The organism is Thiohalorhabdus denitrificans (genome assembly GCF_001399755.1).
Lineage (GTDB): Bacteria > Pseudomonadota > Gammaproteobacteria > Thiohalorhabdales > Thiohalorhabdaceae > Thiohalorhabdus > Thiohalorhabdus denitrificans.
Window position 1 is genome coordinate 111,909 of the sequence record NZ_LJCP01000005.1, and the last position, 90,091, is coordinate 201,999.

A 90,091-nucleotide genomic window follows, 5' to 3' on the forward strand; every position below is an offset into this window, starting at 1 on the left:
CCATCGGCTTCTCCCGGATTGCCGCCGAGGCCGGCTCAGAGGAGGAGGCCCGGAGCGCCCTGGAGCAGGATCCCGACGACCTGGATGCCCGCTACCGCCTTGCCGCCTACCGGGTGATGGCCGAGGACTACCGCTCCGCCTTCGAGCACCTGCTGGAGATCGTCCGCCACGACCGGGGATACCGGGAGGACACGGGACGCCAGCGGATGCTGGAGCTGTTCGAGATGCTTGGCAACCGCGACCCCCTGGTCAGCGAGTTCCGCAAGCGCCTCAGCCGCGAGCTCTTCTAGGGGAAAACCCCTACAACAATAATGGTCTTCATGCTAGGGTCGGGCTGTCCCTCTAGCCCCGTTCCCAGCTGGAGACCGATTCCCATGCAGCACACGTGCTCACGCTTTGCCCTGTTGCTCGTCTTGGCCGTCACCCTTCCCCCGGCCGCCCTTGCCGAGGGTGGCAATGGTCTGTCCGGGAAGACGGTCTACGAGACCCGCTGCCTGCTGTGCCACCCCAACTCCCCCGATGCGGAGGATGCCCCCCGCTACAAGGCGCGCAATGACGCTGTGCCCCTCTGGACCCTGTACCGGGATTCCGAGGGCTGGCAGGAATCCCAGATCGGCCTGGGGAAATGGAGCGACGAGCGGATTCGGGAATTCATCCGCTACCCCAAGGGCATGAAGCCGGACACCAGCATGGTGCAGATCCCCTTGAAGGAAGCCGAACTGGAGGGAGTGGTGGCCTATATCAAGGAGTTGGGTCGGCGCCACAACAGCGAGTGAGGCCCCGGAGGGGGATACCGGCCTAGACGTAGAACCGCTCGAGCAGGGGGGCCAGCTCCGCCACCGAGAGCTGCCCCGGGGCGGTAGCCTCCTCGATATGGGCGTAGCAGGCCCCGCTGCCAAAGGCTCCGTTCATGAGGCGCGACAGGCTGCCGGCGGCCCCCACGGCCATGGTGATCAGGGGGAAGCTCCGGCTCCGGCTCCGCGTCCAGCAGGCTAGGTCCGCCATTTCCCCCGGGTCCGCCACCCGCACCGCCGCCTTGAACCGGTCGGCGCCCTTGGCCTGGGCCTCCAGGGCCAGGACCTCCAGCCACCCCACCCCCGGGAATCCCTCGAAATCGTGGAAGGAGGCGATCACCTCGGTGCCTGCCGGGCCATTGGCCACGGTCCACTCCAGGAGCCGGGGGGAATCGCGGAGCTCCACGTCCACCGCCGCGGGAGCAATCTCCGCCCAGAGCGCGTCCAGCAGCGCACTACGCTCCCCCGCCTGCCACTGCCGCATCCCCCCCTCTCCGGGGCTGCGCGGGGTCACCAGCAGGGGCCGACCCCATCCGGCCACCTCCCGGCATAGCGCCACCGCGGTGTCCGCCTCGCCCTCCACCGCGTCCAGGCGGACCTCTACCATATCCGCGGGGGCAACCCGCGCGGTGCCGTCGCTGGGCAGGGCGGCCGCGTTCGGATAGGCCAGGGAGGCAATCAGACTGGGCCGGGACATGTTCCCTCCGGATCGTGGACAACCAACAGCAAAAGGCCGCGCCCGGGGCGCGGCCTTGAGGCCATAGCGTATCGCGGGGCGCTCAGTCCCCTACCGTCACCCCTTCCTGCAGGCTTTCGAGGGTCTTGGCCCCGATTCCGTTCACCTCTTCCAGCTCGGCCACGGAGTCGAAACCGTCATTGTCCTCGCGGTAGGTCACGATGCGCTCGGCCAGCACCTCGCCAACACCGTTCAGGGCGGTGAGCTCCTCGGCGTTGGCCTCGTTGATGTCCAGCGGCTCGGCGGCCTGACCGGCCACGGGCAGGCAGGCGGCGAGGCCGAGGACAAGTGCAATCAGATGCTGGCGCATGACAAATCCCCTTTGTGGAAAGAATTGTCATTCTTTTGCCAGACACCTGTTCTTGCTGTCAATAAAAAATCAACCCTCCGTTTGGGCTCACCCCTCCAGGATCACCGTGGCCAGGGCGTAGTCTCCCTCGTCGGACAGGCTCAGGTGGGACCGCAGCACCCCGAGGTGCCGGCCATGGTCCGCCGCCCTGCCATGCAGGTGCAGCTCCGGGGGGCGCCCCGGGGCCCGGCGCACCTCCAGGTCGCGGAAGCGGACCCCCTGGTGGATCCCCGTTCCCAGCGCCTTGGCCGCCGCCTCCTTGGCGGCGAAGCGGGAGGCCACGTAGAGGCCCAGGTCCTTGCGCTCCCCGGCGGCTTGGCGCTCTTCCTCCGTGAACAGCCGCCGGAGCAAACGGTCCCCGTTGCGCTCCAGGGCCCGACGGATGCGCCGGACGTCCACCAGGTCGTTGCCCATCCCCAGGATCACCGCGAAGTTCCCGGTCAGGTTCCGTGGGAGGGGGCCGCTTCCCGCATCAGGCGCTTCATCTCCCGCACCGCCTGGCCCAGCCCGTCGAAGATGGCCCGCGCGACGATGGCGTGGCCGATGTTCAGCTCCCGCACCCCGGACAGGGCAGCGATGGGCTCCACGTTGACGTAGTCCAGGCCGTGCCCGGCGTGCACGCGGAGGCCCAGCCCGTGGGCCCGGGCCACGGCGGCCTCGATGCGCTCCAACTCCCGCTCGCGCTCTTCCCGTGTCGCCGCGTTGGCGTAGGCGCCGGTGTGCAGCTCCACCACCGGGGCACCGGCCTTGGCGGCCGCCTCCAGCTGGGCGGGATCCGGGTCGACGAACAGCGAGACCCGCACCCCCGCCCGCGCCAGCCGCTCGCAGGCCCATTGCGCGGCGCTCACCTGGGAGGCCACGTCCAGGCCCCCCTCGGTGGTGAGCTCCGCCCGCCGCTCCGGCACCAGGCAGCAATCGGCCGGACGCACGTCCTCGGCAATGGCCACCATCTCCTCGGTCATGGCCATCTCGAGATTGAGCTTGGTCTGCACCGTCTCCGCCAGGTAGCGGATGTCCCGCTCCTGGATATGCCGCCGGTCCTCGCGGAGATGCGCCGTAATGCCGTCCGCCCCGGCCCGCTCCGCCTCCAGGGCCGCATGGAGCGGCTCCGGGTAGGAGGTCAGGCGGGCCTGGCGGAGGGTGGCGACGTGGTCGATATTGACACCGAGCTCGATCATCGCGGCGGTTCCGTGTGCGCTCTGGTCGTGCATGGGAGATGGGGGGAAGTCATTCGGAAGGGTAACACATGCGCCCACTCAGGACCGGCCGCCCTTGCGGCGCAAGCTTTGGAGGAGGGCCCGGCTTTCCAGGGGACGGGGGCCCAGGTACGGGCCGAGGACCGCCCGCATCAGGTCGCGGGCCCGGCGGCGGTCTTCCGGGGCGGGATCCCCCTCGGCCCCGGCCAGGAACCGCACCGCCCGACCGGGGAAGGCCGACTCGGCGGGGCTGCAGGAACCGCACAGGAGGCCGCGCTCCGCCTCCCAGGCGTAGCGCTCCGCGGCCTCCACCGGCGCCCCGCAGCCCGCGCAGCGCTCCCAGTCGGGGGCAACCCCCAGGTCCTCGACCAGGCAGCGCTCGAGGCGACGGAGCGGAACATCCCGTTCTCCGCCCGCCAGGGCGGCCAGGGCGTGCTCGTAGACCCCGAACACCCGGGGATAAGGGTCGAAGCGGGGGCACAGGCGGACCAGCAGCTCGTTCAGGTACAGGCCGAGGTACAGGGCCTCGCCCCGCAGGGCGGCGGCCGGCCCGGCCGCCTCCGCCCCCGCCAGGTTGCGGAGCTCGCCGCGCCCCGTCCAAGCGACTTCCAGGGGGCGGAAGGGCTCCAGGACCGGTCCCCCCTTGCGCGGTTTGCGTCCGCCCCGGGCCACCACCCCCACCCGGCCGTCGCGCTCGGAGAACAGCTCCACCAGGAGGCTGGTCTCGCGGTAGGGGCGCCGGTGGAGTACGTAGGCGTTCTGCGGTGCGGAGGCGGTCACGGTGCTCGCCTTGGATGAGGGAGGTTCGGCCCCGGAGGTAGGGCTCAGCCCTCGTAGCCCAGCTCGCGCAGGGCCCGGTCGTCCCCGGTCCACCCTTCGCGGACGCGTACGAACAGCTCCAGATGGACGCGGGCCTCCAGGAGGTGCTCGATGGCCAGCCGCGCCTGGGTGCCGATGGCCTTGATGCGCCGGCCCTGGCGGCCCAGGACGATGGCCTTCTGCCCCTCCCGCTCCACCAGGATGTTGGCGTTGATGCGTACCAGGCCCTCTTCCTCCTGGAAGTGCTCCACCTGGACCTCGGTGGCGTAGGGCACCTCCTCGCCGAGCTGATGGAACACCTGCTCGCGGATGAGCTCGGCGCACAGGAAGCGCAGGCTGCGGTCCGTGATCTGGTCCTCCGGGAACAGGGGCGGGCCCTCCGGAAGGCGCACCTCCAGCTCGCCCAGGAGGGAATCCAGGTTGTCCCCCTTCTCCGCGGACAGGGGGACCAGGGCGGCGAAGGGGAAGCGGCCCTGCAGCTCCTCCAGATAGGGCAGCAGCTTCTCGCGGGGGGACACCCGGTCCACCTTGTTGACCACGGCGATCACCGGGGTGCCCACCTCCCCCAGCCGCTCCAGGATGGCCGCGTCCCCCTCCGTCCACTTCAGGGCCTCCACCACGAAGACCACCGCGTCCACCCCCTCCAGGGCGCTCAGGGCGGCCTGGACCATGTACTGGTTGATCTTCTTTTTGGACTGGTGGATGCCGGGGGTGTCCACGAAGACCATCTGATGGTCCCCGGTGGTATGCACCCCCAGGAGGCGATGGCGGGTGGTCTGGGGCCGCCGGGAGACAATGGACACCTTCTCCCCAAGGACGGCGTTCATCAGGGTGGACTTGCCCACGTTGGGTCGGCCCACCAGGGCTACCATGCCGCTGCGGAACTCCGCCTTCTCAGTCATCCTCGACACCTATGCAGGCCAGCATGCGCTGGGCCGCCTCCTGCTCGGCGCGCCGCTTGCTGCTGCCCTCGCCTCGCACGGGATCGTAGCCCACCACCGTGCATTCAATGTAGAACAGGCGCTGGTGGTCGGCGCCCACCGCCTCCACCAGCTGGTACTCGGGGAGGGGCTGCCCCTGGCTCTGCAGGTGCTCCTGCAGCCGCGTCTTGGGGTCCTTGTTCACGGAGCGGGGATCCAGATCCGCTATTCGCCCCTCCCACAGGCGGTGGATCACCCCCTGCATGGCCTCCACCCCCCCGTCCAGAAGCACCGCGCCCAGCAGGGCTTCCACGCTGTCCGCCAGGATGGACTCCCGCCGGTGGCCGCCGGCCTTGCGCTCGCCGGGACCGAGGTAGACCAGCTTGCCCAGCTCCAGCTCCTCGGCGATCTCAGCCAGGGCCTCGGTGCACACCAGCCGGGCCCGCAGGCGCGACAGCACCCCTTCCCGCTCCTGCGGGAACCGCTCGTACAGCCAGCTCGCCACGGTGAAGTTCAGGGCGGCATCCCCCAGGAACTCCTGCCGCTCGTTGTTCTGGGGCCCCGCCGAACGATGGGTCAGGGCCCGACGGAGCAGGTCGGGGTCCTGGAAGGAGTAGCCGATTCGCGCCTGTAAGGTCGCCTCATCCACCCTCGGTTGCCTCCGGGCTAAAGGTGAACACCACTTGAATCGTTGAGGACAGGGGAACCGCTACCTGATACTCCGCGAACACCCGGTATTGTCCGGTCGGCTTTTTCTCCACCTGGATCTCCGAGCGTTCCAGGCGGTCCACGTCCTCGAACTCGAGCTTGTCGACCACCTCCCGCCGCAGCTCGCCGCGGGATTCGTAGAGCGAGCCCTTCTGGACCTGTTCCTGGAAGACCTGGCTGATGGCCCAGTACTCGTAGTACAGCGGGAAGACCCGCGCCCCGAGCCACGCCACCACGCCCACGAAGGCCAGCCAGAACAGTACGCTCCACACGCCAAAGCCGCTCTGCGCGCGCCAAGTCGTCATTGTTTCCCCCCTTTGCTTGCTTGCTGTGCGCCACCGCCGGGCACTAGTCGACCCATTCCCCCAGACGGCCCCAGCGCGGGGCATTCGCCCGCCCGTCCCAGGACCACCAGACCATGAACGCCTCGCCGAGGATGTTGCGCTCCGGGACCGTGCCCCAATAGCGGCTGTCGTTGCTATTGTCCCGGTTGTCCCCCATCACGAAATACCGGCCTTCCGGAACCTGGATGGGGTCGTTGATGCTGCGCCCCTGGCGGTTCTCGGTATAGAGCACATGGTAGCGGTGCTCTTCGGTGCGCTCCTCGAAGCGCTCCGCGTACACCGTGCCCCCGCGCGGCTCCCGATAGGTGAAGCGGCCGTCCGCGGAGCGGGGCACGGGCTTGCCGTTGACCATCAGGGTGTCGTCCCGGAACGCCAGCCGGTCCCCGGGAACGGCGACGATGCGCTTGATGTAGTCCACGCTCCGATCCTCGGGGAACTGGAAGACGATCACGTCCCCGCGCTCGGGAGGGCTGCCGTCGGTAAGCTTGTAGCCCACCAGGGGCACCCGCAAGCCATATTCGAACTTGTTCACCAGGATGAAGTCGCCGATCCGCAGGGTGGGCAGCATGGACCCCGAGGGGATCTTGAAGGGCTCCACTACGAAGGAGCGGATCAGCAGCACCACCAGGATCACGGGGAACAGGGAGCGGGCGTACTCCACCACCACCGGGCGCCCTTCCCCGCCGCGCTTGCGCAGGCGCTGGTAGAGCCACCCGCCCAGCCACACCGCCCCGGTGGCCAGGAGCAGGACCACGAGCAACAGGGTGAAATTCATTCTTCATCCACTGACAGGGCCGCCAGGAACGCCTCCTGGGGAATGGTCACCGAGCCCACCTGCTTCATGCGCTTCTTCCCTTCCTTCTGCTTCTCCATGAGCTTGCGCTTGCGGGTCACATCGCCGCCGTAGCACTTGGCCGTCACGTTCTTGCGCAGGGCCTTCACCGTCTCCCGCGCGATCACCCGGGAGCCGAGGGAAGCCTGGATGGCGATGTCGAACATCTGCCGCGGGATCATATCCTTGAGCTTCTTGGCCAGCTCGCGGCCACGGTAGTAGGCCTGGTCGCGGTGCACGATCAGGGACAGGGCGTCCACCCGGTCCTCGTTCACCAGGATGTCCAGGCGCACCAGGTCCGAGGCCTGGTAGCCGCTGAGCTCGTAGTCGATGGAGGCGTAGCCGGAGGTCATGGACTTGAGCCGCTCGAAGAAGTCCGTGACCACCTCGTTCATGGGCAGCTCGTAGGTCACCATCACCTGGCCGGCGTTGGTGTAGTGCAGGTTCTTCTGCCGGCCCCGCTTCTCCTCCGCCAACCGGATCACCTCGCCCACCTGGCTCTGCGGCACCAGGATGTTGGCGAGCATGAAGGGCTCCTCGATGGACTCGATCTCGCCCACCTCGGGCAGCTCCGCCGGGTTCTCCACCCGCACGGTCTCCCCGGTATGGGTGTGGACCAGGTACACCACTGTCGGCGCGGTGGTGATCAGATCGAGGTCGTACTCCCGCTCCAGGCGCTCCTGGATGATCTCCATGTGGAGCTTGCCGAGGAAGCCGCAGCGAAAGCCGAAGCCCAGGGCGTGGGAGGTCTCCGGCTCGTACTGCAGGCTGGAGTCGTTGAGCCGCAGCTTGGCCAGGGCGTCGCGCAGTTCCTCGTACTGGTCGGACTCGGTGGGATAGAGGCCGGCGAAGACCTGCGGCTTGACCTCCTGGAACCCGGGCAAGGGCTCCGGGGCGGGACGTTCGGCGTCGGTGATGGTATCCCCCACCTTGGCGCCGTCCACGTCCTTGATCCCGGCGATGACGAAGCCCACCCCTCCTGCCTCCAGGCTGTCCAGCTCCACCGGCTTGGGGGTCATCACGCCCACCGTGCCCACCGTGAAGGTGCGCCCGGTGGCCATCATCTGGATGCGCTGGCCCTTGCGGATGGACCCGTTCATGACCCGCACCAGCGCCACCGCCCCCTGGTACTTGTCGTACCAGGAATCCACCACCAGGGCCTTGGCGGGCCCCTCGGGATCCCCTTCCGGCGGCGGCACGTCGCGCACCAGGCGCTCGAGGATCTCGCGGATGCCGATGCCCTCCTTGGCGCTGGCCTCCACGGCGTCCTCCGCCTCGATGCCGATCACCTCCTCGATCTCCCCCTTGACCCGTTCCGGCTCGGCGCTGGGCAGATCGATCTTGTTGAGGACGGGGATCACCTCGAGGTCGTACTCCACCGCCTGGTAGGTGTTGGCCACGCTCTGGGCTTCCACCCCCTGGGAGGCGTCCACCACCAGCAAGGCCCCCTCGCAGGCCACCAGGGAACGGGACACCTCGTAGGAGAAGTCCACGTGGCCCGGGGTATCGATGAGGTTGAGGGTGTAGGTCTCACCGTCATCGGCGGTGTAGAGCAGCCGCACGCTCTGCGCCTTGATGGTGATGCCGCGCTCCCGCTCCAGGTCCATGCCGTCCAGGACCTGGTCGGCCATCTCCCGATCGGCGAGCCCGCCGCACTCCTGGATGAAGCGGTCGGCCAGGGTGGACTTGCCGTGGTCGATGTGGGCGATGATGGAAAAGTTGCGAATGTTGTCGAGCTTCAACGGTCCTCCGCCTGGTTCCTGTGCGGGACAACAGCCTGAACAAACGTAGGGGATGGGCGCCGCTCCGCGGCACCCATCCCCCGCTGGTCTTCCCTGGTACGCCGGTTCAGGGGATCCGGATCGGCAGGAATAGCGCCCCCTGCCCGCGCCGCACCAGCATGGGCACCACCCGGCCGGAGGGCAGCTCGGCGACGAGCCGCGCCATGCTTGCCGGATCCTCCACCGTGCGGTTACCCAGCTTCAGGATGATGTCCCCCTGGCGCACCCCGGCCGATCGCGCCGGCTCCCCGGTCACCCGGGCAACCTGCACGCCCTGCCCCTCGGGGAGGCCCAGGTCGCGTCGGTCCTCCTCGGCAACGGGCCGCACCCGCATGCCGAGCACCTCCTCCGGGTGCTCCTCGGCGCCGGCCTGCCGGGCCCGGTCCTGCGAGCCCACGGTCACCTCGATCTCCTGGCGCTCCCCGTCGCGTACCACCGTGAGGGTGGCCTCGGAGCCGGGCCGGATGCGCCCGATCTTGGGCGGCAGGCCGCCCGAGGTACGGACCTCCTCGCCGTCCACCTCGACGATCACGTCCCCGGACCGCAGCCCGCTCTCCGCCGCGGGGCTGTCCTCCACCACGCGGGCGACCAGGGCGCCCACCGGCTTGTCCATCCCGAAGGACTCGGCCAGATCCGGCGAGACGTCCTGAATATATACGCCCAGCCAACCGCGCTGAACCTCGCCATGCTCCTGGATCTGGCGCACCGCGTCCATGGCCACGTCGATGGGGATGGCGAAGGACAGGCCCATGAAGCCGCCCGACTGGGAATAGATCTGGGCGTTGATGCCCACCACCTTGCCGTCCAGGTTGAAAAGCGGCCCGCCGGAATTGCCCGGGTTCACAGCCACGTCGGTCTGGATGAAGTTGACGTAGTTGTCGGTGGGCAGGCTGCGCCCCTTGGCGCTGACGATGCCGGCGGTGACGCTGTTCTCGAACCCAAAGGGGGAACCGATGGCCACCACCCACTCGCCCACGCTCAGCTCCTCGGGGTCCCCCGCCTCCACCGTGGGCAGGTCCTCGGCGTCCACCTTGAGCAGGGCCACGTCGAGGGTCTCGTCCTTGCCCACCACCTCGGCCTGGTACTGCTGGCGGTTGGTGAGCTGCACCACGATCTCGGTGGCGTTCTTGATGACGTGGGCGTTGGTGACGATGTAACCGTCCTGGGAGATGATGAAGCCGGAGCCCAGGGATTGGGTCTCGTATTCCCGCCGGGGCATGTCCCCGAAGAAGCGCTGGAAGAACTCCTCGAAGGGGGTCCCCTCGAACTGGGGAGGGAGGTTGGGCTGCCCCCCACCCTGCACCTTTTGCGTGGTGCTGATGTTCACCACCGCCTTCCCCTGGTCTTCCACGATGGTGGTGAAGTCCGGGAGCCCGGCCTTCTGGGCCGAAGAGGTGGCGGGGGCCATCATCAGGAGACACAGAAGGAAAAACGCCCACGCGGCCATCCCTCTGGAGCTCTGGCGTTGCATCAAAGGCATTCTCCCATGGGTTCTCATGCGGTTGGGACAGGGTCCGCTGCCGGCCCTCAGGCGCCCGCGCCCGGTGACGAAAGGGGACGGCAGGTGGACGGCTGCTCGCTGCCGGGGGCACGCCGGATGATGCGCGGACGCCGGGAGGGATCGCTGGCCAACCGACGGCCGAAGCCGCGCTGCCACAGGAACCCGCCCCCCAGCCCCGCCAGGCCGGCCACGAGGGTGAGGATCTCCGGGGCGCCTCCGGAAAAGAGGCGGCCGAGCACGCCCTCGGCAATCCCTGCACCGCCGAACATGCCCAGCAGGGGCACGAGGTAGAGCGCCACCGAGGCGCGCAGATAGCCGCCTTCGGGCAGGCCGACGACCACCCGGTCCCCCGGCCCCACGGCCAGGTCCGCGGCGACGCGCAGGCGGGTCGCGGCCCCAGGACGCGTGCCCAGGATGGTGCGCCCGCCGCCACACCCCCCGGCGGAGTGGCAGCTCCCGCACCCCCCGCCGTCGGTGGAGGCCTCCACCTCCACCTCCCCGTCGTTCACGGCAACCACCGTGGCCTCGGCCTCGATCACCGTTCAGGACTCCTCATCGGCCGGCTTGATCAGGCTCGTGGCGATCTTCCGGAGGGCGGGCCCAGGAAGCTCGCCCAGGAGCGTCACGCGGTAGCGCTCATGGTGCACGGAGCAGGCATGCAGGGCGCCACGCTGGAGGATCTCCCCCACCTCGCTGCCCTGCCGGGACCCGTCCTCCACCCGCTCCAGGAACAGCGACAGGGTGGCCAGCCCGTCGGTGTAGAAGAAATGGGTCCCCCCTTCCTTCCCGGGCACCTCGAAGCGGGCATCTAGCCGGAAGCCGGGCGGGAGCTGCATGCCTTCCAATACGGAAGGATGCTCCTCCCGGCCCAGCTCCCGGCGCTCCAACTGGCGGGTGCCCGCGGGCACCTCCAGCTGCAGATCCCCGTCATCCAGGACCCCGTCGGGGGAAACGGCGGCGAAGGTGAAGGTCTCCATGACCTGGCCGTCCTCGGACAGCACCTCCGTCTGCAGCGGCAGATCTGTGGCCTTGTCGCGCCAGACCCGGTAGGTGAAGCGCTGGCCGTCCCCGGCCCGGAACTCCACGGCCCGGGCCTCCCGGCCGGCCACGCGCCCGCTCGGGCCCGCTGTCAGCCGGTAGTGGTCCCGGACCCGCTGGAGATCCTTCTCGGCCAGCTTGAAGATGGCCGTTCCGCTCCGCCGGGGCCCGGCGATGACCTGGCCGATCTCGGGGTGGTAGCGCTTGACCCCGTCCACCTCGCGCACCAGCTCCCGCGCGGGCCCGGTCAGCATCACCAGCCGCTCGCGGAAACCGCCATCGGGCTCTCCCCGGTGGTACAGCCGCATGGACTCCACCCCCACGGACGTCCCGTGGACGAGGATTCCTTCGTAGGTCATGCCGCGGGCGGCCTGGATCATGCGCTCCACCTGCGCTTCCAGGTCTTCCCGGGCCTCGGCGCTGGAGACGGCGACGGCCGCCAGCAGGACAGCAAGATGGGGAAGCAGGGATAACCGCACCATCAGCGCTCGTTGACCTCGAGACTCGTTCGCTGGAACCGGGCCTCGGGGCCGCTCGGGACCAGACTGGAGTGCTCGGGCAGGTACCGCTGGATGGTCGCCATGCTCTTTTCGGTTTCGGAAGCGGTCTGCAGCCCGGAGGGCTCGGCGGGATCGGAGGCGCTGGCGCCGGAATCGGCCAGGGTGGAGGAAGGTTCGGGACCGGAGGTGGGCCCTGTGGCGGTCTGGGACCAGAGCAGCGCCCCGGCCACCGCCACACCGGCCACGCTGGCGGCGGTGGCCAGCCAGCCCCACTGGGCGGGGAAGGCCCCGCGGCTCGATGCGGACCGACCCGCGCGGCCTCCCTCCTCGCGGCCGGCGGCAGGGGCCTCCTCGGCTATGGCGGCGGCCACGCGCTCACAGAACCCCTCGGGGACGACAATCTCGCCTTCGCCGCGCATCAGGGTCCGGGTGGTGTGGAACCGCTCGAACAGGCGGCAGCAGTCCCGACATTGATTCAGATGCTCGATGACCGCGTCGCACTCGTTCTCGCTCAGCTCACCGTCCACCATCGCGGAAACGGCTTCAAAGTCACAGGACCCCATCGGCTATTGCTCCTCCTTTTCCCGAGACAGGGCTTCAAGGGCGTTATTGACGGCCTCCCGGGCCCGGAAGATCCGGGAGCGGACTGTCCCGATGGGACAGTCCATGACCTTGGCGATCTCCTCGTAGGTCAGGCCGTCAATCTCGCGTAGCGTCAGCGCCGTGCGCAGGTCGGATGGGAGCTCCTCGATCACCTGCAGGACCTTCTCGCTCATCTCCTTGGACAGCGCGACATCCTCGGGAGTGCCCACCTCGCGCATTACGTCGGCCCCGCTCATCTGCTCCGCATCGCTGGCGTCGATATCCGCGTCCGGGGGCCGGCGGCCCTTGGCCACGAGGTAATTCTTGGCGGTGTTCACCGCGATCCGGTAGAGCCAGGTATAAAAGGCGCTGTCTCCCCGAAACCGGTCCAGGGAGCGGTAGGCCTTGATGAAGCTCTCCTGGACCACGTCCTCCACCGCCGCAGGATCGGAGATGAACCGGCTGACTAGACCATACACTTTATGCTGGTATTTGCGCACGAGCAGATCGAATGCCTGCTGCTCGCCGTTTTTTACCCGCTCAACCAGCTGCTGATCGGTTTGACGATCGCCCATTTTCGCTTCGCGCTTCCCGGACTGGGGGACGGAAGCCGGCGGACTGTTTGGTCAGACACCGGCCGCGTCGGGGAGTTTCCATACCCATCGGCGGAAACCCGCCGAAATTGGTCATATTAGCAGACCTGCGCCCCCCTCCCCAGCGGGGCTAACCGCCATGCGCTTGGCCTGCACGGACCCTTGGCGTACCTTGAGGGCCATGGCAGAGCACCCAAGTAGCGATCCGAGCGATATTCTGATCATCGGCGGGGGCATCGCCGGCCTATCGGCGGCCCTGGCCCTGGCCGGCGACCACCAGGTTACGGTCCTCACGAAGGGCTCCGCCGGAGAATCCGCCACCCTGTACGCCCAGGGCGGCATCGCCGCGGTCCTCGACCCCCTCGACTCCTTCGACGACCACATCGCCGACACCCTGGAGGCCGGGGCCGGCCTGTGCCACCCGGAAACGGTGGAGTACGTGGTCCGCCACGGCCCGGAGGCCATCCAGCGCCTCATCCACATGGGCGTCCCCTTCACCCGGGAACCGGGCGAAGAAGGGCCCCTGGCCGGCTTCCATCTTACCCGCGAGGGGGGACACAGCCACCGGCGCATCATCCATGCCGCCGACGCCACCGGCCGGGCCGTGGAGACCACCCTGCTGGAGGAGGCGCAGGCCCATCCCAACATACGCCTGCTGGACCAGCACGTGGCGATCCAGCTCATCACCGCGGCCAAGCTGGGCCGGGAATCCCCGGAGGGGGACCGCTGCTGGGGCGCCTACGCCCTCCACGTGCCCAGCGGCCGGGTGCGTACCTTCGGCGCCCGGGCCACGCTGCTTGCCACGGGTGGGGCCGGCAAGGTCTATCTCTACACCACCAATCCGGACGTGGCCACCGGCGACGGCATCGCCATGGCCTACCGGGCCGGGTGCCGGGTGGCCAACATGGAGTTCATCCAGTTCCACCCCACCTGCCTCTACCACCCCGAGGCCAAGACGTTCCTGATCTCGGAGGCGGTGCGGGGGGAAGGCGGTATCCTGCGCCTGGCCGACGGCGACCGCTTCATGACCCGCCACGACGAGCGCGCCGAGCTGGCACCGCGCGACATCGTCGCCCGGGCCATCGACTACGAGATGAAGCGCACCGGGGCCGACTGCGTCTACCTGGACATCACCCACCAGCCCCGGGAGTTCCTGGAGCGCCACTTCCCCACCATCCGGGCCAAGCTCCTGGAGTACGGCATCGACATGGCCACCGAGCCCATCCCGGTGGTGCCCGCCGCCCATTACACCTGTGGGGGGATCGTCACCGACCTGGAGGGGCACACCGACCTGGAGGGGCTGTTCGCCGCCGGCGAAACCGCCCACACCGGCCTGCACGGCGCCAACCGCTTGGCCAGCAACTCCCTGCTGGAGGGCCTGGTGCTGGCGGACGCCGCCCAGGCCGCCATCCGCGAGCAGGTGGCGCGGGATCCGGCGAGGGTTCCGGAGATTCCCAGCTGGGACACCAGCCGGGTCACCGAGTCCAACGAGGAGGTGGTGGTTGCCCACGACTGGGCGGAGCTGCGCCAGTTCATGTGGGACTACATGGGGATCGTGCGCACGGACAAGCGCCTGGAGCGCGCCAAGCGCCGCCTGGACATGCTCATGGGCGAGGTGGAGGAGTACTACGCCCGCTTCACGGTCACCCAGGACCTCATCGAGCTCCGCCATCTGGCCCTGGTGGCGGACCTGATCATCCGCTCCGCCCGCTCCCGCCGCGAGAGCCGGGGACTGCATTACAACCAGGACTACCCCGGCCCCGATACCAGCCGACCGTCCTGGGACACGGTGGTGTACCGCACCGCCGACGGCTACGACCGCACCGAGGACGTGCCCATTTCCGGAAACCAGGGCTCGGCTCCGCCTTCCCCGCACCGCGACGCCGGGGAGGGCTGAGCCCGGCTCCGCTCAGGTCTCCCGCCGGAACAGGGCCCGCTTGATCTCTGCGATGGCGGTCGAGGGGCTCAGTCCCTTGGGGCAGACCTCGGTGCAGTTCATGATGGTCCGGCAGCGATACAGCTTGAACACGTCGTCCAGCTGGCTCAACCGCTCCTCCGTCGCCGTATCCCGGCTGTCCGCGATGAACCGCTGGGCCTGCAGCAGGGCCGCCGGCCCCAGGAAGCGATCGGGATTCCACCAGAAGGAGGGACAGGCGGTGGTGCAGCAGGCGCACAGGATGCATTCGTAGAGGCCGTCCAACCGGGCCCGCTCCGCCGGGCTCTGCAGCCGCTCATGCTCCGGCCGGGGCTCGTCGTTCTGCAAGTAGGGCTGCACCGCCCGGTACTGGGCGTAGAACTGCTCCAGATCCACCACCAGGTCGCGGATCACCGGCTGCCCCGGAAGGGGCCGCAGGGTCACCGGCTCGCGGAGGCCCTCCAGGGGGGTGATGCAGGCCAGCCCGTTGCGGCCGTTGATGTTCATGGCGTCCGACCCGCAAACCCCCTCCCGACAGGAGCGGCGGAAGGTCAGCGTGGGATCGGCCCGCTCCTTGAGGGCCTCCAGGGCGTCCAGGAGCATGGGCCCGGGCGGCTCGATCTCGTATTCCTGCAGGCGCGGCTGCTCGTCGCGCTCGGGGTCGTAGCGGTAGATCTGAAAGCGCACCGGTTCCCTCCGCGGATGGGTGCGCGCCGGCCCTGCGGGGAAGCGCGCTAGTAGACCCGCTCCTTGGGCGGGAAGGAATCCACCGTGAGCGGCTGCAGGCGCACCGGCTTGTAGGCCATGCGCCGCCCGTCCAGGTAGAACAGGGAATGCTTGAGCCAGCGGGCGTCGTCCCGCTCCGGATAGTCGGCGCGCAGGTGGGCGCCGCGGCTCTCCGTGCGGTTGTGGGCGGCGTAGGCCGTGGCCAGCCCCGCCTGGTACATGTTCTGCAGCTCCAGGGCCTCCACCCGCGCGGTGTTGAACACCGCCCCCCGGTCCCCCACGTCCATGGCCGCGAGGCGCTCGCCCAGGGCCTCCAGGCGCTCCAGCCCCGCCGCCATGTCCGCCGGATCGCGGAACACGCCGAAGTGGCGCTCCAGCAAGGTCTGCAGCTCACGGCGCAGCGCGCCCGGGGACTCGCCCCCGCCCCGCCCCTCATCGAGGCGAGCGAGGCGCTCCCGGGCGGGATCGGCGGCGTCCGCCGGCAGCGGACGGTGGTAGCGGTTGCGGTCCAGATACTCCTGGATGCGGTTGCCGGCCGCCCGGCCGAACACCACGATGTCCAGCAGGGAGTTGCCCCCCAGCCGGTTGGCGCCGTGCACCGATACGCAGGCGCACTCCCCGATGGCGTACAGGCCGGGCACGACCTCGTCGTGGTCGGCCCCGTCGGGCCCCACCACCACCTCGCCGAAGCGGTTGGTGGGGATGCCGCCCATGGTGAAATGGCTGGTGGGATACACGGGGATGGGCTCGTGGACCGGATCCACCTTGGCGAAGCGCCTGGCGCTCTCCCGGATCCCCGGCAGGCGCTGGCTGATGAGCTCCTCGCCGAGGTGGTCGAGCTTCAGCAGGACATGGTCGCCCTCCGGGCCGCAGCCACGGCCCTCGCGCACCTCGGTCACTATGGCCCGGCTCACCACGTCGCGGCTGGCGAGGTCCTTGGCGTGGGGGGCGTAACGCTCCATAAAGCGCTCCCCCTCGCTGTTGACCAGGTAGCCCCCCTCGCCGCGGACCCCCTCGGTGATCAAGACGCCCGCCCCGGCGATGCCGGTGGGGTGGAACTGGAAGAACTCCATGTCCTCCGCCGGCAGCCCGGCCCGCAGCACCAGCCCCAGGCCGTCGCCGGTGTTGATCTCGGCGTTGGTGCTGGTGCGAAAGATCCGCCCCGCCCCCCCGGTGGCCACCAGAGTGGCCTTGGCCTGGATCACCACCAGCTCGCTGCTGGCGATCTCCATGGCCACCGCGCCGAGCACACAGCCCTCCTCGTCGCGGATCAGGTCCAGGGCCAGGTATTCGTCGAAGAAGTAGGTTCCGGCCAGGATGTTCTGCTGGTACAAGGTGTGCAGAATGGCGTGGCCGGTGCGATCGGCGGCGGCGCAGGTGCGGGCGGCCTGGTCCCCGCCGAACTCCCGGCTCTGGCCGCCGAAGGGGCGCTGATAGATGTAGCCCCGCTCGTTGCGGGAGAAGGGCACGCCCTCGTGCTCCAGCTCCACCACCAAGCGGCGGGCGGCCCGGCACATGTACTCCACGGCATCCTGGTCGGCCAGGTAGTCGCTGCCCTTCACCGTGTCGTACATGTGCCAGATCCAGCGGTCCTCGAGCATGTTGCCCAGGGCCGCGTTCATGCCGCCCTGGGCGGCCACGGTGTGGGAGCGGGTGGGGAACACCTTGGACAGCACCGCCGTGGAGGCCTCGGCCCGGGACAGCTGCAGGGCGGCACGGAGCCCGGCCCCGCCGGCCCCGATGACCAGGGTGTCAAACTGCCGCACCGGGATGTCGCCCTGCACCACACGGGTGGTCATGTCACGCCTCCCCCAAGGCCGGTTACCCAAACCACCCCCCAGGCAACGAAGGCGGCCACCGCCGCCGCCCAAAGGATGAAAGCCGTGGTCCGCACCCCGCCGCGGGGGACGTAGTCCATGAAGACGTCCCGCACCCCCACGTAGGCGTGGACCGCCGTGGCCACCACGAACAGCATCAGCGCCACCCGCACCCAGGGCGCGGCCAGAAACGCCCGCCACTGGGCGTAGTCCTGCGGGGGCGCGAGCAGCAGCCCACCCAGGCCCGCGGCCAGGAAGACCAGCAGGTACACGGCCGTGACCCGCTGCCACCACCAAGCCGCCAGCCCGCTGCGGGCCCCGCCCAGGGTACGCGCCATGGGGTGCTCCTTACCTGATCCAGAACAAGGCCAGGGCGGCGACCACCACCAGGGCGGCCCCCACCATGCTGGCCCAGGCGGTGCTGCGTGCCACCGGCAGGCCCTCCCCCAGTCCCGCCTCCATGAGCAGGAGGCGGATCCCGGCGAAGATGTGATGAGCCAGGGCACCGAGCACCAGGGCGATCCCCACCCCGGCCCCGCCACTGGCCAGCCAGCCCCCCACCTGCTGGAAGTTAGCCGGGGAGCGGGCGCTGTACGCCACCAGGGCGAGGGTCGCGGGCACAGCCGCCACCAGGATCACTCCGGTGATCCGGTGCAGGATGGACGCCCATGCCCCCACCGGAAAGCGGATGCGAAGGAGGTGAAGGAAGACCGGGCGATTCCAGGGATCGGTGGGCTTCATGGCCATGGCGTCAGTATAGAAGAGCCCGCGCGGCCGGAACAATGGACCGCGCGGAGCCTTGGACCGGCCCGCCGGCGTGGGGCATAATCCCGATCGGAATATTCGGATATCGGCCAAGGAAGGAAGCCCATGGAAGCCCGATGGCGCACGGCCCTGGAGAACCAGGGGGCCCACTGGGAAGGAGCATGCATTCGCGATTTCGGCGACCCGGCCGGCGAGCTTGGGGCGGTGGAAGCCGAATCCGCCGTGGTCACCCCGCTGGACGACCGCGGCCTGCTCACCGCCACGGGCACCGAGGTGCTGTCCTTCCTGCAGGGCCAGCTCACCAACGATGTCCACCCCGCCGAGCACGGCACCCCGGTGCTGGCCGCGCACCTCTCCCCCAAAGGACGGGTCCTGGCGGGGATGCTGGTGTTCGCCTTCGAGAACGGCTACGCCCTGGAATTCCCGAACGACGTCTTCGATCAGCTCACCAAGCGGCTGCGCATGTTCGTCCTGCGCGCCGACGTGGCCCTGCACGATGCCCGCGCAGACTGGGTACGTCTCGGCCTGTCCGGCGCGGGTGCGGAGCAGGCCGGCCTGGCGGCGGTGGGCGCCGGGCAGGCGGTGCCGGATCGGGTGACCCGCGGGGAGACCGGGACCCTGGTGCCCCTACCCGGGCCGATCCCGGCCTTCCTGGCCCTGGTGCCCCCCGAGCACGGCCCGGCCGCCCTGGAGGCCGCCCGGGCGCATGCCCGCCCCGTGGGCCGGCCCGCCTGGGAACTGGCCCGCATCCGCGCGGGCGTCCCCGACCTGGGCGCCGCGGTATCCGAGTCCTTCATCCCGCAGGAGGCCAACCTGGAGCCCCTGGGCGGCATCAGCTACACCAAGGGCTGCTACACCGGCCAGGAGGTGGTGGCGCGCACCAAGCACCTGGGCCGCCTGAAGCGGCGTTTGTACCGGGTGGCCGGGGACAGCGGCCTCGAAGCGGGCCAGGCGGTGTACGCCCGAGGCCAGGACCAGGCCCAGGGGCGGATCGTACAGGCCGCCCCCCGACCGGGGGGCGGCCTGGAGGCCCTGGCGGTGCTGCGCATCGAGACGGTGGAGGCCGGGGCGGGCCTGTATGCGGAAGGGGCGGAGGGCGGCCTGGAGGTGCTGGCGCTCCCCTACGCCGTGGCGGAGGAGGCCGGTTGAACGGTCCCGTGTGGGGCTATTTCGTCTACTACCGGCTGGCGCCGGGGCCCGTCCCGGAAGAGGCCTGGGCGGAGATCTTCGCCGTGGTGGCCGGGCGGACCGGCGTCCAGGGCCGGCTCTACGGTCCCGCGCCGGATGGATGCACCTGGATGGAGGTCTACGAGCCCGTTCCGGAGACGGAGCGGGGGGTTTTCGAGGCGGCCCTGAGGACGGCGGTGGAGCGCTCGGGGCTGGAGGGCTGGCTCGCCGCGGAGGAGCATCGCCATGTGGAGGCCTTCCCGCGGGCGGACTCCGGGGCGTAGCATTCCTGCCGCCGCGGGGTGGCCGGGAAGGTGACCCTGGTGGTCACCCCCCGCTGCCTTCCTCCCCGCCAGCATCACCGGGGCCCCGGGGCCGCACCATCCGGATGAAGACCTCATCCTGCCGGATCATGCCCAGGTCCTCCCGCGCCCGTTCGGCGATGGCCGCCCCCTCCCGGCGCAGGTCCTCCACCTCCGCCCGGAGCTGCCGGTTGCGGGCCTCGAGCCGACCCACCTCCTCCTTCAGCTCCTCCACCTCGCCCTGCCGCTCCCAGACGGCGCGCAGGTTGCGGTCCCCCAGCCACAGGCTGTACTGGAGCACCACCAGGAGGGCGGCCAGGACCACCAGCAGGATACGCATGGCTTTCCCCTTCCGGGCCGCCGCGGCTCAGGCCGCCTCGCGCCGGCGCGGAACCACCACCCGGGCCAGGACCAGGCCAACCAGCATGGCCACCGCGCCCGGCGTGCCCCCAGTATAGGTCACCGCGGCCGCCAGCCCGACCACCAGGGCCAGTCGCCAGGCCAGCCCCAGTACCACCGGCCCTCGCCCGGCGCCCTCCCGGGCCAGGCGTCCGGCCACGGCGCGCAGGGCGCGGAAGTAGACCACCCCCGCCAGGACCCCGGCCACTCCGCCCGCGCCCACGGCCCACGCCGGTTCCAGGAGCATGGGGGGCTATCCGCGCCGGGTGGGCAGGGCCGCCGCGCCGAGGAACTGGCCATCCGGGCCCAGCTCCTCCTCGATGCGCAGCAGCCGGTTGTACTTGGCCACCCGGTCGCTGCGGGAGGCGGACCCGGTCTTGATCTGGGCGCAGTTGGTGGCCACAGCGATGTCGGCGATGGTGGTGTCCTCGGTCTCGCCGCTGCGGTGGGAGACCACCGCCGTGTAGCCCGCCCGCTTGGCCAGCTCGATGGCCTCCAGGGTCTCCGACAGGGTGCCGATCTGGTTCACCTTGATGAGGATGGAGTTGCCCACGCCGCGCTCGATGCCCTGCTGGAGGATGCGGGTGTTGGTGACGAACAGGTCGTCGCCCACCAACTGCACCGAGCCGCCGAGGCGCTCGGTGAGGGCCCGCCAACCCTCCCAGTCGTTCTCGTCCATGCCGTCCTCGATGGAGGCGATGGGGAAGTCCCGGGCCAGTTCCTCCAGGAAATCGAGCATCTGGTCTCCGGAAAGGTTCTTGTCCTCCCCGGAGAGGGCGTAGCCCCGGTCGGTATGGAATTCGGAGGCGGCCACATCCATGGCCAACAGCACGTCCTCGCCCGCCTTGTAGCCGGCCTTGTCGATGGCCTGCATCAGGGTCTCGAAGGCCGCCCGGTTGGAGGGCAGGTTGGGGGCGAAGCCGCCCTCGTCGCCGACCGCGGTCACGTGGCCCGCCTCGCCCAGGATCTTCTTGAGGCTGTGGAACACCTCCACGCCGCAGCGCAGGGCCTCGGAGAAGCGGTCGAAGCCCACCGGCATGAGCATGCACTCCTGGAAGTCCAGGCCATTGTCAGCGTGGGCCCCGCCGTTGATGACGTTCATCATGGGCACCGGCAGCACGCTCGCCCCAGCCCCGCCGAGGTAGCGGTACAGGGGCAGGCCGGACTCGGCGGCGGACGCCTTGGCGGTGGCCAGGGAGACGCCCAGGATGGCGTTCGCCCCGAGGCGGCCCTTGTTGTCGGTGCCGTCGGTCTCGATCAGTGCCCGGTCGATGGCGCGCTGCTCGCTGGCCTCCAGGCCCAGGACGGCCTCGCGCAGCTCGGCCTCCACGTTGGCCACCGCCTGGCGCACACCCTTGCCCAGGAAGCGGTCGCCGCCGTCCCGCAGCTCCACGGCCTCACGCTCCCCGGTGGAAGCCCCGCTGGGCACCGCGGCGACGCCCACCGCGCCGCTCTCCAGGCGCACCTCGGCCTCCACGGTGGGGTTGCCCCGGGAATCCAGGATCTCGCGACCACGAACCTCGACGATGGCACTCACGGGCATTCACTCCGAGTCGGTTTTTGGATTGGGTTGAACCGCAGAGACGCAGGGGTCGCGGAGGAAGGCAAGAATAGCACTGCCCTTCCCTGCTTGGCCCTTTGGGCCTGTCACCCGCCGTTCGCCGCGTCCTCCGCGTCTCTGCGGTGAAGAATCAGTCGTTTACGGCGCGGGCACCGACCGCGCCGCGTTGTGGATAGCCAGCAGGCGGCTCAGGAGGGCCTCCAGCCGGTCCAGGGGCCACATGTTCGGGCCATCGCTCGGCGCGGAGTCGGGGGCCTGGTGGGTCTCCATGAACAGCCCGTCCACCCCCACCCCGGCGGCGGCGGAGGCCAGGACGGGCACGAATTCCCGCTGTCCGCCCGAGGCCCCGCCCTGTCCACCGGGCAGCTGCACCGAATGGGTGGCGTCGAACACCACCGGCGCCCCAGTCTCGCGCATCACCGCCAGGGCGCGCATGTCCGAGACCAGGTTGTTGTAGCCGAAGCTCACCCCCCGCTCGCAGACCATGATGTCCTCGTTGCCCACCTCGCGGGCCTTGTCCACCACGTTGGCCATGTCCCAGGGGGCCAGGAACTGGCCCTTCTTGATGTTCACCGGCCGGCCGGTGGCCGCCACCGCCTGGATGAAGTCGGTCTGCCGGCACAGGAAGGCGGGCGTCTGCAGGACGTCCGCCACCTCCGCCACCGGCTCGGCCTGGTCCGGGGTGTGGACATCGGTGAGGATGGGGACCCCCACCTCCTCGCGCACCGCACCCAGGATCTCCAGGCCCTCCGCCATGCCCACGCCCCGGAAGGACTTGGTGGAGCTGCGGTTGGCCTTGTCGAAGCTGGACTTGTAGATGAGCGGGATGCCCAGCCCGTCGCAGATCTCCCGCAGCCGGGCCGCCGTCTCCAGGGCGTGGCCCCGGCCCTCGATGGCGCAGGGACCGGCGATCAGGAAGAAGGGCCGGTCGCCGCCGATGGGGTGGCCGCACAACTCCTTCATGCTGTCTCCTCCTGGCGCTGCCGATACGCGAGCGCGGCGCCCAGGAAGGCGGAGAACAGCGGGTGGCCCTCCATGGGCCGCGAAGTGAATTCGGGGTGGAACTGGCAGCCCACGAACCAGGGGTGGTCCGGGACCTCCACCACCTCCTTTAGGGTGCCGTCCACGGTGCTCCCGGTGAACTGCAGGCCGGCGTCGTGGAGCAGGTGGAAGTACTGGTTGTTGAACTCGTAGCGGTGCCGGTGGCGCTCCACCACCTCCTCCTCGCCGTAGGCGGTGCGCACCGTGGAGCCCTCCTCGAGGATGCAAGGGTACTCGCCCAGGCGCATGGTGCCGCCCATGTCGCCCTCCGCCTCGCGGGTGACGATGTGGCCATCCTCGGTGATCCACTCCGTGAGCAGGGCGATGACGGGATGGGCCACCTCGCGGTCGAACTCGGTGCTCCCGGCGCCTTCCAATCCCGCCACATTGCGGGCGTACTCGACCACCGCCAGCTGCATGCCCAGGCAGATCCCCAGGTAGGGCACCTGCCGGGTGCGGGCGTAGGCGATGGCGGCGATCTTGCCCTCGCTGCCGCGCTCGCCGAAGCCCCCGGGCACCAGCACCGCATCCACCCCGTCGAGGTGGGCCGCGGCGCCGTCGCTCTCGATGGCCTCGGCGTCCACGTAGCGCACCCGGACGCGGGCGCGGTGGCCGATGCCCGCGTGGGTCAGGGCCTCGTTGAGGGACTTGTAGGATTCGGTGAGATCCACGTACTTGCCCACCATGGCCACCTCGGCCTCGGCTTCGGGGTTCACCAGGGCGTCGACGATGCGCTCCCAGGGCGCGAGGTCCGGGGGCCCGGCCTCCATGCCCAGCTTCTCCAGCACGATGCTGTCGAGCTCCTGCTCATGGTAGACGAGCGGCACCTTGTAGATGGTGTCCACGTCCAGGGCGGTGACCACGGCCCGCTCGGGGACGTTGCAGAACAGACCCATCTTGCGGCGCTGGTCGGAGGGGATCTCGCGGTCCGCCCGGCACAGCAGCACGTCGGGCTGGATGCCGATCTCCCGCAGCTCCTTCACCGAGTGCTGGGTGGGCTTGGTCTTCATCTCGCCGGCGGAGGGGATGAAGGGCACCAGGGTCAGGTGGACGTAGAGGCAGTTGCCGGGCCCCAGCTCCACGCCGAGCTGGCGGATGGCCTCCATGAAGGGCAGGGACTCGATGTCGCCCACCGTGCCGCCGATCTCCACCAGGGCCACGTCCGCGCCATCCCCCACCGCCAGGATGCAGTCCTTGATCTCGTCGGTGATGTGCGGGATCACCTGCACGGTGCCGCCCAGGTAGTCCCCCCGCCGCTCCTTCTTGATTACCGACTCGTAGATCTGGCCGGTGGTGAAGTTGTTGCGGGCGGACATGCGCGTGTGGGAGAAGCGCTCGTAGTGGCCCAGGTCCAGGTCGGTCTCGGCGCCGTCGCCGGTGACGAACACCTCGCCGTGCTGGAAGGGGCTCATGGTGCCGGGGTCCACGTTGATGTAGGGATCCAGCTTCTGGAAGGTGACCTTCAGCCCCCGGGCCTCCAGGAGGGCGCCCAGGGAGGCGGAGGCGATGCCCTTGCCCAGGGAGGACACGACGCCCCCGGTGATGAAGATGAATTTGGTGTGGCGGCTCTCCGCCTGTGGCGCCATGCTCTCGCTCATTCGCCTTCCCGTTGCTCGCGTGTACCGCTCCCCGGGGTCCCCGCCTCCGGGGTCCCGGAGACGGCCCCCGGCCAGGGCCTCTTCCACCAGTCAAGCCGGATCCGCCAGGCGGGACGGCCGGGCCGGGCGGCCGCCGCGGCGGCGGTCGCCACACCAACCACGGCCAGGATGCGCCCGGCCCCATCGGTCAGCAAGGGCACCCGCTCCCGGCGTCCCACGGGGATCCCCGCCCCCCGCAGCAGCTCGCCCAGGGGGCGCTCCGTGCCTCCGCCCGCGGGCCGAATCCGGTCCCCGGACCGCGGGGTCCGCAACCCGAGGACCGGACCGGCCGCCTCGGCATCCAACAGCTGCGCCTGCTCCGGGGCCGGCCAGGGGGGCTCCGCCGTTTCCTGCTCGGCCCGCAGGGTGAGCCCCAGCGGCGGCCACTCCAGGGGCCCCTCCGCCGGCGCCCAGGCGTCCGGCACGGCCCCCTCCTGGGCCCCGGGCTCGGCGATCAGAAGCAGGCGGGTCCCGGAACGGTGGGCCGCGCCGCCGTTCCAGGCCACCCACCCGGCGGCCTTGTCCCCCGCGGCCAGACCACGCACCTGCTCCAGGATGGCGCGCTCGGGCAGGGGCAGGGCCGCCTCGCGCAGGGCGGCCCGCAGCACATGACGGGCCAGGGGCGGTTCCAGATCCGCCAAGGCCGGCGCCTGCAGCTCCCCCGGGCGATCCGGATCCGGGCGCACGCGGCCCAGGTGGTCGGCGACCGCCCCCTCCACCACGGCCCGGGCGTCCTGGAGAAGGTCCGCGGACCGGGTCACGGCCCCCGCGACGTCGGCGCCCATCACCTCCTCGAGGCAGGGCAGCAGCCGGTGCCGGACCCGGGCGCGGGCCAGGCGGGGGTCCCGGTTGGTGGGGTCCGCCACGGTGGAAAGGCCCAGGCCCGCGACGAACCCCTCCAGCTCGGTCCGGGTGAAGGGGAGCAGGGGGCGGGCCAGCCAGCCGGAGCCGAAGGGGCGCTTGCGCTGGATCCCCGCCAGGCCGTCCAGGCCCGCGCCCCGGGCCAGGAATAGCAGGACCGTCTCCGCCTGGTCGTCGGCCTGGTGGGCGGTGAGCAGCCACTCCCCCGGCGCCAGGGCCTCTTCGAGCAGGGCGTAGCGGCCGGCGCGGGCCGCGGCCTCCGGGCTTTCCCCGGGGGCCGCCTCGCCTTCCCAGCGGCGCTCCTCCAGGGGGATCCCCAGCCGGTCGCAGGTGGCGGCGCAGGCGGCGGCCCACGCATCGGCGGCCGCGGCCATCCCGTGGTGGACGTGCACCGCGGCGACCCGATAGCCCCGCACGGGGGCCAGCGCCGCCACGGCGGCGAGGAGGGCCGTGGAGTCGGTCCCGCCGCTGAAGGCTACGCGCAGGCGGGCCCCGTCCGGGACCGCCAGGTCACGGCGCAGGTGGGCATCCAGGCGGGTCAGGAAACGGTCCCGCAGGGGATGCTTCGGCAGCATGGCTAACCCCCGCCCATGGCGTCGGACCGCGACGGCCGGGCCCAGGAGGTTGGTGGGCTCTCAGCCTTCCTCGTCGAAGGAGCCGTACTCCATGAGGCGCCGGTAGCGCTCCTCGAGCAGCTCCTCCACCGGCAGCGCCAGCAGCCGCTCGGCGTGCCCGGCGAGGATGCCGCTCAGACGCTCGGCCATGGCGTCGGGGTCGCGGTGGGCGCCGCCCAGGGGCTCCTCCACCACATCGTCCACCAGGCCGGCCTTGTGCACGCGCTCGGCGGTGATGCCCATGGCCTCCGCGGACTCCTCCGCGCGGCTGCTGTCCTTCCACAGGATGGAGGCGCAGCCCTCGGGGCTGATCACCGAGTAGGTGGAATACTGCAGCATGAGCACCTGGTCGCCCACCCCGATCCCCAGAGCGCCGCCGCTGCCCCCCTCGCCGATGACGGTGGCGATGATGGGGGTGCGCAGGCGGGCCATCTCGCGCAGGTTGCGGGCGATGGCCTCGCTCTGACCGCGTTCCTCGGCGCCCACACCCGGGTAGGCACCCGGGGTGTCGATGAAGGTGAGCACGGGCAGTCGGAACTTCTCGGCGAGTTTCATCAGGCGCAGGGCCTTGCGGTAGCCCTCCGGACGGGGCATGCCGAAGTTGCGCCGGATCTTCTCCTTGGTGTCCCGGCCTTTCTGGTGGCCGATCACCATCACCGAGCGCCCCTCGAGGCGGGCGATGCCGCCGATGATCGCCGGGTCGTCGCCGAAGGCCCGGTCGCCGTGGAGCTCCCGGAAGCCCTCGAACATGCGGTTCAGGTAGTCCTGGGTGTAGGGCCGCAGCGGGTGCCGGGCCACCTGGGAGACCTGCCAGGGCGTCAGGCTGCCGTAGATCTTCTCCGTCTGGCGCAGGTTCTTGCGCTCCAGGCGCTCGATTTCCTCACCGATATTGAGGTCCGGCTCATCGGTGACGTAGCGCAGCTCCTCGATCTTGGCCTCCAGCTCCGCGATCGGCTGCTCGAAATCGAGAAAACGATTATTCATGCCCAGGCGTCCTCGTTTGCCAACCCTTTTGGGGCCCGTTGGGCGGACCCTCCCCCTTTTTTCCCGCGAGAGGCCGCATAAACCGTCGGATTATAACCGGGGCGGTGGGGTATTGAAAAACGTCCCGGCGCGTCGCCGCCGCACACCGCCCGACACGGGGCTTTTGAGGCGGTGCGCCTCAGCCGCGGGCCTCCTCGGCCCCTGCCCCGTAGCGCAGGTCCAGCCCATCCTCCCCCACCAGCCGGCCGAGGGGTTCCAGTAGGGCCGGCTCCGGCCGAACCGTCTCCGGCATGCGCAGGCGCGCCCGGGCTTGCCCGGGGATGCGATAATCGATGGTCACCGGGCAGCTTCCGGGGTGGTCCGCCAGCAGGGCCCCCAACTGGCGCACCTCCTCGGTGCCCACCTCCCCCGAAAGGTGGATGGCCAGGTGGCGGACCCGCTCGATGCGGGCCTCCTCCAGGGTCATGACGCGCTCCGCGGTTACCTTGTAGCCGCCGGTCTGCTCGTCCGGGGCGGCGCGCCCCTCCACCACCACCAGGGGCTCGTCGCCGCGCAGCCAGTCCCGCGCCGCTCCGTAGGCCTCGGCGAAGACCACCACCTCGGCGCGCCCGGAGGGGTCCTCCAGGCTCACGAAGGCCATGCGCTCACCCCGCCGGTTGTTGATCTCCTTGAGGGAGGCCACCAGTCCGGCGATCACCACGTTGTCCCCCTCCGCGGGGGCGAGGTCGCGGATGCGCCCCTGGGTGATCTCGGCGAGCTCCTCCATGCGGTCGTCCAGGGGGTGGCCGGAGAGGTACAGCCCGAGGGTGGCCTTCTCGCCGCGCAGCCGGTCGGCGCTGGAGAGCTCCGCCACGGCCGGATACTCGCCGATGCTGGCCGGCTCCGCCTCGCCGAACAGGCTGTCCTGGCCCACGGCGATGTCCTGCTGCACCCGCACCCCCTCCTCGAAGGCATCCTCCAGCACCTCCAGCAGGGCCGCCCGGCTGGGCGCCAGGCAGTCCATGGCCCCGGAGCGGATGAGGGCATCCGCCACCCGCTTGTTGGCCTTGCGCAGATCCACCCGGCTGGCCAGCTCGAACAGGTCGCCGAAGGGACCACCCCGCTCCCGCTCATCCAGGATGGCCTCCAGGGCGGCCTCCCCCGCCCCCTTTACGGCGCCCAGCCCGTAGCGCACGTAGCCCCGCACGGCCCGGTTCCCGTCCGGGGCCTGGCGGGCGGGGTCCTCCACGGTGAACTCCAGGTCCGAGGCGTTGATGTCCGGGGGCAGCACCTCGATGCCCATCTGTCGGCAGTCGCCGATGAAGTTCACCACCTTGTCGGTGTTGTTCATGTCCGAGGACAGCACCGCGGCCATGAGCTCGGCGGGGTAATGGGCCTTCAGGAAGGCGGTGCGGTAGGAGAGCAGCGCGTAGGCGGCCGAGTGCGACTTGTTGAAGCCGTAGCCGGCGAACTTCTCCATCAGGTCGAAGATGTAGGTGGCCTTGCCCTCGTCGATGCCGTTCTCGCGCGCCCCGGCCAGGAAGATCTCGCGCTGCTTGGCCATCTCCTCGGGCTTCTTCTTGCCCATGGCGCGGCGCAGCAGGTCGGCGGCGCCCAGGCTGTAGTTGCCGAGCACCTGGGCGATCTGCATCACCTGCTCCTGGTACAGGATGACGCCGTAGGTCTCCTTGAGGATCGGCTCCAGCTGCGGCAGCGGATAGTCCCAGTCGCGGTCCCGGCCGTGGCGGCGCTCCACGTAGTCGTCCACCATCCCCGATTCCAGCGGACCGGGCCGGTAGAGGGCCACCAGGGCGATGAGGTCCTCGAAGCGGTCCGGCTGCAGGCGCTGGATGAGCTCCTTCATGCCCGAGGACTCCAGCTGGAACACCGCCGTGGTCTCGCAGCGCTGCAGGAGCCGGAAGGTAGCCGCGTCGTCCATGGGGATCTCGTCCATATCGAGCGGATCTTCGCCCCGGTTGGCGCGGCTGCGGTTGGCCAGGGTCACCGCCTTGTCGATGACCGTCAGGGTGCGCAGGCCCAGGAAGTCGAACTTCACCAGGCCGGCCTCCTCCACGTCGTCCTTGTCGAACTGGGAGGTGACCGTGTCGCCGTCGGCTTCCTTGAAGAGCGGCACGAAGTCGGTGAGCGGCGACGGCGAGATCAGTACGCCACCGGCGTGGGTGCCGGCGTTGCGGGCCAGGCCCTCCAGCCTGCGGCCCAGGTCGATGAGGGTGGCCACGTCCTCCTCGTTGTCGTAGCGCTCGCGGAGGTCCTCCTCCTGCTCCAGGGCCTGGCTCAGGGTGATGCCCAGGTCCCCGGGCACCAGCTTGGCGATCTTGTCCACGTAGCCGTAGGGATGGCCGAGCACCCGGCCCACGTCGCGCACCACGGCCTTGGCCTTCATGGCGCCGAAGGTAATGATCTGCGCCACCTTGTCGCGGCCGTACTTCTCCGCCACGTAGTCGATGACCCGGTCGCGCTTCTCCATGCAGAAGTCCACGTCGAAGTCGGGCATGGAGACCCGCTCCGGGTTGAGGAAGCGCTCGAACAGCAGGCCGTAGCGGATGGGGTCGATGTCGGTGATCTTGAGGGCGAAGGCCACCAGGGACCCGGCCCCGGAGCCGCGGCCGGGTCCCACCGGCACGTCGTTGTCCTTCGCCCACTGGATGAAGTCCGCCACGATCAGGAAGTAGGCGGGAAAGCCCATCTGATCGATGATGCCGATCTCCCGCTCCAGGCGCTGCCAGTACTCGTCGCGCACCTCGGCCTGGCGCCCCTCGGGCACCCGGGCGAGGATCTGCGGGAAGCGCTCTTCCAGGCCGGCCCGTGCCGCCTCGGGGAAGAACTCTTCGATGCTGCGGCCATCGGGCGGCTGGTAGGCGGGCAGATAGGGGGTGCCAAAGGACAGCTCCACGTTGCAGCGCGCGGCGATGTGGCCGGCGTTGGCCACGGCCTCGGGCACGTCCTCGAACAGGGCCGCCATCTCGTCGGGCGTGCGCAGGTGGTTCTGCTCGGTGTGGCGGCGCTCCTCGCCGCGCCGCTCCAGCGTTGTCCCCTCGGCGATGGCCACCCGCACCTCGTGGGCCTCGGCCTCCTCGGCCTCGGCGAAGTGCACGTTGTTGGTGGCCACCACGGGGAGCTGGAGGCGCTGGGCCAGCTCCAGGCTGCCCTGGTTGACCGCCTCCTGACCGGTGCGCCCGGTGCGCTGCAGCTCCAGGTAGAAGCCGGCGGGGAAGAGCTCGGCGTAGTAGGCGGCGGCGGCCTCGGCGGCCTCCATGTTGCCCCGCCCCAGCCAGTAGCCCACCTCCCCCTCCAGGTTGGCGGACAGGGCGATCAGGCCGTCGCCGTGCTCCCGGAGCCACTGGTGACGGACCCGTGGCTGGCCGCGCTCCTGGCCTTCCAGGTAGCCCTTGGAGGAGAGCTGGACGAGATTGTCATAGCCGGTGCGGTCGCGGGCGAGCAGGACCAGGTGGGACAGCGGCGACTTCCCCTCCGCCTCCACCCACACCTCGGAGCCGATGATGGGCTTGATGCCGGCGGCGAGGGCCTTGTTGTAGAAGCCCACCAGGGCGAACAGGTTACCGTGGTCGGTGAGGGCCACGGCGGGCATGCCCATACCCTTGGCGCGCTCGATGAGCTCGGGCACCCGTAGGGTGCCGTCCACCAGGGAGAACTCCGAATGAACGTGGAGGTGGACGAAAGGGGGCGTGGTCATGGGTCGTGGCACCCGCTCGCGACGTGGATGGTGGGGTTCGCCCATGGGGCGGAACGCGACTCGGCGGGCGGGGCGGTGTCCCGCCGCCGGGACTTACTCCCGTGCGTTCCGGCTCACTACTTTAAAGGAACGCCGATGGATGGGCGAGGGTCCCAGGCGCTCCAGGGCCGCCCGGTGGGCCGCGGTGCCGTAGCCCTTGTGGGCGGCGAAGCCGTAGCCCGGATAGCGCGTGTCGTGCTCGGCCATCCAGCGGTCCCGGGTGACCTTGGCGAGGATGGAGGCGGCGGAGATGGCCGCGTCGCTGAGGTCGCCGCCGACGAGGCACGCCGCGTCCGGCAGCCCCGCGGGTCGGCTGTTGCCGTCGATGCGTACCCGGCAGCTCGAAAGACCAATGGCGGCCACCGCCCGCTCCATGGCCCGGTGGGTGGCCTGCAGGATGTTCACCGCGTCGATCTCGCCGGGCTCCGCCCAGCCCAGCCCGGCGGCGGCCGCCCCCTCCAGCAGGGCGTCGTGGAGGGCCTCCCGCCGCTTGGCCGAAAGCTTCTTGGAGTCGGTGAGCCCCAGCACCGGGTTGGGCTCGGCCAGGACCACCGCCGCGGCCACCACCGGGCCCGCCAGGGGGCCCCGCCCGGCCTCGTCCACCCCCACCACGGGGTCCGCGGGCAGGCCAGCCCCGTCCGGGGCCACCAGGACCCGGCGGCAGCCCCCTTCCGGCTCCTCCAGGGGCATGCCCAGCTGGGCGGGAGGCTCCTGCGCGGACACCGCTACCCCTCCCGCCGGATGTGGCCGAGCACCACCTCGGCGGCCCGGGCGGAGGGGTTCTCGCCCAGGGTGGCCCGGACCCCGGCCAGGTCCCGCCGCGCCCGCTCGCGGGCGGCGGGATCCGCCAGGTAGCGCCCCAGCTCCTCGGACACGCGGCCCGGCTCGGCGTCGTCCTGGATCAGCTCGGGGGCCACCTCGCGTCCGGCCACCAGGTTCACCATGCCGATGTGGGGCACTTTGATCAGGCGCTGGGCCAGCCAGAAGGTCACCGGCGACAGCTTGTAGAGCACCACCAGGGGGGTGCCCACCACCGCCGTCTCCAGGGTGGCCGTGCCCGAGGTCACCGCCGCGCAATCGGCGGCCGCCGCTGCGGAAAGGCTGTCCGTCACGCGGTGGAAGTTGGGCGGCTGGTACTCCGTGAGCAGCTCGTCGAGCACCTCGCCCACCGCCGGCCCGGCCACCGGCAGCACGAAATGGGCGTCGGGAAAGCGCTCCCCCAGCAGCTCGGCCGCCCGCAGCAGGACCGGGCCCATGCGCAGCACCTCGGAGCGGCGGCTGCCGGGGAGCAGGGCCACCACCGGGGCCTCCCCGGGCACCTCGAGCGCCGCCCGGGCCTGAGCCTGCTCCGGAACGGCCGGGATGCGCTCGATGAGGGGGTTGCCCACGTAGGTGACGGGCACCCCTGCCTGCTCGTAGACCTCGGTCTCGAACGGGAAGATGACCATCATGTGATCGACAATGCGGCCGATCTTGTGCACCCGGCCGCGCCGCCAGGCCCAGACCTGGGGGCTCACGTAGTAGACCACCGGGATGCCCAGCTTATGGGCGACCTTGGCCAGGCGCAGGTTGAAGTCGGGGGCGTCCACGCACACCAGGAGGTCCGGCGGCGCCTCCTTGAGTCGGGCCTTCAGCCCCTTGAATACCCGGCGTATGTCGCCGAAGTGGCGCAGCACCTCGGTCATGCCCACCACGGCAAGCTGATCGGAGGGGAACAGGGCCCGGCAGCCGGCGGCCTCCATGGCCGGCCCCGCCACCCCTTCGAAGTGGACCTCCGGCTCCCGCCCCCGCACCTCGCGGATCAGACCGGCGGCGATGCGGTCCCCGGAGGCCTCCCCGGCCACCACCATGACCCGGCGCCTGCCCGCCCCGGCCAAGGGGGTATGCCCGGCCGTTTCGGACACCGGCGCGGAGACCCCGCTCACGGCCGGGCCGTCTCCGCCACCACGGCGGCGATGCGCTCCACGTCCTCCTTGGCCAGCTCGGGGAACATGGGCAGGGCCAGAACCCGCTCGGCGAGCTCCTCGGCCACCGGGCAGGAGGCCCCGCCGGCGGCCTCGGCGAAGGCGGGCTGCCGGTGGAGCGGCACGGCGTAGTAGACCGCCGAGGCGATATCCGCGGCCTGCAGGGCCGCCTTGATCTCGTCGCGGTTCGCCGCCTGGAGCACGAACTGGTGGTAGACGTGGGCGCCCTCCTCCACCTCGGCCGGCAGGGTCACCGGCGCGTCGGCCAGGTGGCGCCGGTAGGCCATGGCCACCCGCCGCCGCCCCTCGTTGTAGGCGCGGATGCGCTTGAGCTTGGCGCGCAGCACCACCGCCTGCAGCTCGTCGAGGCGGCTGTTGAAGCCCAGCTCGTCGTGGTAGTAGGGCCGGCTGGAGCCGTGGTTGCGCAGGCGCAGAAGGCGGTCGGCCACGGCCTCGTCGTTGGTGGTGATCAGGCCACCGTCGCCCGCCCCGCCCAGGTTCTTGCTGGGGAAGAAGCTGAAGGCGCCCGCCACCCCCCAGGCCCCCGTGGTGCGCCCGCCGCGGGCCGCGCCGAAGCTCTGGGCGCAGTCCTCGACGATGGTCAGGCCGTGCTCCTCGGCCACCGCGCCCAGGGCCTCCATGTCCACCGGCTGGCCGAACAGGTGCACGGGCAGCAGGGCCCGGGTGCGCGGGGTTACCGCCGCCGCCACCGCCTCGGGGTCGAGGTTGTAGCTCTCCCGGTCCACGTCGGCGAACACCGGGCGCGCCCCCACGTAGAGGATGGCCTCGGCGGTGGCGGCGAAGGTGAAGGGGGTGGTGATCACCTCATCGCCCGGACCCACCCCGGCCGCCAGCAGGGCCAGATGGAGGGCGTCCGTTCCCGAGGCCACCCCCACGGCCCGCTGCACGCCGAGGAACCCGGCGGCCTCCTCCTCGAAGGCCTTGCCGCGCGGGCCCATGATGAACTGGCCCGTCTCGAGGACCTCGCGGATCTCGGGCTCCACCTCTTCCATGAGGGTGGCCATCTGCCCCTTCAGGTCCACCATGGGGATGCTCACGACCGGACCTCCTCAAGGTCGGCGGGAATGCCGTATTGCTGGAAGTGCTCGTCGATGGCGGCGCGCACCCGCAGCCCCAGGTCCAGGGCGTCCCGACCCTCGATGCCGGAGACGCCGATGGTGGGCTCGCCGCGGCAGGCGGCCAGGAAGATGTCCACCTCCTCGGCGAGCAGGTCGGCGCTCTCCAGGGTCTCCTGGTCGCCCCGGGCGCCCGGCACGGGGCCCTCGGCCGCCCCCTCGTCCAGCTCGTAGACCCCCATGGCCCCCTCGACGAAGTCCAGGGACACGTAGCGGTGGGGCTGGAACATCCGCACCTCGCGAACCTGCTTGCGGGCCACCCGGGAGGCGGTGACGTTGGCGACCGCGCCGTTGGCGAAGGCGATGCGGGCATTGGCCATGTCGACCTTGTCGGTGACCACCGGGATGCCGATGGCGCGCACCTCTACCACCGGGGACTGCACCCAGTGGAGGATCAGATCCAGGTCGTGGACCATCAGGTCCAGGATCACGTCGATGTCCAGGGAGCGCGGCTGGAAGGAGTTGAGGCGGTTGGCCTCCACGTAGCGGGGCGGCTGGCGGTCCCAGCCCTGCTCCCCGATCCGCCGCACCCCGGGGTGGAAGCGCAGCAGGTGGCCGGCCTGAAGGACCTTGCCGGCCCGGTCCGCGGCGTCGATGAGGGCGTCGGCCTCCTCCAGGGTCGCGGCGATGGGCTTCTCCATCAGCACGTTGACCCCGGCGTCCAGGGCGGCCACGCCAATCTCCCGGTGCATCTCGGTGGGGGCGGCGACGGTGATCACATCCACCTGCTCCAGCAGGGCGGGCAGGTCCTCGAAGACCCGGCACCCCGTCTCCTCGGCCACCTCCGCCGCCCGGCCGGCGTCCGCGTCGATCAGTCCCACCAGCTCGGCCCGGGGGTTCGCGGCGTATTTCTGGGCGTGGTACCGACCCAGGCTGCCGACCCCGACCACCCCTGCTCGCAATGGCTCACTCATGATGGTATGCGGCTCCCTTCCCCCCCGCCGACGTGCGCCAGCGGATCCTCAAGTACGATGCTGATGCCCGCCGCATCGGCGGCGGCCACCATCTCCGCCTGGTCCAGCACCAGGGTCATCCCCGCCTCCAGGGCCAGGCAGGTGGCCCCCGCCTCGGCCATCACCTCGACGGTATCCACGCCCACGGTGGGCACGTCGAAGCGGACGTCCTGTCCGGGCTTGGCCACCTTCACCACGGTGACCCCGCCCCCGCCCAGGCTGCCGCCGCGGCGGATGGCCTCGTCGGTGCCCTCGATGGCTTCCACGGCCATGACGGAGCGCTTCTTGATCACCACGCTCTGGCCGATGTCCTGGCCCGCGATGCTCTTGGCCAGCTCCCAGCCGAAGGCGATGTCCCCCTGCTCGGTCTTATCGGGATCGCGGCGGGTCAGGACCCCCGGCCCCGGAAGGAGCTCGCCGGCGTGCTCGATGGAGGAGACCAAGCGGATCCCGGCGCGGTCCAGCTCGCTCGCCACCGCCCCCAGCAGGGTGTCGTCCTTGAAGTCGGGGGCGCGGGCCATGAGCTTTACGGCGCGCAGGTCGGGGCGGAGCTTATAGATCCGGGTCTTGTGGACTTTGCCGGCCATGACGGCCTCTTCCACGCCCGCCTTGCGGAAGGCCTCGATGAGCTTGCCCAGCTGGCCGAGGCGCAGCCAGGTCAGCTCGTCCACGTGGGCACGGATGTCCGGGTCGCTCTCCTCGCGGATGGCCGCGCAGAAAACCCGGTATCCCTGGGCCCGCAGGCTGTCGGCGTAGAGGAGGGGGAAGCGCCCGTAGCCGGCGATCAGGCCGATCACCGGGGCGCCCGCCCCGCCGGTCACCGCACCACCCCCCGCTCGGACTGGCGCAGGAAGTCCATGACCTGCCGCACCTCGGCGATCTCGGCGTCCGCCGTCGCCTCCAGCTCCGCCAAGGCCTGCTCCCGCGGCCGGCGCTTGTGGAACAGGGCCTTGAAGGCCCGCTTGAGGCCGTCCACCGTCTCCTTGGAGAAGCCGGCCCGGTCCAGGCCGACGGTGTTGGGTCCGTACAGGCGGGCCCGGTTACCGGCCACGGAGGCGAAGGGGGGGACATCCATGGAGACCGCCGAGGCCCCGCCGACGAAGGCGTACGGGCCGATGTGGCAGAACTGGTGCACCGCCGTCATGCCGCCGATGATGGCGTGCTCGCCCACGGTGACATGCCCGGCGAGGGTGACGGCGTTGGACAGCACCACGTGGTCCCCCACCTGGCAGTCGTGGGCCACGTGCACGTAGGCCATCACCAGGACGTCCGAGCCCACCCGGGTCACGCCGCCCCCCTCCTCGGTACCGAGGTGGAGCGTGGCGGACTCGCGGATGATGGTGTCCGCCCCGATCTCCAGATAGGTCGCACCGCCGCCGTACTTCTTGTCCTGGGGCGGAGCGCCCACGGAGGCGAACTGGAAGATCTGGACGCCGGGGCCGATCCGGGTGTTGCCCTGGATGACCACATGGGGACCGATCCAGGCCCCCGCGCCGATGGATACGTTCGGGCCGATGACGGAAAAAGGGCCCACCTCCACGTCCGAGGCCAGATCCGCTGCGGGATCCACCCATGCCGTTTCGTGAATCATGCTCTCAATCCGCCGTGATGGTCGCCATGAGCTGGGCGTCGGCGGCCCGCTCGTCGTCCACGTAGGCCGCGGCGTCGAACTGCCAGACCTTCCCCCGGTGCTTGGTCACAGCCACCTCCATCCGCAGTTGGTCCCCCGGCACCACGGGCTTGCGGAAGCGGGCCTTGTCGATCCCCATGAAGTAGACGTGCTTGTCCTGGGTGGCCTCGGGCTCGGACTTGCAGGCCAGCAGGCCGCCCACCTGGACCAGGGCCTCGACGATGAGCACCCCCGGCATGATCGGGAAGTCCGGGAAATGGCCCTCGAAGAACGGCTCGTTGAAGGTGACGTTCTTGATGGCCGTCATCCGTTCGCCCGGCTCCCACTCCAGGATCCGGTCCACCAGCAGAAAGGGGTAGCGGTGAGGCAGGTACTGCAGGATGCCCTCGATCCCCAGGTCGTCCGATCTCGCCTCCACTTTAGGAATCTCCTTCTTCAGGGTTTCGCTTCTCCGCCCGCTCCAGGGCCCTCAACCGCTCCCGAAAGGAGCTCAGCTGGCGCAGCGAGGCTTGCTCTCGCCGCCAGTCATTGTGCGGTTGATGCGGAAAGCCGGCGTAGACGCCGGGCTTGTCGATGCTGCTGATAACTCCGGCCTTGGCGCCGATGGTGGTTTCGGGAGCCACATGCAGGTGCCCGGCAATCCCGGCCTGGGCGGCCACGGTACAGTGCTCCCCCAGCTCGGCACTGCCCGCGAGCCCCGCCAAGCCCGAGATGACGCAATGCGCCCCGATTCGGCAGTTGTGGCCAATCTGCACCAGGTTATCGACCTTGGTGCCCCGGCCCACGCGGGTCTCCTCAAGGGCCGCGCGATCGATGCAGGTATTGGCGCCGATCTCCACGTCGTCCTCGATCACCACCCGGCCCACCTGGGGGATCTTTCGGTAGGCGCGCCCCTCCGGGGCCAGGCCGAATCCGTCGGACCCCAGCACCACCCCCGCGTGGAGGCGGACGCGCCGGCCCAGCTCGGTGCCGGCGTACAGGGTGACATTGGGACCCAGGCGGCTATCCGCCCCGACGACGCAGTGGTCGCCCACCACGGTGCCCGCCTCGATCCAGGCCCCCGACTCGATGCGCGCCCCGGCGCCGATCACCACCTGGGCCTCCAGGCGGGCGTCCTCCGCCACCTCGGCCCCCGAGCCGAGCACGGCGGTGTGATGGATGCCCGGCTCCGGACGGGCTTCCGGGAAGAGCAGCTCCAGGGCGCGGGCCCAGGCGGCGTAGGGGTTGTCCGCCACCAGGGCGGTGCCGGGGAATTCCTCGGCGGCCTGCGGGGCGAGGATCACGGCTCCCGCTCCGGTCCGTGCCAGCTGCTGGCGGTAGCGGGGGTTGGCGAGAAAGGAGAGATCCTCCCCACCCGCTTTCTCCAGGGACGCGGCCCCGGAGATCCGACGGCCCCCCTCGCCGCGGATCTCCAGGCCCAGCTCGGCCGCCAGCTCCCCCGCCTTCATGGGCTGTCGTGCCTTCGCCATCAGTTCCCGCCCTCGTCGTTCAGCTCCCGGAGAACCCGGTCGGTCAGGTCCACCCGGTCGGCCACGTACATGGCCGACGGCCCGGTGGCGATGAGGGCGTAGCCCTCCTGCTCGCCGATGCGGTTCACGATCCGGGAAACCCGGTCGTAGAGGTCCTCCAGCACCTCGCTCCGCTGGGTCTCGATATCCGCCTGGGCCTGCTGTTGGGCCCTGCGGAACTCCTGCATGGCACGCTGGAGCTCGCGCTGCTTCTTCTCCTGCTGCCCCTCGCTCATGAGGCTGGATTGCTTCTCCACCTCCTTACGGAGCGCCTCCACCCGTTCACGCTCCTCCTCCAGGGCGCTTTGCCGCTCCTTCACCCGGGCCTCCAGCTCCTGGCGGGCGGCCTGCGCCCGGGTGGAGTTTTCCACCACCTGCCGCACGTCCACGTAGCCGATCTTGTTCTCCTGCGCGAAGGCGGGCCCGCCCCAGAGCATCCCCACCACGAACAGCGCGCAAACCGTCCCCAGCAACCGCCGCATCGCTCACCTCCCTTTTCCGTTCGCCCCCGAACCCCGGTCCGCCCGCTCCGGGGTCAGGCAGGGGCTACATATTCGTCCCGATGGTGAACTGGAACCGCTGCAGGTCGTCCTCCGGCTCGTACTGGACCGGGACCGCGTAATCGAAGCGCAGCGGGCCCATGGGGGAGAACCAACGGAAGCCGATGCCCACAGAGGCCCGCAGCTCACTGGGGTCGATCTCCTGACCGGGGCCGTACACCCAGCCCGCATCGGCGAAGACGGCCCCGCGGATGCCCTGCGTATCCTCCGCCCCGGGGATCGGGAAGATGAATTCGCTGTTGGCCTGCAGCTTGGTCACGCCGCCGATGGGATTCCCGTCCGGGTCCTCGGGGCCCAGGCTGTAGGTGTCGAAGCCGCGTACGCTCCGCGCACCGCCGAGGTAGAAGTGCTCGTAGAATGGCACCGACTCGCCGTTGTAGCCCTCCAGGCGCCCGGCCTCCACACCCAGACTGACGGTGGAGGCGGACAGGAGCGGGAAGTAGACCTGGGATTTCACGTTCCCGCGCAGGTAGCGGGTATCGCCCCCGGGCAGGGAGGCCTCGGTGATCAGCTCGTTCTTCCAGCCCTTGCGCGGGAAGATGGTGGAATCCCGCGAGTCGTAGGTCAGGGTGTTGCGCAGCAGGAGGTGGTCCTGCGTGCCCAGGAACTCCTCCTCCTCGGCCCCCAGCTCCAGCGTGCCGCTTTCCGTATCCGTCTGCTCGAAGGCCAGGCGCAGGCTGTCCCGCCAGTACTCGGAGAGGGGGAAGCCGAGGCGCCCGGCCAGTCCGGCGCGGTCCTGGCTGTAGCGGAACAGGGTCAGGCGGTCCGTGTCCCGCTTGGTGTAGTAGACGTCCCCGCCGAGGCTGACGCCGTCCACCGTGAAATAGGGCTCGGTGACGGACAGGTTAAGGGACTGGTTCACCCCGCCGATGTCTGCCTGGAGGGAGAGCCGCTGCCCCCGTCCGAACAGGTTGTTCTGCTTGATGGAGCTGGTGAACAGGACACCTTCCACGTCCGAATAGCCCACCCCCACGCTGAACTGCCCCGTGGGCCGCTCCTCCACCGACAGGTCGAGATCCACCGCGTCGTTGCGGCCCGGGACGCTTGGGGTCTCCAGGTTCACCGAGTCGAAGTAGCCCAGCCGGTTGACGCGCTCCTTGGAGCGCTGGATCTTGCTGGTCTGGTAGCGGGCCGACTCCATCTGCCGGAACTCCCGGCGGATCACCCGGTCCTGGGTCCGGTCGTTGCCCTCGATGTTCACCTCGTTGACGGAAACCCGCCGCCCCGGGGAGACCCGGAAGTCCAGATCCACCGTTCGGGCCTCCTCGTCCACATCGGGCATGGGGTTGACGTTGGCGAAGGCAAAGCCCTCGTCACCGACCCGCTGGGAGACGGCCTCCACGGACTTCTGCACCCGGCTGCGGGAGAACAGGTCCCCTTCCTCCAGCTCCACCAGCGACCAGAGGTCCTCCTCCGGCACCACCGTGTCCCCGGAGAAGCTCACCTCCTCCAATCGGTACTGCGCCCCTTCGGTGATGTTGATGGTCACGAAGACGTGCTGACGCTCGGGGGAGAGCTGCACCTGGGTGGAGTCCACCTGGAAGTTCAGGTGGCCCCGGTCCATGTAGTAGGACCGGAGCGATTCCAGATCGGCCATCAGGTTCTGACGGGCGTACTGGTCCTTCCCGGACAGGAAGGCGAAGGCGGCCGAATCGGTAAGGTTGAACTGGCCCTTCAGGGTCTCGTCCGTGAAGCGCTCGTTGCCGACGATGGCGATCTGGGAGATCTTGGCGGGCCTTCCCTCGTCGACCTCGAAGGTGATGGCCACCCCCTCCTCCCCGGAGGCGTCGGTCTCCGCGTTCACCTCCACGGCGTAGTAGCCCTGGGCGTTGTACTGGCGCTCCAGCTCCAGGGTGGCCCGGCGCAGACCGGACCGGGAGAACATCTTGCGCTCCTCCAGGCCGAAGGACTGGAAGGCCTCCCGCACCTGATCCTCCTGAAGCTCCTCCATGCCCTGGAAGGTGATGCCGGTGACCACCGGCTTCTCCTCCACCTCCACCACCAGGGTGCCGTTCTCGCGGAGGAGCTGGACGTCCCGGAAGAAGCCCGTCTCGTAAAGGGCGTGGATCGCCCGTTGGGCCGCTGGGGGGTCAACCTCCTCGCCCACCTCCACGGGGAGGTAGTTGCGCACCGTACCTTCCTCGATGCGGTCCGCGCCACGGATGTCGATGCCCTCGACGGTGAACGCGGCGGCCGCCGGCGCCAGCGCTGCGCCGACGGCCGCTACCACTGTAACCACCACTTTCCGCAGGACGTGCATTATTGGAACAGCCGTTGGATGTCGTTGTAGAAGGCGAAGACCATGATGGCCAGCAGGGCCATGATGCCCACCTGCTGCCAGCGGGCCATGGTCTCCTCGTCCAGCGGGCGGCCGCGGATCCCCTCGATGGCCTGGAACAGCAGGTGCCCCCCGTCCAGGACGGGGATAGGCAGCAGGTTCAGGAAGCCCAGGCTCAGGCTGATCATCCCCAGGAACCAGAGGAAGGGCACCAGGCCCGCCTCCGCGGACTGTCCGGCGAACTGGGCGATGGCGATGGGCCCACCGAGGTTATCGCTGGAGACGGAGCCCGTCACCATGCGCGCGAGCATCTCCACCGTAAGCCACAGCATCTCCCCGGTCTTCTTCACCCCTTCCCACAGGGCCCCCAGGGGACCGTAGCGGACGGTAACCTGGAGCTCCTCGCCCAGGGGCTCGGGGCGGATACCGATCTGGCCCACCTCCTCTTCCCCGGGTCCCGACACCGCCGCCGGGACCACGGACAGCGCGCGCTCCTCGCCGTCCCGCCGGACACGGATCTCCAGGGGCTCGCCCGGGCTCCCCCGCACCAGGGTCAGAAATCGGTGCCAGGAGGCCACAGGCTCGCCGTCCACGGCGACCACCCGGTCGCCGGCCTGCAGCCCCGTCTCCGCCGCCGGGGAGCCGGGCTCCACCTGGCCCACCGTCACCGGCTGGTAAGGGGCCAGGCCCACGGACTGGTAGAGGAAGTCCTCCTGGAGGTTCTCGCCACCCACCCCCGAGAGGTCCAGAACGGTCTCCCGGCCCGCTCCGCCGTCGGTCACCCCCAAGGTCACCGCCTCCCGGGCCATGGCGGCCTGCATCAGGGCCACCTGGGCCTCGTTCCAGGACCGTACCGGCTTGCCCCCCACGGTCTCGATCTCCTGGCCGATGCGCAGCTCGGCCTGGGCGGCCGGCGACTCCGGGGCGACGTAGCCGACCTGCGGGACCAGGCCCTGCACCCCGATCAGGTACACCGCCACGAAGGCCGCGGCGGCGAAGATGAAGTTCATGATCGGCCCGGCGGCCGCCACCGCCATCCGGTGCGGCACCGGCTTGCGGTTGAAGGCCCGGTGGGCCTCCTCGGGGGCCAGCTCCGGCTCCTCGCCCGGGACTTCCCCGGCCATCTTCACGTAGCCGCCCAGCGGCAGGGCGGCCAGCACGTACTCCACGCCGTCCTTGCCCTTGCGGCTGAGCAGGGCGGGCCCGAAGCCCACGGAGAACTTGAGCACCTTGATGCCGACCCGCCGCGCCACCCAGAAGTGGCCGTATTCGTGGACCGTGATCAGGACCCCGATGGCCACCACGAACATCACGATGGTATGGAGAAGTTCCATGGGTGCAGGCCGTCCTTAGGTTGATTGATGGCGCCCGGGCACCTAGCGGGCCTCGCGGGCCAGCACCTCGCCGGCGAGGCGCCGGGCCTCGACGTCGGCGGCGCGTACGGTGTCCAGGGAATCGGCGGGCTCCGGCCGGGCGGCGTCCAGGGTGCCGGCGATCACCCGCGTGATGCCGGGGAAGTCCAGGCGCTCGTCGAGGAAGGCGTCCACGGCCACCTCGTTGGCTGCGTTGAGGATGGCGGGGGCCGTGCCGCCCACCTCCAGGGCCCGAAAGGCCTGCGGCAGGGCGGGGAAGCGGTCGAAATCGGGGGCCTCGAAATGGAGCTCCCCGAGCCGCGCCAGCTCCAGAGACTCCACCCCGCTCTCCACGCGATCGGGATGGGCCAGGGCAGCCGCGATGGGCGTGCGCATGTCCGGATGACCCAGCTGGGCCAGGAGGGAGCCGTCCAGGTACTCCACCAGGGAATGGACGATGGACTCGGGGTGGACCACCACCTTGATGCGGTCCGGCGGCAGGGCGAACAGCCAGTAGGCCTCGATGACCTCCAGGGCCTTGTTCATCATGGTGGCGCTGTCCACGGAGATCTTGCGCCCCATGTCCCAATTGGGGTGGGCCACCGCCTCCTCTGGGGTCACCTGCGCCAGGGAGTCCGCCGCGCGGGTACGGAACGGCCCGCCGGAGGCGGTGAGCTGGATGCTGCGGACCCCGGCGGTGTCGCCGTCCTCCGGGAAGACCTGGAAGATGGCGTTGTGCTCGCTGTCCACAGGTATGATGGTGGCGCCGGCCCGCCGCGCCTCCTCCATGAACAGGGCCCCGGCCATCACCAGGCACTCCTTGTTGGCCAGCAGCACCCGCTTGCCGGCGCGCACCGCGGCCAGGGTGGGCTCCAGGCCCGCTGCGCCGACGATGCCCCCCACCACCTGGTCGGCGTCCGGATGGGCGGCCACCTCGCACAGGGCGGCGTCCCCCGAACGCACCTCGATGCCGGTCAGGCCCTCCCGCTCCAGGGCGGCCGCCAGCTCCCCGGCGGCCTCTTCATCACGCAGGACCGCGTAGCGGGGCCGGTGGCGCCGGCAGGGCTCCAGGAGGGCCTCGCCGCTCCGGTTCGCGGCCAGGGCCAGCACCTCGAAACGGTCGGGATTGCGGGCCAGCACATCCAGGGTGCTGCCGCCGATGGATCCGGTAGCCCCCAGCACCACGACGCGGCTCATACACCCACCCCCCATAGACACAGAACGAACGCGGGAACCCCCGCCGTCAGGCTATCGATGCGGTCCAGCAAGCCGCCGTGTCCCGGCAGCCACTGACCCGAGTCCTTCAGCCCCGCCCGGCGCTTGAACATGGACTCGGAAAGATCCCCCACCTGGCCGATCAAGGCAACCAGAATCGCCACGGCCGCCAGGACGGCGGGACCGCCCACCTCCAGGGGCGCCTGCCAGGCCAGCACACCCCCGGCCAATCCGGCCAGCAGCGCGCCCCCCACCAGGCCCTCCCAGGTCTTGCCGGGGCTCACGTGCGGGGCCAGCTTGTGCCGGCCCCAGGCCTTGCCCACGCCGTAGGCGCCGATATCCGCTGCCCAGATGGCCACCAGCACCGCCAGGCCGCGCCAGGGGCTGTCCTGCACCAGGTCCACCAGCAGGGCCAGGGCCGGCGCCAGGGTCGCCAGTCCCGCCAGGCCGTGGGCCGCGCGGAACGCCGGCTCGTCCGTCTGCGGGCGGAACACCGGGATCTCAGCGATGACCAGCACCCACCACAGCCCCGCCACCAGGGCCACGGCCACCGGATCCACCTGAGTGAGGACGTAAGTCAGGCCCGCCACCAGGCCGCCGTAGAGCAACCGCCCCGCGCCGTGGATATGGATGAGACCGGCCCACTCGATGCCCCCGACGAGGGCCAGGAATAGCCCGAGTGCGAGGAGACCTTGGGAAGGAAGGAGGAAGAGCCCCGCCAGGACCAGGGGGATCAGGACGAGGGCAGTGAGGATACGGGATTTAATGGCCTGTGAGCGCGTTGGCTTGTTCACCTGTGCGTCCGAAGCGGCGTTGGCGTTTGCTGAAGCTCTCGAAGGCCGCCTGCAGCGCCTCCTCGTCGAAGTCGGGCCACAGGGTCGGCGTGAAGTACAGCTCGGTGTAGGCGAGCTGCCAGACCAGGAAATTGCTGATGCGCTGCTCGCCGCCCGTGCGGATGAACAGGTCCGGCTCGGGCAGGTCCGCCAGGGCCAGGCGCGAGCGGATGGCCTCCTCGCCGATGTCCGCTGGATCCAGGCTTCCCTCGGCCGCCTCGCGGGCCAACTGCTGGGTCGCCTGGGCGATGTCCCAGCGGCCGCCGTAGTTGGCGGCGATGTTCAGGGTCATCCGGGTGCCCTCGGCGGTGGTCGCCTCGGCCCGCTCGATCAGCGGGATCAGATTGTCCCCCAAACCCTGGCGGTCGCCAATCACCCGGAGGCGGATGCCGTTTTCACGGAGCGCTTCCACCTCCCGCTCCAGCACCCACCGGAACAGCCCCATGAGGGCCCGCACCTCGCTGGCGGGGCGCCGCCAGTTCTCCGAGGAGAAGGCGAACAGGGTAAGGGCCTCCACTCCGGCCTCGCCGCAGCCCCGGACCGCCGTCCGCACGGATTCCAGGCCCCGGCGGTGGCCCTCCACGCGTGGCAGGTGGCGCTGCTTGGCCCACCGGCCGTTGCCGTCCATCACCACGCTCACATGGCGGGGGATGCGTTGGTCCGTTCCCCCTTGCTCCTCGGGCAACCGGTTACACCTCCATGAGGTCCGCTTCCTTGGCGTCGAGGATGGCGTCCACCTCGGCGACGTAGCGGTCCGTCAGCTCCTGGATCTCCTTCTCGGCCCGGCGCACCTCGTCCTCGCCGGCGTCACCGTCCTTTTCCAGCTTCTTGAGGTCCTGGTTGGCGTCCCGGCGCACGTTCCGAATGGCTACCCGGGTCCCCTCGCCCATCTGGCGCACATGCTTGGCCAGCTCCTTGCGCCGCTCCTCCGTGAGCTCGGGCATGGGCACCCGAACCACGTCGCTGGACGCGGAGGGGTTGAGCCCGAGATCGGCGTTATGAATGGCCCGCTCGATCTTCGGGATCATGTCCTTTTCGTAGGGCTTGATGGTGATGGTGCGGGCATCGGGCACGGCCATGTTGGCCACCTGGTACAGGGGCACCTCGCTGCCGTAGTACTCCACCGTCACCGGATCGAGAACGCTGGCGTGGGCGCGCCCCGTGCGCACCTTGCTCAGGTCGTCCTTGAGGGCCTCGATGCTCTTCTGCATCCGGTCTTCGGCGTCTAGCTCGATCTCTTCGATCATGGCTTCGCCTCCTCCGCCTCCACCCGGGTTCCCTCGTCCTCGCCCATCACCACCCGCAGCAGGGCCCCGGGCTTGACGCAGTTGAACACCACGATGGGCAGACGGTTGTCACGGCACAGGGTAATGGCGGTGGCATCCATCACCCGCAGGTCCTGGGCGATGACGTCCATGTAGGTGAGCCGCCGGTAGCGCATGGCGTCGGGGTTGGATACGGGGTCGTCGGTGTAGACCCCGTCCACCTTGGTGCCCTTGAGCACCACGTCCGCCCCGATCTCCATGGCCCGCAGGCTCGCCGCGGTATCGGTGGTGAAGAAGGGATTGCCCGTCCCGGCGCCGAAGATCACCACCCGGCCCTTCTCCAGGTGCCGCATCGCCCGCCGCCGGATGTAGGGCTCCGCCATCTGCTGCATTTCGATGGCGGTCTGGACTCGGGTGGGCAGCCCATGGCTCTCCAGCGCGTCCTGGAGGGCCAGGGCGTTCATGACCGTGGCCAGCATGCCCATGTAGTCGGCGGTGGCCCGGTCCATGCCCTCGGCGGCCGGGGCCACCCCCCGGAAGATATTGCCGCCGCCGATGACCACCGCCACCTGCACACCGGCGGCGGCCACCTCCTGGACCTCCTGGGCGATCCGTTCCAGCACGGCATGGCTGATCCCGTAGGGCTCGTCGCCCATCAGGGCCTCGCCGGAGAGCTTCAGGAGCACCCTCCGGTACGCCGGCTCCCGTGTGTCCGGGTCGGTCACGGTGGCTTACTCCCCGAGCTGCTCTTTCACTTCCTCGGCAAAGTCCTTCTGCTCCACCTCGATGCCCTCGCCCACCTCGTAGCGCACGAAGCGACGGACGCGGATGTTCTCGCCCAGCTTGGCCACCACCTCCTTGGTGTACTCGCCGACCGTCTTGTCGGGGTCCTTCACGAAGGGCTGGTCGAGCAGGGTGATGGCGGAGAGGTTCTTGTTCAGCTTGCCCTCGAGGATCTGGTCCACCACGTGCTCGGGCTTGCCGGCCACGGTTTCCTCGGACTGGGACTTGATCAGGTCCTTCTCCTCCTGGACCCGCTCCTCGGGGATGTCCTCGCGGCGCACGTACTCGGGGTTGGAGGCGGCCACGTGCATGGCGATGTCGCGGGCGAAGTTCTGGAAGTCCTCGTTCTTGCCCACGAAGTCCGTCTCGCAGTTCACCTCCACGAGCACGCCGATCTTGCCGTTGCCGTGGATGTAGGAGGTCACCACGCCCTCGGCGGCGGTGCGGCCGGCCTTCTTCTCCGCCTGGGCCAGGCCCTTCTGCTTGAGGACCTCCATGGCCTTGTCCATGTCGCCCCCGGCCTCCTCCAGGCACTTCTTGCACTCCATCATGCCGGCGCCGGTGCGCTCACGGAGGGTCTTCACGTCCTGCGCGCTGATACTCATAGCCCTGCTGTTCTCCCTGAAATCCGGTTGATCCCTGCGGGGCCGCCGCCGGCCCCTCCAGACGGCCAAAGCCGCCGGCGAACCGGCGGCTGGCCAAACGATGCGGTGCGGGGGCTCAGGAAGAGGCCCCGGCGTCGTCGTCGGTCACCTCGACCATCTCCTCGTCGCCGGACACGGTGGTGGTCATCTCCACCTCCCGATCCTGGCGCCCCTCGAGGATGGTGTCGGCCGCGGTGGTCACGTAGAGCTTGATGGCCCGCACGGCGTCGTCGTTGCCGGGGATGATGTAGTCCGCCCTGGAGGGGTTCACGTTGGTGTCGGCCACGGCCACCACCGGGATGCCCAGCTTCTTGGCCTCGGCCACCGCGATGGACTCGCGCTCCATGTCGATGACGAACATGGCGTCCGGCACGCCGTTCATGTCCTTGATGCCGCCCAGGCTCCGCTCCAGCTTGGAGCGCTCGCGCTCCAGCAGCAGGGACTCTTTCTTTGGCAGCATCTCGAAGGTGCCGTCCTCGGCCATCCGCTCGATGTCCTTGAGGCGCCGGATGGAGTTGCGGATGGTCTGCCAGTTGGTGAGCATGCCGCCCGGCCAGCGGTGGTTCACGTAGTACATGCCGCAGCGCTGGGCCTGCTCGGCGACCACGTCGCGCGCCTGGCTCTTGGTCCCCACGAAAAGCACCTTGCCGCCGTTGCGGGACAGATCCCGCAGGAAGGCCATGGCCTCCCGGAACAGGGGCACGGTCTTCTCGAGGTTGATGATGTGGATCTTCTTGCGGGCACCGAAGATGTACGGGCCCATCTTGGGGTGCCAACGGCTGGTGCGGTGCCCGAAGTGGACGCCCGCTTCCAGCATCTCGCGCATGGAAACGTTTTCTGCCGCCATTGGATCGCTCCTTATGGGGGTTGGGCCTCCGCCCGCCCGCACCCGGTCATCCCGCCCCGGCCGCTTCGGGCCTACTCGGGGACGGGACACCCCACCGGGTGTGTCGGCGAGCGTGGGGTTTCGCGCCGGTCGGCCCCGGCGCACGGTAAAGGCGGATTTATACCACTCACGGCCTTTTGCGGCAATCGAGCCGTCCGTTGGGGTCCAAGCCCCAGTTGGGTTAGGATAGCCCACTTTTCCGGCCCCGCACCAACCCCGACGGGGCCCCGAACCGAGAGGATCCCGGTGCGTTTCGAGCAGCCCCTTCTGGAGGGAACCCTGATCCGCCGCTACAAGCGGTTTATGGCCGACGTGGAGCTCACGGACGGCTCCGTGGTAACCGCCCATTGCGCCAACTCCGGCTCCATGGCCACCTGCAAGGATCCGGGCCAGCCGGTGATGCTGCTGCCGGCGGACTCGCCCAAGCGCAAGCTCAAATACACCTGGGAGCTCTACCACAGCGGCGGCAGCTGGGTGGGCGTGAACACCCACCGCCCCAACGCCCTGGTGGCCGAGGCCATCGCCGCCGGCGAGGTGGCCGAGCTGGCCGGCTACGCCACCCAGCGCCGGGAGGTGAAGTACGGCCGCAACAGCCGCATCGACATCCTCCTGGAGGACCCCGAAAAGGGCCCCTGCCACGTGGAGGTGAAGAACTGCACCCTGCTGGCCCCGGACGGGGCGGTGCGCTTCCCCGACGCGGTCACCGAGCGGGGCCGCAAGCACCTCGACGAGCTGATGGAGCTGGCCGCCGACGGCGGGCGGGCGGTGATGTTCTTCCTGGTCAACCGCGCCGACGGGGAGGGCTTCGGCCCCGCCGACCACATCGACCCCGCCTACGGGGAGCGCCTGCGCGAGGCCGCGGAGGCCGGCGTGGAGCTGCTCGCCTACCGCACCCGCATCACCCCGGAGGGCATCGGGCTGGCCGGGGCCGAGCCCATCGACCTGGGCCCCGCCCACGAGCTGGCCCCCGCTTAGCCCAACGGGCCCCGTGCCCTATAATTGGTCCAAACCCAGAACGAGTCCCCGGAACGGATCTGCCATGTCGGTTCATATAAAGTCTGCCGAAGAGCTCGAGAAGATGCGCGTCTCCGGACGCCTGGCCGCCGAGGTGCTGCGGATGATCGCCCCCTACGTCAAACCGGGCGTGACCACCGGCGAGCTGGACCGCATCTGCCACGACTACATCGTCAACGAGCAGGGCGCCTACCCTTCCCCCCTGAACTACCACGGCTTCCCCAAGTCGGTGTGCACCACGGTGAACCACCAGGTCTGCCACGGCATCCCGGGGGACCGGGAGCTGCGCGACGGCGACATCCTCAACATCGACATCACCGTCAACAAGGACGGCTGGCACGGCGACACCAGCAAGATGTTCTACGTGGGCGAGCCCTCCAAGAAGGCCCGCAAGGCCTCGGAGGTGGCCCACGAGTCCATGGTGCGGGGCATCGAGCAGGTACGCCCCGGGGCCACCCTGGGCGACATCGGCCACGCCATCCAGACCTACGCCGAATCCCAGCACTGCAGCGTGGTGCGCGAGTACTGCGGCCACGGCATCGGCCAGGGCTTCCACGAGGAACCCCAGGTCATGCACTATGGGCGTCCCGGGGAAGGGCTCACGCTGGAGCCGGGGATGGTGTTCACCATCGAGCCCATGATCAACGCGGGCAAGCGCCACGTGAAGCTCCTCAAGGACGGCTGGACGGTGGTCACCAAGGACCACTCCCCCTCCGCCCAGTGGGAGCACACCCTCGTCGTCACGGAGGACGGCTACGAGGTGCTCACCCAGCTACCCGGCGACCCCCTCTAGCGCGGCTGGAGGGACGCCGAAGGGAGCGCCCATGTCTCCCCCCGGCCCCCGGCCTGCATACCGGCTGCGCCACCGCGATCGGATCTTCCCCGAGCGGGAATTCCCGGAACGGATCGCGGAGATCCAGCGCCTGCACCCCCCGGGCCAGGGCTGGACGCCCCCGGTCAAGGCCGCCTTCCTGGAGCGGTTCCGCGCCACCTACGAGGAAGGGCGCGCCTTTCTGGAAAGCCGTTTCGAGGAGGGGGCCACCGGGCGGGAGATCGTCCGCGGCCACGCCTACCTCACCGACCGCCTGATCCAGAGCCTCTGGCGCCTGCTGCCCGACTACCTGGAGACGGCGCGGCGCTCGGCCCCCCTGTGCGTCCTCGCCGTGGGCGGCTACGGGCGCGCCGAGCTGCACCCCCATTCCGACGTCGACCTCCTGGTCCTCCACGACGACACCGCCACCACGGCCGCAGCCTTCGCCGAGCCCCTCCTGCACTTCCTCTGGGACATGGGCCTGCCTGTCAGCAACGCCCTGCGCACGCCCGAGGAGTGCATCGGCGACGCCGACGCGGACATCACCATCCGCACCACGCTGCTGGAGGCCCGCCTGCTGGCGGGGGACCGGGACCTCTACGACCGCTTCCGGGAGACCTTCCTCGAGCGGGGACGAGGGGAGCCGGGCGACTTCATCGCCGCCAAGCTCGAGGAGCAGCGCCAGCGGCACGCGCGCTACGGGGGGCCGGTCTACAATCTGGAGCCCAACGTCAAGGAGAGCTGGGGCGGGCTGCGGGACCTCCACCTGCTGTTCTGGGTGGCGCGCCACCTCCACGACGTGGCCACCCTGCGCGACCTGGTGAAGCGGGGGGTCCTGTCGGCGGGGGAGCTCCGGTCGCTGGCCCGGTCCCAGGAGTTCCTGTGGCGGGTTCGCAACGGGCTGCACTACCTCACCGGGCGCAACGAGAACCGCCTGCAGTTCGACCACCAGCGCACCCTGGCGGAGCGCTTCGGCTACCGGGACACCGCCGCCACCCTGGCGGTGGAGAAGTTCATGAAGCGCTACTACCGCACCCTGCGCCAGGTGGTGGCCCTCACCAACATCGGCCTGCAGACCCTGCAGCAGGCGGGAGCAGCCCCCGAGGCGCGCCCCGCCGGGCCGGGCATGCGCTACCGGGGCCCCTACCTGGAGGCCGAGCGCCCCGAGGAGTTCCAGGAGGATCCTGCCCGAATCCTGACCTTCTTCGCCGACGCCCAGCACCTGGAGGAGCTGCCGCCCCTGGAGGCCGGCACCCTGCGGGCCCTGTGGGCCGGGGCGCGCAACGTGGACGGCGCCGTGCGGGCGGACCCGCGCGTCCGGGAAGGGCTGCTGCGCATCCTGAGCACCCCGGGCCGGGTGGCCGGGGTGCTGCGGCGCATGAACACCTACGGCCTGCTCGGCCGCTTCCTCCCGGAATTCGGGCGCATCGTCGGGCAGACGCAGCACAACCTATACCACATCTACCCGGTGGACGAGCACACCCTGCGCGCCATGGAGGTGGTGGACCAGTTCCACCGCGAGGAGTCCCCCCTGGCCATGGAGTCTCCCCTCGCCTGCCGCCTGGCCCGGCAGGTGCGCCGCCCCGAGATCCTCTACCTGGGCCTGCTCTGCCACGACATCGCCAAAGGCCGGGCCGGCGACCACTCCCTGCTGGGGGCCCGGGTGGCCCGCCGCCTGGGCCGGCGCCTGGGCCTGGACCCCGAGGACGCCGGGATCGCCGCCTGGCTGGTCCACGACCACCTCTACCTCTCCCAGGTGAGCCAGAAGCGGGACATCCACGACCCGGAGGTGATCGGCGAGGTGGCCTACCGCGTCCGCACCCAGAACCACCTGGACCTGCTGTTCCTCCTAACCGAGGCGGACATGCGGGCCACCGGCCCCAAGGTCTGGAACACCTGGAAGGCCCAGCTCCTGACCGACCTCTACTTCAACGTCCGGCAGGCCCTGCGCACCGGGGTACCCGCCGACACCCGGGCCCGCGCTCGGCGGATCCGCCGGCGGATCATCGAGACCCTGCAGGAGGAGGGATTCGATCCGGAAGAGGTGCGGGCCCACCTGAAGCGGGTCGGCCAGGACTACCTGCTGCACTACCATCCCGAGGAGCTGACCCAGCACACCCGCGCCCTGCTGGGCCGCGCGGGGCCCACCATCGTGGAGGTGGCCCCGCACATCCGGGCCGGCGGCACCGAGATCCTGCTCTACACCCCGGACCGGGCGGGCCTGTTCACCCTGGCCACCGGCACCCTGGCCAGCCTGGGCCTAAACATCATGGAGGCCAAGGTCCACACCACCCGCGACCACTGGGCCCTGGACTCCTTCCTGGTCCTGGACCAGGAGGACCGGCCGGTGCACGACCCCCGGGACCGGGCGCGCATCCGGGACCACCTCCAGGCGGCCCTGACGCAGCCCGCCTCGCTGCCGCCGGCCCCCAGCCGCCAGGGCTATCGCCAGCGGGCCCAGCGCCACTTCCACACCCCCGTGCGCGTCACCTTCCACCCCGGCAGCGCCGCGGGGGAGACCACCGCCGAGGTGATCGCCCCGGACGCCCCGGGGGTGCTCTACCGGATCGCGCGCATCCTCAACGAATTCGGCTGCCAGATCCACGCCGCCAAGGTGGCCACCTTCGGCGAGCGCACCGAGGACACCTTCCAGCTCTCCCACAAGGGCGCCCCGCTGGACACGGAGGAGCGCCGGCGTGGGCTGGCGGAAGCCATCCGGCGGGAGTTCGAGCCCGCCGAGGTTTCCTCCTGACCGTCGGGGCCGATCGACCGCCGACCTATTGCTCATCACGACTCGTTGTCGCGGCTGGTAGCCGCTCCCACAAGGCTCCCTCAGCCTGGCCGCGGTGGGCGTCCGACCCGGCGGCGCTAGCCGCCGAAGGGCCCCGGATCCCCCGCGCCGTAACGCAGGATCTCGGGCTCGTCGCCGGTCAGGTCCACCACCGTGGAGGGATTGGGCGGCACCGGGCCGGCGTCCAGCAGCAGATCGATGCTGTCGCCGCACTCCTCGCCGATGCTGGCGGCGTCCTCGAAGGCCCACTCCTCCCCCGCCAGGCGGGCGGTGGTGGTCACCAGGGGGCCACCCAGGGCCTCGACCAGGGCCTGCACCACCGGATCGGCGGAGATGCGGATGCCGATGGTCTTGCGGTTCTTCTGCTGGAGCTGGCGAGGCACCTCGGCGGTGGCCTCGAAAACGAAGGTGTAGGGTCCCGGCACCACCCGCTTGATCATCCGGTAGACGGCCGTGTCCATCCGGGCGTAGGTCCCCAGGCAGGACTCGTCGCCGCAGAGCAGGGTCCAGGTGTGGCTGGCGTTCAGCCCCCGGATCCGCTGGATGCGCTTCAGGGCCCCGGTGGCGCCGGGGGCGCAGCCGAAGGCGTAGCCCGTATCCGAGGGGAAGGCGATGACCGCGCTGCGGCTCCGCAGGGCCTCGGCCACCTGCTCCATGGTGCGGGGCTGTACCGACTGGGGCCGGATCTCGATGGTTCGCATGGCAGGTCCTCATCGGCCGCTGGCACTCACCCCAGAGAATTTGGTCCAATCGGGGGACGCGCGCAAGCCCGGGCAGGTTGACACCCGGCCCCGACTGTCGCAAGTTTTAGGGCCTTGCGAAACGGGCCCCTACCCGCGCGTTACGCTACCCCCTAGCCCTGGAACAAGGAGAGCGAAGGCATGGCATTTGTCGTGGCCGAGCCCTGCATCAAGTGCAAATATACCGATTGCGTCGAGGTCTGCCCGGTCGACTGCTTCCATGAAGGCCCCAACTTCCTGGTCATCGACCCCGACGAGTGCATCGACTGCACCCTGTGCGAGCCCGAGTGCCCGGTGACGGCCATCTTCCGCGAGGAGGAACTGCCGGAAAAGTGGGAGCACTACACCGAGCTGAACGCGGATCTCTCCCAGGACTGGCCGGTGATCACCGAGCAGAAGGATCCGCCGCCGGACGCCGACGAGTGGGCCGAGGTGGAGGAGAAGTACGAGCACCTGGAGCGGTAGGCCGCTTTCCCGGGGCTCGGCGGCTCCCCCCCTCCCGGCCCGCGGCGCCCCCCTCCTCCGGGGCCGATGCGGGGAGCCGGGGCCGGCTGCCCGAGCCGGGTCGGGGCCCCGGAGGACATACCCGGTACGCGTGCGCCCGAACGAGTAAGGCCGGCAGCGGATCGCTGCCGGCCTTTTTGCGTTCCAGCCGCCGCGGCGGCGGACGGTGGCCCCTACTCCGCCTTGACGTAGGCGAAGCCCTCCTGCTGAAGCCGGGCCACCTCCACCACGCCGGAATCCACGAAGGTCACCCCCTCGTAGAAGTCGTCCTTGGAGAGCCCGAGCTGCTCCCGGGTGATGTCGCAGATGGCCACCTCCACGTCGTAGGTGCTCATCATGGACTTGACCCGTCCCCGCAGCTCCTCGCGCTGCTCCTTCAGCTCTTCCCCGGCCTCGAAGGGCGTGCCTTCCAGGGGTTTGTCGGTGAAGTAGCGCACGCCGAAGGAGTTGGCCACGATCCGCACGTCGGAATCGATGAGCTGGTTCTCGTAATGCTGCACCATGTTGTAGGTGCTGGTGAGCTGGGCGGAGAAACGCCGCACCCCCGGGTAATCCACGTGGTAGACCACCTTGGGCTCGGGCCCGTCCATGCCCATTTGCGCCCACGCCGCCGGGCTCAGCATGATCCCGGTAAGCATCCCCGCAACGATCAGCACGATCTTCCTCATGGCAGCTCCCCTTGGACCGTAGAGGCATTGTCGTCCCACACTGGCAAAGTGGGACGCCTTCCACAATAATAAGGATACTACCAAGCAGGATTCGCGACGCCATAACCCCTTGTGATCCCTGACCAACCGGCCCGGAGGAATCTCCATGCGCCTGGGCATCCTCACCGGCGGCGGCGACGCCCCGGGACTGAACGCCGTGATCCGCGCCGTGGTCCGGGCCGCCATGCGCACCCACGGCTGGCCCGCCGTCCTGGGCATCCCGGAAGGGTTCAAAGGGCTGGTGGAGCGCCTCGACCCCATCGAGCTGACCCCCTTCACCACCCGGGGCCTGATCAACCGGGGCGGCACCATCCTGCACACCACCAACCGTGCCAACCCCTTCCAGTACCCGGTTGGGGAGGATCGGTACGCGGATCGCTCCGACGAGGCCATACAGCGCATCGAAGAGCTCGGCATCGACGCCCTGGTGGTGCTCGGCGGCGACGGCTCCCTGAGCATCGCCCACAAGCTCGCCGCCAAGGGCGTCCGGGTGATGGGCACCCCCAAGACCATCGACAACGACATCCAGGGCACCGAACTCTGCTTCGGCCACCAGACCGCCGTGGCCACCGCCACCGACGCCCTGGACCGCCTGCACACCACCGCCGAGAGCCACCACCGCATCATGGTGGTGGAGCTCATGGGCCGCTACGCGGGCTGGATCGCCCTGCGCGCGGGGGTGGCCGGCGCCGCCGACGCCATCCTCATCCCGGAGACCCCCTTCGAGCCCGACCGCCTCTGCGCGCGGATCCGGGACCGGGCCCAACAGGGGGCCACCTTCAGCATCATCGTTGTCGCGGAGGGCGCCAAGCCCAAGGGGGGCGACGTCTCGGTCCTGCAGCCCGGGGAGGGGGTCTACCAGGCCCAGCTAGGCGGGATCGGCCACCAGGTCGCCGGGATGCTGGAGGGGGTGACGCACCTGGAGACCCGGGTCACGGTGCTCGGGCACGTGCAGCGGGGCGGCGGGCCGGTGGCCCAGGACCGCCTCCTCGCCACCCACTACGGGGTGGCGGCCGTGGACGCCCTGGCCCGGGGCGAGCACAACAGCATGGTCACCTTCGACGGCCAGCGGATCGGCACCATCCCCCTGGAGCAGGTGGCCGGCGGCTTCCGCCCCGTGCCCCAGGACCATCCGCTGCTCGAATCGGCCCGCCAGCTGGGGGTCATCCTCGGGGAATAGGCCCGCCTATCCAGGCGCCTCCGGGCCTGTTATCATCCCGCGCTTGCCCAGATCCAGTCCGGCCGCCGGGCAACCCCATTTCGACGCCGATCCCGGGCCGACTCCAGGCGTTCCCGGGCGTGATCCGAATTCTTGCAACCTTTCCTTTGTCAGTCTGGGAGGATGGCATGTCCAAAAAGCACCCGATCGTTGCGGTGACGGGCTCCTCCGGTGCCGGAACCACCACCGTCAAGAACGCCTTCAACGACATCTTCCGGTGGGAAAACATCACCCCGGCCGTCATCGAGGGCGACAGCTTCCACGCCTACGAGCGCGCGGATATGAAGGAGAAGATGGCCGAGGCCGAGAAGAAGGGCGAGAACTTCAGCCACTTCGGCCCCGAGGCCAACCACTTCGCCAAGCTCGAGGAGCTGTTCAAGACCTACGGCGAGACCGGGACCGGGCAGCGCCGCTTCTACATCCACAGCGATGAGGAGGCCGAGCAGCACAACGCCCGCCTGGGCATCGACAAGAAGCCCGGCCAGTTCACCCCGTGGGAGGACCTCCCCGAGTCCGACCTGCTGTTCTACGAGGGCCTGCACGGCGGGGTGGCCGACCCCGAGGCCGGCGTGGACGTGGCCCAGTGGACCGACCTGCTGGTGGGCGTGGTGCCGGCGGTGAACCTGGAGTGGATCCAGAAGATCAGCCGCGACACCGCCGAGCGCGGCTACGACGCCAGCGTGGTGACCGACACCATCCTGCGCCGCATGCACGACTACGTGCACTACATCACGCCGCAGTTCTCCCGCACCCACATCAACTTCCAGCGGGTGCCGCTGGTGGACACCTCCAACCCCTTCATCGCCCGGGACATCCCCACCCCGGACGAGTCCATGGTGGTGATCCACTTCAATGCCTACAAGGACCAGGACTGGCCCTATCTGCTGTCCATGATCGAGGGCTCGTTCATGTCCCGGCCCAACACCCTGGTGGTGCCCGGGCCGAAGATGGGCTTCGCCATGGAGCTGATCCTGAACCCCATCATCCACGAGCTGGTGGGCAAGAAGTCGGCCTGAGCGCGACGGCATGCCGTCTCCAAGCCCGGCCCTTGAGGCCGGGCTTTTTTTGCCCCCTTTCGGGTCAGGTCCGGTTCTCCCACGGGAACCCCTCCCGCCGCCGCGGCACCCCCAGGAACGCGCAAAAACGGTCGTAGTCCTCTGGCCGCTTCACGTTGACCACCAGCAGGTCCTCCGGGCGGTGGCGGAAATAGTCCCGCACCATCTTGTTGTGGGTGTGGTAGAAATCGAGGAGCGCGTCCTTCCGGAAGGGATCGTCGCCGGGCACCCGGTGGACGGTGGTGTGCACGTGGTAGCGGAACCCGGGATAGGGCCCCGGCGCCTCCTTCAGGTCCCGGGCCGTCGGCGGGATGCGGCCGTTCGCCCATCTCCGGCCCAGGAACCGGACCAGGGAGCGGTACCACTCCTCGGCGTCGTCGCGCACCGTGAGGACGAAGCGGCTGCCGGGGAAGGCCCGGTCCAGGGCCATGAAAGTGTAGGGCCAGCTGAAGGGGGCGTCCTGGAAGAACTGGGCGGTCCGGCAGAGCTCGATCACCGGCCGGAAGTCCCGGCGGGCCCAGGCGTCTACCAGCACCTTGCCCTTCATCTCGTCCCCCACCACGTACCCCTGGTCGAGCATCTCCCGCTCCAGGGAAGTGGTGCCGGTCTTGTTCAGGCCCACGCAGAAGACCTTCTCTTTACCGGCTACCCGCAGCCAGTCCCGGTAGTGCCGGGTCCTCCGGCTGATTCCCGCTGCCAGGCTCATCGGAACGCCCCTTCCCGGCCGTCCCCCCTGCCGGCCTAACGCAACCGGTCATACCGTGCATACTGGTCCTACGGATCAGGTTGGGCGGGAAGGGGTCGGTGCGTCGAGGGACCGGGGGCCCGGATCTTGGCCTGGAGCAAATCGGGAATGTTGGGGCGGCCGGGGGCGCCCTGCCTACGGGTTCGGGAGGAAGAGCGCGGCCAAGGGGAGGCGCAGAAGGGACTCAGGGGGAGAGGCGGCCCTCGGCCTCCAGCGTGCAGTCGGCGTACTGGTGGAACTCCGCCAGGTAATCGGCCACCTCGGCGCGCAGCTCGGGGTTCTCCAGGGCGCCGGACTCGGAGAGCTGCTCCTGGATGGCGGGCAGGAACAGGTAGCGGCCGAAGGGCCGGGCGCGGATGTGGGCCAGCACGGAGAGCAGGGCGTCGGCGGCGCGGGTGCCGGCGAAGCGCGCCGCGCCCAGGGCCACGATGCCCACCGGCTTGCCGCGCAGAACCGAGGGGTAGCCCAGGTTGTCGAGCACCAGCTTGATCACCCCGGAATAGCTGCCGTGGTATTCGGGGGTGACCAGGATCACCCCCCGGGCGGCGTCCACCTGCTCCACCACCGGCTGGAAGCCCTCCACCGGGCCGCCGGCCACCGCCCCGTCCATGAGGGCGGGGAGATGGGCGCCGGGCTGCAGGCGCTGCACGGCCTGGCCCGCCACCTCCTCCAGGGACCCGGCCAGATGGCGGGCCACCAGCCCGGTGCGGCTGTCGGGCCGGGCCGAGCCCTCCAGGATCATGTAGGCCATGGCGTGCGCTCCTCCCGGCTGCCCCGGGCGAAAATGGAAACTGGCTAATATACTACTTTTCCACAGCCCCCGGCAACGCCGCCCGCCCCGACGCACCAAATCAGTGCACCCGGACCCGCATTTGCCCTATACTGGGGCATCCGCCCCGCCACCGTGCCCGCTTTTGGCCCAATTCGGGCTGGCACGGCTCATGCACCCTTGCCCGGCCAGCAACGCAAGGCTTTTCCATCAGGAGGCACCCCCCATGGCCCAAGGCGCCGACCAAGTCTTCCGCATGATCGAGGAGCACAACGCCCGCTTCGTCGATCTCCGCTTCACCGACCCGCGCGGCAAGTGGCAGCACATGACCCTGCCCGCGCACGGCCTGGACGAGGACACCTTCGAGGAGGGCTTCTCCTTCGACGGCTCCTCCATCGACGGCTGGAAGGAGATCCACGAGTCGGACATGCTCCTGGTCCCCGACCCGGACACGGCCTTCCTCGATCCCTTCTTCGAGGAGCCCACCGTCGTACTCACCTGCGACGTTGCCGAGCCCGACACCATGGAGGGCTACAACCGCGACCCCCGCTCCGTGGCCAAGCGCGCCGAGGCCTACCTGAAGTCCAGCGGCATCGGCGACACCGCCTACTTCGGCCCCGAGCCCGAGTTCTTCATGTTCGACTCGGTGCGCTGGGACGTGAAGATGGAGAAATGCGGCTACCAGATCGACTCCGAGGAAGGCGTGTGGAACTCCGGCGCCGACTTCGAGGGCGGCAACTGGGGCCACCGGCCCGCGGTGAAGGGCGGCTACTTCCCCGTGCCCCCCGTGGACTCCAGCCAGGACATCCGCTCCGCCATGACCCTGGTGATGGAGGAGATCGGCATCACCCCGGAGATCCACCACCACGAGGTGGCCACCGCCAACCAGAACGAGGTGGGCTTCCGCTTCGCCGAGGGCGTGATCCAGGGCGACCAGCTGCAGAAGTTCAAGTACGTGATCCACAACATGGCCCACGCCTTCGGCAAGACCGCCACCTTCATGCCCAAGCCGGTGGTGGGCGACAACGGCACCGGCATGCACGTGCACATGTCCATCTGGAAGGACGGCGAGAACACCTTCTCCGGTGACAAGTACGCCGGCCTCTCCCAGGAGGCGCTGTATTACATCGGCGGCATCATCAAGCACGCCAAGGCCCTCTGCGCCTTCACCAACGCCTCCACCAACAGCTACAAGCGGCTGGTGCCGGGCTTCGAGGCCCCCGTCCTGCTGGCCTACTCCAACCGCAACCGCTCGGCGAGCATCCGCATCCCGGCGGTGGGCTCGCCCAAGGCGCGGCGCATCGAGGTGCGGTTCCCCGACCCCACGGCCAACCCGTACCTGGCCTTCTCGGCCCTGCTTATGGCCGGCCTGGACGGCATCGAGAACAAGATCGACCCGGGCGAAGCGCTGGACAAGAACCTCTACGACCTGCCCCCCGAGGAGCTCGAGGACGTGCCCACGGTTGCGGCCAGCTTCGAGGAGGCCCTGGACGCCCTCGACGCCGACCGGGCTTTCCTGACCAAGGGCGGCGTGTTCACCGACGACGCCATCGACGGCTACCTGGAGCTGCGCCGCGAGGAGGTGGAGCAGGTGCGCATGACCACCCACCCGGTGGAATTCGCCCTGTACTACAGCGTCTAAGCGGGCGACGGGCGCCAGGCCCCGTGCCCCCGCGTGCTGAACGGCGACCTCCCCGGATCCGGGGAGGTCGTTCTGTTTCCGGCCCCCGAAACGTTGCGCCATGAACCGGAGCGCCGCCCCATGAACCAGCCCAGACCGGCCCAGATCCTCGATTCCCTGGCCACGGCGGTGCTCGGCTTCGACGAGCGGCTGCAGCTGGAATGGATGAACCCGGCGGCCGAGGAGCTGTTCGCCGTCGGCCTGCGCCAGGGCCGGGACCGGGCCTTCGAGACCCTGTTCCCCGAGCGCACCGATCTGGTGCAGCGGGCCCGGGAGGTGCTCGCCCAGCCCCGCGTAGTGAGCGAACGGGAGATCTGGCTCCAGCGCCCCGGGGACGGCGGCCGCCTGGTGGACGTGACCTTCTCCCCCCTGCCCCTGGAGGGGGACCGCCTCGGCCTGCTGGTGGAGGCCACCCTCTCCGACCGCCGCTCGCGCATCGCCCAGGAGGGCCGCCGCATCGAGGAGCAGCGGGCCCTGCGCCGGGTGGTCCGGGGCCTGGCCCACGAGGTGAAGAACCCCCTCGGCGGCCTGCGCGGGGCGGCCCAGCTGCTCGCGGCCCACCTCCCCGACCCGGCGCTGGCCGAGTACACCGAGGTCATGGAGCACGAGGTGGACCGCCTGCTCAAGCTCCTGGAGTCCCTGCAGGGCCCCCGCCGCGCCCGGCAGCTGGCGCCCCTGAACATCCACCAGGTCCTGGAGCGGGTGCGGCGGCTGGTGGGCGCCGAGGCCCCGGAGGGGGTGGCCATCCTCCGCGACTACGACCCCAGCCTCCCGGAGATCACCGGCGACTTCGACCAGCTGGTCCAGGTGTTCTTGAACCTCGCCCAGAACGCCGTCCAGGCGGTGGCCGGCCAGGGCGGCGGGCGCGTGGTCCTGCGCACCCGGGTGGAGCGCAACTACACCATCGAAGGCAACCGCCATCCCCTGGCCCTGCGCGTGGACGTGGCCGACAACGGCCCCGGCATCCCCGAGGCGGAGCAGAGCCAGATCTTCTATCCCCTGGTGACCAGCCGGGCGGAGGGGCGGGGCCTCGGACTGTCCATCGCCCAGGACCTGGTGACCGCCCACGGCGGCGTCATCGACCTGCAGAGCCGCCCCGGCGAAACCGTCTTCCAGGTCACCCTGCCCCTCGCGCCGCCGGCCGAGGGGGAAACCAACGAGCACGGAGCGCCCGGCTTATGAGCCCGACCGTATGGGTGGTAGACGACGACGCCTCCATCCGCTGGGTCCTGGAGAAGGCCCTTGGGGAGGCGGGCATGGAGGTGCGTGCCTTCGAGTCGGCGGCCCCGGTGCTGCGGGAGCTGCCGGAGGGCCGCCCCGACCTGGTGATCTCCGACGTGCGCATGCCGGGCGAGGACGGCTTCGCCCTGCTGCGCCGCATCCGGGCGGACCATCCCGGCCTGCCCGTGCTCCTCACCACCGCCTACAGCGACATGGACGCCGCGGTGGCGGCCTTCGAGGAGGGCGCCTTCGAGTACCTGCCCAAGCCCTTCAACGTGGCCGAGGCGGTCTCCCTGGCCCGCCACGCCATCGCCCAGGCCCCCGCCGCCGGGGAGGAGCCCGCGGCGGAGGAGAAGCGCCCCGAGATCCTCGGCGAGGCGCCGGCCATGCAGCAGGTGTTCCGCATCATCGGGCGCCTGGTGAGCTCCGAGGCCAACGTCCTGATCACCGGCGAGTCGGGCACCGGCAAGGAGCTGGTGGCGCGCGCCCTGCACCGCCACAGCCCCCGTGCAGGCGGCCCCTTTGTCGCCCTCAACACCGCCGCCGTGCCCGCCGAACTGCTGGAATCGGAGCTGTTCGGCCACGAGCGCGGCGCCTTCACCGGCGCCGTGGAGCGCCGCCTGGGGCGCTTCGAGGAGGCCGAGGGCGGCACCCTGTTCCTCGACGAGATCGGCGACATGCCGGCGGAGCTGCAGACGCGTCTGCTGCGGGTGCTGGCCGAGGGCGAATTCCAGCGCGTCGGCGGCCGCCAGCTCCTGCACGCCGACGTACGCATCATCGCCGCCACCCACCAGGACCTGCCCGCCCTGATCGCCGACGGCGGCTTCCGCGAGGACCTCTACCACCGCCTCAACGTGGTCCCCATCCACCTGCCGCCCCTGCGTGAGCGCCGCGAGGACATCCCCCGCCTGGCCCGCCATTTCCTGGAGGAGGTGGCCGCCGAGCTGGGCCTGCAGCCCAAGCAGCCGGACCCGGAGACCCTGTCCCTCCTGGCGGCCCACACCTGGCCCGGCAACGTCCGCGAGCTGGAGAACCTCTGCCGGCGCCTGACCCTAATGGCCCCCGGCGCCACCATCCTCCCCGAGGACCTGCCCGAGCCCTACCGGGAGGCCCCCGCCGAGACGGACACCGGCGGCTGGCAGGAGGCCCTCGCCGAGTGGGTGCGCGGCGCCCTGGGGGCCGGCCGGGACGAGGTGGGCGACCGGGTCCAGGCGGAGACGGAGCGCGTCCTCATCCGCGAGGCCCTGGCCCACACCGGCGGCCACCGCCAGCGCGCCGCCGCCCTCCTGGGCTGGGGCCGCAACACCCTCACCCGCAAGATCCGCGAGCGCGGACTGTCCCCCGAGGACGACAACTGACCCCTGTCCGCCTCCGGGTTGCCCCATTCCCGGATGACTGTGGTTATAATTCCCTACGGAATTACCGCACACGCTTAAGGGGGACCCCATGCGCCGAATCCAGAACGGCCCTGCCGCCGAGACAGGCCACGCGGACGGGACCGCGGCGCCAGGAAGGCTTCGCCACCACGTCCTGCCCGGGCTGGCCCTGGGCCTGCTCCTGCTGCCGGCGCCCGCGGGGGCGGCGGACGACTGCCCCAGCGATGCCAGCACGACCTGTTCCGTGGACGTGGGGAGCTCGTCCGAAGGGGAAATGGGAGGAAACTCAGATACCGACTGGTTCAAAGTTACGGGATTAGAGGCGGGGAAAACCTACCGCTTCCATCAAAAGGGAGAGACCAGCGATGAAACCCTGACGCTGCTCGATCCTTATGCCCGGCTAGTTGACGCAAACGGCACGGTAGTCGCGGAGGATGACGACACTGGGCCCATGAACAACGCCCAGATCACCTATAGTCCCGTGGAAGCCGAACTACCTCTCTATTTGGAAGCTGACAACCAACCCGACGATCCCTCGGGAACCTATCGTGTTTCGGTTGAGGAATTTGTGGACGATGACTGCGTAGACCGCCCCCATACCGATTCAGATTGCGCCCTGGAGCTAGATACAATTATAACTTGGGGTATTGATTTCGCGGGCGATGAAGATTGGCTTAAAGCCTCCGTTGATACTTCTTCCGGGCCACATTACCAATTTTCCGTTGCGAATTCCGATTCTCAAGATGTGTCCCTAGAATTACGGGCTCAGGACGGCAACCTCCATATTGCTGACGAGGGAGCTGACGAAGCAACCCTGACCTTCACCACCACCGATGACAGCAACTATTTTGCGGCAGTTAGCTTTTTATCCAGTGAAACTGGGGATTTTTCTGCAACGTATACAAATTACTCCGGTGGTTGCCCAAGCAATCCGTTATACCCGTCGGCCCTCGATTATTCCAATTATTCCACGGACTATCAGAAATGCGGTGCGGAGGCCCCCGGACCAGACGCAGGCTCCGCGACCCTTTCCGGCTCAATTGAGCCAGTTGGGGATACCGACTGGTTCAAGATCACCGGCATGCAAGCCGACCAGTCCTACCAGTTGGACCTAACATCGGGCACCGACGGCCTCCCGGACCCGCTTCTCCGCATCTACGACGCGGAGGGCAACGAGCTGGCCGTCGATGACGACGGGGGGAGCAAAGAAGATGCCCAGCTGGGCTTCAGCCCACCGGCGGACGGGGACTACTTTGCCTCCGCCGAATCGAGCCCCAAGGACGACCAGCGCGGCGGATACTCGCTAGAAGTGGCCAATTATTCGGACCGAGACTGCGCCGGAAGCAACGCCACCGATTGCGGCATAAAGATTGGTGACACTCTGGTCGCGGACGGCAGTACTTCCTGGGATTACGAGGTTCATGTCAGCGGCGACTCGGACTGGTTTGCCGTCTCGGGCATGACTGCGGGAGAATCCTATAAGTTTGAGTTAAGGAACACTGACGGGATCCTGCAGGACCCCTACCTGAGTGTCTACGACAGCAATGGCGAGGAGCTACGCTCCAGCGGCCTAAGCAAGGACCCGGCCCAACTAGGGTTCACTCCCCCGGACAATGGCGATTACTGGATCGCCGCCGAATCCGGAACCGAAGGGGACACCGGGGCGTACGAGCTCAGCGCAGGAAAGTTCAACGATGACCACGCCGACTGCGCCACCTCCGCCTGCAGTCCGGGCACCTTGCCCGTAGACGACTCGGCAAACGGGGAGCTGGAGGTTCCCGGCGACCGCGACTGGTTCAAGGTGGACCTGGAGAGCGGCAACTACTACACCTTCACTCTGAGTGGAGACACCCTGGGCGCCCCCCATGTGCGTCTGCGCACCGATGACGGCTCCATCCTCGCCAGCCAGGCCGCCTCCCCTGACTCCTCGGAGGCCAAGGTGACCCACGAGCCCGGAGCCAACCAGACCGTCTACTTAGAGGCGGCATCGGTGGAGGACGAGAGCGCCGGCACCTACACCGTTTCCGCCACCGCCCAGGATCTCTCCGGCGGAACGGGCGGTGGCAGCAGCGACGGCGGCGGCAGTGGGGGCGGGGGCGGCTGCGCCCTGGCCGCCGAGCCGCAGCCGCTGGACCCCACCCTGCCGCTGCTGGCGGGGCTGGGGCTGGCCTACCTCCTGCGCCGGGGCCGGCCCCGCGCCTGAGCCCCGGCAGCGCCGTACTGTAAGCCCCGCTCTGGCGGGGCTTTTTCTTGTCCGCCGGGGTGGCCTACCATGAGGCGTTGGATCCGTTTCCACGCCCGCAACTCCAGAGGGAAGCCATGCGCTCGATCCTGACCGTTACCGTCCTTCTGCTGTCCTTCGCCCTGGCCCCGGCCGCCGGGGCCGCCGACGCCACCAAGATCACCTGGCTGGGCCACGCCGCCTTCAAGGTGGAGACCCCGGCCGGCGGCGTCGCCCTCATCGACCCCTGGCTCACCAACCCCAAGAACCCCGAGGGCGACAAGCTCCTCGAGGATCCCGGCCCGGTGGACTGGATCCTGCTCACCCACGCCCACCCCGACCACGTGGGCGAGACCGTGGAGCTGGCCAAGGAGACCGGCGCCCGCCTGGTGGCGCCCTTCGAGCTGGGCCAGCAGCTCGTGGCCCAGGGCTATCCCGAGGACCAGGTGGGCATGGACGGGCTCATGAACATCGGTGGCGAGGTGGAGCTGCTGCAGGGCGAGCTGAAGGTGCTCATGACCCCGGCGGTGCACAGCTCCGGCCTGGAGCGCTCCGCCGAGGACGCGCCCTCCCACTACTACGGCGCCACCCCGGTGGGCTACCGCATCAAGGTGGCCGGCGGCCCGGCCATCTACCACGCCGGCGACACCGACGTCTTCGGCGACATGGAGCTGATCCGGGAGCTGGCCCCCGTGGACGTCATGCTGGCCCCCATCGGCGGCCACTTCACCATGGACCCGGAGCGCGCCGCCTACGCCATCAACCGTCTGGTGCAGCCCGAGGCCGTCATCCCCATGCACTACGGCACCTTCCCGGTGCTGGAGGGCCGTCCCGAGGGCCTGGCCGAGCACCTGGACGAGGGCGTGGAGATGCGGGACCTGGAGATCAACGAGACCGCCGAATTCTAGGTCCCCCTGGGCGGGCGGCCCCTCAGGCCGTCCGCGCCCCGGCGGCCCCGCGCCGCGTGTTTTGACAGGAGGAAGGCACTTCTTTACATTACCCATCTTCCAATCGTTACGGAGAGGTGGCCGAGTGGCTGAAGGCGCTCCCCTGCTAAGGGAGTATGCGGTTGATCCCGCATCGAGGGTTCGAATCCCTCCCTCTCCGCCATTAACGCTCGCCATCCTGCTGATGGCGCTCGCGTGGCCCGCGGCCGTCCCGGCGGCGGAGCACCCGGAAGGGACCCGCATCGAGCAGGAAACCGCGCCGGTCGATCTGGTGCGCCTGCAGGTGGTGGACAAGGTGGAGGGCCGGCGCTGGACCATGCCCATCCCCGAGGGGCTCACCACCTCCCTGCCCGACGCCATCCACCGCGTCCGCATCACCGGGTACACCGAGGCATTGACCCTGGAGGAGCCGCCCCGCTCCGCCGAGGACGAGGGGGATGCCGAGGCCGGGGAAGAACGCCCCGATCCCGTGTCGCGCGCGGATGGCGAGGACAATCCCGCAGTCTTCCTGCAGCTGTTCCGCGGGGAGGAGCTGGTGGGCGAGAGCTGGATCCTGCAGCGGACCTCGTACTTGTTCCAGCCCTCCAACATGCGCTATACTTTCCGCCTTCTTGGGGTCGACGAGGCCTCCGGGAAGGAAAACTGAACGGGCGCCCGTAGCTCAGCTGGATAGAGCAACTGACTACGAATCAGTAGGTCTGAGGTTCGAATCCTCACGGGCGCACCATACGCAGAATAAGGCCCCCGGCGACGCCGGGGGCCTTTTACGTTCCCGCCCGTGCCCTTACCCTGCAGACACTGCCACGACCAGTCCCGGGGCCTTGCGGCCTCGAGCCAGGCGGAAGCGGGTGTACGGGGCTGGACGAATGTCGGGGCTGAAAAGCTGGGAGGGAATGCGGGGCGGCCGGGGGCCTCAGGACCGGGAGCTTTCGGGCTCCGAGCCGGAGGCCCTTTGCAGGGATTCGAGGTAGGCCCGCCCCTGCTTGCTGAGGGTCAGGCCTTCGCCGGTGCTCTCCAGGTACCCCTGGTGCAGCAGGGACGCCAGCATGTCGCTGAGCTCCTGGCTGTCCCCGTGGCCCTCGGCCACGCAGCGCCGCCGGATCTCGGCGACGCCTTCCCCGGCGGAGAAGGCCTCCAGGATCATGCGTTCGGAAAGGGCCAAGTACCGCCTCCTCCTGCATCTATAGGCATTATCGGAAAAAAACCACACTTATATCAAGGTCTTTTGAATTCGGCCGCAGAAACCATACCACGCCCCGGTTCGGCTCCCAACCCCGGACCACTACCGTCTTGACCGAAGCGGATACCCTTTCGGCCCATTGCACCCCCCCCGCGCCTGGAGCGGACCCGTGCGGGGCGCGGTTTGCCCGCGCCCCCGGCCTTTGGTAAGGTTCGGCTTCCGGGTACATCCCCGGACCCCATCTCCCATCCGAGGAAACGGACACGGCCAGCGGGCTGGCCGTCCGTCGGCAAGGGGCACGGGCCCTCCGATCGTCGGCGTGGCACCCGGCTCCACCTTCCTCCCCGGCACTAGCGACTGACCGAAACCGTGACACACCCTACCGAAGACCTGCGGATCGCATCCATCCGGGAAGTGCTCTCCCCGGCGGAGCTCCACCGTGAAATCCCGCTGAGCGAGCAGGGCGCGCAGACGGTGCGAAGCACGCGGGCGGCCATCCGGGACATCCTCACCGGCCACGACGACCGCCTCCTGGTCATCGTGGGGCCCTGCTCCATCCACGATCCGGAGGCGGCCCTCGACTACGCTGCCCGGCTCAAGGAGCAGGCGGCACGGTACCGGGACGATCTGCTGGTGGTCATGCGGGTCTATTTCGAGAAGCCGCGCACCACCGTGGGCTGGAAGGGTCTCATCAACGACCCGGGCCTCGACGAGAGCTTCCGCATCAATGATGGCCTGCGCATCGCCCGGCGCCTGCTCCGCGACCTGGCGGAGATGGGTGTGCCCTCGGCCACGGAGTTCCTGGAGCTGGTGGTGCCGCAGTACATCGACGACCTGGTGAGCTGGGGGGCCATCGGCGCCCGCACCGCCGAGAGCCAGGTGCACCGGCAGCTGGCCTCGGGCCTGTCCAGCCCGGTGGGCGTCAAGAACGGCACCGGCGGCAACCTCCAGGTGGCCGTGGACGCGATCCGCTCCGCGGCCCACCCCCACCACTTCCTGTCCCTGACCAAGGACGGCCATTCGGCCATCTTCACCACCACGGGCAACCCGGAGTGCCACCTGATCCTGCGGGGAGGCCGCGAGGGGCCCAACTACGACGCGGCGCACGTGGACAAGGCCGCCGGCCTCCTGGAAGAAGCGGGCTTGCAGCGCCGGGTCATGGTGGACTGCAGCCATGCCAACAGCGGCAAGGACCCCGCCCGCCAGGCGGAGGTGGGCCGGGACCTCAACGCCCGCATCGCCGCCGGCGACCACCGCCTCATCGGCCTCATGATGGAGAGCCACCTGGTGGCCGGCCGTCAGGACCTCACCACCGGCGCCGAGCTGACCTACGGCCAGAGCATCACCGACGCCTGCATGGGCTGGGACATGACCACCGACCTGCTCGGCGAGCTGGCCGGGGGCGTCCGCGCCCGCCGCGAGCAGGCCCCGGGCTGACCCCTCCGCCGGGATTTCCCCGGCCCCCTTCCCTGGTCTATAGTTGAGTGGCGGAGGCGGTCTTCGCCGCCGCCCATAGCCAGGAGGGAACCGACCATGATGCTTGGAGAGATCCGGTCCCACCACCCCGAGGGGGCCCCGGACGGCGTGCACATGGTGGAGATCGCGGAGCGGCCCCTGCGGGCCTTCCGCCTCCCGCGCGAGGCCCTCAAGGATGCCCCTCTTCCCGAGCTTGCCACCGGCGGCGTCTACTTCCTGCTCGGCCCCGGCGAGCACCCCGAGGGGCGCCCCCGCGTGTATATCGGCAGCGGCCGCGACCTGAACCAGCGGCTCGCCCTCCAGGAGACCCAGCCTCCCTTCCCCTGGGAATGGGCCGTCGCGGTTCCCCTGGCCGTCCCCCGCGTGCCGCGCTTCCACAAGGAGCTCACCAAGCTCGTCCAGCTCCACTGCCACCGCAGCGCCCTCCGAGCCCGGCGCCATGAGGTGGTCAGCCCCGAGCCCACCTGCCCCTCGCTGGTCCCCGCCTTCATCGAGCGGGACGTCACGGCCAGCCGGACCGCCATCCAGACCCTCCTGTTCGCCCTGGGCCATCCCGTGCTGGGCACCCGGCTCCAGGTGGTCTCCTGAGCGGAGGCCGTTTCGGGCGCGGCCACTGGCCGCTCCTACAGGGCCTTTCCCCATCGGGAAAACCGGTCAGGGAAGCTTTAGGCCGACCCTGGTAACCTCCCCTCCCCGGGCCTCCCGCACCACCAGCCGGAACCGGCCCACGTTGATCCCGTCGCCCACCACGGGCACGCGACCGAGCCGGCCGGTCAGAACCTCCGCGAGGGCCTTGCCCCGCTCCTCGGTGGTGAGAGGGACGCCGTAGACCTCCGCCAGATCCCCCGCCCGGGCATCGCCCCGCACGGCGAACTCCCCGAAGAACTCCGTCTCGGCCAGCTCCCCCGAGGGCTCCTTGGGGGCGAACAGGGGGAAGAGCTGGTCCAGCTTATCGGGATCGCCGATCACCCAGACCCGGTCCCCGGCCTGGATCTTGCCGGTCTGCGCGGGGAGCCGGGGCCATCGGCCGCGCACGAGGAGAACGGGCGCGGCATGGGGGTCGCGGGCGGGCTTGAGCATCTGCTCGGGGCTGCGCCCCACCACAGGCGCGTTGGCCCCCACCTCGAACTGCATCAGCTCGATGGTTCCTGAGCGGCCGTGCCAGAGCTCCCGGCGCTCCAGGGGCGACCCCTGGCTGGGCACCGCCACCTTCAGCAGGCGGGCGGCCCAGGGGAGGGTCGGGCCCTGAACCAGCAGCGACACCAGGACCACCGCGAAGACCACGTCGAACAGCAGCCGGGAGTCCTCCAGGCCCGCCATCACGGGGAAGATAGCCAGGACGATGGGCACCGCGCCGCGCAGGCCGTTCCAGGCGATGAAGGCGGTCTCCCGCCACGGGAAGCGCAGGGGGAGCAGGCTGGAGAAGATGGCCGCCGGCCGGGCGACCAGGATGAGGAAGAAGGCCACCGCCAGGGCGATGTCCAGGTGCTGCGTCAGCTCCGAGGGCGACACCAGCAGGCCCAGCAGCAGGAACATGGTGCCCTGGGACAGCCAGGCAAGGCCGTCCATTGCCTTGAGGGTGGGGTCCAGGGGCCGGTGGCGCCAGTTTCCCACCACCAGGCCGAGCACGTAGATGGCCAGGAAACCGCTGCCGCCCAGCTGGTTGGTGCCGGCGAAGACCACCAGGCCCCCGGAGGCGATCAGGAGGGCGAAGAGCCCTTCCGCCAGCCGGGCGCGCTCGCCCAGCACCGCCACCAGCCAGCCCCCCAGAAGGCCCCCCAGGCACCCCAGGACGAACTGCTGGACCAGGGCCAGGACCATGGCCAGGGGCCCCGTCTCCCCCGGCTCCAGGATGAGGCCCACCAGCCCGAGCACCAGGAAGACGGCCAGCGGGTCGTTCAGCCCGGATTCGATCTCCAGGGTGGAGCGCACCCGCTCGTTCAGCTGAACCGTGCTCTGCTGCAGCAGGGAGAAGACCGCCGCGGCGTCCGTGGAGGCCACCATGCCGCCCAGGAGAAGCCCGTAGCGCCAGTCGATGCCGAACCAGAGGGCGGCGAACGCCCCCACCAGGAGGGCGGTGAAGATCACCCCCCAGGTGGCCAGGATGGCCGCCGGCTTCAGGGCGATCCGGAAGGTGGTAAAGCGGGTCCGCAGGCCGCCGTCGAGGAGGATGATGGCCAGGGCGAGGTTGCCGACCAGGAAGGCCGTGCCGAAGTCGTCGAAGTCCACCCCGCCGGGCCCGTCCTCCCCGGCGAGCATCCCCATGAACAGGAAGATCAGCAGCAGGGGCAGACCCAGCCGCGCCGAGAAGGTGCTCAGCAGGATGCTCGACAGGACGAGCACCCCGGCCCCCAGAATGAATGTGTTTATCTCACCCATGGTCGTTTCGAGCGGCGGTACCGGGAACGGCGGGGAGGCCGGGAGCGCAAGCGGCCTTCCCCCACGGGAAGGCCGGCAAGGGCGGGAAGCGGGGCGGTGCTATCCCTCCTCGAGCAGCTCCAGGATGTATTCCTGGAACTCCGGATGGGCCATGTCGCGCCCCCCCATGGCCTTGTAGGCCAGCCGCCCCTGGCGGTCCACCAGGAAGGTGGTGGGCAGGCCCTGCACGGGGTACCGCTCGATCAGCTCCCCGCCGGAATCCAGCAGGATGGGGAAGGTGATCTCCGTGTCCAGCTCCCCCTGGGTGAAGGAGAACACGGTGGGCTCCTGCTCGCCCACGTTCACGGCCAGGATCTCGAAGTCCCGGTCCTGCAGGTCCTCGTACAGCCGCTGCATGGAGGGCATCTCCTCCCGGCACGGCGGGCACCAGGAGGCCCAGAAGTTCACCAGGACCACCTTGCCGCGCAGGTCGGAGAGGCTGCGGGTCTCACCGTCCAGATTCGGAAGCTCGATCTCCGGGGCCTCGGGACGGTCCTCCATGGGGCTCATGCCCGTGGGCAGGGCCCCTGCCCCCGGGGCGGCCAGCAGGAGGAAGCAGGCCGTAAAGAACCACACCACGCGCGCACCAGCGTGCATCTGTTAGCGCTCCTTGCGGATCGGTTATCGGTTACCGCGGTTTGGGACAGAAGAGGTCTTCCAGGACGGCCTCGCGCCGTTCCCCTCCTTGGCGCCAGCGCGCCACCAGATCGAAGCGCTGGCCCGGCTCCAGTCCCATCGAAACCATGCCGAGGGCCCAGCCGCCCTGCCCCAGCTCCTCCTCGGGGGGAAACATGGACCAGTCGAAGGCGGTGCGGGCCCGCTCGGGGACCCTCGCGCTCCGCCAGCGGGCCTCCCAGTCCTGCTCCGGCACGGGGGGCCGGGATTCCCCGTCCCGCCGAACCCGCCACTGATCCAGGGCGTAGCGGAGCTTTTCCCCGGACAGGTTCTCGAGGGTGATATGGAAGACGCAGCTGCGGCTGTATTCCAGCGCCGCCTCCTCGGGGAACCCCCGGCCCAGAAAGAAGGCCCGGGTCTGGCCGGGGAAGCGCGCGCCGACGCGCATGGAGGCCCCCTCGCCCCGCCAATGCCACAACGGGGCGCCGGTATCCGGGTCCTCACCGCGGACCACTTGGCCGGCGGGGGCGGCACGGGCGGCCAATGCGCCCCCGGCCAGTAGAAGCAGGATAAGGATCAGGCCGCCACGCTGCGCCATGCGCACTCCCAGGCTTCCGACAGATGCTGGGTGAGGGGCTCTACGATCACTCCCTCCAGACGCAGCTGCACGAGGCGGATGGGCCCGCCGAGCAGGGCGGCCGAGGCCATCACCTCGTCCATGGGCCGGATCTCCCCCGCCGCCATCCCCTCGGCGATGATGGACTTGATGATCTCGAAGGGCTGGGAGGCGCAGATGGGCTTCTCCCCGGGCAGGACCTCGCGGTGCTTGAAGTACAGCACGTACTCCATCACCTCGGGCATGCTCTCCGTGGTCTCGAACAGGCTCTCGATGACGTGGTAGCAGCGCTCCCGAGCCCCGGAATACTGGGCGTACACCCTCCGGATGTCCGATTCGACGAAGGAGAGGGTGTCGTAGAACAGCTCCCGGGCCAGCTCCTCCTTGCCGGTGAAGTGGTGGTAGATGGAGCCGATGGAGAGCCCGCTCTCCCGGCGGATGTCCTGCAGGGATGTATTGAAATAGCCACGCTCGGTGAACAGATGGCGCGCGGCCTCCAGGATGCGCTGGCGCGTCAGCTCCGAGGATTCGGCCCGCGCCGCGACTCGATCGCCCATGGCTGGTCCCCCTTCCGGGGAGGAAATCGGAAATGGTTTTCAGGCTAGGTCAGGGGTCGGGGGGTGTCAATCGGCGCCGCGGCGGGCGCGCACCCCGATCGCCCCCGGGGTGCCCAGGTCCAGGCCGTGGGCGGCGAGGAAATCCACGGTGGGCGCCACGCAGCGTTCGACCACCCGCGCGCGATGGGGGCTGGAGCGGACCCGGCGGGCCAGGGCCCGGGGACGCTCCAGGCCCGCTCGGGCGTAGACGCCGGGCGGGGGGTAGAAGCACTGCTCGATGAACTGGCGGAACACCTGGCGCACCAGAACCGCCAGGGCCCGCCGGCGGAGGGGGGACATGCGGTCGAGCTTCTCCCCCACCCGTTGGCGGGCGTAGGCGATGTGGCGGGCCTCCTCCCGCATGTGCACCGAGACCACGTCCCGCACCGCCTGGGGGAGGCGCTCGTCCCGGTACAGGGCGCGGTTTACCTGGTCGGGGACGTCCTCGCCGATGAGGATGGTGGCCCAGAAGCCCGCCGAGTCGAAGGGGGCCAGCCTGGCGAAGGCCGTGGCCACGCGGGGCCGGGGCAGCCGGTCGGAGAGAGCGGGCAGGCCGCTGCGGCGCATCAGCTCCACGAACATGAGGCTGTGGCCGGCCTCCTCCCGGAGCTCGTGGAGCTGGTAGGTATAGTCCTCCAGCCCGCCCGCCGGCCCACGCCCGGCCCGCACGGCGATGCGCTGCATGAACAGCGCCTCCAGCCACAGCCCCAGCTCGAGGAAGGCAACGAACTCATACTGCCCGAGCAGGCGGCGCCGCTCCGGGTCCAGGGCCTCCCATTCCGGGGTGCCGTAGAGGGAGACCATCTCCTCCGGCATCCAGGGAAGCTCCCGGTCCAGGGTCTCCCAGGACACCTGCGCCAGCGGATCCCGGTAATCCGCACTGCTGCTGCTCAGCCGCTCCGGCAGGGAGGGCATGGTGGCGACTCGGCTCATGTCTCGGGTGCACCGCGTGGATCGGTTGGGTAGGGCTGGCCCCGGCAGAGATCGACGCAGTTTGCCACAGAATAGTTGGGCCGCCAATTCAGGACCCGGGCCGCGCGCTCGCAGTCCACCACCAGCGGATAGCGCAGACCGGCCAGCCACCCGGGATCGCCGAGCCGGGGGGTCACACGCCACAGCAGCCGGTGCGTGGCCTCGGCGGGCCGGTAGGGCAGGCCCCAGGCCCGGCGGTGGTGGCGCTGGATCAGGTCCGGCAGGGGCCGGGGCCCCGAGCCGGCGATGTTGAAGGCCCCGGAGACGGGGGTGGCCAGCGCGCGCAGGATGGCGTCCACCGCGTCGTTCTCCCACAGGCACTGCACCGGGGGCGGCTCGGGGGCGCGGATATAGAGGCGGGTCCGGGCGATGCGGTTGAGCAGGGGCTGGGAGCCCGGCCCCACCACGGCGTGCATGCGCAGCCGGGTGACCACCGGCGTCTCCGCCTCCCGCTCGAAACTGTCCAGCCAGAACTCCACCGCCGCCTTGTCCTCGCTGTAGCCGAAGCCGGGCATGGGGCGGCGCGGGGCGTCCTCGGTGAGCGGCACGGGGTTGTCGGGCCAGGCCCCGTACACCGCCGCGCTGGAAGGGTAGACCACGTGCTTCACCCCCGCCTCCCGGGCGGCCGTGAAGAGGTTGCGGCTACCCTCCAGGTTGATGGAGCGCATGAGGTTGCGCTCCCGGCGCCGCCGGCCAAGGGCGGTCCCCAGGACGATGAAGGCCAGGTGCACCACGGTGTCCACCCCCTCCAGGTGCTCGCGCAGGTCGGGGGCGCGGATGTCGCTGCGGATGAAGCGGAAGCGCGGATGGGGGAAGGTCACGGGCCGCCAGTCCAGGCCGATGACCTCCTCCACCCCGGGACGCTCCAGCAGGCGGGGCAGCAGGGGCTGGGCCAGATGGGAGTTGGCGCCGGTTACCAGGATGCGCATGGCAGCTCGAAGGCCTTCCGCGGGGCCCGGGACGCGACCCGGGCCTTCGCCCACAAGGGAAAGGCGGGGCTCAGGAGGAATCCCCGTTGAAATGCGGCAGCACCCGCTCGGCCAGAGTCCGCAGGGACTCCTGGGTCACCTCCGTGGGCAGGGCCCCGGCCCCCACCGCCATCAGCAGGTGGTCCACCCCGGCCGCGCGGTACCGCTCCAGCTTCTCTATGCATTCTTCGGGCGAGCCCACCACCACCATGCCCATGGCCTCCAGCAGGGAGAGGCGGACCGCCCGCTTGAGCAGGGGCTGCAGCCGGCCCAGCTTCTGGTAATAGTCGTAGCTCTCCTGGAACTTCTCCAGCACCGGCCGCGTCTGCCCCAGCAGCCGCTCGTAGTACCAGGTGAAAGGCTGCCGGGCGAGCTCCCGGGCGCGGTCGCCGTCCTCCAGGCAGAGCACGCCGATGGTCATGCCGAAGCGGGGATTGGCCCGCGGGGGCGCCCCCTCGGGCCAGGCCTCCCGCCAGGCCCGCCGGAACTCCTTGAGGTCCTGCTTCACCAGGAACCAGGGCTTGAAGGGCCCCGCCAGGGCACCGAGCCCTTCCCGGGCGGCCCAGGTGAAGGTCTCCGGCGACACGGCGGCCGTCCACAGGGGCGGATGGGGATCCTGGACCACCCCGGGCAGCACCTCCAGGTCCTCCAGCTGGTAGTGGCTGCCCTGGAAATCCACCGGCCGCCCGGAGAAGGCCTGGCGGATCACCGCCAGGGACTCGTCCACGATCTCCCGGCTGCGGGCCATGTCGGAACCGAAGGCGGCGTACTCCTTGGGGGAGAAGCCGCGCCCCACCCCCAGCTCCACCCGGCCGCCGGACAGGACGTCCAGGGTCGCGGCCCGCTCCGCCACCCGCACGGCGTGGTTGTAGGGCAGCACCACCACCCCGTGACCCAGGCGCAGCCGCCGCGTGCGCTGGCTGGCGGCGGCCAGGAACAGCTCCGGGGCCGAGGAGTGTGAGTACTCGCGCATGAAATGGTGCTCCACCACCCAGGCGGTGGTAAAGCCCAGCTCGTCGGCGAGCGCCAGCTCGCCCAGGGTCTCGGCGAACACCTGGGACTCGCCGCGGCCCCCGTGCTCGGGGACGGCCAGCTCGAAGAAGAGGTCGAATTCCATGCCCCGGGGCTATCCTGGTGCGCGGCCGATTGGTTACGATTTCCCGCAGGATTCTACCTGACTCGAGCGCGCTGTTCAGCGCGTCCCTACCCTCCCACCGGAGCAGGACCCCATGGAAGCCAGGCTCGACCCCCGGAAAGTGCAGCAATCGATGGCCTTCGACCCCGATCAGGTGGCCGACTTCCGGCGCCGCTGGTCCGTGCTCATGGAGCTGGCCGTGTGGGGCGACCTCAAGGCCGGGGAGATCGGCGCGCTGCCCAAGCTCCGCAAGCGCATGCTGGAGTACGGCGAGAAGATCCGCTCCCTGTTCAACGACCGCTCCTGGATCCCGCAGCCCCGCGACCAGATCAAGAGCGTGCTCACCGCCAGCCTCGACGTCCGCGACAAGCTCCAGGCCGTGGAGAAGGAGACGGAGGCCCTCACCGGCGGCGCCGACCTGGAGCGCTTCAACGCGGAGTTCGACCGCCTCCGCGCGGACCTGGTGGCCCTCATGGAGCACCACGAGGCCCTCTGGAAAGACCTGCTGAATCGGCTTTACGATGGTTATGAAGCGTGGCAAGCCTCCCAGGGGCAGGAACCGAGCGGCGACTAGGCGGCCCCGCCGCGCACCGGACCCACCAACAACAGGCGAGGGGGGAAGCGATGAAAGCCGTGGTGATGCCCGCCCCCGGCGGCCCCGACACCCTGCGCGTGCAGGAGATCCCCGACCCCGAGCCCACCGGGGAGCGCGATCTCCTGATCCGCCTCAAGGCCGCCGGGATCAACCCCGTGGACACCAAGATGCGCGCCGGCGGCACCTATGGTTCCGGCGACGAGCCAGTGATCCTCGGCTGCGACGGCGCGGGCGTGGTGGAGCAGGCGGGCCCCGGCTGCACGCGCTTCCAGCCGGGCGACGAGGTCTACTTCTTCAACGGGGGCATCGGCACCGAGCAGGGCAACTACGCCGAGCGCACCGTGGTGGACGAGCGCTTCGTGGCCGCCAAGCCGAGGACCCTGTCCTTCGCCGAGGCGGCGGCGGTGCCGCTGGTGGCCATCACGGCCTGGGAGTCGCTGTTCGATCACGGCGCCCTGCAGGCCGGGCAGCGGGTGCTGGTCCACGCCGGGGCCGGCGGGGTGGGCCACGTGGCCCTCCAGCTCGCCCACCGGGCGGGCGCGAAGGTGTGCACCACCGTCGGCTCGGACGAGAAGGCCGCCTTCGTCCGCGGGCTGGAAGTGGCCGAGACCATCCCCTACAAGGAGGTGGACTTCGTCGACGCGGCCCTGGCCTGCTCGGAGCAGCAGGGGGTGGACCTGGTCCTGGACACGGTGGGCCCGCAGGTCCTGGAGGCCAGCTTCCCAGCGGTGCGCTTCTACGGACGGGCGGTCACCCTGCTGGACCCCACGGGCATCAGCCTCAAGCAGGCGCGGCTGCGCAACCTGGGCGTGTTCCTGGAGCTCATGCTCTCGCCCCTGTCCTTCGGCCTCACCGAGGCCCGCGAGCACCAGGCCTGGATCCTGGAGGAATGCGCCCGGATGATCGACAACGGCGAGCTCCGGGTCCACCTGAACCGGACCTTCTCCCTCGACGAGGCCGCGGAGGCCCACCGCCTCCTCGAGGAAGGCCACATGATCGGCAAGCTGGCCCTCTCCATGGAGTGAGCCGGGCGGGCCCAGGAAAGATCGGACCGAGCCATGACCCAGCACACCGATTTGCTCCTTCCCGGCACCCTCTGGGACCGGATCCGCGAGCGCACCGACCACGCCCTGGAGACGGGCGCCCTGCAGCCCATTCCCACCGAGTGCGAGGTGGTGCCGGACGAGGGCATCGACTTCCAGGTGCGCGTCGCCCCCAGCCTGGACCAGAAGATCGCCGAGATGCGGGCCCAACGGGAAAAGGAGGCCGCGGGCGAGCGCTTCGATCCCTTCGCCCGCCCCGAGCCCGACCTCTACCTGGGCAGCCTGACGCCCTCCCACTACGCCCTGCTCAACAAGTTCCCGGTGCTGGAGCACCACCTGCTGATCGTCACCTGGGGCTACGAGGACCAGCAGACCCTGCTCACCCATCCGGACTTCACCGCGGTGGACGTGGTCCTCTCGGAGGTCGACGGGCTGGTCTTCTTCAACGCCGGGCCCACCGCGGGGGCCAGCCAGCCCCACAAGCACCTGCAGCTTGTGCCCCTGCCCCTGAGCGACGGGGCGTCGCGGCTGCCGGTGGACGCCCTGCTGGAGCCGGACCGGCTCCCCGAGAAGCCCACGCGCGCCCCTGGGCTCCCCTTCCCGCACGCCGCCTGCCGGGTGGACTTCCGGCACCAGACCTCGGAACAGCTGGCGGAGGTCTTCTACGAGCTGCGGCGGGAGCTGGGGATCTGGTACGAGGACGCCCCCTACAACCTCCTGGCCACCCGCCACTGGATGATGCTGGTGCCGCGCGCCCGGGAGCGGTTCGAGGGGCTCATGATCAACGCCCTGGGCTTCGCCGGCGGCTTCCTGGTGCGCAACCGCGACGACCTGGAGCAGCTGCGGAGCATCGGCCCCATGCGGGTCCTGCGGGGGGTTTCGGAATAGCCACGGACGGCGCGTGCCGTCGGGGAGGCAGCCCATGCGCATCACCCTGCACGGTCCCCAGGACCTCACCCTCTCCGCCCTCGCCGAGGAGGGCCTGCAGGTGGCTGCGGAGCGGGACGACGCCCACTTCAGCGCCATGGAGATGTTCAACACCTCCCTGGCCCTGTGCACCGCCTCCGTGCTCATGAGCTACGCCGAGCGCATCGACACGGGACTGAACGGGCTCACGGTCCGCATGCGCTGGGAATACCACGAGGATCCCTACCGCATCGGCCGCATCGCCATGGACATCCGCTGGCCGGATCTTCCGGAGAGCCGCCGTAAGGCGGCGGAGCGGGCCGCCGAGCAGTGCACCCTCCACCACACCCTGGAGGTCCCCCCGGAGGTGGTCACCCAGGTGGTTGACCCGGAGTAACGGGGAAAGGCCGGCTCACCCGACCTCCCGGCTGCGTGCCGGCTCCACGGGCCGCGCCCACTCCCAGGTCAGGGGGCATTCGAAGCGGAACCGCACCACGTCGCTGGCGAGGGCCAGCTCTCCCTGGGCGGCGCGCCAGCCCCGCTCCCGCACCGTCCGATCCATCCACTCGAACAGCTCGGCGAGGGCCTTGCCCACGGCCACCCGCCGCTCGTAATCCATGCCCCGGGCGTACCAGGTGGCCCGGGCGGGCCCCATGGCCTCCCGGCCGACCTGGATGAGGTGCACCACCAGCATGGAGCGCACCGTCCCCTTCCCCAGACGTCCGCAAAGATGGGCCAGGGGCCCCCGCCCCGCCACTTTCCGGGTGGGGAGATGGGCCGTCAGGTCCCCGGGCAGAATGCTCCACAGGGGCTCCCCCGGGCGCTCGCCGTGGAGGAGCAGCTCCTCCCCCAGGTCCTGGAAATCGGGGATGGGATCCTCCCCGGTGCGGGACGCTTTCTGCATGAGGGCCTTGGCCCGGGGGATGTAGCCGCCCACGGGAAACCCGGGCATCCAGTGGTCCAGCACGGCGTGCACGAAATCCTCCGAACGGGTACGGCTGTCCGGGGGACAGGGAATCACGCCCTCCTCCGCCCCCTTGCCGGCCAGGAACTCCAGCCGCCACCCCCCGGTTCCGTCCCCCCGGGGCTCCCGGAAGGTGACATTCATGATCGCCACACCTTTGCGGATCCTATCCATGGGTATCCATCTCTGGCCTGTGCGCCGACATCCGCCCCCCCATTTCTTCGGACACTCCGGTCTCTTCCTCGTCGGTGAGGATCCGGCGTGGTCCTCCGGAAACGGCGTCCATGCATTCCAAGGTAGGCGGAATGTGTCGAGCGACAAGACAGGGTGGGCCCCAATGACAGGACACCCGGCCCCGGGGCGGAGCCCGGGGAAAGGGCCCAGGGAAGACCCAAGTGCCTGGATTGGCGTGGCAAACGGGGAGTAGGGGGGATCCCCCAGTAGGGAGAGAGCGGACAGGGATCTGCGGGGCGGAAGAGCCGTCCGGTCCTGCGGATGGCTCGGGAGGGGACAGGGGCCGGAAAAGGTGCCGGCGTCCGGAACGGCTTCAGGCTTCGAGGGGCCGGACCTCCTCCATGGCCTCCGGCTGGTGGATCCGGAAGGCCACGTGGTCCCGGGCCAGCCCCACCTCGCCGTCTGCCTCGGCCCAGCCGGCCTCCAGGGCACGGGCATCCACCCGCTCGAACAGCGCCTGGAGGGCCAGCCCCATGGACGCACGGCGCTCATAGACCAGCCCCCGAGCGAGCCAGCCCGCCTGGGCCTCCTCCATGCCGGCCCAGCCCAGCTCCACGAACCGGGCGATCAGCGTGGCCCGCACCAATCCGGCCCCCAGCTCCTCCACCAGGGCCCGCATGCGGGCCCGGTCCGGGCCCTCCGCGGGCAGGCGATCCGCCAGCTCCGGGGGCAGGAAGGTCTCCAGCGCCTCGCCGTGGCAGTCGCCGCGCAGCAGGTCCTCGTCCACCATCTGGCCGTAGTCGGGGACGGGGTCGGAGCCCGTGCGGGCCGCGAGCTGCACCAGGGCCTTGGCCTCGCTGCGGTGTCCGGAAAGGGAAAAGCCCGGCACCCAGTGGTCGAGGATGTCGTGGATGAACACGGAGGTGGGAATGCGCTCGCCGGGATAGGGGGTGGCGGCGATCACCTCCCCCTCTTCGGCGGCCTCCCGGAGCTTCCAGCCGCGCGCCCCGAAGCCGTCCTGCCAGGTGGCCTGGTACAGCACCGGGACGGAGCATTCCGGGGTCCGCTCACCCGCTTTGCCCATGTTCGATCCTCCTCTACCCGGGCGCCGGCATCCCGGCGCTTCTTACAGGGCCACGAGCCGGGCCTCCCCGGCCCCCTCCCGGGCGGCGCCCAGGATCTCCCCGGCGGGGATGCGCTGGGGGTCGTACCACACCTGGAGCAGGTGGCTCCGCCGGGGGTGGAAACGGGCCGCCGCCACACCGTCCCGCTTCTCCAGGGCGGACGCCAGTCCCCGCCCCTGCTCGGCTTCCAGGTCTTTGTCCACGTGCACCAGCAGGTCGGCGTAGACCATGGTCTCCTCCTTTTTCTTAACGTTAACGGAATAAACTAAGGGGACCATGGATTCCTGTCAATGGTCCGGCCCGTCCGGGGCTCAGGGGTCCGCCTGCTCCTGCCACACCAGCTTCAGAAGCTCCGCGTCCTCCTGCCCCTTGCGGGCCGGGCATTCCGGACAGCCCGTCGCGGTAGGGGGGCGCGGACAGTCGTAGCACCGGCGCACCAGCCGGTCGGCGGCCTCGATCTCCCCCATCAGGGCCTCGCAGCGGGCCTTCAAGGCCGCCGCCTCCCCGTGGAGACGGCCCAGGAGATCATGGACCTTGTGGCCCGCTTCGTCCCCGGTCCCGCTGGCCTCCCGGGCGGCCACCAGGGCCCGGATCTCCTCCAGGGAAATCCCCAGGCCCGCCAGCTCCAGGATGAGCCGTGCCCGCTGCCGATCCCGGTCCGAGTACAGCCGGGTGCCGCGGTCCGTACGGGCGGGACGCAGGAGGCCCTGCTCCTCGTAGAAGCGCAGGGTGCGGGTGGTGGTGCCCAGCTGCTCCGCCACCTCGCCGATCTTCCAATGCTGCCTTCGTGGCGTCATGTGCCGCTCCTTGAGGGGATCCATGCTACTCCCGGCCTCCCCTTCCGGGAAACACCCCCCGCGTTGCCATCCCCGACCCCCGCGCCTACTATGTGGCCCACAATCCGCCCCGAGGGGGCTCAGGCGGGCGGGAATATCCGTGAACGAGGAGCGGGTGATGAAGAAGACATTGTTGGCGGGAGCCGTGGCGGTTCTCGCCGGGGCGGGGGCGGCCGCCCCGTATTTCGCGGGCGTGCAGGCGGAGCGTGCCTTCCGGGACAACGTGGAAGCCCTGTCCGAGCACCCCCAGGCGGATCTGGAAGTGGTGCGCTACGAGCGCGGCTGGTTCGGCGCCGAGGCCGAATCCCGGCTGACCCTGGGCGCCCCCGGAGAGGCGCTGGAGGTGGACCTGGAGCACGCTGTCTCCCATGGCCCGACCCCGGCCACCCCGGCCCTGGCCCGGGTGGTCACCACCCCGGCCCCCCGGGGAGAGGCCCGGGAGCACGTACGCCACTACTTCGGCGACCGGGCGCCCCTCACCGCCGACCTCACCATCGGGCTCACGGGCAAGCAGCACCTGGTCCTTTCTTCGCCCTCCTTCGAGGGCAGCGCCAAGGGCGCCCCGGAGACCCAGATCCAGTGGTCCGGCCTGGACGGCACGGGGGAGTTCGCCGGGGACTCCGGGACCCTGGACCTGGAGATTCCGAAGGTGCGCATCGCGGACGAGAAGGGCCGCTTCCTCCTGGAAGGCACCGAGCTGCAATCGGAATTCCGGCGACACGCCGAGGGCCTCTGGCTGGGAACCAGCGATTTCTCCTCCAAGCGCCTGGCGATGGAAGTCCCCGACCCCGAAAGCGGTGCCCTCCAGGAATTCGACCTGGGCGGCCTGAGCCTCCGGCAGGTGGCAAAGCAGGCGGATGAGGAAGGCTACCTGGATATGGCGAGCCGTCTGGCCGCCGACCGGGCGGCTCTCGGCGGCGAGGAGGTACGCGACGCCCGGCTGGGCATGGAGCTGCGCCACCTCGATGAAGAGGCCTACCGGCGGACCGGCGAACGGGTGCGGAAGATCCAGACCGCGAATCTCGACGAGGAGGAGGCGGCGCAACGCGTGCTGGCCATCCTCCGGGAGGAGCTGCCGGGGCTTCTGGAAGGCTCCCCGGAGGCCGCCCTCACGGAGCTGGCCTTCGAGGCCGCCAACGGGGACTTCCGGGGCAGCGCCGAGGCCCGCTACCGGGGCGACGGCTCCGGCGCCCGCGGGATCCTGGAGAACCCCGCGCTCCTGCTGCGTCACCTGGACGCCGAAGCGGAGATCCGGGCCGCCAAGCCCTTGGTCATCGCCCTGCTGGAGGAGCGGACCCGCAACCAGCTCGAGGAGGAAACCGGGGCGGAGGGGGATCCCGTGCAGCGGGAGCGGCAGGTGGAGCGCACCGTGCGCCAGCAGCTGGCCATGATGGAGGCCATGGGCTTCGTGACCGTCGAGGAGGACCATTACGCCTCCCATGTGGCCTGGGACCGCGGCGCCCTGTCGGTCAACGGCCGCCCTCTGAACCTGGGGGCGGCCATGGGGGGCGGCAACGGCTCGGCCCTGCCCTAGCCGGCGTCCTTGCCACGCAAAAAACCCGGCCCTGCGGCCGGGTTTTTTCGTTCCAGCGGACGTCCCGCCGGCCTCAGAAGCGGTCGCTGACCACCACCTCCTCCAGGGGCAGCTGGCCCGGCTTCGGGAAGGGATCCTTCGTCCGCTTGCCCATGGCCACCATCATGGAGATGGCGTGGTCCTCCGGCAGGTTGATGAGCTCGGCCACGGCCTTGAAATCGAAGCCGTCCATGGGGCAGGTGTCGTAGCCCCGCTCGGTGGCGAGCAGCATGAGCGACTGGGCGATCATGCCGCAGGAGCGCATGCCCTCATCCCGCGCCACGTCGGGCCGACCATCGTAATACCGGCGGATGTTGGGCACGATCATCTCCTGCACCTCCTTGGGCGCGTCCACCCAGTAGCGCTCGGGCTCCCTGTCCCAGGCCTTCAGGTCGGCGCACAGCACCAGCAGCTCGGAGGCATCGGTCACCTGGGGCTGATCCCAGGCCACTTCCCGGATCTGCCCGCGCAGCTCCGGATCCGACACCCGCACGATGCGCCAGTTCTGGATATTGAAGGCCGTGGGCGACAGGATCGCCGTCTCCAGGATTTCCTGGACCTCCTGCTCGGGGATGCGGAATTCGGGATCGAAGGCCTTTACCGCGCGACGGGCCTTCATGGCGTTGGTGACACTCGCCACCGCGGTTTCCTTTGCCAGGTCGTTCATTCTGCTCCCTCTTGTCGGGCTTGGTGGCATGCGGCGCAGCTATCCCCGCCCACCTTCCAGGGACATGGGTTTCCGCCAGGCGGACCACCGGACCCGGGGAAGGCGCCACCGAAGGTCGCCTCCCGGGCCGGCAGCCGCGTGCCGATTCGGTGTTCGGGGGGTTACGAAGGGCCCGGCGATCCAGCGGCGGTGGGCGGCTCCAGAGCCCCGGCGGCGTAGGCGAGCTCCAGGGCGTCCTGGAGCCATTTGAGGCGCTGCGCGGGGGTGCGGAGCAGGAAGGCCTCCTGGCGCAGGCGCTCGGCATCGGCCCAGCCTCCCCAGGAGGCGGGGCTGCCCGCGGGGGATCCCCGCTGCGGCTCACGGTTTCGGGTCATGGTCCATTCCCTTGCGGATCTCGCGGAGCCTCCGGGCGTCCTCCCGGTCCGCGTCCCGCCCGGTGGCCTCCTTGAGGGCGATCAGGTCCTCCAGGGAGGCCAGGTGGCAGCGCCCGTCCGGGAGCTCCACGTCCCGGGCCCGCTCCCAGAGCCCCTCGAAGGGCAGGGGCAGCTCGGCGAACAAGTCTACCGTAGGGGAATTCCCCGACGCATCCCAGAAGCTGAAGACCCGCAGTCCCTCCCGCTCGATCCACTCCCGCCGCCGGGCGGGGTCCGCGAAGTCCCGGGGGTCCACCGGTGCCCCGGCCCGGAAGCCGCTCGCCAGGAGCGCCTCCACCGCGCGGCGGGCGTTGTCCGGCTCCAGGTCCACCACCAAGTCGATGTCGGCGGTGAGGCGGTCCAGGCCGTGGAGGACGGTGGCCAGCCCGCCGACCACCACATAGCGGACGCCGGCCGCGTTCAGGGCATCGAAAACACGCGTGAAATTGGTGGGCGCCAAAACGTACCCCGCGGTTTGCAGACAGCGGCCGGATACCGCCGCGAGCTTCCGTTGCTCCGTCATGGAGCGTCCTCTTCAAATTATTTCCCCCCAAACGTTCCAGCTCAACCCGCCCGAGGGGGACCCCGTACTCGGCGCGGCCACCCACGGCCGCGCCCGCTTAGCCTCCCCTCCGGGACAACGGGCGAATCCCCCTTAAACCCCTGGCGCGGATCGGGAAATAGCGCCGGGATTGGCCTCCCGTGCCGTTCCCGGTAAGGTTTGGGGACACTCACTCATGCCACACCTGTCCCGGAGAGGCGGACCGTATCCGCCCGGGGACAGTCCCAAAACAGGGGGGGAATCCATGCAAGCCAAGACTGGCCTGCCCACGCTCGGCGCCTGTGCCGGCGCCGTCCTGCTTGCCGCCTGCGCCGGGGAGTCCGGTGGGGGCGGAAGCGACACCGGGAGCGTCACCGTCGCCGTCACCGACGCCCCGGTGGATGCCGCCGAGGAGGTGGTGGTCACCTTCGACGGCGTGACCCTGAAACCGGCGGACGGCCCGCCCGTGGAGCACACCTTCGAGGAGGCCCGGAGCGTGGACCTGCTCACGCTTACCGGCAGCGCCCGGGAGAAGCTGCTCGACGGGGTCACCGTGCCGGCCGGCCCCTACAACTGGATGCGCCTCCACGTAGAGGCCGAGCAGGGGGTCTCCGACTCCTACATCCGGATGGACGGCAGCGAGCATTCCCTGTACGTGCCAAGCGGAGCCGAGACCGGCCTCAAGCTGGTGCGCGGCTTCACCGTCCCGGCGGGCGGCGAGGCGGACTTCACGGTGGACTTCGACCTCCGCAAGTCCGTCCACCAGCCCCAGGACGGAGGCGACTACTACCTGCGGCCCGCCCTGCGCCTGGTGGACAACGCCACAACGGGCCACCTGGCGGGGACCGTCACGGCCAACTACGTCACCGACTCCTGCGAGAGCCCGGACAATGGCCTGGCGGTGTACGTCTACGAGGGATCAGGGGTGACTCCGGACGACGTGGATGGCACCGAGCCGGACCCCGTCACCTCGGCCATGGCCGTGCAGGAGGAGGACACCGGCGACTACCGCTACGAGGCCGGCTACCTGGCCGCGGGCACCTACACCGTGGCCTTCACCTGCAACGCCCGGGACGATGACCCGGAAGCCGATGACGACACCGATCTGCTGGACCCCGCTGACGTGGAAATAACCGAAGGGGAGACCGCCACTCACGACTTCACCCTGTAAGCGGCGCGCGCTGCATCCCGCACGCCAAGGCCCGGCGCATGCCGGGCCTTTTTCGTGGGGGACGGGGATCCGAGGACCCGGTTGTTTGGTAGGGTGTTCGGTTTCCCCTTTGGCGCACCACCACAGCAACCGCCCATGAACCACACCCGCCTCGCCCTGCTCCTGGGGGCCACGGTGGCCGTGAGCCCCCTGGCCATGGACGCCTACCTGCCCGCCTTCCCGGAGATCGCCACCGCCTACGGCATCGCCTCCGGGGAGGTGGGCGTGACCGTGAGCGTCTACCTGGTGGGGCTGGCGCTGGGCCACCTGATCGGCGGCCCCCTTTCCGACCGCTACGGCCGCGATCACGTGCTGTACGCGGGGCTGGCCCTTTTCCTGGTCGGAAGCCTCCTGGTGGCGGCCAGCCCCAGCTTCGCCGCCTTGAACGGCTGGCGCTTTGTGCAGGCCCTGGGGGCGGGCTGGTGCGTGGTCAGCGTGCCGGCCATCGCCCGCGACCACACCAGCGGCGCCGAGGGCGCCCAGCTGTTCAGCCTGATCGGCCTGGTGATCTTCGTAGCGCCCGCCGCGGCACCGTCCATCGGCACCCTGATCCTGACAATTACCGGATGGCCCGGGATCTTCGTGTTCCTGGCAGGGTACGCCGGGGCGCTGGCGGTGCTGCTGCGCCTGACCCTGTTCCGCCACTGGAAGGGGCGCCCCAGCCACCGCCGCCCACTGCGCACCGTGATCACCAACTACGCCACGGTGCTGCGCCACCTCACCGCCATGCGCCTGCTGGCGGTGCAGTCCCTGGTGTTCTCGGTGATGATCCTGTTCATCACCCACGCCTCGTTCATCTTTCAGGAATGGTACGGACTGTCCAAGGCCGCCTTCTCCGGGTGGATGGCCGCCCACATGGTGCTCATGGGCGGCTTCAACCTGCTCAATCGCTGGCTGCTCAACTACCGCCACCCGTCCGAGGTGCTTCGCGTGGCCATCGGCCTTCAGGCGACGGCCGCCCTCTACCTGGCCGGGGTCGCCCTCACGGATCCGCCTTTGGCCCTGTTCCTTCCCGGCCTACTGCTGGCCATCGGCGCCTTCGGCGCCGGGGTACCCAACACCTTCTCCCTGTACCTGGACTTCTTCCGGGAGATCGCCGCCACCGCCTCGGCCCTGATGGGGGCGGTGCGGTTTTCCGTGGCGGGCCTGATCAGCGCCACCTCGTCCATGCTGGTGGGCGGCAGTCTGTGGGGGGTGACGGCCATGATGGCCGCCTGCGCGCTGGCCGCCTTCCTCCTGGCTTGGGGGGTGCCGCGGGCGGTGGAGCGAAGCACCGCGCGCTAGCCATCCGCCGGCTGCGCGGCCAGCTCCACCACCGCCACCAGCCCGGCCCCCTCGGGGTTGGCCTCCAGCCGTAGCCGCCCGCCGTGCAGGGCGGCCACCCGCGCGGCCACGGAAAGCCCGAGACCGGAGCCGGAGCCCGGGCTGCCCGCCGGGCGGTAGAACCGCTCCAGGACCCGCTCCCGCTCCTCTTCCGGGAGGCCGGGGCCGCGGTCGGTGACGGTGATGCGCAGGGGCTCGGCCTCCAGCCGCACTGTCACCGGCCCGTCCTTGCCGCCGTACTGCACGGCGTTCTCCACCAGGTTGCGGACCATCTCCTCCAGGGCGGCGGCGTCCCCCTGCACCCGGACCGGGGCCGCGGGCACATGCAGCTCGATGGCCTCGGCCGCAAGGCCCTGATCGCGGCGGACCGCGCCCACCGCGTCCTCCACCACGCCGTCCAGCTCCAGGGATTGGCCGGGATGCTCCGTGTCCTCGTCGAACCGAGCCAGGGTGAGGAGCTGGCGCACTAGGCGGTCGGCACGGTCCGTGCCCCGTACCACCTGGTCCAGGGCGCGCTCCCGGGCCTCCGCGTCGGGGGCGCCGCGGGCCACCTGGGCCTGGGTCTTGAGGGCCGCCAGGGGGGTGCGCAGCTGGTGGGCGGCGTCGGCCAGGAACCGGCGTTCCCGGGCCAGGGTCTCGCGCAGGCGCCCCAGCAGGCGGTTGATAGCGCCCAGCAGCGGAGCCACCTCCCGCGGGGCCGACTGCCCGTCCTCCAGCGGCTCCAGGCTGTCCGTATCGAGCCGCTCCACCCGCTCCGTGGCCGCCTGCAGCGGCGCCAGACCACGCCGCACCGCGAACACGATGGCCAGCCCCAGGGCCGGCAGGGCCAGCAGGAAGGGCACCGCCAGGCCGGCGGCGATGCGGTTGGCCAGCCCGTCGCGCAGGGCCTGGCGCTCCCCCACCAGCACGCGTGGCGCGCCGTCCCCCGCCTCCGCGGCGAAGACCCGCCACCCCACTCCCTGGGCGGTAACGTCGGAGAAGCCCTGCGGGATCCGGCTGAGGGGGTTCTCGGGTGCCCCGTCGGAGCGGGACAGCAACTGGCCGTCCAGGGACCAGACCTGGCAGGCCAGGCCCTCCGTCAGGCCCTCCCCCTCGCGGGCTTCCAGGGCGCTCTCCAGCCCGGACTCCGGGGGGGCGGAGCCGTCCCAAAGGTTCTGCACCATGTGCGCGGACTCCGCCAGCTTGGCGTCGAGCACCCCGTTCACCTCGGCCCGCAGGGACACGAAGATCCAGGCGGCCGCCACCGCCCAGACCAGGGCCAACGTCCCGCCGATGACCCAGAACAGGCGCCGGCGCAGGGATGGCGTTCTATTCCGTTGCAAAGCGATACCCCACGCCGCGCACGGTCCGTATGCGGTTGCTTCCCAGCTTGCGCCGCAGGTGGTGGATGTGCACCTCCAGGGCGTTGCTCGCCACGGCCTCGTCCCAGCCGTACAGCCGCTCCTCCAGGTGCTCCCGGGGCACCACGTGGTCGGCCCGCTCCATGAGCATGCTCAGGACCGCCGTCTCCCGGCGCCCCAGGGGCCTCTCCTCGCCGTTCACTCGCACCCGCAGGCGGTTCGGCTCCAGTTCCACCCCGTCGGCCATCAGCCGCTCCTCGGCCGGCACTGCCCGCCGGCGGGCCAGCGCCCGCAGGCGGGCGGCCAGCTCCTCCAGATCGAAGGGCTTGGTCAGATAGTCATCGGCGCCCGCATCCAGCCCCTCGATCCGTTCCTCCACGGCGTCCCGCACCGTCAGCAGCAGCACCGGCACCGTGAGCCCGACCTCCCGAAGGCTGCGGATCACATCCACCCCCGACCGCTCGGGGAGCAGCCAGTCCATCACCACCAGGTCGAAGGGCTCGCTCCTCAAAGCCTGCTCGGCGGCGGCGCCGTCGGTCACCCAGTCGGTGGTGAAGCCCTTGGCGCGCAGGCCGGCCTGGATGCCGTCCCCGAGAAGGGCGTCGTCCTCCGCGATCAAGACCCGCATGGATCCATCCTCCCGGTTCCTGAGCCTATCCGGCCCGCCTTAAGAGGCCCTTAAACGGCCCCCGCAACCGATTTTGCCCCTTTAAGGGGGCCTTAAGCCTCGTGGGTCATGCTCCCATCGTACCCAACCCAGGGAGTGAACCATGGCGGAAGATTCGAACAACCCTGCTCGTCGACGGTTCCTGGCCGGTGTCGGCGGTCTGGCGGGCGCCGTCACCCTCGCCCCCGCCGCGCGGGCGGCGGAGGATGGACTGAGCTTTCCGGGGGAGGACCCCGAGATCCGCATCGTCTTCCAGGTGAACCGCGACGACTCGGAGTATTACAGCCAGCTCCTGTTCAGCATGGGGGAGATCCTGCGCCAGCTGGACAACCAGGCCCAGCTGGTGGCCGTGGGCTTCGGTCCCGGGTTGCGCCTGCTGCTCAAGGAGTCCACGGAGACGGTGAGCGCGGAGCAGACCGACCGCATCAACAGCCTTATGACCTATGACGTTAGCTTCCGGGCCTGCCGCAACACCATGGACGCCATGGGCGTCGCGGACGAGAACCTCCTGGACGGCGTCGAGCCCGTCCCCGCCGGCGTCCTGGAGATGGCCCGACTGCAGCAAGAGGGATATTCCTATGTGGCTTGGTAGACCCGGGAACGGCGGGCGGCGTTCCTTCCTCACCGTACTGGCCATAGCAGGGGCCTTGCTCCTCACCGGGGGTACGGCGAACGCCCAATCGGACTCGGGCGCCTGGGAGGTGCTGGAGAAGGAGTCTCACTGGATCGCCACCGGCGCGGACGACCCCGAACGGATCGTCTACGCCTTCACCGACCCCAATTGTCCCTACTGCCACGACCTTTGGAAGGCCACCAAGCCCTACTACGAGGAGGGGCTGCAGGTGCGCCACATCATGGTGGGCATCCTGCGTCCAAGCAGTCCGGGGAAGGCAGCCGCCATCCTCGGAGCCGACGACCCCACCCAGGCGCTGAACGAGCACGAGCGCAGCTACGAGGACGGCGGTATCGAGCCCGTGGACAGCCCGGGATCGAAGGTCCAGTCCCGGCTCGAGGACAACCAGCGGATCATGCAGCGCCTCGGGGCCCGGGCCACCCCCGCCGTGGTCTACCGCGACGGCGACGGGAAAGTCCACATGGTCGCGGGGATGCCGCGCCTGGAGGCCCTGCCGAAGATCCTGCGCCTGCCGGAGCAGCCCGTTGAGGATCCCGACCTGCAGAAATACCTCTGACCACCACGGCCACGCGGATCAAGGGAGGTGCACCATTGCGTAACACTCGACCAAGCCTAGCGTCCCTGTCGGGCCCCCTGCTGCTCCTCGCGGTGTTCCTGGGGATATGGGGCGCCGGGACCGCCCAGGCCCAGAACATCCCGCAGCCCGAGGAGGCGTTCCAGCCCAGCGCCGAGGCGGTGGGCCCCGACACGGTGCGGGTCACCTGGGACGTGGGGGACGACACCTACCTCTACCGCGACAAGCTCGGCCTCTCCGTGGTCCGCCTCGAGGGGGCCGAGGTGGTCGCCACCGAGGTGCCCGCGGGCAAGGAGAAGTACGACGAGACCTTCGGCGAGGTGCTGGAGGTCTTCCGCGGCGAGGCCACCCTCACCGCCGAGCTCAGCGGGGTCGGGGACGCCGACGAGGTGGTGGTGGAGGCCCGCTACCAGGGCTGCGCCGACGCCGGGGTCTGCTACCCGCCGCAGACCAAGGAGCTCACGGTTTCCCTGGCCGACGCCCCGGCGGCCGCCGCGGGCGGGCCGGG

95 protein-coding genes and 2 tRNA genes (1 of these 97 running past the window's edge) are annotated in these 90,091 nt (G+C 70.1%); 31 read left to right on the top strand and 66 right to left on the bottom strand.

What is annotated here, in order from left to right; all coding sequences use genetic code 11:
- Together AN478_RS00980 and AN478_RS00985 are read left to right on the top strand one after the other, a co-directional pair.
- Positions 1–290: the 3' portion of a thioredoxin family protein gene (locus AN478_RS00980; protein ID WP_054964754.1), read on the top strand. The gene continues 568 nt to the left of window position 1, outside the view; the window shows 290 of its 858 coding nt (coding positions 569–858); the start codon falls outside the window, past its left edge; its stop codon occupies positions 288–290.
- 84 nt (positions 291–374) lie between these two features.
- The gene (locus AN478_RS00985) at positions 375–776 is read left to right on the top strand and encodes a c-type cytochrome (protein WP_054964755.1); all 402 of its coding nucleotides are present in this window, start codon (positions 375–377) and stop codon (positions 774–776) included.
- A gap of 22 nt (positions 777–798) precedes the next feature.
- On the opposite strand, the gene AN478_RS00990 is transcribed toward AN478_RS00985, so the two are convergent.
- The 15 genes from AN478_RS00990 to rpoE form a co-directional block, all read right to left on the bottom strand.
- Positions 799–1,491, bottom strand: coding sequence for a type I 3-dehydroquinate dehydratase (locus AN478_RS00990; protein ID WP_054964756.1), 693 nt, complete (start codon positions 1,489–1,491; stop codon positions 799–801).
- An 82-nt stretch (positions 1,492–1,573) separates the two neighbouring features.
- Entirely contained in the window at positions 1,574–1,840 is a 267-nt protein-coding gene (locus AN478_RS00995; protein ID WP_054964757.1) for a ComEA family DNA-binding protein, read from the bottom strand.
- An 87-nt stretch (positions 1,841–1,927) separates the two neighbouring features.
- Positions 1,928–2,305 carry a holo-ACP synthase gene (acpS, locus tag AN478_RS01000; RefSeq protein WP_074471443.1) on the bottom strand — a complete coding sequence of 126 codons (378 nt, stop codon included), beginning with the start codon at positions 2,303–2,305 and terminating at the stop codon, positions 1,928–1,930.
- 14 nt (positions 2,306–2,319) lie between these two features.
- Positions 2,320–3,057: a pyridoxine 5'-phosphate synthase gene (pdxJ, locus tag AN478_RS01005; protein ID WP_054964758.1), complete on the bottom strand. Its 738-nt coding sequence runs from the start codon at positions 3,055–3,057 to the stop codon at positions 2,320–2,322.
- Between the two features lie 78 nt (positions 3,058–3,135).
- Positions 3,136–3,855 (bottom strand): DNA repair protein RecO, encoded by a 720-nt coding sequence (gene recO / locus AN478_RS01010; RefSeq protein ID WP_054964759.1) that lies wholly within the window; start codon positions 3,853–3,855, stop codon positions 3,136–3,138.
- 44 nt (positions 3,856–3,899) lie between these two features.
- Positions 3,900–4,796 (bottom strand): GTPase Era, encoded by an 897-nt coding sequence (era, locus tag AN478_RS01015; RefSeq protein ID WP_054964760.1) that lies wholly within the window; start codon positions 4,794–4,796, stop codon positions 3,900–3,902.
- Positions 4,789–5,463 carry a ribonuclease III gene (gene rnc / locus AN478_RS01020; protein ID WP_054964761.1) on the bottom strand — a complete coding sequence of 225 codons (675 nt, stop codon included), beginning with the start codon at positions 5,461–5,463 and terminating at the stop codon, positions 4,789–4,791. Before rnc ends, era begins: the two co-directional genes overlap by 8 nt.
- Positions 5,456–5,827 carry a DUF4845 domain-containing protein gene (locus tag AN478_RS01025; RefSeq protein WP_054964762.1) on the bottom strand — a complete coding sequence of 124 codons (372 nt, stop codon included), beginning with the start codon at positions 5,825–5,827 and terminating at the stop codon, positions 5,456–5,458. The genes rnc and AN478_RS01025 overlap by 8 nt, the downstream gene beginning before the upstream one ends.
- Before the next feature lie 43 nt (positions 5,828–5,870).
- Positions 5,871–6,641, bottom strand: a complete 771-nt coding sequence (lepB, locus tag AN478_RS01030) for a signal peptidase I (protein ID WP_054964763.1) — start codon at positions 6,639–6,641, stop codon at positions 5,871–5,873.
- Positions 6,638–8,440: a translation elongation factor 4 gene (lepA, locus tag AN478_RS01035; RefSeq protein ID WP_054964764.1), complete on the bottom strand. Its 1,803-nt coding sequence runs from the start codon at positions 8,438–8,440 to the stop codon at positions 6,638–6,640. The genes lepB and lepA overlap by 4 nt, the downstream gene beginning before the upstream one ends.
- Positions 8,441–8,546: 106 nt before the next feature.
- Positions 8,547–9,950: a DegQ family serine endoprotease gene (locus tag AN478_RS01040; RefSeq protein ID WP_082432707.1), complete on the bottom strand. Its 1,404-nt coding sequence runs from the start codon at positions 9,948–9,950 to the stop codon at positions 8,547–8,549.
- Positions 9,951–10,006: 56 nt separating this feature from the next.
- On the bottom strand, positions 10,007–10,519 hold the full coding sequence (locus AN478_RS01045; RefSeq protein ID WP_054964766.1) for a SoxR reducing system RseC family protein: 513 nt from the start codon (positions 10,517–10,519) through the stop codon (positions 10,007–10,009).
- Between the two features lie 3 nt (positions 10,520–10,522).
- A complete protein-coding gene (locus tag AN478_RS01050; protein ID WP_054964767.1) occupies positions 10,523–11,500 on the bottom strand; it encodes a MucB/RseB C-terminal domain-containing protein in 978 nt (325 codons plus the stop codon).
- Complete coding sequence (locus AN478_RS14595) at positions 11,500–12,081, bottom strand: sigma-E factor negative regulatory protein (RefSeq protein ID WP_054964768.1); 582 nt, start codon at positions 12,079–12,081, stop codon at positions 11,500–11,502. Before AN478_RS14595 ends, AN478_RS01050 begins: the two co-directional genes overlap by 1 nt.
- A 3-nt stretch (positions 12,082–12,084) precedes the next feature.
- Complete coding sequence (gene rpoE, locus AN478_RS01060) at positions 12,085–12,675, bottom strand: RNA polymerase sigma factor RpoE (RefSeq protein WP_054964769.1); 591 nt, start codon at positions 12,673–12,675, stop codon at positions 12,085–12,087.
- A gap of 199 nt (positions 12,676–12,874) precedes the next feature.
- Here rpoE and nadB point away from each other — a divergent pair, with 199 nt between their 5' ends.
- Entirely contained in the window at positions 12,875–14,590 is a 1,716-nt protein-coding gene (nadB, locus tag AN478_RS01065) for an L-aspartate oxidase (protein ID WP_074471442.1), read from the top strand.
- Positions 14,591–14,602: 12 nt separating this feature from the next.
- Here the strand turns inward: nadB and AN478_RS01070 are convergent, their stop codons facing one another.
- Genes AN478_RS01070 through sdhC form a run of 4 tightly spaced genes read right to left on the bottom strand, consistent with a single transcriptional unit; the run spans position 14,603 to position 17,892 of the window.
- Entirely contained in the window at positions 14,603–15,295 is a 693-nt protein-coding gene (locus AN478_RS01070; RefSeq protein WP_054964770.1) for a succinate dehydrogenase iron-sulfur subunit, read from the bottom strand.
- 47 nt (positions 15,296–15,342) lie between these two features.
- A complete protein-coding gene (gene sdhA / locus AN478_RS01075) occupies positions 15,343–17,133 on the bottom strand; it encodes a succinate dehydrogenase flavoprotein subunit (protein ID WP_054964771.1) in 1,791 nt (596 codons plus the stop codon).
- A complete protein-coding gene (sdhD, locus tag AN478_RS01080; protein WP_054964772.1) occupies positions 17,130–17,489 on the bottom strand; it encodes a succinate dehydrogenase, hydrophobic membrane anchor protein in 360 nt (119 codons plus the stop codon). The genes sdhA and sdhD overlap by 4 nt, the downstream gene beginning before the upstream one ends.
- A gap of 10 nt (positions 17,490–17,499) precedes the next feature.
- The gene (gene sdhC / locus AN478_RS01085; protein WP_143004167.1) at positions 17,500–17,892 is read right to left on the bottom strand and encodes a succinate dehydrogenase, cytochrome b556 subunit; all 393 of its coding nucleotides are present in this window, start codon (positions 17,890–17,892) and stop codon (positions 17,500–17,502) included.
- A gap of 129 nt (positions 17,893–18,021) precedes the next feature.
- Between sdhC and ygfZ the strand changes: the two genes are divergently transcribed.
- Together ygfZ and AN478_RS01095 are read left to right on the top strand one after the other, a co-directional pair.
- Complete coding sequence (gene ygfZ / locus AN478_RS14600) at positions 18,022–19,065, top strand: CAF17-like 4Fe-4S cluster assembly/insertion protein YgfZ (RefSeq protein ID WP_054964774.1); 1,044 nt, start codon at positions 18,022–18,024, stop codon at positions 19,063–19,065.
- Positions 19,062–19,367, top strand: a complete 306-nt coding sequence (locus tag AN478_RS01095; protein WP_054964775.1) for a DUF4936 family protein — start codon at positions 19,062–19,064, stop codon at positions 19,365–19,367. The genes ygfZ and AN478_RS01095 overlap by 4 nt, the downstream gene beginning before the upstream one ends.
- A 43-nt stretch (positions 19,368–19,410) precedes the next feature.
- On the opposite strand, the gene ftsB is transcribed toward AN478_RS01095, so the two are convergent.
- From ftsB to rpsB, 26 genes are all read right to left on the bottom strand, one after another.
- Positions 19,411–19,725 carry a cell division protein FtsB gene (ftsB, locus tag AN478_RS01100; RefSeq protein ID WP_054964776.1) on the bottom strand — a complete coding sequence of 105 codons (315 nt, stop codon included), beginning with the start codon at positions 19,723–19,725 and terminating at the stop codon, positions 19,411–19,413.
- A gap of 27 nt (positions 19,726–19,752) precedes the next feature.
- Entirely contained in the window at positions 19,753–20,031 is a 279-nt protein-coding gene (locus AN478_RS01105) for a hypothetical protein (protein ID WP_054964777.1), read from the bottom strand.
- 6 nt (positions 20,032–20,037) lie between these two features.
- Entirely contained in the window at positions 20,038–21,321 is a 1,284-nt protein-coding gene (gene eno, locus AN478_RS01110; protein WP_054964846.1) for a phosphopyruvate hydratase, read from the bottom strand.
- A gap of 162 nt (positions 21,322–21,483) precedes the next feature.
- Positions 21,484–22,308, bottom strand: a complete 825-nt coding sequence (gene kdsA, locus AN478_RS01115; RefSeq protein ID WP_054964778.1) for a 3-deoxy-8-phosphooctulonate synthase — start codon at positions 22,306–22,308, stop codon at positions 21,484–21,486.
- Positions 22,305–23,984 (bottom strand): CTP synthase, encoded by a 1,680-nt coding sequence (locus AN478_RS01120; protein ID WP_231627300.1) that lies wholly within the window; start codon positions 23,982–23,984, stop codon positions 22,305–22,307. The genes kdsA and AN478_RS01120 overlap by 4 nt, the downstream gene beginning before the upstream one ends.
- The gene (gene tilS / locus AN478_RS01125) at positions 23,981–25,459 is read right to left on the bottom strand and encodes a tRNA lysidine(34) synthetase TilS (protein WP_054964779.1); all 1,479 of its coding nucleotides are present in this window, start codon (positions 25,457–25,459) and stop codon (positions 23,981–23,983) included. Before tilS ends, AN478_RS01120 begins: the two co-directional genes overlap by 4 nt.
- Positions 25,460–25,519: 60 nt before the next feature.
- Positions 25,520–26,482: an acetyl-CoA carboxylase carboxyltransferase subunit alpha gene (locus AN478_RS01130; RefSeq protein ID WP_054964780.1), complete on the bottom strand. Its 963-nt coding sequence runs from the start codon at positions 26,480–26,482 to the stop codon at positions 25,520–25,522.
- A gap of 178 nt (positions 26,483–26,660) precedes the next feature.
- Positions 26,661–30,176 carry a DNA polymerase III subunit alpha gene (gene dnaE, locus AN478_RS01135; RefSeq protein ID WP_054964781.1) on the bottom strand — a complete coding sequence of 1,172 codons (3,516 nt, stop codon included), beginning with the start codon at positions 30,174–30,176 and terminating at the stop codon, positions 26,661–26,663.
- A gap of 93 nt (positions 30,177–30,269) precedes the next feature.
- Positions 30,270–30,938, bottom strand: a complete 669-nt coding sequence (locus tag AN478_RS01140) for a ribonuclease HII (protein WP_231627301.1) — start codon at positions 30,936–30,938, stop codon at positions 30,270–30,272.
- Positions 30,939–30,940: 2 nt separating this feature from the next.
- Complete coding sequence (gene lpxB, locus AN478_RS01145; protein WP_083342393.1) at positions 30,941–32,140, bottom strand: lipid-A-disaccharide synthase; 1,200 nt, start codon at positions 32,138–32,140, stop codon at positions 30,941–30,943.
- Positions 32,137–33,225 carry a DegT/DnrJ/EryC1/StrS family aminotransferase gene (locus AN478_RS01150; protein ID WP_054964849.1) on the bottom strand — a complete coding sequence of 363 codons (1,089 nt, stop codon included), beginning with the start codon at positions 33,223–33,225 and terminating at the stop codon, positions 32,137–32,139. Before AN478_RS01150 ends, lpxB begins: the two co-directional genes overlap by 4 nt.
- Positions 33,226–33,233: 8 nt before the next feature.
- On the bottom strand, positions 33,234–34,229 hold the full coding sequence (locus AN478_RS01155) for a Gfo/Idh/MocA family protein (RefSeq protein ID WP_074471441.1): 996 nt from the start codon (positions 34,227–34,229) through the stop codon (positions 33,234–33,236).
- A complete protein-coding gene (locus AN478_RS01160) occupies positions 34,226–35,089 on the bottom strand; it encodes an LpxI family protein (protein WP_054964784.1) in 864 nt (287 codons plus the stop codon). The genes AN478_RS01155 and AN478_RS01160 overlap by 4 nt, the downstream gene beginning before the upstream one ends.
- On the bottom strand, positions 35,086–35,859 hold the full coding sequence (gene lpxA, locus AN478_RS01165; RefSeq protein ID WP_054964785.1) for an acyl-ACP--UDP-N-acetylglucosamine O-acyltransferase: 774 nt from the start codon (positions 35,857–35,859) through the stop codon (positions 35,086–35,088). Before lpxA ends, AN478_RS01160 begins: the two co-directional genes overlap by 4 nt.
- A gap of 4 nt (positions 35,860–35,863) precedes the next feature.
- A complete protein-coding gene (fabZ, locus tag AN478_RS01170) occupies positions 35,864–36,316 on the bottom strand; it encodes a 3-hydroxyacyl-ACP dehydratase FabZ (RefSeq protein ID WP_054964786.1) in 453 nt (150 codons plus the stop codon).
- Between the two features lies 1 nt (position 36,317).
- Positions 36,318–37,367: a UDP-3-O-(3-hydroxymyristoyl)glucosamine N-acyltransferase gene (lpxD, locus tag AN478_RS01175; protein WP_231627302.1), complete on the bottom strand. Its 1,050-nt coding sequence runs from the start codon at positions 37,365–37,367 to the stop codon at positions 36,318–36,320.
- Entirely contained in the window at positions 37,367–37,888 is a 522-nt protein-coding gene (locus AN478_RS01180) for an OmpH family outer membrane protein (RefSeq protein ID WP_054964787.1), read from the bottom strand. Before AN478_RS01180 ends, lpxD begins: the two co-directional genes overlap by 1 nt.
- Before the next feature lie 64 nt (positions 37,889–37,952).
- Positions 37,953–40,205, bottom strand: coding sequence for an outer membrane protein assembly factor BamA (gene bamA / locus AN478_RS01185; RefSeq protein ID WP_197289206.1), 2,253 nt, complete (start codon positions 40,203–40,205; stop codon positions 37,953–37,955).
- Between the two features lie 20 nt (positions 40,206–40,225).
- Positions 40,226–41,578 carry an RIP metalloprotease RseP gene (gene rseP / locus AN478_RS01190; RefSeq protein WP_054964789.1) on the bottom strand — a complete coding sequence of 451 codons (1,353 nt, stop codon included), beginning with the start codon at positions 41,576–41,578 and terminating at the stop codon, positions 40,226–40,228.
- Between the two features lie 42 nt (positions 41,579–41,620).
- On the bottom strand, positions 41,621–42,793 hold the full coding sequence (locus tag AN478_RS01195) for a 1-deoxy-D-xylulose-5-phosphate reductoisomerase (RefSeq protein WP_054964790.1): 1,173 nt from the start codon (positions 42,791–42,793) through the stop codon (positions 41,621–41,623).
- Complete coding sequence (locus tag AN478_RS01200; RefSeq protein WP_231627303.1) at positions 42,790–43,605, bottom strand: phosphatidate cytidylyltransferase; 816 nt, start codon at positions 43,603–43,605, stop codon at positions 42,790–42,792. Before AN478_RS01200 ends, AN478_RS01195 begins: the two co-directional genes overlap by 4 nt.
- Positions 43,574–44,272, bottom strand: coding sequence for a polyprenyl diphosphate synthase (gene uppS / locus AN478_RS01205; protein WP_054964851.1), 699 nt, complete (start codon positions 44,270–44,272; stop codon positions 43,574–43,576). Before uppS ends, AN478_RS01200 begins: the two co-directional genes overlap by 32 nt.
- A 61-nt stretch (positions 44,273–44,333) precedes the next feature.
- Positions 44,334–44,891, bottom strand: a complete 558-nt coding sequence (frr, locus tag AN478_RS01210; RefSeq protein ID WP_054964791.1) for a ribosome recycling factor — start codon at positions 44,889–44,891, stop codon at positions 44,334–44,336.
- On the bottom strand, positions 44,888–45,634 hold the full coding sequence (pyrH, locus tag AN478_RS01215) for a UMP kinase (protein ID WP_074471439.1): 747 nt from the start codon (positions 45,632–45,634) through the stop codon (positions 44,888–44,890). Before pyrH ends, frr begins: the two co-directional genes overlap by 4 nt.
- Before the next feature lie 6 nt (positions 45,635–45,640).
- Positions 45,641–46,297 carry a translation elongation factor Ts gene (tsf, locus tag AN478_RS01220; protein ID WP_054964792.1) on the bottom strand — a complete coding sequence of 219 codons (657 nt, stop codon included), beginning with the start codon at positions 46,295–46,297 and terminating at the stop codon, positions 45,641–45,643.
- A 115-nt stretch (positions 46,298–46,412) separates the two neighbouring features.
- Positions 46,413–47,183 (bottom strand): 30S ribosomal protein S2, encoded by a 771-nt coding sequence (gene rpsB / locus AN478_RS01225; RefSeq protein WP_054964793.1) that lies wholly within the window; start codon positions 47,181–47,183, stop codon positions 46,413–46,415.
- Positions 47,184–47,468: 285 nt separating this feature from the next.
- On the opposite strand from rpsB, the gene sfsA reads away from it, so the two are divergent.
- The 3 genes from sfsA to glnD all read left to right on the top strand — a co-directional run bounded on the left by sfsA (position 47,469) and on the right by glnD (position 51,799).
- Complete coding sequence (sfsA, locus tag AN478_RS01230; protein WP_074471438.1) at positions 47,469–48,197, top strand: DNA/RNA nuclease SfsA; 729 nt, start codon at positions 47,469–47,471, stop codon at positions 48,195–48,197.
- A 64-nt stretch (positions 48,198–48,261) separates the two neighbouring features.
- Positions 48,262–49,029, top strand: coding sequence for a type I methionyl aminopeptidase (gene map / locus AN478_RS01235; protein WP_054964794.1), 768 nt, complete (start codon positions 48,262–48,264; stop codon positions 49,027–49,029).
- A 31-nt stretch (positions 49,030–49,060) separates the two neighbouring features.
- Positions 49,061–51,799 carry a [protein-PII] uridylyltransferase gene (glnD, locus tag AN478_RS01240; RefSeq protein WP_054964795.1) on the top strand — a complete coding sequence of 913 codons (2,739 nt, stop codon included), beginning with the start codon at positions 49,061–49,063 and terminating at the stop codon, positions 51,797–51,799.
- A gap of 116 nt (positions 51,800–51,915) precedes the next feature.
- Here the strand turns inward: glnD and AN478_RS01245 are convergent, their stop codons facing one another.
- Positions 51,916–52,539 carry an L-threonylcarbamoyladenylate synthase gene (locus AN478_RS01245; RefSeq protein ID WP_054964796.1) on the bottom strand — a complete coding sequence of 208 codons (624 nt, stop codon included), beginning with the start codon at positions 52,537–52,539 and terminating at the stop codon, positions 51,916–51,918.
- A 180-nt stretch (positions 52,540–52,719) separates the two neighbouring features.
- On the opposite strand from AN478_RS01245, the gene fdxA reads away from it, so the two are divergent.
- Positions 52,720–53,043 carry a ferredoxin FdxA gene (gene fdxA, locus AN478_RS01250; protein WP_054964797.1) on the top strand — a complete coding sequence of 108 codons (324 nt, stop codon included), beginning with the start codon at positions 52,720–52,722 and terminating at the stop codon, positions 53,041–53,043.
- 212 nt (positions 53,044–53,255) lie between these two features.
- On the opposite strand, the gene AN478_RS01255 is transcribed toward fdxA, so the two are convergent.
- Positions 53,256–53,750 (bottom strand): DsrE family protein, encoded by a 495-nt coding sequence (locus AN478_RS01255; protein ID WP_054964798.1) that lies wholly within the window; start codon positions 53,748–53,750, stop codon positions 53,256–53,258.
- 145 nt (positions 53,751–53,895) lie between these two features.
- On the opposite strand from AN478_RS01255, the gene AN478_RS01260 reads away from it, so the two are divergent.
- Both AN478_RS01260 and AN478_RS01265 read left to right on the top strand, forming a co-directional pair.
- Entirely contained in the window at positions 53,896–54,969 is a 1,074-nt protein-coding gene (locus AN478_RS01260; protein ID WP_054964799.1) for a 6-phosphofructokinase, read from the top strand.
- Positions 54,970–55,136: 167 nt separating this feature from the next.
- Positions 55,137–56,024 (top strand): phosphoribulokinase, encoded by an 888-nt coding sequence (locus tag AN478_RS01265; protein ID WP_054964800.1) that lies wholly within the window; start codon positions 55,137–55,139, stop codon positions 56,022–56,024.
- A gap of 64 nt (positions 56,025–56,088) precedes the next feature.
- Here the strand turns inward: AN478_RS01265 and AN478_RS01270 are convergent, their stop codons facing one another.
- Together AN478_RS01270 and AN478_RS01275 are read right to left on the bottom strand one after the other, a co-directional pair.
- Entirely contained in the window at positions 56,089–56,769 is a 681-nt protein-coding gene (locus tag AN478_RS01270) for a sulfotransferase (RefSeq protein ID WP_054964801.1), read from the bottom strand.
- Between the two features lie 223 nt (positions 56,770–56,992).
- The gene (locus AN478_RS01275; RefSeq protein ID WP_054964802.1) at positions 56,993–57,559 is read right to left on the bottom strand and encodes an NADPH-dependent FMN reductase; all 567 of its coding nucleotides are present in this window, start codon (positions 57,557–57,559) and stop codon (positions 56,993–56,995) included.
- A gap of 244 nt (positions 57,560–57,803) precedes the next feature.
- Between AN478_RS01275 and glnA the strand changes: the two genes are divergently transcribed.
- From glnA to AN478_RS01315, 8 genes are all read left to right on the top strand, one after another.
- Positions 57,804–59,219, top strand: a complete 1,416-nt coding sequence (glnA, locus tag AN478_RS01280) for a type I glutamate--ammonia ligase (RefSeq protein ID WP_054964803.1) — start codon at positions 57,804–57,806, stop codon at positions 59,217–59,219.
- Positions 59,220–59,339: 120 nt separating this feature from the next.
- A complete protein-coding gene (gene glnL, locus AN478_RS01285; RefSeq protein WP_054964804.1) occupies positions 59,340–60,440 on the top strand; it encodes a nitrogen regulation protein NR(II) in 1,101 nt (366 codons plus the stop codon).
- The gene (gene ntrC / locus AN478_RS01290; RefSeq protein ID WP_054964805.1) at positions 60,437–61,837 is read left to right on the top strand and encodes a nitrogen regulation protein NR(I); all 1,401 of its coding nucleotides are present in this window, start codon (positions 60,437–60,439) and stop codon (positions 61,835–61,837) included. The genes glnL and ntrC overlap by 4 nt, the downstream gene beginning before the upstream one ends.
- Before the next feature lie 469 nt (positions 61,838–62,306).
- Positions 62,307–64,058 (top strand): pre-peptidase C-terminal domain-containing protein, encoded by a 1,752-nt coding sequence (locus AN478_RS14605; RefSeq protein WP_269434432.1) that lies wholly within the window; start codon positions 62,307–62,309, stop codon positions 64,056–64,058.
- A gap of 116 nt (positions 64,059–64,174) precedes the next feature.
- The gene (locus AN478_RS01300; RefSeq protein ID WP_054964807.1) at positions 64,175–64,984 is read left to right on the top strand and encodes a metal-dependent hydrolase; all 810 of its coding nucleotides are present in this window, start codon (positions 64,175–64,177) and stop codon (positions 64,982–64,984) included.
- Positions 64,985–65,094: 110 nt separating this feature from the next.
- Positions 65,095–65,186 (top strand) — tRNA-Ser (locus AN478_RS01305).
- A 21-nt stretch (positions 65,187–65,207) separates the two neighbouring features.
- A complete protein-coding gene (locus AN478_RS01310) occupies positions 65,208–65,669 on the top strand; it encodes a hypothetical protein (RefSeq protein ID WP_054964808.1) in 462 nt (153 codons plus the stop codon).
- A gap of 4 nt (positions 65,670–65,673) precedes the next feature.
- Positions 65,674–65,750: transfer RNA gene (locus AN478_RS01315), tRNA-Arg, on the top strand.
- A gap of 186 nt (positions 65,751–65,936) precedes the next feature.
- Here the strand turns inward: AN478_RS01315 and AN478_RS01320 are convergent.
- Positions 65,937–66,185, bottom strand: a complete 249-nt coding sequence (locus AN478_RS01320; RefSeq protein WP_054964809.1) for a hypothetical protein — start codon at positions 66,183–66,185, stop codon at positions 65,937–65,939.
- Between the two features lie 387 nt (positions 66,186–66,572).
- On the opposite strand from AN478_RS01320, the gene AN478_RS01325 reads away from it, so the two are divergent.
- Both AN478_RS01325 and AN478_RS01330 read left to right on the top strand, forming a co-directional pair.
- Positions 66,573–67,640, top strand: coding sequence for a 3-deoxy-7-phosphoheptulonate synthase (locus tag AN478_RS01325; RefSeq protein WP_054964810.1), 1,068 nt, complete (start codon positions 66,573–66,575; stop codon positions 67,638–67,640).
- A 96-nt stretch (positions 67,641–67,736) separates the two neighbouring features.
- Positions 67,737–68,267: a GIY-YIG nuclease family protein gene (locus AN478_RS01330; protein WP_054964811.1), complete on the top strand. Its 531-nt coding sequence runs from the start codon at positions 67,737–67,739 to the stop codon at positions 68,265–68,267.
- A gap of 66 nt (positions 68,268–68,333) precedes the next feature.
- On the opposite strand, the gene AN478_RS01335 is transcribed toward AN478_RS01330, so the two are convergent.
- From AN478_RS01335 to AN478_RS01365, 7 genes are all read right to left on the bottom strand, one after another.
- The gene (locus tag AN478_RS01335) at positions 68,334–70,058 is read right to left on the bottom strand and encodes a potassium/proton antiporter (RefSeq protein ID WP_054964812.1); all 1,725 of its coding nucleotides are present in this window, start codon (positions 70,056–70,058) and stop codon (positions 68,334–68,336) included.
- Between the two features lie 99 nt (positions 70,059–70,157).
- Positions 70,158–70,694 carry a peroxiredoxin family protein gene (locus AN478_RS01340; protein ID WP_054964813.1) on the bottom strand — a complete coding sequence of 179 codons (537 nt, stop codon included), beginning with the start codon at positions 70,692–70,694 and terminating at the stop codon, positions 70,158–70,160.
- 31 nt (positions 70,695–70,725) lie between these two features.
- Entirely contained in the window at positions 70,726–71,310 is a 585-nt protein-coding gene (locus AN478_RS01345) for a hypothetical protein (RefSeq protein WP_054964814.1), read from the bottom strand.
- Positions 71,289–71,885 carry a TetR/AcrR family transcriptional regulator gene (locus AN478_RS01350; protein WP_054964815.1) on the bottom strand — a complete coding sequence of 199 codons (597 nt, stop codon included), beginning with the start codon at positions 71,883–71,885 and terminating at the stop codon, positions 71,289–71,291. The genes AN478_RS01345 and AN478_RS01350 overlap by 22 nt, the downstream gene beginning before the upstream one ends.
- 66 nt (positions 71,886–71,951) lie before the next feature.
- Positions 71,952–72,857, bottom strand: a complete 906-nt coding sequence (locus AN478_RS01355; protein WP_074471437.1) for a diiron oxygenase — start codon at positions 72,855–72,857, stop codon at positions 71,952–71,954.
- Positions 72,854–73,825 carry an NAD-dependent epimerase/dehydratase family protein gene (locus AN478_RS01360; RefSeq protein WP_054964816.1) on the bottom strand — a complete coding sequence of 324 codons (972 nt, stop codon included), beginning with the start codon at positions 73,823–73,825 and terminating at the stop codon, positions 72,854–72,856. Before AN478_RS01360 ends, AN478_RS01355 begins: the two co-directional genes overlap by 4 nt.
- 70 nt (positions 73,826–73,895) lie before the next feature.
- Positions 73,896–74,981, bottom strand: a complete 1,086-nt coding sequence (locus tag AN478_RS01365; RefSeq protein ID WP_054964817.1) for an LLM class flavin-dependent oxidoreductase — start codon at positions 74,979–74,981, stop codon at positions 73,896–73,898.
- A gap of 112 nt (positions 74,982–75,093) precedes the next feature.
- On the opposite strand from AN478_RS01365, the gene AN478_RS01370 reads away from it, so the two are divergent.
- From AN478_RS01370 to AN478_RS01385, 4 genes are read left to right on the top strand one after another with little or no spacing between them, the layout of a single operon-like run.
- Entirely contained in the window at positions 75,094–75,573 is a 480-nt protein-coding gene (locus tag AN478_RS01370; protein ID WP_054964818.1) for a hypothetical protein, read from the top strand.
- A gap of 50 nt (positions 75,574–75,623) precedes the next feature.
- Complete coding sequence (locus tag AN478_RS01375) at positions 75,624–76,619, top strand: zinc-dependent alcohol dehydrogenase family protein (RefSeq protein WP_054964819.1); 996 nt, start codon at positions 75,624–75,626, stop codon at positions 76,617–76,619.
- Between the two features lie 33 nt (positions 76,620–76,652).
- Positions 76,653–77,525 carry an ATP adenylyltransferase family protein gene (locus AN478_RS01380; protein WP_054964820.1) on the top strand — a complete coding sequence of 291 codons (873 nt, stop codon included), beginning with the start codon at positions 76,653–76,655 and terminating at the stop codon, positions 77,523–77,525.
- 34 nt (positions 77,526–77,559) lie between these two features.
- Complete coding sequence (locus AN478_RS01385; protein ID WP_054964821.1) at positions 77,560–77,940, top strand: OsmC family protein; 381 nt, start codon at positions 77,560–77,562, stop codon at positions 77,938–77,940.
- A gap of 15 nt (positions 77,941–77,955) precedes the next feature.
- Here the strand turns inward: AN478_RS01385 and AN478_RS01390 are convergent, their stop codons facing one another.
- The 4 genes from AN478_RS01390 to AN478_RS01405 form a co-directional block, all read right to left on the bottom strand.
- Positions 77,956–78,660, bottom strand: coding sequence for a hypothetical protein (locus AN478_RS01390; protein WP_143004158.1), 705 nt, complete (start codon positions 78,658–78,660; stop codon positions 77,956–77,958).
- Positions 78,661–79,054: 394 nt separating this feature from the next.
- Positions 79,055–79,765 carry a hypothetical protein gene (locus tag AN478_RS01395; RefSeq protein ID WP_054964823.1) on the bottom strand — a complete coding sequence of 237 codons (711 nt, stop codon included), beginning with the start codon at positions 79,763–79,765 and terminating at the stop codon, positions 79,055–79,057.
- Positions 79,766–79,807: 42 nt separating this feature from the next.
- Entirely contained in the window at positions 79,808–80,035 is a 228-nt protein-coding gene (locus tag AN478_RS01400; protein WP_054964824.1) for a hypothetical protein, read from the bottom strand.
- Between the two features lie 81 nt (positions 80,036–80,116).
- Complete coding sequence (locus AN478_RS01405) at positions 80,117–80,626, bottom strand: MerR family transcriptional regulator (RefSeq protein WP_054964825.1); 510 nt, start codon at positions 80,624–80,626, stop codon at positions 80,117–80,119.
- A 133-nt stretch (positions 80,627–80,759) separates the two neighbouring features.
- Between AN478_RS01405 and AN478_RS01410 the strand changes: the two genes are divergently transcribed.
- The gene (locus tag AN478_RS01410; RefSeq protein ID WP_176758773.1) at positions 80,760–82,175 is read left to right on the top strand and encodes a YdgA family protein; all 1,416 of its coding nucleotides are present in this window, start codon (positions 80,760–80,762) and stop codon (positions 82,173–82,175) included.
- Between the two features lie 73 nt (positions 82,176–82,248).
- Here the strand turns inward: AN478_RS01410 and AN478_RS01415 are convergent, their stop codons facing one another.
- The 3 genes from AN478_RS01415 to AN478_RS01425 all read right to left on the bottom strand — a co-directional run bounded on the left by AN478_RS01415 (position 82,249) and on the right by AN478_RS01425 (position 83,817).
- On the bottom strand, positions 82,249–82,881 hold the full coding sequence (locus AN478_RS01415) for a nitroreductase family protein (RefSeq protein ID WP_054964827.1): 633 nt from the start codon (positions 82,879–82,881) through the stop codon (positions 82,249–82,251).
- A 161-nt stretch (positions 82,882–83,042) separates the two neighbouring features.
- The gene (locus AN478_RS01420; RefSeq protein WP_054964828.1) at positions 83,043–83,255 is read right to left on the bottom strand and encodes a hypothetical protein; all 213 of its coding nucleotides are present in this window, start codon (positions 83,253–83,255) and stop codon (positions 83,043–83,045) included.
- Positions 83,239–83,817 (bottom strand): nucleotidyl transferase AbiEii/AbiGii toxin family protein, encoded by a 579-nt coding sequence (locus tag AN478_RS01425; protein ID WP_054964829.1) that lies wholly within the window; start codon positions 83,815–83,817, stop codon positions 83,239–83,241. The genes AN478_RS01420 and AN478_RS01425 overlap by 17 nt, the downstream gene beginning before the upstream one ends.
- 283 nt (positions 83,818–84,100) lie before the next feature.
- Between AN478_RS01425 and AN478_RS01430 the strand changes: the two genes are divergently transcribed.
- Positions 84,101–85,006: a DUF4382 domain-containing protein gene (locus AN478_RS01430; RefSeq protein WP_054964830.1), complete on the top strand. Its 906-nt coding sequence runs from the start codon at positions 84,101–84,103 to the stop codon at positions 85,004–85,006.
- Positions 85,007–85,141: 135 nt separating this feature from the next.
- Positions 85,142–86,329 carry a multidrug effflux MFS transporter gene (locus tag AN478_RS01435; protein ID WP_054964831.1) on the top strand — a complete coding sequence of 396 codons (1,188 nt, stop codon included), beginning with the start codon at positions 85,142–85,144 and terminating at the stop codon, positions 86,327–86,329.
- Here AN478_RS01435 and AN478_RS14610 read toward each other — a convergent pair.
- Together AN478_RS14610 and AN478_RS01445 are read right to left on the bottom strand one after the other, a co-directional pair.
- The gene (locus tag AN478_RS14610; RefSeq protein WP_074471435.1) at positions 86,326–87,690 is read right to left on the bottom strand and encodes an ATP-binding protein; all 1,365 of its coding nucleotides are present in this window, start codon (positions 87,688–87,690) and stop codon (positions 86,326–86,328) included. The genes AN478_RS01435 and AN478_RS14610 overlap by 4 nt on opposite strands.
- Positions 87,677–88,336 (bottom strand): response regulator, encoded by a 660-nt coding sequence (locus AN478_RS01445; RefSeq protein WP_054964833.1) that lies wholly within the window; start codon positions 88,334–88,336, stop codon positions 87,677–87,679. The genes AN478_RS14610 and AN478_RS01445 overlap by 14 nt, the downstream gene beginning before the upstream one ends.
- Before the next feature lie 142 nt (positions 88,337–88,478).
- Between AN478_RS01445 and AN478_RS01450 the strand changes: the two genes are divergently transcribed.
- From AN478_RS01450 to AN478_RS01460, 3 genes are all read left to right on the top strand, one after another.
- Complete coding sequence (locus tag AN478_RS01450) at positions 88,479–88,967, top strand: DsrE family protein (RefSeq protein ID WP_054964834.1); 489 nt, start codon at positions 88,479–88,481, stop codon at positions 88,965–88,967.
- Positions 88,954–89,565, top strand: coding sequence for a thiol:disulfide interchange protein DsbG (gene dsbG / locus AN478_RS01455; RefSeq protein ID WP_082432713.1), 612 nt, complete (start codon positions 88,954–88,956; stop codon positions 89,563–89,565). The genes AN478_RS01450 and dsbG overlap by 14 nt, the downstream gene beginning before the upstream one ends.
- Before the next feature lie 35 nt (positions 89,566–89,600).
- A partial coding sequence (locus AN478_RS01460) for a protein-disulfide reductase DsbD N-terminal domain-containing protein (protein ID WP_197289207.1) occupies positions 89,601–90,091 on the top strand: 491 nt, incomplete at its 3' end.

Coding starts and splice junctions, on each gene's coding strand:
- AN478_RS00985 (WP_054964755.1), top strand. CDS start 375: ATGCAGCACACGTGCTCACGCTTTGCCCTGTTGCTCGTCTTGGCCGTC.
- AN478_RS00990 (WP_054964756.1), bottom strand. CDS start 1,491: ATGTCCCGGCCCAGTCTGATTGCCTCCCTGGCCTATCCGAACGCGGCC.
- AN478_RS00995 (WP_054964757.1), bottom strand. CDS start 1,840: ATGCGCCAGCATCTGATTGCACTTGTCCTCGGCCTCGCCGCCTGCCTG.
- pdxJ (WP_054964758.1), bottom strand. CDS start 3,057: ATGATCGAGCTCGGTGTCAATATCGACCACGTCGCCACCCTCCGCCAG.
- era (WP_054964760.1), bottom strand. CDS start 4,796: ATGACTGAGAAGGCGGAGTTCCGCAGCGGCATGGTAGCCCTGGTGGGC.
- AN478_RS01025 (WP_054964762.1), bottom strand. CDS start 5,827: ATGACGACTTGGCGCGCGCAGAGCGGCTTTGGCGTGTGGAGCGTACTG.
- lepB (WP_054964763.1), bottom strand. CDS start 6,641: ATGAATTTCACCCTGTTGCTCGTGGTCCTGCTCCTGGCCACCGGGGCG.
- AN478_RS01040 (WP_082432707.1), bottom strand. CDS start 9,950: ATGCAACGCCAGAGCTCCAGAGGGATGGCCGCGTGGGCGTTTTTCCTT.
- AN478_RS01050 (WP_054964767.1), bottom strand. CDS start 11,500: ATGGTGCGGTTATCCCTGCTTCCCCATCTTGCTGTCCTGCTGGCGGCC.
- AN478_RS14595 (WP_054964768.1), bottom strand. CDS start 12,081: ATGGGGTCCTGTGACTTTGAAGCCGTTTCCGCGATGGTGGACGGTGAG.
- rpoE (WP_054964769.1), bottom strand. CDS start 12,675: ATGGGCGATCGTCAAACCGATCAGCAGCTGGTTGAGCGGGTAAAAAAC.
- nadB (WP_074471442.1), top strand. CDS start 12,875: ATGGCAGAGCACCCAAGTAGCGATCCGAGCGATATTCTGATCATCGGC.
- sdhA (WP_054964771.1), bottom strand. CDS start 17,133: ATGACCACCCGTGTGGTGCAGGGCGACATCCCGGTGCGGCAGTTTGAC.
- sdhD (WP_054964772.1), bottom strand. CDS start 17,489: ATGGCGCGTACCCTGGGCGGGGCCCGCAGCGGGCTGGCGGCTTGGTGG.
- sdhC (WP_143004167.1), bottom strand. CDS start 17,892: ATGAAGCCCACCGATCCCTGGAATCGCCCGGTCTTCCTTCACCTCCTT.
- ygfZ (WP_054964774.1), top strand. CDS start 18,022: ATGGAAGCCCGATGGCGCACGGCCCTGGAGAACCAGGGGGCCCACTGG.
- ftsB (WP_054964776.1), bottom strand. CDS start 19,725: ATGCGTATCCTGCTGGTGGTCCTGGCCGCCCTCCTGGTGGTGCTCCAG.
- AN478_RS01105 (WP_054964777.1), bottom strand. CDS start 20,031: ATGCTCCTGGAACCGGCGTGGGCCGTGGGCGCGGGCGGAGTGGCCGGG.
- kdsA (WP_054964778.1), bottom strand. CDS start 22,308: ATGAAGGAGTTGTGCGGCCACCCCATCGGCGGCGACCGGCCCTTCTTC.
- AN478_RS01120 (WP_231627300.1), bottom strand. CDS start 23,984: ATGAGCGAGAGCATGGCGCCACAGGCGGAGAGCCGCCACACCAAATTC.
- tilS (WP_054964779.1), bottom strand. CDS start 25,459: ATGCTGCCGAAGCATCCCCTGCGGGACCGTTTCCTGACCCGCCTGGAT.
- AN478_RS01130 (WP_054964780.1), bottom strand. CDS start 26,482: ATGAATAATCGTTTTCTCGATTTCGAGCAGCCGATCGCGGAGCTGGAG.
- dnaE (WP_054964781.1), bottom strand. CDS start 30,176: ATGACCACGCCCCCTTTCGTCCACCTCCACGTTCATTCGGAGTTCTCC.
- AN478_RS01150 (WP_054964849.1), bottom strand. CDS start 33,225: ATGGTGGACCTGAAGGGGCAGATGGCCACCCTCATGGAAGAGGTGGAG.
- AN478_RS01155 (WP_074471441.1), bottom strand. CDS start 34,229: ATGAGTGAGCCATTGCGAGCAGGGGTGGTCGGGGTCGGCAGCCTGGGT.
- lpxA (WP_054964785.1), bottom strand. CDS start 35,859: ATGATTCACGAAACGGCATGGGTGGATCCCGCAGCGGATCTGGCCTCG.
- lpxD (WP_231627302.1), bottom strand. CDS start 37,367: ATGGCGAAGGCACGACAGCCCATGAAGGCGGGGGAGCTGGCGGCCGAG.
- AN478_RS01180 (WP_054964787.1), bottom strand. CDS start 37,888: ATGCGGCGGTTGCTGGGGACGGTTTGCGCGCTGTTCGTGGTGGGGATG.
- rseP (WP_054964789.1), bottom strand. CDS start 41,578: ATGGAACTTCTCCATACCATCGTGATGTTCGTGGTGGCCATCGGGGTC.
- AN478_RS01195 (WP_054964790.1), bottom strand. CDS start 42,793: ATGAGCCGCGTCGTGGTGCTGGGGGCTACCGGATCCATCGGCGGCAGC.
- uppS (WP_054964851.1), bottom strand. CDS start 44,272: ATGGACGGCAACGGCCGGTGGGCCAAGCAGCGCCACCTGCCACGCGTG.
- frr (WP_054964791.1), bottom strand. CDS start 44,891: ATGATCGAAGAGATCGAGCTAGACGCCGAAGACCGGATGCAGAAGAGC.
- tsf (WP_054964792.1), bottom strand. CDS start 46,297: ATGAGTATCAGCGCGCAGGACGTGAAGACCCTCCGTGAGCGCACCGGC.
- rpsB (WP_054964793.1), bottom strand. CDS start 47,183: ATGGCGGCAGAAAACGTTTCCATGCGCGAGATGCTGGAAGCGGGCGTC.
- map (WP_054964794.1), top strand. CDS start 48,262: ATGTCGGTTCATATAAAGTCTGCCGAAGAGCTCGAGAAGATGCGCGTC.
- glnD (WP_054964795.1), top strand. CDS start 49,061: ATGTCTCCCCCCGGCCCCCGGCCTGCATACCGGCTGCGCCACCGCGAT.
- AN478_RS01245 (WP_054964796.1), bottom strand. CDS start 52,539: ATGCGAACCATCGAGATCCGGCCCCAGTCGGTACAGCCCCGCACCATG.
- fdxA (WP_054964797.1), top strand. CDS start 52,720: ATGGCATTTGTCGTGGCCGAGCCCTGCATCAAGTGCAAATATACCGAT.
- AN478_RS01255 (WP_054964798.1), bottom strand. CDS start 53,750: ATGAGGAAGATCGTGCTGATCGTTGCGGGGATGCTTACCGGGATCATG.
- AN478_RS01260 (WP_054964799.1), top strand. CDS start 53,896: ATGCGCCTGGGCATCCTCACCGGCGGCGGCGACGCCCCGGGACTGAAC.
- AN478_RS01265 (WP_054964800.1), top strand. CDS start 55,137: ATGTCCAAAAAGCACCCGATCGTTGCGGTGACGGGCTCCTCCGGTGCC.
- AN478_RS01270 (WP_054964801.1), bottom strand. CDS start 56,769: ATGAGCCTGGCAGCGGGAATCAGCCGGAGGACCCGGCACTACCGGGAC.
- AN478_RS01275 (WP_054964802.1), bottom strand. CDS start 57,559: ATGGCCTACATGATCCTGGAGGGCTCGGCCCGGCCCGACAGCCGCACC.
- glnA (WP_054964803.1), top strand. CDS start 57,804: ATGGCCCAAGGCGCCGACCAAGTCTTCCGCATGATCGAGGAGCACAAC.
- glnL (WP_054964804.1), top strand. CDS start 59,340: ATGAACCAGCCCAGACCGGCCCAGATCCTCGATTCCCTGGCCACGGCG.
- ntrC (WP_054964805.1), top strand. CDS start 60,437: ATGAGCCCGACCGTATGGGTGGTAGACGACGACGCCTCCATCCGCTGG.
- AN478_RS14605 (WP_269434432.1), top strand. CDS start 62,307: ATGAACAACGCCCAGATCACCTATAGTCCCGTGGAAGCCGAACTACCT.
- AN478_RS01300 (WP_054964807.1), top strand. CDS start 64,175: ATGCGCTCGATCCTGACCGTTACCGTCCTTCTGCTGTCCTTCGCCCTG.
- AN478_RS01310 (WP_054964808.1), top strand. CDS start 65,208: ATGGCGCTCGCGTGGCCCGCGGCCGTCCCGGCGGCGGAGCACCCGGAA.
- AN478_RS01330 (WP_054964811.1), top strand. CDS start 67,737: ATGATGCTTGGAGAGATCCGGTCCCACCACCCCGAGGGGGCCCCGGAC.
- AN478_RS01335 (WP_054964812.1), bottom strand. CDS start 70,058: ATGGGTGAGATAAACACATTCATTCTGGGGGCCGGGGTGCTCGTCCTG.
- AN478_RS01340 (WP_054964813.1), bottom strand. CDS start 70,694: ATGCACGCTGGTGCGCGCGTGGTGTGGTTCTTTACGGCCTGCTTCCTC.
- AN478_RS01345 (WP_054964814.1), bottom strand. CDS start 71,310: ATGGCGCAGCGTGGCGGCCTGATCCTTATCCTGCTTCTACTGGCCGGG.
- AN478_RS01350 (WP_054964815.1), bottom strand. CDS start 71,885: ATGGGCGATCGAGTCGCGGCGCGGGCCGAATCCTCGGAGCTGACGCGC.
- AN478_RS01355 (WP_074471437.1), bottom strand. CDS start 72,857: ATGAGCCGAGTCGCCACCATGCCCTCCCTGCCGGAGCGGCTGAGCAGC.
- AN478_RS01360 (WP_054964816.1), bottom strand. CDS start 73,825: ATGCGCATCCTGGTAACCGGCGCCAACTCCCATCTGGCCCAGCCCCTG.
- AN478_RS01365 (WP_054964817.1), bottom strand. CDS start 74,981: ATGGAATTCGACCTCTTCTTCGAGCTGGCCGTCCCCGAGCACGGGGGC.
- AN478_RS01370 (WP_054964818.1), top strand. CDS start 75,094: ATGGAAGCCAGGCTCGACCCCCGGAAAGTGCAGCAATCGATGGCCTTC.
- AN478_RS01375 (WP_054964819.1), top strand. CDS start 75,624: ATGAAAGCCGTGGTGATGCCCGCCCCCGGCGGCCCCGACACCCTGCGC.
- AN478_RS01380 (WP_054964820.1), top strand. CDS start 76,653: ATGACCCAGCACACCGATTTGCTCCTTCCCGGCACCCTCTGGGACCGG.
- AN478_RS01385 (WP_054964821.1), top strand. CDS start 77,560: ATGCGCATCACCCTGCACGGTCCCCAGGACCTCACCCTCTCCGCCCTC.
- AN478_RS01395 (WP_054964823.1), bottom strand. CDS start 79,765: ATGGGCAAAGCGGGTGAGCGGACCCCGGAATGCTCCGTCCCGGTGCTG.
- AN478_RS01400 (WP_054964824.1), bottom strand. CDS start 80,035: ATGGTCTACGCCGACCTGCTGGTGCACGTGGACAAAGACCTGGAAGCC.
- AN478_RS01405 (WP_054964825.1), bottom strand. CDS start 80,626: ATGGATCCCCTCAAGGAGCGGCACATGACGCCACGAAGGCAGCATTGG.
- AN478_RS01410 (WP_176758773.1), top strand. CDS start 80,760: ATGAAGAAGACATTGTTGGCGGGAGCCGTGGCGGTTCTCGCCGGGGCG.
- AN478_RS01415 (WP_054964827.1), bottom strand. CDS start 82,881: ATGAACGACCTGGCAAAGGAAACCGCGGTGGCGAGTGTCACCAACGCC.
- AN478_RS01420 (WP_054964828.1), bottom strand. CDS start 83,255: ATGACCCGAAACCGTGAGCCGCAGCGGGGATCCCCCGCGGGCAGCCCC.
- AN478_RS01425 (WP_054964829.1), bottom strand. CDS start 83,817: ATGACGGAGCAACGGAAGCTCGCGGCGGTATCCGGCCGCTGTCTGCAA.
- AN478_RS01430 (WP_054964830.1), top strand. CDS start 84,101: ATGCAAGCCAAGACTGGCCTGCCCACGCTCGGCGCCTGTGCCGGCGCC.
- AN478_RS01435 (WP_054964831.1), top strand. CDS start 85,142: ATGAACCACACCCGCCTCGCCCTGCTCCTGGGGGCCACGGTGGCCGTG.
- AN478_RS01445 (WP_054964833.1), bottom strand. CDS start 88,336: ATGCGGGTCTTGATCGCGGAGGACGACGCCCTTCTCGGGGACGGCATC.
- AN478_RS01450 (WP_054964834.1), top strand. CDS start 88,479: ATGGCGGAAGATTCGAACAACCCTGCTCGTCGACGGTTCCTGGCCGGT.
- dsbG (WP_082432713.1), top strand. CDS start 88,954: ATGTGGCTTGGTAGACCCGGGAACGGCGGGCGGCGTTCCTTCCTCACC.